This is a genomic window from Mesorhizobium sp. CA10 (genome assembly GCF_020165285.1).
Classification (GTDB): Bacteria; Pseudomonadota; Alphaproteobacteria; order Rhizobiales; family Rhizobiaceae; genus Mesorhizobium.
Window position 1 is genome coordinate 170720 of record NZ_JAIUHV010000002.1, and the last position, 113449, is coordinate 284168.

General features: G+C 64.6%; 106 protein-coding genes and 1 pseudogene (2 of these 107 cut by a window edge). 61 read left to right on the forward strand and 46 right to left on the reverse strand.

The genetic code is table 11. The annotated features are described in order from the left end of the window. Positions 1–1053 carry the 5' portion of an Mrp/NBP35 family ATP-binding protein gene (locus LB535_RS04305; protein WP_224631668.1) on the reverse strand. It extends 126 nt beyond the left edge of the window, so the window shows 1053 of its 1179 coding nt (coding positions 1–1053); it begins with the start codon at positions 1051–1053; its stop codon lies off the left edge, out of view. A gap of 207 nt (positions 1054–1260) precedes the next feature. On the opposite strand from LB535_RS04305, the gene LB535_RS04310 reads away from it, so the two are divergent. After that, positions 1261–1638: a VOC family protein gene (locus LB535_RS04310; RefSeq protein WP_224603149.1), complete on the forward strand. Its 378-nt coding sequence runs from the start codon at positions 1261–1263 to the stop codon at positions 1636–1638. Between the two features lie 29 nt (positions 1639–1667). On the opposite strand, the gene LB535_RS04315 is transcribed toward LB535_RS04310, so the two are convergent. Both LB535_RS04315 and LB535_RS04320 read right to left on the reverse strand, forming a co-directional pair. Next, positions 1668–2672 (reverse strand): inorganic phosphate transporter, encoded by a 1005-nt coding sequence (locus LB535_RS04315; protein ID WP_224526895.1) that lies wholly within the window; start codon positions 2670–2672, stop codon positions 1668–1670. Positions 2673–2675: 3 nt separating this feature from the next. Continuing rightward, positions 2676–3317, reverse strand: coding sequence for a DUF47 domain-containing protein (locus LB535_RS04320; protein WP_224631296.1), 642 nt, complete (start codon positions 3315–3317; stop codon positions 2676–2678). A gap of 158 nt (positions 3318–3475) precedes the next feature. Here LB535_RS04320 and LB535_RS04325 point away from each other — a divergent pair, with 158 nt between their 5' ends. The 10 genes from LB535_RS04325 (at position 3476) to LB535_RS04370 (ending at position 13855) form a co-directional block, all read left to right on the forward strand. After that, complete coding sequence (locus LB535_RS04325) at positions 3476–4375, forward strand: LysR family transcriptional regulator (protein ID WP_095766056.1); 900 nt, start codon at positions 3476–3478, stop codon at positions 4373–4375. A 193-nt stretch (positions 4376–4568) separates the two neighbouring features. After that, positions 4569–5048: a formate dehydrogenase subunit gamma gene (locus LB535_RS04330; protein ID WP_095766057.1), complete on the forward strand. Its 480-nt coding sequence runs from the start codon at positions 4569–4571 to the stop codon at positions 5046–5048. Next, complete coding sequence (locus tag LB535_RS04335) at positions 5045–6601, forward strand: formate dehydrogenase beta subunit (protein WP_224631297.1); 1557 nt, start codon at positions 5045–5047, stop codon at positions 6599–6601. Before LB535_RS04330 ends, LB535_RS04335 begins: the two co-directional genes overlap by 4 nt. A gap of 10 nt (positions 6602–6611) precedes the next feature. Continuing rightward, positions 6612–9524 (forward strand): formate dehydrogenase subunit alpha, encoded by a 2913-nt coding sequence (fdhF, locus tag LB535_RS04340; protein WP_224631298.1) that lies wholly within the window; start codon positions 6612–6614, stop codon positions 9522–9524. Between the two features lie 144 nt (positions 9525–9668). Then, on the forward strand, positions 9669–10499 hold the full coding sequence (fdhD, locus tag LB535_RS04345; protein WP_224631299.1) for a formate dehydrogenase accessory sulfurtransferase FdhD: 831 nt from the start codon (positions 9669–9671) through the stop codon (positions 10497–10499). After that, positions 10489–10800 (forward strand): formate dehydrogenase subunit delta, encoded by a 312-nt coding sequence (locus LB535_RS04350; RefSeq protein ID WP_224602666.1) that lies wholly within the window; start codon positions 10489–10491, stop codon positions 10798–10800. Before fdhD ends, LB535_RS04350 begins: the two co-directional genes overlap by 11 nt. A gap of 113 nt (positions 10801–10913) precedes the next feature. Beyond that, positions 10914–12467, forward strand: coding sequence for an alpha/beta fold hydrolase (locus LB535_RS04355; protein ID WP_224631300.1), 1554 nt, complete (start codon positions 10914–10916; stop codon positions 12465–12467). Positions 12468–12576: 109 nt separating this feature from the next. Beyond that, positions 12577–13050: a carboxymuconolactone decarboxylase family protein gene (locus LB535_RS04360; protein WP_095766213.1), complete on the forward strand. Its 474-nt coding sequence runs from the start codon at positions 12577–12579 to the stop codon at positions 13048–13050. Positions 13051–13135: 85 nt separating this feature from the next. After that, complete coding sequence (locus tag LB535_RS04365) at positions 13136–13498, forward strand: nuclear transport factor 2 family protein (protein WP_224631301.1); 363 nt, start codon at positions 13136–13138, stop codon at positions 13496–13498. 42 nt (positions 13499–13540) lie between these two features. After that, complete coding sequence (locus tag LB535_RS04370) at positions 13541–13855, forward strand: hypothetical protein (RefSeq protein ID WP_224631302.1); 315 nt, start codon at positions 13541–13543, stop codon at positions 13853–13855. 183 nt (positions 13856–14038) lie between these two features. On the opposite strand, the gene LB535_RS04375 is transcribed toward LB535_RS04370, so the two are convergent. The 6 genes from LB535_RS04375 to LB535_RS04400 form a co-directional block, all read right to left on the reverse strand. Further along, positions 14039–15466 (reverse strand): gamma-aminobutyraldehyde dehydrogenase, encoded by a 1428-nt coding sequence (locus LB535_RS04375; RefSeq protein ID WP_224631303.1) that lies wholly within the window; start codon positions 15464–15466, stop codon positions 14039–14041. Positions 15467–15610: 144 nt separating this feature from the next. After that, complete coding sequence (locus LB535_RS04380; RefSeq protein ID WP_224631304.1) at positions 15611–16426, reverse strand: ABC transporter permease; 816 nt, start codon at positions 16424–16426, stop codon at positions 15611–15613. Next, complete coding sequence (locus tag LB535_RS04385; protein WP_224631305.1) at positions 16416–17381, reverse strand: ABC transporter permease; 966 nt, start codon at positions 17379–17381, stop codon at positions 16416–16418. Before LB535_RS04385 ends, LB535_RS04380 begins: the two co-directional genes overlap by 11 nt. Before the next feature lie 253 nt (positions 17382–17634). Next, entirely contained in the window at positions 17635–18633 is a 999-nt protein-coding gene (locus tag LB535_RS04390) for an ABC transporter ATP-binding protein (RefSeq protein WP_224631306.1), read from the reverse strand. A 179-nt stretch (positions 18634–18812) separates the two neighbouring features. Further along, a complete protein-coding gene (locus LB535_RS04395) occupies positions 18813–19967 on the reverse strand; it encodes an ABC transporter substrate-binding protein (protein WP_224631307.1) in 1155 nt (384 codons plus the stop codon). 208 nt (positions 19968–20175) lie between these two features. Then, positions 20176–21087, reverse strand: coding sequence for a LysR substrate-binding domain-containing protein (locus LB535_RS04400; RefSeq protein ID WP_140629159.1), 912 nt, complete (start codon positions 21085–21087; stop codon positions 20176–20178). A 90-nt stretch (positions 21088–21177) separates the two neighbouring features. Here LB535_RS04400 and LB535_RS04405 point away from each other — a divergent pair, with 90 nt between their 5' ends. Together LB535_RS04405 and LB535_RS04410 are read left to right on the forward strand one after the other, a co-directional pair. Beyond that, complete coding sequence (locus tag LB535_RS04405; RefSeq protein ID WP_224602649.1) at positions 21178–21627, forward strand: RrF2 family transcriptional regulator; 450 nt, start codon at positions 21178–21180, stop codon at positions 21625–21627. Continuing rightward, positions 21617–22513 carry an NAD(P)/FAD-dependent oxidoreductase gene (locus LB535_RS04410; RefSeq protein WP_224631308.1) on the forward strand — a complete coding sequence of 299 codons (897 nt, stop codon included), beginning with the start codon at positions 21617–21619 and terminating at the stop codon, positions 22511–22513. Before LB535_RS04405 ends, LB535_RS04410 begins: the two co-directional genes overlap by 11 nt. 21 nt (positions 22514–22534) lie before the next feature. On the opposite strand, the gene LB535_RS04415 is transcribed toward LB535_RS04410, so the two are convergent. Then, positions 22535–23299 (reverse strand): DeoR/GlpR family DNA-binding transcription regulator, encoded by a 765-nt coding sequence (locus tag LB535_RS04415; protein WP_224631309.1) that lies wholly within the window; start codon positions 23297–23299, stop codon positions 22535–22537. Positions 23300–23687: 388 nt separating this feature from the next. On the opposite strand from LB535_RS04415, the gene LB535_RS04420 reads away from it, so the two are divergent. Together LB535_RS04420 and LB535_RS04425 are read left to right on the forward strand one after the other, a co-directional pair. After that, on the forward strand, positions 23688–24572 hold the full coding sequence (locus LB535_RS04420) for a phosphotransferase (protein WP_224631310.1): 885 nt from the start codon (positions 23688–23690) through the stop codon (positions 24570–24572). Beyond that, complete coding sequence (locus LB535_RS04425; RefSeq protein WP_224631311.1) at positions 24569–27022, forward strand: FAD-dependent oxidoreductase; 2454 nt, start codon at positions 24569–24571, stop codon at positions 27020–27022. Before LB535_RS04420 ends, LB535_RS04425 begins: the two co-directional genes overlap by 4 nt. A 12-nt stretch (positions 27023–27034) precedes the next feature. Here the strand turns inward: LB535_RS04425 and LB535_RS04430 are convergent, their stop codons facing one another. Continuing rightward, positions 27035–27667 (reverse strand): class I SAM-dependent DNA methyltransferase, encoded by a 633-nt coding sequence (locus LB535_RS04430; protein WP_224631312.1) that lies wholly within the window; start codon positions 27665–27667, stop codon positions 27035–27037. A 96-nt stretch (positions 27668–27763) separates the two neighbouring features. Here LB535_RS04430 and LB535_RS04435 point away from each other — a divergent pair, with 96 nt between their 5' ends. Further along, positions 27764–28666 (forward strand): phosphotransferase family protein, encoded by a 903-nt coding sequence (locus LB535_RS04435; protein ID WP_224631313.1) that lies wholly within the window; start codon positions 27764–27766, stop codon positions 28664–28666. A 117-nt stretch (positions 28667–28783) separates the two neighbouring features. Here LB535_RS04435 and LB535_RS04440 read toward each other — a convergent pair whose 3' ends face one another. The 3 genes from LB535_RS04440 to LB535_RS04450 form a co-directional block, all read right to left on the reverse strand. Further along, on the reverse strand, positions 28784–29257 hold the full coding sequence (locus LB535_RS04440; protein WP_224631314.1) for a DUF805 domain-containing protein: 474 nt from the start codon (positions 29255–29257) through the stop codon (positions 28784–28786). Positions 29258–29497: 240 nt separating this feature from the next. Then, positions 29498–30418 carry a DMT family transporter gene (locus LB535_RS04445; RefSeq protein ID WP_224631315.1) on the reverse strand — a complete coding sequence of 307 codons (921 nt, stop codon included), beginning with the start codon at positions 30416–30418 and terminating at the stop codon, positions 29498–29500. Positions 30419–30499: 81 nt separating this feature from the next. Then, positions 30500–31780: an amidohydrolase family protein gene (locus tag LB535_RS04450; RefSeq protein WP_224631316.1), complete on the reverse strand. Its 1281-nt coding sequence runs from the start codon at positions 31778–31780 to the stop codon at positions 30500–30502. 176 nt (positions 31781–31956) lie between these two features. On the opposite strand from LB535_RS04450, the gene LB535_RS04455 reads away from it, so the two are divergent. Next, complete coding sequence (locus LB535_RS04455; RefSeq protein ID WP_224631317.1) at positions 31957–33711, forward strand: ABC transporter ATP-binding protein; 1755 nt, start codon at positions 31957–31959, stop codon at positions 33709–33711. 193 nt (positions 33712–33904) lie between these two features. On the opposite strand, the gene ilvD is transcribed toward LB535_RS04455, so the two are convergent. Continuing rightward, positions 33905–35749, reverse strand: a complete 1845-nt coding sequence (ilvD, locus tag LB535_RS04460) for a dihydroxy-acid dehydratase (protein ID WP_224631318.1) — start codon at positions 35747–35749, stop codon at positions 33905–33907. A gap of 269 nt (positions 35750–36018) precedes the next feature. On the opposite strand from ilvD, the gene LB535_RS04465 reads away from it, so the two are divergent. Further along, complete coding sequence (locus LB535_RS04465; protein WP_140843932.1) at positions 36019–36486, forward strand: VOC family protein; 468 nt, start codon at positions 36019–36021, stop codon at positions 36484–36486. Between the two features lie 168 nt (positions 36487–36654). Here LB535_RS04465 and LB535_RS04470 read toward each other — a convergent pair whose 3' ends face one another. From LB535_RS04470 to LB535_RS04485, 4 genes are all read right to left on the reverse strand, one after another. Next, the gene (locus tag LB535_RS04470) at positions 36655–38247 is read right to left on the reverse strand and encodes a peptide chain release factor 3 (RefSeq protein WP_140843934.1); all 1593 of its coding nucleotides are present in this window, start codon (positions 38245–38247) and stop codon (positions 36655–36657) included. 123 nt (positions 38248–38370) lie between these two features. Then, positions 38371–38622 carry a DUF1127 domain-containing protein gene (locus tag LB535_RS04475; protein ID WP_181174834.1) on the reverse strand — a complete coding sequence of 84 codons (252 nt, stop codon included), beginning with the start codon at positions 38620–38622 and terminating at the stop codon, positions 38371–38373. Between the two features lie 71 nt (positions 38623–38693). After that, a complete protein-coding gene (locus LB535_RS04480; protein ID WP_140843938.1) occupies positions 38694–39209 on the reverse strand; it encodes a hypothetical protein in 516 nt (171 codons plus the stop codon). A gap of 15 nt (positions 39210–39224) precedes the next feature. Then, complete coding sequence (locus LB535_RS04485) at positions 39225–39506, reverse strand: DUF4242 domain-containing protein (protein ID WP_224631319.1); 282 nt, start codon at positions 39504–39506, stop codon at positions 39225–39227. 203 nt (positions 39507–39709) lie between these two features. On the opposite strand from LB535_RS04485, the gene LB535_RS04490 reads away from it, so the two are divergent. Continuing rightward, the gene (locus LB535_RS04490) at positions 39710–41524 is read left to right on the forward strand and encodes a winged helix-turn-helix domain-containing protein (RefSeq protein WP_224631320.1); all 1815 of its coding nucleotides are present in this window, start codon (positions 39710–39712) and stop codon (positions 41522–41524) included. Between the two features lie 62 nt (positions 41525–41586). Further along, positions 41587–42660, forward strand: a complete 1074-nt coding sequence (locus LB535_RS04495) for an NAD(P)/FAD-dependent oxidoreductase (protein WP_224603188.1) — start codon at positions 41587–41589, stop codon at positions 42658–42660. Here the strand turns inward: LB535_RS04495 and LB535_RS04500 are convergent. The 4 genes from LB535_RS04500 to LB535_RS04515 all read right to left on the reverse strand — a co-directional run bounded on the left by LB535_RS04500 (position 42654) and on the right by LB535_RS04515 (position 46174). Then, positions 42654–44027: an amidase gene (locus tag LB535_RS04500; RefSeq protein WP_224631321.1), complete on the reverse strand. Its 1374-nt coding sequence runs from the start codon at positions 44025–44027 to the stop codon at positions 42654–42656. The two genes, LB535_RS04495 and LB535_RS04500, sit on opposite strands and share 7 nt — an antisense overlap. A gap of 126 nt (positions 44028–44153) precedes the next feature. Then, on the reverse strand, positions 44154–44954 hold the full coding sequence (locus tag LB535_RS04505) for a class II glutamine amidotransferase (protein ID WP_224631322.1): 801 nt from the start codon (positions 44952–44954) through the stop codon (positions 44154–44156). Positions 44955–45102: 148 nt separating this feature from the next. Beyond that, positions 45103–45903: a class II glutamine amidotransferase gene (locus LB535_RS04510; RefSeq protein ID WP_095766089.1), complete on the reverse strand. Its 801-nt coding sequence runs from the start codon at positions 45901–45903 to the stop codon at positions 45103–45105. Between the two features lie 16 nt (positions 45904–45919). Next, entirely contained in the window at positions 45920–46174 is a 255-nt protein-coding gene (locus LB535_RS04515; RefSeq protein ID WP_040994452.1) for a DUF6356 family protein, read from the reverse strand. Positions 46175–46289: 115 nt separating this feature from the next. On the opposite strand from LB535_RS04515, the gene LB535_RS04520 reads away from it, so the two are divergent. The 5 genes from LB535_RS04520 to LB535_RS04540 all read left to right on the forward strand — a co-directional run bounded on the left by LB535_RS04520 (position 46290) and on the right by LB535_RS04540 (position 49794). Continuing rightward, a complete protein-coding gene (locus LB535_RS04520) occupies positions 46290–46760 on the forward strand; it encodes an Lrp/AsnC family transcriptional regulator (RefSeq protein WP_095766090.1) in 471 nt (156 codons plus the stop codon). Between the two features lie 83 nt (positions 46761–46843). Further along, positions 46844–47329, forward strand: coding sequence for a dUTP diphosphatase (gene dut / locus LB535_RS04525; protein WP_224628876.1), 486 nt, complete (start codon positions 46844–46846; stop codon positions 47327–47329). Further along, a complete protein-coding gene (locus LB535_RS04530) occupies positions 47330–47989 on the forward strand; it encodes an HAD family hydrolase (RefSeq protein ID WP_224631323.1) in 660 nt (219 codons plus the stop codon). It abuts the gene before it with no gap. A 130-nt stretch (positions 47990–48119) separates the two neighbouring features. Further along, positions 48120–48908, forward strand: a complete 789-nt coding sequence (locus LB535_RS04535; protein ID WP_224631324.1) for a hypothetical protein — start codon at positions 48120–48122, stop codon at positions 48906–48908. Between the two features lie 79 nt (positions 48909–48987). Then, positions 48988–49794 (forward strand): isocitrate lyase/phosphoenolpyruvate mutase family protein, encoded by an 807-nt coding sequence (locus tag LB535_RS04540; RefSeq protein WP_224631325.1) that lies wholly within the window; start codon positions 48988–48990, stop codon positions 49792–49794. On the opposite strand, the gene LB535_RS04545 is transcribed toward LB535_RS04540, so the two are convergent. Together LB535_RS04545 and LB535_RS04550 are read right to left on the reverse strand one after the other, a co-directional pair. Continuing rightward, positions 49791–50486 (reverse strand): sulfate transporter family protein, encoded by a 696-nt coding sequence (locus LB535_RS04545; protein WP_140843956.1) that lies wholly within the window; start codon positions 50484–50486, stop codon positions 49791–49793. The genes LB535_RS04540 and LB535_RS04545 overlap by 4 nt on opposite strands. Positions 50487–50550: 64 nt before the next feature. Next, positions 50551–51435 carry an EamA family transporter gene (locus tag LB535_RS04550; RefSeq protein ID WP_411969526.1) on the reverse strand — a complete coding sequence of 295 codons (885 nt, stop codon included), beginning with the start codon at positions 51433–51435 and terminating at the stop codon, positions 50551–50553. Positions 51436–51752: 317 nt separating this feature from the next. On the opposite strand from LB535_RS04550, the gene LB535_RS04555 reads away from it, so the two are divergent. From LB535_RS04555 to LB535_RS04565, 3 genes are all read left to right on the forward strand, one after another. Then, the gene (locus LB535_RS04555; protein WP_224628886.1) at positions 51753–52745 is read left to right on the forward strand and encodes an adenosine kinase; all 993 of its coding nucleotides are present in this window, start codon (positions 51753–51755) and stop codon (positions 52743–52745) included. Positions 52746–53007: 262 nt separating this feature from the next. Next, entirely contained in the window at positions 53008–53715 is a 708-nt protein-coding gene (locus LB535_RS04560; RefSeq protein WP_224631327.1) for an antitoxin Xre/MbcA/ParS toxin-binding domain-containing protein, read from the forward strand. A 380-nt stretch (positions 53716–54095) separates the two neighbouring features. Further along, positions 54096–55259: a porin gene (locus LB535_RS04565; RefSeq protein WP_095766099.1), complete on the forward strand. Its 1164-nt coding sequence runs from the start codon at positions 54096–54098 to the stop codon at positions 55257–55259. Positions 55260–55361: 102 nt separating this feature from the next. On the opposite strand, the gene LB535_RS04570 is transcribed toward LB535_RS04565, so the two are convergent. Both LB535_RS04570 and LB535_RS04575 read right to left on the reverse strand, forming a co-directional pair. Then, entirely contained in the window at positions 55362–57641 is a 2280-nt protein-coding gene (locus LB535_RS04570; protein ID WP_224631328.1) for an NADP-dependent malic enzyme, read from the reverse strand. 135 nt (positions 57642–57776) lie between these two features. Next, positions 57777–58964 (reverse strand): glycosyltransferase, encoded by a 1188-nt coding sequence (locus tag LB535_RS04575; RefSeq protein WP_224631329.1) that lies wholly within the window; start codon positions 58962–58964, stop codon positions 57777–57779. Positions 58965–59131: 167 nt separating this feature from the next. On the opposite strand from LB535_RS04575, the gene mutS reads away from it, so the two are divergent. From mutS to LB535_RS04590, 3 genes are all read left to right on the forward strand, one after another. Beyond that, positions 59132–61864 (forward strand): DNA mismatch repair protein MutS, encoded by a 2733-nt coding sequence (gene mutS / locus LB535_RS04580; protein WP_224631330.1) that lies wholly within the window; start codon positions 59132–59134, stop codon positions 61862–61864. Between the two features lie 77 nt (positions 61865–61941). Then, a complete protein-coding gene (locus tag LB535_RS04585; protein WP_224545125.1) occupies positions 61942–62406 on the forward strand; it encodes a DUF1348 family protein in 465 nt (154 codons plus the stop codon). Between the two features lie 64 nt (positions 62407–62470). After that, entirely contained in the window at positions 62471–63040 is a 570-nt protein-coding gene (locus tag LB535_RS04590; protein WP_224631331.1) for a TetR/AcrR family transcriptional regulator, read from the forward strand. Between the two features lie 8 nt (positions 63041–63048). On the opposite strand, the gene LB535_RS04595 is transcribed toward LB535_RS04590, so the two are convergent. The 4 genes from LB535_RS04595 to LB535_RS04610 form a co-directional block, all read right to left on the reverse strand. After that, the gene (locus LB535_RS04595) at positions 63049–63858 is read right to left on the reverse strand and encodes an MBL fold metallo-hydrolase (protein WP_224631332.1); all 810 of its coding nucleotides are present in this window, start codon (positions 63856–63858) and stop codon (positions 63049–63051) included. A 32-nt stretch (positions 63859–63890) separates the two neighbouring features. Further along, positions 63891–64736, reverse strand: a complete 846-nt coding sequence (locus tag LB535_RS04600) for an aldo/keto reductase (RefSeq protein ID WP_224631333.1) — start codon at positions 64734–64736, stop codon at positions 63891–63893. Positions 64737–64846: 110 nt separating this feature from the next. Continuing rightward, complete coding sequence (locus LB535_RS04605; protein WP_224545121.1) at positions 64847–65236, reverse strand: DUF305 domain-containing protein; 390 nt, start codon at positions 65234–65236, stop codon at positions 64847–64849. Between the two features lie 41 nt (positions 65237–65277). Then, positions 65278–67782 (reverse strand): heavy metal translocating P-type ATPase, encoded by a 2505-nt coding sequence (locus tag LB535_RS04610; protein ID WP_224631334.1) that lies wholly within the window; start codon positions 67780–67782, stop codon positions 65278–65280. A gap of 185 nt (positions 67783–67967) precedes the next feature. Here LB535_RS04610 and LB535_RS04615 point away from each other — a divergent pair, with 185 nt between their 5' ends. Next, positions 67968–70769, forward strand: a complete 2802-nt coding sequence (locus LB535_RS04615; protein ID WP_224527011.1) for a [protein-PII] uridylyltransferase — start codon at positions 67968–67970, stop codon at positions 70767–70769. Positions 70770–70808: 39 nt separating this feature from the next. Further along, positions 70809–72419 carry a murein biosynthesis integral membrane protein MurJ gene (gene murJ, locus LB535_RS04620; RefSeq protein WP_224631335.1) on the forward strand — a complete coding sequence of 537 codons (1611 nt, stop codon included), beginning with the start codon at positions 70809–70811 and terminating at the stop codon, positions 72417–72419. 43 nt (positions 72420–72462) lie between these two features. Here the strand turns inward: murJ and LB535_RS04625 are convergent, their stop codons facing one another. Then, positions 72463–72696: a type II toxin-antitoxin system VapB family antitoxin gene (locus tag LB535_RS04625; RefSeq protein ID WP_224631336.1), complete on the reverse strand. Its 234-nt coding sequence runs from the start codon at positions 72694–72696 to the stop codon at positions 72463–72465. A gap of 308 nt (positions 72697–73004) precedes the next feature. Between LB535_RS04625 and trpS the strand changes: the two genes are divergently transcribed. The 3 genes from trpS (at position 73005) to LB535_RS04640 (ending at position 75434) form a co-directional block, all read left to right on the forward strand. After that, the gene (trpS, locus tag LB535_RS04630; protein ID WP_140546775.1) at positions 73005–74072 is read left to right on the forward strand and encodes a tryptophan--tRNA ligase; all 1068 of its coding nucleotides are present in this window, start codon (positions 73005–73007) and stop codon (positions 74070–74072) included. A 99-nt stretch (positions 74073–74171) separates the two neighbouring features. Further along, positions 74172–74663: a universal stress protein gene (locus tag LB535_RS04635; protein WP_095766113.1), complete on the forward strand. Its 492-nt coding sequence runs from the start codon at positions 74172–74174 to the stop codon at positions 74661–74663. Positions 74664–74864: 201 nt separating this feature from the next. Continuing rightward, complete coding sequence (locus tag LB535_RS04640; protein ID WP_095766114.1) at positions 74865–75434, forward strand: NifU family protein; 570 nt, start codon at positions 74865–74867, stop codon at positions 75432–75434. A 158-nt stretch (positions 75435–75592) separates the two neighbouring features. Here the strand turns inward: LB535_RS04640 and LB535_RS04645 are convergent, their stop codons facing one another. Next, positions 75593–76210, reverse strand: a complete 618-nt coding sequence (locus LB535_RS04645; RefSeq protein WP_140802045.1) for a L,D-transpeptidase — start codon at positions 76208–76210, stop codon at positions 75593–75595. Between the two features lie 226 nt (positions 76211–76436). Between LB535_RS04645 and cueR the strand changes: the two genes are divergently transcribed. Then, positions 76437–76826 (forward strand): Cu(I)-responsive transcriptional regulator, encoded by a 390-nt coding sequence (gene cueR, locus LB535_RS04650; protein WP_224631337.1) that lies wholly within the window; start codon positions 76437–76439, stop codon positions 76824–76826. A gap of 13 nt (positions 76827–76839) precedes the next feature. Here cueR and LB535_RS04655 read toward each other — a convergent pair whose 3' ends face one another. Continuing rightward, positions 76840–77310, reverse strand: coding sequence for a nucleoside deaminase (locus LB535_RS04655; RefSeq protein ID WP_224631338.1), 471 nt, complete (start codon positions 77308–77310; stop codon positions 76840–76842). Between the two features lie 153 nt (positions 77311–77463). Here LB535_RS04655 and LB535_RS04660 point away from each other — a divergent pair, with 153 nt between their 5' ends. The 5 genes from LB535_RS04660 (at position 77464) to LB535_RS04680 (ending at position 81032) form a co-directional block, all read left to right on the forward strand. Then, positions 77464–77679 carry a hypothetical protein gene (locus tag LB535_RS04660; RefSeq protein WP_224631339.1) on the forward strand — a complete coding sequence of 72 codons (216 nt, stop codon included), beginning with the start codon at positions 77464–77466 and terminating at the stop codon, positions 77677–77679. Positions 77680–78089: 410 nt separating this feature from the next. Continuing rightward, positions 78090–78437 (forward strand): hypothetical protein, encoded by a 348-nt coding sequence (locus tag LB535_RS04665; protein ID WP_224527019.1) that lies wholly within the window; start codon positions 78090–78092, stop codon positions 78435–78437. Between the two features lie 91 nt (positions 78438–78528). Further along, positions 78529–79029, forward strand: coding sequence for an MmcB family DNA repair protein (locus LB535_RS04670; protein ID WP_224631340.1), 501 nt, complete (start codon positions 78529–78531; stop codon positions 79027–79029). A 179-nt stretch (positions 79030–79208) separates the two neighbouring features. Continuing rightward, positions 79209–79955, forward strand: a complete 747-nt coding sequence (locus tag LB535_RS04675) for an SDR family NAD(P)-dependent oxidoreductase (protein WP_224631341.1) — start codon at positions 79209–79211, stop codon at positions 79953–79955. A 42-nt stretch (positions 79956–79997) separates the two neighbouring features. Next, positions 79998–81032, forward strand: coding sequence for an RNA polymerase subunit sigma-70 (locus LB535_RS04680; protein ID WP_224631342.1), 1035 nt, complete (start codon positions 79998–80000; stop codon positions 81030–81032). Here the strand turns inward: LB535_RS04680 and nhaA are convergent. From nhaA to LB535_RS04705, 5 genes are all read right to left on the reverse strand, one after another. Next, on the reverse strand, positions 81029–82219 hold the full coding sequence (gene nhaA, locus LB535_RS04685) for a Na+/H+ antiporter NhaA (protein WP_224631343.1): 1191 nt from the start codon (positions 82217–82219) through the stop codon (positions 81029–81031). The genes LB535_RS04680 and nhaA overlap by 4 nt on opposite strands. Before the next feature lie 328 nt (positions 82220–82547). Next, a complete protein-coding gene (locus LB535_RS04690) occupies positions 82548–83111 on the reverse strand; it encodes an ActR/PrrA/RegA family redox response regulator transcription factor (protein WP_224631344.1) in 564 nt (187 codons plus the stop codon). Positions 83112–83341: 230 nt separating this feature from the next. Then, the gene (locus LB535_RS04695) at positions 83342–84667 is read right to left on the reverse strand and encodes an ActS/PrrB/RegB family redox-sensitive histidine kinase (protein WP_140546717.1); all 1326 of its coding nucleotides are present in this window, start codon (positions 84665–84667) and stop codon (positions 83342–83344) included. Between the two features lie 352 nt (positions 84668–85019). Beyond that, positions 85020–87482: an ATP-dependent helicase HrpB gene (gene hrpB, locus LB535_RS04700; protein WP_224631345.1), complete on the reverse strand. Its 2463-nt coding sequence runs from the start codon at positions 87480–87482 to the stop codon at positions 85020–85022. Positions 87483–87537: 55 nt separating this feature from the next. Next, positions 87538–88428, reverse strand: a complete 891-nt coding sequence (locus LB535_RS04705; protein ID WP_224631346.1) for a DMT family transporter — start codon at positions 88426–88428, stop codon at positions 87538–87540. 23 nt (positions 88429–88451) lie between these two features. Here LB535_RS04705 and LB535_RS04710 point away from each other — a divergent pair, with 23 nt between their 5' ends. The 15 genes from LB535_RS04710 (at position 88452) to LB535_RS04780 (ending at position 102688) form a co-directional block, all read left to right on the forward strand. Further along, positions 88452–89117, forward strand: coding sequence for a PIG-L deacetylase family protein (locus LB535_RS04710; protein WP_224631347.1), 666 nt, complete (start codon positions 88452–88454; stop codon positions 89115–89117). A 269-nt stretch (positions 89118–89386) separates the two neighbouring features. Beyond that, entirely contained in the window at positions 89387–90718 is a 1332-nt protein-coding gene (locus LB535_RS04715) for an ABC transporter substrate-binding protein (RefSeq protein ID WP_041001246.1), read from the forward strand. A 106-nt stretch (positions 90719–90824) separates the two neighbouring features. Then, entirely contained in the window at positions 90825–91772 is a 948-nt protein-coding gene (locus tag LB535_RS04720) for a carbohydrate ABC transporter permease (RefSeq protein ID WP_140846721.1), read from the forward strand. Beyond that, positions 91769–92719, forward strand: a complete 951-nt coding sequence (locus LB535_RS04725) for a carbohydrate ABC transporter permease (RefSeq protein ID WP_041001244.1) — start codon at positions 91769–91771, stop codon at positions 92717–92719. Before LB535_RS04720 ends, LB535_RS04725 begins: the two co-directional genes overlap by 4 nt. Positions 92720–92933: 214 nt before the next feature. Beyond that, positions 92934–93137, forward strand: coding sequence for a hypothetical protein (locus LB535_RS04730; protein ID WP_095766129.1), 204 nt, complete (start codon positions 92934–92936; stop codon positions 93135–93137). Between the two features lie 2 nt (positions 93138–93139). Continuing rightward, positions 93140–94246, forward strand: coding sequence for an ABC transporter ATP-binding protein (locus LB535_RS04735; RefSeq protein WP_224631348.1), 1107 nt, complete (start codon positions 93140–93142; stop codon positions 94244–94246). Continuing rightward, positions 94239–95252, forward strand: a complete 1014-nt coding sequence (locus LB535_RS04740; RefSeq protein WP_224631349.1) for an ABC transporter ATP-binding protein — start codon at positions 94239–94241, stop codon at positions 95250–95252. The genes LB535_RS04735 and LB535_RS04740 overlap by 8 nt, the downstream gene beginning before the upstream one ends. 62 nt (positions 95253–95314) lie before the next feature. After that, on the forward strand, positions 95315–96955 hold the full coding sequence (locus LB535_RS04745) for a dihydroxyacetone kinase subunit DhaK (RefSeq protein ID WP_224631350.1): 1641 nt from the start codon (positions 95315–95317) through the stop codon (positions 96953–96955). 10 nt (positions 96956–96965) lie between these two features. After that, on the forward strand, positions 96966–97565 hold the full coding sequence (gene dhaL, locus LB535_RS04750; protein WP_224631351.1) for a dihydroxyacetone kinase subunit DhaL: 600 nt from the start codon (positions 96966–96968) through the stop codon (positions 97563–97565). Continuing rightward, a complete protein-coding gene (gene dhaM, locus LB535_RS04755; RefSeq protein ID WP_140650393.1) occupies positions 97565–97954 on the forward strand; it encodes a dihydroxyacetone kinase phosphoryl donor subunit DhaM in 390 nt (129 codons plus the stop codon). Before dhaL ends, dhaM begins: the two co-directional genes overlap by 1 nt. A gap of 19 nt (positions 97955–97973) precedes the next feature. Next, positions 97974–98276: an HPr family phosphocarrier protein gene (locus tag LB535_RS04760; protein WP_095766133.1), complete on the forward strand. Its 303-nt coding sequence runs from the start codon at positions 97974–97976 to the stop codon at positions 98274–98276. 41 nt (positions 98277–98317) lie between these two features. Next, entirely contained in the window at positions 98318–99892 is a 1575-nt protein-coding gene (gene ptsP / locus LB535_RS04765) for a phosphoenolpyruvate--protein phosphotransferase (RefSeq protein ID WP_224631352.1), read from the forward strand. A 7-nt stretch (positions 99893–99899) separates the two neighbouring features. Then, entirely contained in the window at positions 99900–100331 is a 432-nt protein-coding gene (locus LB535_RS04770; RefSeq protein WP_095766135.1) for a hypothetical protein, read from the forward strand. Positions 100332–100409: 78 nt separating this feature from the next. Continuing rightward, positions 100410–101396 (forward strand): dihydroxyacetone kinase subunit DhaK, encoded by a 987-nt coding sequence (gene dhaK / locus LB535_RS04775; protein ID WP_224631353.1) that lies wholly within the window; start codon positions 100410–100412, stop codon positions 101394–101396. A gap of 266 nt (positions 101397–101662) precedes the next feature. After that, positions 101663–102688: a nucleotidyltransferase family protein gene (locus LB535_RS04780; RefSeq protein ID WP_224631354.1), complete on the forward strand. Its 1026-nt coding sequence runs from the start codon at positions 101663–101665 to the stop codon at positions 102686–102688. Here the strand turns inward: LB535_RS04780 and LB535_RS04785 are convergent. Beyond that, positions 102627–103055 (reverse strand): hypothetical protein, encoded by a 429-nt coding sequence (locus tag LB535_RS04785; RefSeq protein ID WP_224631355.1) that lies wholly within the window; start codon positions 103053–103055, stop codon positions 102627–102629. The two genes, LB535_RS04780 and LB535_RS04785, sit on opposite strands and share 62 nt — an antisense overlap. Between LB535_RS04785 and LB535_RS29030 the strand changes: the two are divergent. After that, a pseudogene (locus LB535_RS29030) lies at positions 102978–103190 on the forward strand (formyltransferase family protein); the annotation flags it as partial. The gene LB535_RS04785 and the pseudogene LB535_RS29030 overlap by 78 nt on opposite strands. Before the next feature lie 477 nt (positions 103191–103667). On the opposite strand, the gene LB535_RS04795 reads toward LB535_RS29030, so the two are convergent. Genes LB535_RS04795 through LB535_RS04805 form a run of 3 tightly spaced genes read right to left on the reverse strand, consistent with a single transcriptional unit; the run spans position 103668 to position 105363 of the window. Next, positions 103668–104648, reverse strand: coding sequence for a serine kinase (locus LB535_RS04795; protein WP_224631356.1), 981 nt, complete (start codon positions 104646–104648; stop codon positions 103668–103670). Next, positions 104645–105076 carry a lasso peptide biosynthesis B2 protein gene (locus LB535_RS04800; protein ID WP_224631357.1) on the reverse strand — a complete coding sequence of 144 codons (432 nt, stop codon included), beginning with the start codon at positions 105074–105076 and terminating at the stop codon, positions 104645–104647. Before LB535_RS04800 ends, LB535_RS04795 begins: the two co-directional genes overlap by 4 nt. After that, entirely contained in the window at positions 105076–105363 is a 288-nt protein-coding gene (locus LB535_RS04805; RefSeq protein WP_224631358.1) for a PqqD family protein, read from the reverse strand. The genes LB535_RS04800 and LB535_RS04805 overlap by 1 nt, the downstream gene beginning before the upstream one ends. A 459-nt stretch (positions 105364–105822) precedes the next feature. Between LB535_RS04805 and LB535_RS04810 the strand changes: the two genes are divergently transcribed. The 3 genes from LB535_RS04810 (at position 105823) to LB535_RS04820 (ending at position 109012) form a co-directional block, all read left to right on the forward strand. After that, positions 105823–107730, forward strand: coding sequence for a propionyl-CoA synthetase (locus LB535_RS04810; protein ID WP_224631359.1), 1908 nt, complete (start codon positions 105823–105825; stop codon positions 107728–107730). A gap of 121 nt (positions 107731–107851) precedes the next feature. Beyond that, on the forward strand, positions 107852–108148 hold the full coding sequence (locus LB535_RS04815) for a hypothetical protein (RefSeq protein WP_224631360.1): 297 nt from the start codon (positions 107852–107854) through the stop codon (positions 108146–108148). Positions 108149–108298: 150 nt separating this feature from the next. Next, positions 108299–109012 carry a metallophosphoesterase gene (locus LB535_RS04820; RefSeq protein WP_224527072.1) on the forward strand — a complete coding sequence of 238 codons (714 nt, stop codon included), beginning with the start codon at positions 108299–108301 and terminating at the stop codon, positions 109010–109012. 63 nt (positions 109013–109075) lie between these two features. Here the strand turns inward: LB535_RS04820 and LB535_RS04825 are convergent, their stop codons facing one another. From LB535_RS04825 to LB535_RS04835, 3 genes are all read right to left on the reverse strand, one after another. Beyond that, positions 109076–111457 carry a polysaccharide biosynthesis tyrosine autokinase gene (locus tag LB535_RS04825; RefSeq protein WP_224631361.1) on the reverse strand — a complete coding sequence of 794 codons (2382 nt, stop codon included), beginning with the start codon at positions 111455–111457 and terminating at the stop codon, positions 109076–109078. Positions 111458–111624: 167 nt separating this feature from the next. Further along, positions 111625–112521, reverse strand: a complete 897-nt coding sequence (galU, locus tag LB535_RS04830; protein ID WP_095766145.1) for a UTP--glucose-1-phosphate uridylyltransferase GalU — start codon at positions 112519–112521, stop codon at positions 111625–111627. Positions 112522–112549: 28 nt separating this feature from the next. After that, a protein-coding gene (locus tag LB535_RS04835) for a glycosyltransferase family 2 protein (RefSeq protein WP_224631362.1) crosses the window boundary here: on the reverse strand, positions 112550–113449 show its 3' portion. It continues 87 nt past the right edge of the window; 900 of the gene's 987 nt are visible here — the last part of the coding sequence; its start codon lies beyond the right edge, outside the window; the stop codon is at positions 112550–112552.

Below are 113449 nucleotides of genomic sequence, written 5' to 3' on the forward strand. Positions count from 1 at the left end.
GACCGGGGTGCCGGCGTCCGAGCTTTCGCGGATGCCCATCTCAAGCGGCACCTCGCCGAGGAAGGTGACGCCGAGGCGCTCGGCCTCGCGCCGCGCGCCGCCATGACCGAAAATGTCGTAGCGCTTGCCGGTGTCGGGAGCGAGGAAGTAGCTCATATTCTCGACGATGCCGAGCAGCGGCACGTCGACCTTCTTGAACATGTTGAGGCCCTTGCGGGCGTCGATCAGCGCCAGATCCTGCGGCGTCGAGACGATGACGGCGCCGGCGAGCGGCACCTGCTGGGCCATGGTGAGCTGGGCATCGCCGGTGCCGGGCGGCATGTCGACCACCAGCACGTCGAGCGGACCCCATTCGACCTCGCGCAGCATTTGCGTCAGCGCCGACATCACCATCGGGCCGCGCCAGATCATCGGCGTCTCCTCATCGACGAGGAAGCCCATCGACATCACCTTGAGACCGTAATTCTGCATCGGCTTCAGCACCTTGCCGTCGACGGTCTGCGGCCGGCCGTGGATGTTAAGCAGCCTGGGCATGGACGGGCCGTAGATATCGGCATCGAGCACGCCGACCTTCAGCCCGTTGGCGGCAAGGCCGAGCGCCAGGTTGACGGCGGTGGTCGACTTGCCGACGCCGCCCTTGCCGGAGGCGACGGCGATGATGGCGTCGATGCCGGGCACGCCGCGCCTGCCATGGCTCTGCGACGCGGGCGCATGCGGCGCGGGGCGCTGCGGCGCCGGCTGCGGAGTCGGCCGTTGCGGGGCAGACGGGCGCGGCGGAACCGGCGCTTCCATGCCGCCGCCCTTCTTCTCCGCCGTCAGCGCGACGACCGCGCTGGCGACGCCGGGGATAGCCTTCACCGCGCGCTCGGCGGCGGCACGCAACGGCTCCAGCTCCTGGGCGCGGGCGGCGGGCACGGTGATCGAGAAGAAGACCTTGGAATCGGCGATGAAAATCTCGGAGACCATGCCGAGATCGACGATGTTGCCGGTGAAGTCCGGCCCGTTCACCGTCTTCAGGCGCTCGATGACGGATTCCTTGGTAACGGTCATGATCTTTCCTCGGCGTTTGGCGTTCCAGATAGTGCAGTTTGCCGGCGGAACCAAGCCGTGGCGCAACGGCTCGCCTGGCGTGCCCCGGAAAGCGACGGATGGTGTCGGATTTGGCCACGGCCGCGGCGCAGGTTCGGGCCCGGTCATAGCCAAACGGTGCGCCCGCGCTATCTCCATCGCCATCACGACAACCGGGGAAGGAAGACGGTCATGCTTGAAAACAGCAATGTGACAGCCAATCTCGCGGTGAAGGACATCGCCAAGGCAAGGGCGTTCTACGAGGGCACGCTGGGCCTCAGCCAAGTGGACGACATGGATGGCGAGCTGATCGTCTACAAAAGCGGTGACACGCTCCTCAATGTCTATCGCTCGCAATTCGCCGGCACCAACAAGGCGACGGCCGCAACCTGGGCGGTAGGCGACCGCATCGAGCCGATCGTCAAATCGCTGCGGTCGAAGGGCATCACCTTCGAGCACTATGATATGCCCGGCCTATCGCTCGAAGGCGACATCCATGTCGGCTCGGGCATGAAGGTGGCCTGGTTCAAGGATCCCGACGGCAACATCCTGAACCTGGTGGGCAAATAGCGCCCACTCTCAGGCGGAGCCGGAACCCGTCATCCGGCCAGCCTTGTGGCGAGATAGGTCAACGCCGAAATCGCCGCCGTCGCCGGCAAGGTGATCACCCAGGCGACGACGATGTTGCCGGCGATGCCCCAGCGCACGGCGGAGACGCGGCGCGCGGCACCCACGCCGATGATGGCGCCGGTGATGGTATGCGTCGTCGAAACCGGGACACCGAGCCAGGTGGCGGCGAAAAGCGTTATGGCGCCCCCGGTCTCGGCGCAAAAACCCTGCATCGGGTTCAGCCGCGTGATCTTCGATCCCATGGTGTGGACGATGCGCCAGCCGCCGAGCAGCGTGCCCAACGCCAGCGCCGACTGGCAGGTGAGCACCACCCATAGCGGCACATGGAAAGTCGGGCCGAGCGCGCCCTGCGAAAAGAGCAGCACGGCGATGATGCCCATGGTCTTCTGCGCGTCGTTGCCGCCATGTCCCAGCGAATAGAGCGAGGCGGAAAAGAACTGCAGCACGCGAAAGCTGTTGTCGACCGCGAATGGCGTCTGCCGCACGAACAGCCATGAGACGATGAGTACCAGGACGAGCGCCAGCACGAATCCCGTCGCAGGCGAGAGCACGATAGCCGCGACCGTCTTGCCGAGCCCGGACCAAACGATGGCGCCCAGGCCTGCCTTGGCGACGCCGGCGCCAACCAGCCCGCCGATCAGCGCGTGCGAGCTGCTCGACGGAATGCCGGCGACCCAGGTGACGATATTCCAGACGATGGCGCCGACGAGTGCGGCAAAAATCACCGCCGGCGTGACGATGCTGGCGTCAATGATGCCTTTTCCCACCGTCTCGGCGACATGCAGGCCGAAGAACAGGAAGGCGATAAAATTGAAGAAAGCCGCCCACAGCACCGCGTAATGCGGCCTGAGCACCCGGGTGGAGACGATGGTCGCGATCGAGTTGGCGGCATCGTGCAGGCCGTTGAGGAAATCGAAGAACAGCGCCACGGCAACGAGGCCGACCAGCAGGGGAAAGGCGATCGTGGCGTCCATCGCCTAAACGTTCTCGATGACGATGCCGCTGATCTCGTTGGCGACATCCTCGAAACGGTCGACCACTTTCTCCAGCTGGCCATAAATCTCCGAACCGATCAGATAGGCCATGGCGTCGCTGCGGCCGTGACGCTTGAACAGATCCTTCAGGCCATGCTCGTGCAGATCGTCGGCGCGGCCCTCGACGCGCATGACCTCCTCGGCGATGGCGTTGAGACGCGCTGCGTTGGCGCCGACCTTGCCGAGCAGCGGGATCGCCTCGGCGACCAACCGGGCGGCCTGGACGATGACGCCGCCCATTTCTCGAATCAGCGGATCGAATTCCCTCACTTCGAACAGTTTCACCGTCTTGACGGTCTTGTGCATCATGTCGATGGCGTCATCCATCGACTGGATCAGATCCTTGATGTCGCCGCGGTCGAAGGGCGTGATGAAGGAGCGCCTGACGGCAAGCAGGACCTCGGCGGTGATGCCGTCAGCCTCGTTCTCGAGATCGATGATTTTTTGGCACCAGCGGTCGATGTCCTTGCCCTGGAGAAGCTGCTCAAGGGCTTCGGCGCCGCCGACCACGGTGCGCGAATGCCGCTCGAACAGGTCGAAGAAGCGATCCTCGCGCGGCAACAGCTTGCGAAACCAACCCAGCATGTCGTCCCTCCCTGCTTTCACCTATCTCACATAACGCCACGCGCAGCGCGGGAAAACAGATAGCCGGCTCAAAAATGTGGACGAGGCCGATTGCGCATGCGTCTTGCGAAGCAGGGCGATTTCCCCGACCTTGGGCCAAACGCTGCGGATCGGACGGCATGATCGACAAACTGGAATTCTTCATCGCTCTCGCCAAGGAGGAGCATTTCGGCCGGGCCGCGGAGGTGTGCGGCGTCACCCAACCGACCTTGTCGGCCGGCATCAAGCAGCTCGAGGAACAGCTCGGCGTCATGCTGGTGCTGCGCGGCTCGCGCTTCCAGGGCCTGACGCCGGAGGGCACGCAGGTGCTGGGCTGGGCGCGCCGCATCGTCGGCGACTCCCGCACGATGCGCGAGGAGATGCGGGCGGCGCGCCACGGCCTGTCCGGGCGCATCCGCATCGCCGCGATCCCGACGGCGCTCGCCATGGTGGCGCGGCTGACGACGCCATTCCGCGAAAAGCATCCGGGCGTCACCTTCTCGGTGCTGTCGCGCACATCCATCGAAGTGCTGTCGCTGCTCGGCAATTTCGATGTCGATGCCGGCATCACCTATCTCGACAACGAGCCGCTCGGGCGCGTGACCAGCGTGCCGCTCTATGACGAGCGCTATCAGCTGATCACGGCGGTTGGGAACCCCTATTCCGACCGCGACAAAGTGTCGTGGGCCGAGATCAGCCAGCTGCCGCTCTGTCTGCTGACGCCGGATATGCAGAACCGGCGCATCATCGACCAGCATCTGGCGGAAGCCGGCGTGCAGGTGCGGCCGACGCTGGAATCGAATTCGATGATCGTGCTGTTCTCGCATATCCGCACAGGCAAATGGTCATCGATCATGCCGCTCAACCTTGCGGAAACGTTCGGCTTTTCCGAGCCCATCCGGGCCATCCCGATCGTCGAGCCGGACGCCAGCCACACGGTCGGGCTGGTGGCGGCGCCGCGCGAGCCGCACACGCCGCTGGTGCAGGCGCTTCTGGGAGAGGCGATGGCGCTGGCGGACGATTTCCGCGCCCACCGCTAGGTTAGACAATGCGAGCCGCCGGATCTTGATAGAAAATTTCTATCGAACGACGAAAGCGCTTTATTGATTTCGGAGGTTTCCTCTGATTTCGTAAGGACTTAGCGATATTGCGCCCTATGCATGTCGTTACCCCGAAACCGCTCTATATGCTGGGGTGACATACATTGGCCGCCACGACCAGGGAGGGCGCTGCGTGAGCATGCAGGCCGCAAGTACCGAGATCGCGTCGCGCACGGCGGCGATCATTGATGAGATGAAGGGCCTCGAAGGCCCGTTGCTGCCGATCCTGCACAGCATACAGGAAGAGTTCGGGCATGTTCCGAAAGACGCGCTGCCGGTGATCGCCGACGGGCTGAACCTATCGCGGGCCGAGGTGCACGGCGTGGTCAGCTTCTACCACGATTTCCGCGCTAAGCCCGCCGGACGGCACGTGCTGAAGCTCTGCCAGGCCGAAGCCTGCCAGTCGATGGGTTCGGACGCCGTCGCCGCCAAGATCAAGCAGTTGCTGGGCATCGATTTCCACGAGACCACGCGCGACGGATCGGTTACACTGGAGCCGGTCTATTGCCTCGGGCTTTGCGCCTGCTCGCCGTCGGCGATGCTCGACGGCGAAGTCATCGGCCGGCTCGATGACGAGAAGATCGAAGAGATCGTCGCGGAGGTACGTTCATGATCCCGCGCATCTATGTCCCGGCAGATTCCGGCGCGCTGGCGCTCGGTGCCGAAAAGGTCGCCAAAGCGATCGAGAAGGAACTCAAGGAGCGCGGCGTCGAAGCCAAGATCGTACGCAACGGCTCGCGCGGCGCCTATTTCCTGGAGCCGATGGTCGAGGTGGCGACGGCTGAGGGCCGCGTCGCCTACGGGCCGGTCAAGCCGTCCGACGTCAAGAGCCTGTTCGACAGCGGCTTCCTCAAGGGCGGCCATCACAAGCGCTGGCTGGGCTCCCCCGACAAGATCCCCTTCTTCGCCAAACAGACGCGGCTGACCTTCGCGCGCTGCGGCATCATCGATCCGCTGTCACTCGACAGCTACAAATCGCATGGCGGCCTGAACGGCCTGCAGAATGCAGTGGCGATGGCGCCCGCGGACATCGTGAAACAGGTGACCGAATCCGGCCTGCGCGGCCGCGGCGGCGCCGGCTTCCCGACCGGCATCAAGTGGAAGACGGTGCTGGATACGGCGGGCGCGCAAAAATACATCGTCTGCAACGCTGACGAAGGCGACAGCGCCACTTTCGCCGACCGCATGATCATGGAAGGCGATCCCTTCGTGCTGATCGAAGGCATGGCGATCGCCGGCATCGCCACAGGCGCGACCAAGGGCTTCGTCTATATCCGCTCGGAATATCCGCATGCGGTGGCGACGATGAACAAGGCCGTCGCTATCGCCCGCAAGGCAGGCGTGCTGGGCGTCAACGTGCTGGGCTCGCCCAACGCCTTCGACATGGAAATCCGCGTCGGCGCCGGCGCCTATGTCTGCGGCGAGGAAACCTCGTTGCTCAACAGCCTCGAGGGCAAGCGCGGCGTGGTGCGCGCAAAGCCGCCGCTGCCCGCGATCCAAGGCTTGTTCGGCAAGCCGACGGTGATCAACAACGTCATCTCGCTGGCTTCCGTGCCGATCATCATGGACAGGGGCGCCGCCTATTACAAGGATTTCGGCATGGGCCGCTCGCGCGGCACGATCCCGATCCAGATCGCCGGCAACGTCAAGCATGGCGGCCTGTTCGAGACGGCTTTCGGCCTGACGCTGGGCGAGATCGTCGACGACATCGGCGGCGGCACGTCCACTGGGCGTCCGGTGAAGGCGGTGCAGGTCGGCGGTCCGCTCGGCGCCTATTTCCCGCGGGCTTTGTTCGACACGCCGTTCGACTACGAGGAATTCGCCAAGCGCGACGGGCTGATCGGCCATGCCGGCATCACCGTGTTCGACGACACCGCCGACATGCTGAAGCAGGCGCGCTTCGCCATGGAGTTCTGCGCCATCGAAAGCTGCGGCAAGTGCACGCCCTGCCGCATCGGCTCGACGCGCGGCGTGGAGGTTCTGGACAAGGTCGCCGCCGGCATCGAGGCGGAAAAGAACCTCGCTCTGGTCACCGACCTCTGCAACACGATGAAGTTCGGATCGCTTTGCGCGCTGGGCGGCTTCACGCCCTACCCGGTGATGAGCTCGATCACGCATTTCCGCGAGGATTTCAAGCCCGCGCCGGCGCGCGTGGCTGCTGAATAGGAGCTGGCAGATGAACATCAAGGCCGACTTCCCGACACTCATCGAAGAGATCGACTACGGCACGCCGGAGTCGAAAGCGACGAAGCAGGTGACCCTGACAGTCGACGGGCAAAGCATCACCGTGCCGGAAGGCACCTCGATCATGCGCGCGGCCATGGAAGGCGGCGTCGAGATCCCGAAGCTCTGCGCCACCGATATGCTGGACTCTTTCGGTTCCTGCCGCGTCTGCCTGGTCGAGATCGAAGGGCGCGGCGGCACGCCGGCCTCCTGCACGACGCCAGTCGGCGAAGGCATGGTGGTGCGCACGCAGTCCGACCGGCTCGACGCCGTCCGCCGCGGCGTCATGGAACTCTATGTCTCCGACCACCCGATGGGCTGGAACGAAAAGGCCGGAACCGGCGCCAGCGAGTTCGACGCGGTGGCGAAGTCGGTGGGCCTCACAGAGAACCGTTACGGCGTCGAGGGCCGCAACCACGTGAAGCAAGAGGGCGGCATCGCGCCCGGCCACGGCTCATTGGCCGTCGACTACATCGCCCGCGACGAATCCAATCCCTATTTCACCTACGACCCGGCGCAGTGCATCGTCTGCTCGCGCTGCGTGCGCGCCTGCGAAGAGGTGCAGGGCACCTTCGCGCTGACCATCGAGGGCCGCGGCTTCGAATCGCGCATGGTCGCCGGCATGCATGAGGACTTCATCGCGTCGGAATGCGTGTCGTGCGGCGCCTGCGTGCAGGCCTGCCCGACGGACGCGCTGCGCGAGAAGACCGTACTCGAAAAGGGCATGCCGGAGCGCTCGGCCGTCACCACCTGCGCCTATTGCGGCGTCGGCTGCTCGTTCAAGGCCGAGGTGAAAGGTGACGAGGTCATCCGCATGATGCCCTACAAGGACGGCAAGGCGAACCACGGCCATAGCTGCGTCAAGGGGCGTTTCGCCTATGGCTATGCCACCCACAAGGACCGCATCCTGTCGCCGATGATCCGCGAGAAGATTTCCGATCCGTGGCGCGAAGTGAGCTGGGAAGAGGCGATCGCCCATACGGCGAAGGAATTCCGCCGCATCCAGTATCAGTATGGACGCACGGCGATCGGCGGCATCACCTCCTCGCGCTGCACGAATGAGGAGACCTATCTCGTCCAGAAGCTGGTGCGGCAGGGCTTCCGCAACAACAATGTCGACACCTGCGCGCGCGTCTGCCACTCGCCGACCGGCTACGGGCTCGGCCAGACCTACGGCACCTCGGCCGGCACGCAGGATTTCGATTCGGTCGACTTCACCGATGTCGCCGTCATCATCGGCGCCAATCCGGCTTCCGCCCACCCCGTCTTCGCCTCGCGGCTCAAGAAGCGGCTACGCCAGGGCGCCAAGCTGATCGTGCTCGATCCGCGCCGCACCGAGATGGTCAAGTCGGCGCATATCGAAGCCGACTACCACCTGCCCTTGAAGCCCGGCACCAACGTGGCGGTGCTGACGGCGCTGGCACATGTCATCGTCACCGAAGGCCTGTTCGACGAGGCCTTCATCCGCGAGCGCTGCGACTGGGCCGAGTTCCAGGACTGGGCATCCTTCGTCGCCCTGCCGGAAAACAGTCCCGAAACCGTCGGCAAGCTCTCGGGCGTCGATCCGGAGCTGATCCGGGGTGCCGCGCGCATGTATGCCAAGGGCGGCAATGGCGCGATCTATTACGGCCTCGGCGTGACGGAGCACAGCCAGGGCTCCACCACGGTGATCGCCATCGCCAACCTCGCCATGGCCACGGGCAATATCGGCCGTCCGGGCGTCGGCGTGAACCCGCTGCGCGGCCAGAACAACGTGCAGGGCTCCTGCGACATGGGCTCGTTCCCGCATGAATTGCCGGGCTACCGCCACATCTCGGGCGAAGCGGTGCGCGACATCTATGAAAGCCTGTGGGGCGTGAAGCTGGACGATGAGCCGGGCCTGCGCATCCCCAACATGCTGGACGCCGCTGTCGACGGTTCGTTCAAGGGCATCTACATCCAAGGCGAGGACATCCTGCAGTCCGATCCGGACACCAAGCATGTCGCCGGCGGCCTCGCCGCGATGGAATGCGTGGTCGTGCACGACCTCTTCCTTAACGAGACGGCGAACTACGCGCACGTCTTCCTGCCGGGTTCGACCTTCCTCGAGAAGGACGGCACCTTCACCAATGCCGAGCGCCGCATCAACATGGTGCGCAAGGTCATTGAGCCGAAGGCGCGCTATGCCGACTGGGAAGCGACGCAGGAGCTTGCCCGCGCCATCGGGCTCGACTGGAACTATACCCATCCCTCGCAGATCATGGACGAGATTGCCAAGACGACGCCGAGCTTCGCCGGCGTCTCGTTCGAGCTGCTCGACCGCGTCGGCTCGGTGCAGTGGCCATGCAACGAGAAGGCGCCGCTCGGCACGCCGATCATGCATGTCGACGGCTTCGTGCGCGGTAAGGGCAAGTTCATCCGCACCGAATATGTGGCGACGGACGAGCGGACCGGTCCGCGCTATCCGCTGCTGCTCACCACCGGACGGATCCTGTCGCAGTACAATGTCGGCGCGCAGACCAGGCGCACCGAAAACGTCACGTGGCATGCCGAGGACCGGCTGGAGATCCATCCGCACGACGCCGAGGTCCGCGGCCTCCGCGACGGCGACTGGGTGCGGCTGGCGAGCCGTTCGGGCGAAACCACGCTGCGCGCGCTGATCACCGACCGCGTCTCGCCCGGTGTCGTCTACACGACCTTCCATCACCCGGACACGCAGGCCAACGTGATCACGACCGACTTTTCGGACTGGGCGACCAACTGTCCGGAATACAAGGTCACCGCCGTGCAGGTGGCGCCGTCCAACGGTCCGACCGACTGGCAGAAGGACTATAACGAGCAGGCCAAGCAGAGTCGGCGCATCGCCCCGTTGCAGGCGGCGGAGTAGGTGTGTCGAGGCAAGAGCTTCAATCTTGACGGCTGATCGACCCTCACTCCATCGAGCTTCGCTCGACACCTCTCCCCCGATCGACGGGGGAGAGGAAAGGCGCGAGTTGCTGCGAAGGGTGGGCAGTGCAGGGAGGCGCGCCTCGTGACGAAAGAACGTCCCGCCATTTCCCAGATCTCTCGCCTCGCGCATCGCGACGGCGGCACCGCGGCCGCGAACCGCATGGTGCCGGAAGAGACGCCGGTGGCGTTCTCCTTCGCCGGCACCACCCATGCGGTAATGATGGCGAGCCCCGCCGATTTCGAGGATTTCGCGCTCGGCTTCTCGCTGACCGAAGGCATCATTGCCGGCCCGGCAGAGATCGAGGCGATCGAGGTCGAGGATCTCGGCGCCGGCATCGACATCCAGATACGGCTCAAGGACAAGGCCAACACGCGCTTCCAGGCGCGGCGGCGCAGGCTGGCCGGGCCGGTCGGCTGCGGGCTGTGCGGCATCGAATCCATCGAGGAGGCGATGCGCTCGGTCGACGCCGTTGGTGCATCGCGACTTACGCTTCAATCTGACGATATAACAAGCGCCGTCCGCCTGCTGTCGAAGCAGCAGCCGCTGCACAAAGAGACCGGCGCAGTGCATGCCGCCGGCTTCTACGTTCCAGGCAAGGGCATCGTCATGGCGCGCGAGGATGTCGGCCGTCACAACGCGCTGGACAAGCTGGCCGGCGCGCTGGCCAGGGCCGGCATCGACGGTGCGAGCGGCGCCGTCGTTGTGACCTCGCGCGTCTCGGTGGAGATGGTGCAGAAGACGGCCGCCATCGGTGCCGCGATCATCATGGCGGTTTCGGCGCCGACCGCGCTTGCCATCCGCACGGCCGAGGCCGCCGGCATGACGCTGGTGGCGCTGGTTCGCGGCGACGATTTCGATATTTTCACCCACCCTGAACGGGTGGCTTCCGGAGTTGCCAAGCATGTCGCATGACGAAGACCACATCACCAGCACCAGGGAGAAGCTGGTGCGCATGGCCAACCAGATCGCCACCTTCTTCCATTCGAAACCGCGCGAGGAAGGCATTGCCGGCGTTGCCGAGCACATCAACAAGTTCTGGGAGCCGCGGATGCGGCGCCAGTTCTTCGAGATGCTCGACGCCGGCACCGAGAATTTCGACGAGCTCGTGGTCGCTGCCTCGGCCAGGATCAAGCGGCCGATCAGCCCCGCGGAGGCCGACATGAAGCTTGGGCTTGCGGCGTTCCCGGCCGATATCGCCGCTTCGCAAAAATAGCGTAGCAACCGGGCTGCCTTACATTTCTTTCTGCTAAAATTTAAGCTGCCGCTAGCTGCGCGGCTCTGCTATGTTTGACGATCGGAACATCGTCGGGCCGGGCGGAAGAACTCGTGAGGCCGATCGAGACGCGATATGCCCGCAGCGGGGACGTGCGGATCGCCTATCAGGTGGTCGGCCAAGGCGCGTTCGATCTTGTGTTCGTGCCGGGCTTCATCTCCAATCTCGACCTGCACTGGGAAGACGAAGGCTACAGCCGCCTGTTGAAACGGCTTTCGGCTTTCTCGCGGCTCATCCTGTTCGACAAGCGCGGCACCGGGCTCTCCGACCGTGTCGATGCCCGTCATCTGCCGAGCTTAGAGGCCCGCATGGACGACGTCCGCGCGGTGATGGACGCGGCCGGCAGCGGCCGCGCAGCGATCCTCGGCGCCTCGGAAGGCGCGCCGATGGCGATGCTGTTCGCCGCCACCTATCCGGAGCGGACACGCGCGCTGGTGCTTTATGGCGGCTATGCGCATTTCCACAAATGGGTGATGCCGCCGGAGCGGCTGGAGGCCTTCATCGAGACGGCGGAGACGTCGTGGGGCACCGGCGCCACCTTGCCCAATTTCGCGCCTGGCCGGGTGGACGATGCGCATTTCGCCCAGTGGTGGGCCCGGTTCGAGCGGCTTTCTGCCAGTCCGACTGCCGCGGCGGCGCTTGCCCGCATGAACGCCGATATCGATGTGCGCGGCATCCTAGCGATGATCAGCGCGCCGACGCTGATCATCCATCGCCGCAACGACGTCCGTGTCGATCCTGACGCCAGCCGCTTCCTGGCGAAGAAGATCCCGCATGCCCGGCTGGTCGAGATAGCCGGGCGCGATCATCCGATCTGGACCGGCGATGTCGATCGCGTGGCCGACCTGATCGAGGAATGCCTCACCGGCGAGCCCGCGGTGGCCGACACCGAGCGCGTGCTGGCAGCGCTGCTGGCGACGCGCATCTACGACACGGCCAGACTCGGCGATCGCATGTGGAGCGAGCGCAGCCAGCGCTTCCAGGAAACCTGGCGGCTTCTTGTCGGCCGCCATGGCGGCCGCACGGCCGGCACGCATGGCGAATTGATGATGTCGCGCTTCGATGGGCCGGCGCGCGCCGTGCGCTGCGCCGCGGCATTGCGCGAGGCGGCGCAGCAGATCGGCGTGGCGAGCGCGCAAGGCGTGCATGTCGGCGAGATCGAAATGCGCGGCCAGCCGGTCGGACTGACGGCGCGGGTGACGATGCAGCTCGCCACGCATGCCGGACGCGGCGACATCCTCGCCTCGCGGCTGGTCGCCGATCTCGCAACAGGGTCCGGCCTGCATTTCGTCGATGCCGGCCGCGTCAGCCTCGACGAGCTGGACGAGCCCATGCCGGCGGTTCTGGCGACGTCGGAGCAGCATCTGGAGCCCGCCTGCCGGCCCAGGGCCAGGCCGGCCGAGCCGCCCGCGCTGACGGCGCGCGAGAGCGAGGTGGTGAACCTGATCGCCAATGGCAAGAGCAATGCGGCGATCGCCGCCGAGCTCAGCCTCAGCGAGCACACGGTCAAGCGGCACGTCGCCAACATTCTATTGAAGCTCGATCTGCCGTCGCGGGCGGCGGCGGCGGCATTTTCGGCGAGGCACACTGGCCCGGACGGGCCATGAGAGCCATGGCGCTTTCGGGGGAAGCGCCGGGGCCGCCACAAGCGATACCAATTCTCCCCATGCAGGCCGGGCGATGTCGCCGAAAGGGCGCTGCGAAATGGAGGATGAAATGCTGAAACTCAGTCGCAAGATCGGATTGCTGGCATTCGCCGCGGGCGCATTGCTGGCCATCACCCCGGCGCATGCCGAAGACGCTTCGGCCAGCGCCGCCTACAAGGACATCCAGGCCACCCTCGGCTCGGTGCCCGACATGTTCAAGACCTTGCCGGACGTCGCGGTCGCCGGCGCCTGGGCCGAGATCAAGGGCGTGCAGCTCAACCCCAAGACCGCGCTCGACGGCAAGACCAAGGAGCTGATGGGCCTTGCGGTCGCCGCGCAGATCCCCTGCCAGTACTGCATCTATTTCCACACCGAGGCCGCCAAGCTCAACGGCGCGAGCGACGAGGAGATCAAGGAGGCGGTGGCCATGGCGGCGATCGTGCGCCACTGGTCGACGATGCTCAACGGCAGCCAGGTCGATCTGGCGACCTTCAAGAAACAGACAGACGACGTGTTCGCGGCCGTCAAGGCCAAGTCGCAGTGAACGAAATTCCTGCCCGACGATGATCGCCGGGCAGTCCTTCCCACGTCAACAGCCCGATCGAGAAGACGGGCACATGGAGGGTGACATGCTGACCAAGACACAGACAGTGGACGGCGCGGCGATCAAGAAGGCGATCGAAGGCCGTGACGGCAAGCTCCTGTCGAGCTTCTACAATGACGACGCGCTGGTGCGGGTGATCGACCGCAACAATCCGCCGAGCAAGCCGCGCGAGATCCGCGGCCGGCCGGCGATCAGCACCTTCTGGGACGATATCTGCAGCCGGGCGATGACCCACAAAGTCGACACCACGATCGCCGAGGGCGACAGCCTCGCCTTCACCCAAGCCTGCGCCTATCCGGACGGCACGAAGGTGTTCTGCGCGGCGATGCTGGAATTGAAGAACGGCCGCATCGCACGCCAGACCGTCGTGCAGGCTTGGGACGAATAGATCAACCGCGGGCTCAACCGCAAATCAGGGAGGAGAACCAAAATGTTCAGTGCCAGATGGCAGATCGACGCCAAGTTCGGTCACAAGCAGACCGCGCTCGAGCTGATGCGCAAATGGGAGCGTGAGATCGGGTCGCAGGTCGGGCTCGCCGACATGAAGTTCCAGCTCATGACCGGTTCCGTGGGCGCGCGCGAAGCGACGATCGAGGCGCACCACCAGGTCGATAGCCTGGCCCAGTTGGAGGAGTTCTTCGCCAAGATCGCCAAGATCGATGCGCATGCCAAATGGGGCAAGGAGCTGGAGCCCTACGTGGTGTCGGGCACCAGCAAATGGACGATCTTCCGGATCGTGGAGTAGTGGCCTGAGCGCCGCCCGGCCTTCTCCTCTTGTGGGAGAAGGTGGCTCGGCGCGCCGCGCCGAGACGGATGAGGGGTGCTCCAGCTTGGCGCCAAGCTACCCCTCACCCGGATTGCCATCCGATTTGCGAAGAGCAAATCGGGGCAATCCGACCTCTCCCACAAGGGGAGAGGTAAAAGGAGCCTACCCATGCGCCACCATCACATGCCGCACGGCGGTGTAATCCTCCAGTGCGTAGAGCGACATGTCCTTGCCGTAGCCGGACTGCTTCAGGCCGCCATGCGGCATCTCGTTGGTCAGCATGAAGTGGGTGTTGATCCAGGTGCAGCCATATTGCAGGCGGGCGGCGGTCGCCATGGCGCGCGAGATGTCCTTGGTCCATACCGACGAGGCAAGGCCGTAGTCGCTGTCGTTCGCCCAGCTCACTGCCTCATCGACATCCGCGAAGCGGGTGACCGAAACGACCGGACCGAACACCTCGCGGCGCACGATCTCGTCCTCCTGCAGCGCGCCGGCGACGACGGTCGGCTGGTAATAGAAGCCGGAGCCCTCGCCCGGCTTGCCGCCGGTGGTGATCTCGATGTGCTTCAGTTCCGAAGCGCGCTCTACGAAGCTCGACACGCGGTCGCGCTGGCGACGCGAGATCAGCGGCCCGATCTCATTGTCCGTATCGTCCGGCTGGTTGTACTTGATGGTCGAGACCGCGGAGGAGAGGTCGGCGACGAGCTTGTCGTAGATCTTTTTGCCGGCATAGATGCGGCAGGCGGCCGTGCAGTCCTGGCCGGCATTGTAGTAGCCGAAGGCGCGCAGACCGTTGACAACGGCGCCGAGGTCGGCGTCATCGAAGACGATGACAGGCGCCTTGCCGCCGAGCTCCAGATGCGTGCGCTTGACCGACTTGGCGGCTGCCTGCAGCACCTTCTTGCCGGTGGCGACATCGCCGGTGATCGAGATCATGTTGACCTTGGGGTGGTTGATCAGCGTGTTGCCGACGCTGTCGCCGCGGCCGAGCACCACATTGACGACGCCCTCGGGCAGGATCTCGGAAAGGATCCTCGCGAGTTTCAGCGCCGTCAGCGGTGTCTGCTCCGACGGCTTGAAGACCACCGTGTTGCCGCCGCCGATCGCCGGGGCCAGCTTCCAGGCCATCATCATCAGTGGATAATTCCAGGGCGCTATGGAAGCGACGATGCCGATCGGGTCGCGCCGTACCATCGAGGTGTGGCCCGGAATATACTCGCCGGCCACCTGGCCCGGCATCGAGCGCACCGCGCCGGCGAAGAACCGGTAGCAGTCGACGATCGCCGGAATCTCGTCATTGAGCACGGCATTGATCGGCTTGCCGCAGTTCAGCGCCTCGAGCGCGGCGAACTCCTTCGCTTCGGCCTCGATGCGGTCGGCAATCTTGAGCAGGTAGCCGGAGCGCTGCGCCGGCGTGGTGCGCGACCAACTGACGAACGCTCGTTCGGCGGCACTAACGGCAGCCTCGATCTGCGCGGGGCTCGCCTCCGGCAGGTTGAGGATCGTCGCCCCGGTTTTCGGATTGAGGATCGGCTCCTCGGCCTCGGTGCCCTTCTCGAATTTCGAGCCGATCAGCATTTGGGTGTCCATTGGGTTCGTCCTTGAAAGGAAGTGAATGGTGAATGGTCAGTAGTAAGTAGTGATTAGTGAGTAGTGAGTAGTGATTAGAATCCACCCATTGTTCTTCCATTCACCACTCACTATTCACCATTCACTACTCACTACTCACCCGCTTCATTTTCCACTGCCCGCAATCTGATCGCCGTCGCGGGTCAGGTAATAGGCAAAGAGGATCGGCAGCAGCGTCACCAGCACGACGACCATGGCCACGACATTGGTGACCGGGCGCTGGCGCGGGCGGATCAGCTCTTCCAGCATCCAGATCGGCACGGTCTGCTGTTGGCCGGCGGTGAAGGTGGTGACGATGACCTCGTCGAAGGACAGCGCGAAAGCGAGCATGCCGCCGGCAAGCAGCGCGGTTGCGATGTTCGGCAACACGACATGCCGGAAGGTCTGAAAACCGTCGGCGCCGAGATCCATCGAAGCCTCGATCATCGACCCCGAGGTGCGGCGGAAGCGGGCGACGGCGTTGTTGTAGACGACGACCACGCAGAAGGTTGCGTGGCCGAGCACGATCGTCCAGAACGAGAACGGGATGTCGGCGAGCGCGAAGGCCGAGCGCAGCGCAATGCCGGTGATGATGCCGGGCAGCGCGATCGGCAGGATGACCAGCAAAGAGATGGCCTCGCGGCCGAAGAAGCGCGTCTGCGAGACGGCCGCGGCGCAGAGCGTGCCGAGCACCAGCGCGATCGCCGTGGAGATGGCGGCGACGCGGACCGACAGCGACAGCGCATCCCAGACATCCGGCCGGTTCCAGGTGACAGCGAACCATTGCGTGGTGAGCCCCGGCGGCGGCCAGACGAAACTCTTCTCTTCCGTCGTGAAGGCGTAGACGAAGATCAGCAGGATCGGCAAATGCAGGAAGAGCAGGCCGCAGGCGGCGGCGATCTTCAGGCCGAGCGGAGCGGATCGACCACGGTCAGAGCGCATCGAAAGCCCCCATGCGCTTGGCGCCCCAGAGATAGAAGCCCATGATGACGATGGGCACCACGGTGAAAGCGGCGGCCAAGGGGATGTTGCCGGCGGTGCCCTGCTGCGAATAGACGGCCTGGCCGATGAACAGCCGCGAGGTGCCGATGATCTGCGGGATGATGTAGTCGCCGAGCGTCAGCGAGAAGGTGAAGATCGACCCGGCGACGATGCCTGGCAGCGCCAGCGGGAACAGCACGTTGCGGAAGGTCTGGCCCGGCGAGGCGCCGAGATCGGACGAAGCCTCGACCAGATTGCCGGGCACGCGCTCGAGCGCGGCCTGAACGGGCAGGATCATGAAAGGCAGCCAGACATAGACGAAGACGATGAAGGTGCCGGTGAAGGAGACCGACAGCGAATTGCCGCCGACAACGGGGAGCGACAGCCAGCCGTCGAGCAGCCAAAGCAGGTTGAGCTTGGCGAGCAGCCAGGTGAGGATGCCTTCCTTGGCCAGGATCAGCTTCCAGGCGTAGATCTTGACCAGGTAGCTCGACCACAGCGGCAGCATGACGCCGAGATAGAACAGCGCCTTCCAGCGGCCGCGCGCATAGCGCGCAGCATAATAGGCGATGGGGAAAGCAATGACCGCCGAAGCAAGCGTGACCAGCGCCGCCATCGTCACCGTGCGCAGGATGATGTCGAGATTGGCGGCCTGAAACAGGTCGCCATAGGTCTTCAGCGTGAACTCGCGGTTGATGAGGCCGGAGAACTCGTCGATCGAGAAGAAGCTCTGCAGGAGCAGCGCAAACAGCGAGCCGATATAGACGATGCCCAACCACAGAAGCGGCGGCAGCAACATGAGCAGCAGCAGGAGTTTTGGGCGGCGCCAGAAGAGGTCGGAGAACGCGCCGCGCATGCCGCCGCTGCCTGGCAGGATGGCGGGTGTGGGGTTGGATTGAACAGCGGCGATGGTCATGGCGCGGCCGTGTGTCGAGCGGGATCATGGGAGAGGCCGAGATCCTTCGCGCCCCCCTCTGTCCTACCGGACATCTCCCCCGCAAGGGGGGAGATTGGATGTCGCGGCTGGTTTCGCCAATTGTCCGCGCTGGAAAGAGGGAGCCGGCGCCGAAACAGCTGATCTCCCCCCTTGAGGGGGAGATGTCCGGCAGGACAGAGGGGGGCGCCGTAGAGCGCCTCGCCCGCGCGATTGGCCATCGTCCCAAGCACGGTCATGCCGGCTCGTCCATCAGATGCAGGCTGTCGCGGTTGAAGGTCAGCACCACCGCTTCACCCTCCGCGGGCAGCGCCGTGCCCGCCGGCACCACCGCATGCAGCCTCAACCCGTCGGCATCGAGCGCCAGCCTCGTCGTCGCGCCGAGATAATTGGTCCCGACCAGGCAAGCGGCGACACCGTCGCCGCTTGCCGCGCTTGAAATGCGGATCGACTCCGGGCGCAGGCTGCCCCAGCGGTGCTGGCCGGAATAGCGCTGGACGAAATCCGGCGGCAGCACATTGGACGAGCCGACGAAATCGGCGACGAAGCGCGTGTTCGGCCGCTGGTAGATATCCTCCGGCGTGCCGACCTGCATGATCTTGCCGTCGTTGAAGACGGCGATACGATCGGCCATGGATAGCGCCTCGCCCTGGTCGTGGGTGACGAAGACAAAGGTGATGCCGAGCACTTTCTGCAGCGACTTCAACTCCTCCTGCATGTTCTCGCGCAGCTTGAGGTCGAGCGCGCCGAGCGGCTCGTCGAGCAGAAGCACCTTGGGCTGGTTGACCAGCGCTCGGGCGAGCGCCACGCGCTGGCGCTGGCCGCCGGAGAGCTGGCCGGGACGGCGCGCGCCGTAGCCCGGCAGGCGCACCAGCGAAAGCGCTTCCTCAGCTGCCTTGAGCCGCTCGGCCTTGCCGACACCTTTGACCATCAGGCCGTAGGCGACGTTGTCGAGCACATTCAAATGCGGAAACAGCGCATAGTCCTGGAAGACGGTGTTGACGTTGCGGCGATAGGGCGGAACGCCTTCGGCGCGCTCGCCGAAGATGGAGATCGAGCCCGTCGTCGGCTGCTCGAAGCCGGCGATCAGCCTGAGGCACGTCGTCTTGCCGGAACCGGACGGACCCAGCATGGCGAAGAACTCGCCGGGCACGATGTCGAGATCGACAGCGTCGACGGCGCGCACGCTGCCGAAATGGCGCGAGACTTGTTTGAAGGAAACGGCAGAGGTCATGGGCCCAGTCAGTTCAGTTGCCGGTTAAACGAAGGCGAGTTCGCACGGCGCCCTGCCTCCCCTCAATGGGGGAGGTCGCGGCGAAGCCGCGGGTGGGGGTGGTTGGCGCCAACGTCCATGCCGACCCCCACCCCGACGCTACGCGTCGACCCTCCCCCCAAGGAGGAGGGTAAGGGAACTCACCGGCCGCCGATGACGCCGATATAGTCAGACACCCAGCGGTAATAGGGCACGCACTGGTCGTTCTGGCTGGCGCATTTCGACACCGGCGTCTTCCAGAACTTGATCTTGTCGAAATTATCGTAGCCGTTGGTCTTGCAGCCCTCGTCGCCGAGCAGCTCGTTGCCCTTGCAGGCGGCGGGCACGACCGGGAGCGAGCCGAACCATGCCGAAACGTCGCCCTGGACCTTCGGCGACAGCGAATGCTCGAGCCACATATAGGCGCAGTTCGGATGGGCGGCGTCGGCTTCCATCATGGTGGTGTCGGCCCAGCCGGTGACACCCTCTTCCGGCACGGTCGAGGCGACCGGCTTCTTGGCGGCGACCAGCGTGTTGACCTGATAGGGCCATGAGCCGGAAGCGACCACGCCCTCGTTCTGGAAGTCGTCGACCTGGATCGCGGCATCGTGCCAGTAGCGGCCGACCAGCGTGCGCTGCGTGCGCAAGAGCTCGAGCGCCGCCTTGTACTGGTCTTCGTTGAGCTCGTAGGGATCCTTGATGCCGAGCTCCGGCTTGTGGAACATCAAATAGTTGGCGGCGTCGGCGATGTGGATCGGGCCGTCATAAGCCTGGACGCGGCCCTTGTTCGACTTGCCGTCGGGCAGCTTCATTTCCTCGAAGACGACGTTCCAGCTCTTGGGCGCTTCCTTGAAGACTTCGGTGTTGTACATCAGGATGTTCGGGCCCCACTGGTAGGGAACGCCGTAATGCACCTTGTCGACGGTGAACCAGGGCGCGTCCTTCAGGCGGTCGTCGACGGTCTTCCAGCTCGGGATGAGATCGGTGTTGATCGGCTGCACGCGCTTGCCGGCAACGAGGCGCAGCGATGCATCGCCCGAAGCGGTGACCAGGTCGAAGCCGCCCTCGTTCATCAGGGAGACCATCTCGTCCGAGGTGTTGGCGGTCTTGACGTTGACCTTGCAGCCGCTTTCCTTCTCGAAAGCCGTCACCCAGTCGTAATTCTTGTCGGTCTCGCCGCGCTCGATATAGCCGGGCCAGGCAACGATGTTGACCTCGCCCTCGCCCTTGCCGAGTTCCTTGACCTGGGCCATGGCCTGACCGGGAAAAGTCAGCGCGACAGTCAGCGCCGTGCACGACTTCAGGAATGCATTCATCGTCGATCTCCCATTGCTAGGGGCCGCGCTCTCGGGGCGCAGCTTTGTTCCCTGAGCGAAAGTGCGGTGAAAAATCCGGTTTCGCAAATTCATTTATCAGAAAGCCGATATCGGTTTTACCGATACTTTGTTTGACGCAATTCCGGACGGAAGGCTACGGCGAAGTCGCCGAACCCAACCGCTCCACACTTTTCCTGGAATTGCGTGATCACGGCCGCTGGCGCACCATGCGCTGCGACTGCGCGAGGCCGATGAAATCGCGAGCCGCCTGCGGCAGGGCGGAGCCGCGACGCCAGACCGTGCCGACCTGGACCACCGGCAGCGAGCCGGAAACGTCGCGCGATTCGATGCGATCGCCTTCCAGCGACCAGGGCCTGTAGACGAGGTCGGGCAGCAGCGCCACGCCGGCGCCGGTGGCGACCAGGCTGCGCACCGCCTCGACCGAGCGGGTGCGGAAGGCAACATGCGGCCTGGCGCCGATCGCCGACAGCAGCTTGCCGGTGTTCTCCTCGATCTCGTCGACGGTGAGCATGATCAGCGGCTCGGAGACGATGTCATTGACCCCGATAATGTCGGCACTGGCGAGCCTGTGGCTGAGTGGAATCCACAGCCTGTAGGCCGAGACTTCCAGGATTTCCGACTGCAGCGCCGTGCGGTCGCGCAGGTTGGACGTCACCATGACGGCGATGTCGAGCTTGCCGCCGACCAGAAGGTGCTCGAGATAATCGCCATTGTCCTCGATTGCCGAGACCTCGACGCCGGGATAGGCGCGCCGGTAGCGGGCGAGCAGGTCGGACAGCACATAGCCTGCGACCAGCGAGGTGACGCCGAGCTGCAGACGGCCGCCAGCGGCGGCCTGCTCGCTGGAGAAAGAGCGGCGCGCGTCGGAAACGTCGGCCAGGATCTTGGTCGCGTGGCGCAGGAACTGGTGGCCCTTGTGGGTGATGTTGAGGCCACGTGGATGGCGCTCGAAGAGCTCGACGCCGAGATCGCTCTCCAGTTCCTTGATCGCCTCGGTGACCGAGGACTGGGAAATCGACAGGTTCTGCGCGGCGCCCGAGACGGTGCCCTGCTCGGCGACGGCGACGAAGAACTGCAATTGGCGGATGGTGAAAGCCATGGCCGGACTAAACACCGGCCAACGTGGCGTTGGGAAGTGGGGCAAGCTCCGAAACTTGACCACCTTCCGATTCGTAACTAACTAAGTTACATGAAACGCAACAGCCGACTGTCCTCGACCCTGCATATCCTCGTCCATATGGCCGACGCTCCCGAGCGGGCGCTGACCTCCGAAGAGCTTGCCGGCTTCATCCACACCAATCCGGTTGTGGTGCGCCGCACCATTGCCGGGCTGCGGGAGGCCGGCATCGTCACCTCGTCGCGCGGCCATGGCGGCGGCTGGCAGCTCGGCCGCGCGCCGGACAAGATCTCGCTGGCCGAGATCAGCGGCGCGCTCGGCGAGACGCTGTTGCCGTTCAGCACCGAACCGGAAAGTCCCGGATGCCTAGTCGAGCAGGCGGTGATCGCCGTGCTCGACGATTTTCGCCTGGAGGCGGAAAGGCTGCTCACTGAGCGGCTCAGCCATATCACGCTGGCCGACCTGACGGCCGATTTCCGCCGCCGTTATGACCTCATTGGAGTATCCAGCCATGCAGTATGATGTGATCGTCGTCGGCGGCAGCTTTGCCGGCCTGTCCGCCGCCATGTATGCGGCGCGCGGGCGGCGCAAGGTGTTGGTGATCGATGCCGGCGAGCCGCGGAATCGATTTGCCGAGCATTCGCACGGCTTCTTCGGCCAGGACGGACGGGCGCCGGCCGACATTCTCGGCGAGGCAAAGGCACAGTTGCTCGCCTATCCTGCCGTCACGGTGATCCAGGGCCGCGCCGAGCGGGCGGCAATCGCCGGCTCCGGCTTCGAGGTCGAGATGGACAATGGCGAGGGTTTCGGCGCGACACGGCTGGTGCTGGCCACCGGCGTCCGGGACATCCTGCCGGACGTTCCAGGACTTGCCGCGCATTGGGGCAAGACGGTGCTGCATTGTCCTTATTGCCACGGCTACGAAGTGGCCGGCGGGCCGCTCGGCGTGCTGGCGACCGGATCGATGTCGCTGCACCAGGCCGAGCTGATTTCCGACTGGGGCGACGTCACGCTGTTCGCCGACGGTTTGTTCGAACCGGACGCTGACCAGGCGCGGGCGTTGGAGAAGCGCAACATCCGGTTCGAGCGGGGCAAGGTGAGCGAAGTGCAGAACGACGGGTCCGGCGGCCTGGTCGTCAGGCTCGACGGCAATCGCAGCGCGAGCGTGCGGGCGCTGTTCACTGCGCCGCGCAACGCGATGGCAAGCCCGCTCGCCGAGCAGCTGGGCTGCGCCTTCAACGAAGGCCCGCTCGGCAAGGCGATCGTCGTGGACGACAAGCAGCAGACATCGGTGCCTGGCGTCTTCGCGGCAGGAGACGCCGCGCGCCTGATGCACAACATCGCCTTCGCGGTGTCGGGCGGCGCGATGGCCGGGGTTGCGGCGCACCAGTCGCTGGTATTCGGCTAGGCTCTTATCCCTTGGGCGACGTCAGGCCGCGGCGATACTGACCCGGGCGCCGGCCTGGCTCAGCTCGGCGGCTATATCGCGCGGCGGCGGCTGGTCGGTGGAGAGCTCGGAAAAGCCGTCGAAGCCGCAGACCCGGACCAGTCCCTGGCGGCCGAACTTGGAATGGTCGGTGACGACCAGCGAGCGCTGGCCGCGCGACAGCACCATGCGGGCGAACTCCGCCTCGTCCAGATCATAGTCGGTCAGGCCGGCGGCCGCATCGACGGCTCCGATCGAGATCACCGCATGATCGACCGAAAAGCGACTGACGAACTCGATCGCCGAAATGCCGAAAGCCGCGCCCGAATCGCTGCGCAGCTCGCCGCCCGCCATGTAAACCTTATTGCCGTTCACCGTCGCCAGCGTGCGGGCAATGTCGGAGGAATTGGTGACCACCGTCAGCCGGCGATGGCCGAGCAGCTCGCGCGCGAGGAAGGATGTGGTCGTGCCGGTATCGAGCATGATCGCCTCGCCATCGCGGATCGTGGCCGCGACCATTCTGGCGATCAGGCGCTTGGCTTCGGCATTTTCGCGCATGCGCCGCTCGAACGGCGCCTCGCCCAGCATCGAGGAAAGGCCAACGGCGCCGTGCATCTTCAGCACCGAGCCGTCATCGGCGAGCGGCTTGACGTCGCGCCGCACGGTTTCCAGCGAGACGCCGAGCCGCTCGGCGAGGCTGGCTATGGTGATCGTGCCCTCCTCGCTGAGGAGCCGCAGGATTTCGCCGTGCCGTTTCGAATGGATCATCGGTGTGTCCGGGAATTCTGACCGAATTTAAGGCTTTCCCGACGCTTTGAAAGGAGTCGCTTATATTTTCGGGCAAAACACCCCAAAAAAGGTCACAGCTTTTGGATTGACAGCGCTGCCACGCTGGCGTGACATTGACCTTGTGACAGGCTCGGAACTGCCGCGGGAGGGTGATGGCAGAGCCGCAACCTAGTGACCAGATCGCCTGGGACCAGCCAGGCGCGAGCTTTTATCGAATCCGCGGGGGCGGATGCCGGGATATCATACCTGGCCAAGGGGCTCGTCGGTGCGGTGCGGGATACCGATCCTGGCGTCTCGCACCGACGAGGCTTTTTCATGTTCTCCCAGCCTTGTTTTCCGCGGGACCGGTTGGGGCCGGAGCGAAGCCGTGAGTGCCGAAGACCGCATCCGCGCCTTGCCGTGCTGGAACGGCGGCATCGAGATCGAGCCGCTGCCCGGCGGCCTCAGCAACGCCAATTTTGTCGTCACCGACGCGGCCGGGCGGCATGTCGTGCGCTTCGGCCAGGACTTCCCGTTCCACCATGTCTTTCGCGAACGCGAGGTGATGACGGCACGGGCAGCGCATGCGGCGGGCTTCGCGCCGGCCGTGCATTATGCCGAGCCCGGCATCCTGGTGACGGAATTTCTCGGCGCCAAGACCCTCCTGGGAGAGGATGTGCGGGCCAATCTCGGCCGCGTGGCCGCGCTGCTGCGCGGCTTTCACCGCGAGATGCCGAAGCATGTCTCCGGCGCCGGTTTCATGTTCTGGGTGTTCCACGTCATCCGCGACTATGCGCGCACGCTGGACGAAGGCGGCAGCCGCAAGAAGGCTGAGCTGCCACGTTATCTGGCCCTGGCGGACGAGCTCGAGCGCGCGCAAAAGCTGCTGCCGATCGTCTTCGGCCATAACGATCTTTTGCCGGCAAACATCCTCGACGACGGCAGGCGACTGTGGCTGATCGATTTCGAGTATGCCGGCTTCAACACGGCGATGTTCGACCTCGCCGGCGCCGCCTCGAACGCCGGCCTGAGCGATGACGAATCCTTCGCCTTCATGACCGCCTATTTCATGAAGGAGCCGGACGGCGAAATCCGCCGATCGCATGCTGCCATGCAATGCGCCTCGCTGCTGCGCGAAGCGATGTGGAGCATGGTGTCCGAGCTCTATCTCGACGCGCCCGGCATCGACTATGTCGCCTATAGCGAGGAAAACCTCGTCCGGCTCGACGCGGCGCTGGACAACTACCGGACGAAATACGGGACCAAGCCATGACCTTGCCCAGCCATGCCGAAATCGTCGTCATCGGCGGCGGCATCATCGGCTGTTCCACTGCCTACCACCTGGCGCGCGACCATAGGGCGGACGTGGTGCTGCTCGAGCAGGGCAAGCTGACCTCGGGCTCGACCTGGCACGCCGCCGGCCTGGTCGGGCAGCTGCGCTCCTCGGCCTCGATCACGCGCGTGCTCAAATATTCGGTCGAGCTTTACAAGGGGCTGGAGGCCGAGACGGGCCTGGCGACCGGCTGGAAGATGACCGGCTGTCTGCGGCTGGCGACGAATGCCGACCGCTGGACCGAGTTCAAGCGGCTGGCGACCACGGCCAAAAGCTTCGGCATGGACATGCAGCTGCTGTCGCCGGCGGAAGTGAAGCGCATGTGGCCGCTGATGGAGACAAGCGATCTTGTCGGCGCTTCCTGGCTGCCGACCGATGGGCAGGCGAGCCCCTCCGACATCGCCCAGTCGCTCGCCAAGGGCGCGCGCATGCATGGCGCGAAACTGTTCGAGGGCGTGCGCGTCACCGGCTTCACGATGAAGGACGGCCGCATCACGGCGGTGAAGACTTCACAGGGCGACATCGCCTGCGACAAGGTGGTGAACTGCGCTGGACAATGGGCAAGGCAGGTCGGCGCGATGGCCGGCATCAACGTGCCGCTGCAGCCGGTCAAGCACCAGTACATCATCACCGAGAAGATCGCGGGCCTTGCGACCGACGCGCCGACAATCCGCGACCCCGACCGCCGCACCTATTTCAAGGAAGAGGTCGGCGGGCTGGTGATGGGGGGCTATGAGCCCAACCCGCAGGCCTGGGCAACCGGACTTCCCGGCGGCGATGTCCCGAACGACTGGGAGTTCCGTCTGTTCGACGACGACTACGATCATTTCGAGCAGCACATGGCCCAGGCGATCGCGCGCGTTCCGGCGCTGCAGACCGCCGGCGTCAAGCAGATGATCAACGGGTCGGAGAGTTTCACGCCGGACGGCAACTTTATCCTCGGCGCAGCGCCCGAATGCGCCAACATGTTCGTCGGTGCCGGCTTCAACGCCTTCGGCATCGCGTCCGGCGGCGGCGCCGGCTGGGTGCTGGCGCAATGGGTCGCCGACGGCGAGGCGCCGCTCGACCTGTGGGTGGTCGACATCCGCCGCTTCTCCGGCCTGCACCGCGACCGCGACTGGGTCCGCGACCGCACGCTGGAGGCCTATGGCAAGCACTACACGATCGGCTTCCCGCACGAGGAATATCTCTCCGGACGCCCTCGCATCGTCTCGCCGCTCTATGAGCGGCTGAAGATGCATCGCGCCGTGTTCGGCTCCAAGCTTGGCTGGGAGCGGCCGAACTGGTTCGCGCCGGATGGCGCGGCCGCCGAGGACGTCTATTCGATGGGCCGCCAGAACTGGTTCGGCCCGGTCGGCGACGAGCACCGTCATGTGCGCGAGAAGGTCGGCATCTTCGACCAGTCCTCCTTCGCCAAATACGAGCTGACCGGCACTGACGCGCTGAAGGCGCTCGACTGGATCTGCGCCAACGACGTCGACAAGCCGGTCGGACGGCTGACCTACACGCAGCTTCTCAATACGCGCGGCGGCATCGAGGCAGACCTTACCGTGTCGCGGCTCGACGAGGACCGGTTCTACATCGTCACCGGCACCGGCTTCCGCACGCATGACCTCTCCTGGATCGGCGACCATATCGGCCCCGGGCTGGATGCCAGACTGACCGACGTCACGGAGGATTTCGGCACGCTGTCGCTGATGGGACCCCGCGCCCGCGACGTGCTGACGGCGGTGACGGACGCCGATGTCTCGAACGCCGCCTTCCCCTTCGGCCATGCGCGCGAAATCCAGATTGCCGGCCACAGCGTGAAGGCGCTGCGCGTCACCTATGTCGGGGAACTGGGCTGGGAGCTGCATGTGCCGATCGCCGCCACCGGCGAGGTTTTCGATGCGCTGATGGCGGTGGGCAAGGCGCATGGCATTCGCCCGGTCGGCTACCGGGCGCTGGAATCGCTGCGACTGGAGAAGGGCTATCGCGCCTGGGGTTCCGACATCACGCCGAACGATATGCCGCAGGAGGCGGGGCTCGGCTGGGCCGTGAAGCTTCGCAAGAATACCGACTTCGTCGGACGCCGGGCGCTGGAGAAGGCAGCCGGCAAGCCGCCGATGAAACGCTTTGCCGGCTTCACGGTGCACGACCCGGAGATCGTGCTGGTCGGACGCGAGACGATCCTGCGCAATGGCGAGCCCGTCGGCTATCTCACCAGCGGCGGCTACGGCTACACGGTGGAGAAGAACATCGGCTACGGCTATGTGCGCAATGCCGACGGCGTCAGCGACGATTTTCTGGCCTCGGGCGACTATGAGCTTGTCGTGGCGATGGAGCGCACGCCGGCAAAGATCCATCTCGAGGCGATGTACGATCCGGCCGGGGCAAGGATAAAGGCCTGATCGATGAAATGGTCAGCTGACGCGCAGCACAAGTCCCCTGCTTGGCACGGTATCGGACTCGCCCGGCATCGAGGCGTAAGGCGCCGTTTCCTCGACGCGCTTCACCCTGCCCTGAGCCTCAAGTCCGGCAATGCGCTCGGCGAAGCCTGATTGCCACAGCGTGTTCTTGACGGTCAGCACGATGATCCCGCCTGGACGGCAGATGCGGATCAACTCGTCCAGCCCCTCGATTCCGACATGGCCCGAAGTGAAGACGCCCGCCGAAACAATGCCGGCATAGACGCCGTCGGCGAAGGGCAAAGCGTTGCCCATCGCCAGGCGATGCAGCGCCGTGTAGACGCCCTTGGCGCCCGCCTTGTCCAGCATGCCTTGCGAGATGTCGAGCGCCTCGACCTTCGGATAGCCGGTGATGGCCAGCCATTCGCCGATCAGGCCGGTGCCGGCGCCCGCATCGAGCAAGGGTTCGGCGCCGCGCGGCAGGTGCCTGGCAAGCAGCGCCAGGCAGATCGTCGGGTGGCGATAGCCGGCGGCCGACATGTCGGCATCATAGGTCTCGGCCCAGCCGTCATAGATCGCCGCCACTTCCTCAGGCCGCTTCGCGGCGTAGGCCGCGCTTAGCGAGCCGCTGTGCTTGCCGTCCGCCATTTCTGCTCCCGCCGCCGATTCGTATCCGCAATGGTAGCCAAGCGGCAAAAACTGTGGAACCGTTCCGCTGTAAAACATCGTGTGATGGTAAAGGGGATGACGATGGACGAGGCGCGCGCCGCGTTGGCCGCCATTCCGGCGCTGGCAGGCTATGACGGGCCGCTGGAGCGTTTGGCCGGCCTGACCAACAAGGTCTACCGGGCCGGCGAAGCGTGTCTGCGCATTCCCGGCAAGGGCACGGAAGAATATATCAACCGCGCCAACGAGGCGGTGGCGGCGCGCGAGGCGGCCAAGGCCGGAGTCAGCCCCGAGGTGCTTTATGCCGATCCGGCGTCCGGCCTGATGGCGACGCGCTTTATCGCCGGCGCCGAGACGATGTCGCCGGAGAAATTCAAGGCGCGGTCGGGCAGCCCCGCGCGAGCGGGCTACGCCTTCCGCAAGCTGCATGCTTCGGGCGCGGTGTTCCCCTTCCGTTTCGAATTGTTCGCGATGATCGACGACTATCTCAAGGTCTTATCGACGAAGGACGTGGCGCTGCCCGCCGGCTATCACGACGTGGTGCGCGAGGCAGGCGCGGTGCGCGCCGCGCTTGCCGCGCACCCTATCCCGCTCGCCGCCTGCCATTGCGATCCGCTGTGCGAAAATTTCCTTGATACGGGCGAGCGGATGTGGATCGTCGACTGGGAATATTCCGGCATGAACGATCCGCTGTGGGACCTCGGCGACCTTTCGGTCGAGGGCAGGTTCGATGCGGCCCAGGACGAGGAACTGATGCGCGCCTATTTCGGCGGCGAGGCGAGGCCGGCGGCGCGCGGACGTATCGTCATCTACAAGGCGATGTGCGACCTGCTCTGGACGCTCTGGGGACTGATCCAGCTCGCCAACGACAATCCGGCCGACGATTTCCGCGCCTATGCCGACGGTCGCTTTGCCCGCTGCAAGGCGCTGATGGAGACCGCGGAATTTTCGCGGCATCTGGCGTCTGTTCGCCTGGGCTAGATCGTGATGGCGTTTCGTTGAATCGCCATCACGATCTAACTCTTTGTGGGAGCATGATCTTTCTCCGAAAACCGGTTCCCACTTTTCGGGATCATGCTCTAGACCCGTCGCGACGCTCTACCTGAAAACCCTCTGGATCTCGTTCAACGACCCTGTTTCGTCGGACTTTCTGCAATACCAGATGATGAGCGCAATCGTGCCGATGGGGAACAATCCCGCGAGCAACTGGTGCCAGCCGCTTCTGTTGATGTCATGCAGCCTGCGCGCGGTCATGGCGAGTGTCGGCAAAAGGATGGCAAGATTCCAGATTGATGAGATAAATTCATTTCCAACAACGGCATCAACAACGATCATGATGACGCCGACAATGACAATGAACAAATAGGCATACCAGAACTCCGAGCGACTGGCCCTGCCGGAAAAATTCAGATAATTTCGGAAGAAGCTTGCTATCGCTTCACCAAAGTTCATCGAAGGCGGGGTGTCCCCGAAACGATTGACGCCGGCTGGCGGCGCCCTCAAGACAAACAACAACGGCACGCCGATAATGATCAGCACTATAAGCCAATGCCATATAGAGAAACTGCCCATGATTACCCCCGCAATAGCGCAATTTTCCGGGCCATAGATATCCTGCCGGTCCCGCTGGAATCAATTACAGATTGTACCCGGCAGGCGATTTGCACCGGAAAATATTTCTCGAGCGAAGGCCAGAGCAATTTCAGGAAAAGTGTGAAGCGGTTTTCCGTCTGAAATTACGTCAGAACAAGGAGATGGGCATTTCACCGTTTCCGTAAAACCGTGAAATGCCTTGGGCGAGGTCGCCCGGGTCTAGTTCACGCCCTTCGGCACGTTCTCGGGCGGCACCTCGATCTCCACCACCTTCTGACGATGGAAGATGAACAGGCCGGCAAGCACGACGATCGCCGCTCCGATCAATATGCGCGGCCCCGGGACATCGCCGAAGAACATGAGGCCGAAGACCACAGCCCACAGGAGCAGCGTGTAATGCAGCGGCGCCAGCGTCGAGGCCGGCGCCAGCTTCAGCGCCCTCGTGATCATCAGATGCGCGGCGCAGGAGACGACGCCGAGCAACAGCATGGCGCCGAAATCGAGCGCCGATGGCGTGCGCCAGGTGCCGATGGTAAGCACGCCGCCGACGATCAGCGTGCCGATCGTCTGCCAGGTGACCAAGGTCGTGTCGCTGGTGCCGCGCAGGAGGCGGCCGAGGATGATGGCGAAGCCGAAGGCGATGCTGCCCACCAGCGCGAAGGCCGATGACAGCGAGAAGGCCGCCGAGGACGGCTTCAGGATGATCAGCACGCCGCAGAAGCCGACCAGGATCGCCAGCCAGCGCCGCCAGCCGACCTTTTCGCCGAGCAGCAAGTGCGACAGCGCCGCGACATAGATCGGCCCGGCCATGTAGAAGCTCATTACGTCGGCGAGCGGCAGGTAGACGACCGCGGCGTAGAAAAGCCCGGTATCGGCGGTGGTGGCCACGACACGCAGTAACTGCAAAAGCGGCCGGTCCAGGTGAAACAGCCTGACCGTGCCCTGGTTGGCGATCATCGGGCCCAGCACGATGAAGGCGCCGATCGAGCGGATCAGCACCACCTGCCCGACTGAAAAGGAGGCGACCAGCCATTTGCCCATCGCGTCGTTCAGCGCGAACATGAAGTCGCCGGCCAGCATCAACAGGATGCCGGCGAGCAACATGTTCCTGATCGTGAAATTTCGGGCGAGCAAGGCCATGCCGCTCCCTAGTCGCAAGCGGCCGGCTTGACGAGGGAAATCCGGAGCATCGGTAAGACCAGCGGCGGAAATCGGCTGGTTCTAGCCCGCCTTATGCCGCCGGTTCACCTGCGCTGGCCGTCCCGCGATCGACAGCCGTGTTTCCTGCTTCGTCCGCTCAGCCGCCACCTTGCCCCTGGCGATGACGCAAAGGCGCTCGGGGCGCAGGCGCACGGCCTCGATCGCATTGCCGGCATCGAGCACGACGAGGCTCGCCCGCTTGCCGACGGCAAGGCCCAGATGATCGAGCCCCATGATGGCGGCGTTGACGTTGGTCACCATGTCGAAGCAGCGCGCCATGTCGGCCGGGCTCGACATCTGCGCGACATGCAGGCCCATGAAGGCGACGTCGAGCATGTCGGCGGTGCCCAGCGAGTACCAGGGATCGAGCACGCAATCCTGGCCCCAGCCGACGCGGATGCCGAGCGCCTGCATCTCCTTGACCCGGGTCAGGCCGCGCCGCTTCGGGAAGGTGTCGTGGCGCCCCTGCAGCATGATGTTGATCAGCGGATTGGGGATTGCCGATACACCGGCCTCGGCGATGAGCGGCAAAAGCTTCGAGACGTAATAATTGTCCATCGAATGCATCGATGTGAGGTGCGAGCCGGCCACCCTGCCCTGCAACCCAAGGCGCTGCGTTTCATAGGCCAGCTGCTCGATATGGCGCGACAGCGGATCGTCGGTCTCGTCGCAATGCATGTCGACCATCAGGCCGCGTTTGGCCGCGATCTCGCAAAGCTCCGTCACCGAGCGGGCGCCCTCGGCCATGGTGCGCTCGAAATGCGGGATGCCGCCGACGATGTCGACGCCCATGTCGAGCGCGCGGATGGTGTTTTCACGAGCATTCGGCGAGCGGTAGAGGCCGTCCTGCGGAAACGCGACCAGTTGCAGGTCGATATAAGGCGCGACGGTTTTCTTGACGTCGAGCAGGGCTTCCACCGCGAGCAGCCGGTCGTCGCAGACATCGACATGGCTGCGGATGGCGAGCAAGCCCATCGATACGGCCCAGTCGCAATAGGCGAGCGCGCGCTCGCGCACGGCCTCATGCGTCAAAAGCGGCTTCAGCTCGCCCCATAGCGCGATGCCTTCGAGCAGCGTGCCCGACGCATTGATGCGCGGAATGCCGTAGGAGAGCGTGGCGTCCATATGGAAATGCGGATCAACGAAAGGCGGCGAGACGAGATTGCCGCTCGCGTCGATTTCGGCCGGCGCCGAACCCTCGAGCTTTGGTTCGATCGCGACGATGGTCTCGCCGGCAATGCCGATATCGGCAATCCTGCCATCCGGCAGCGTGCCGCCGCGCACGATCAAGTCGAAATCCATCTGTCGTCGTCCCCAATACCAGAATCGGCTGCTATCGTGACCGAAAAGACAGCCTGCCGCAGCCTTTTCTTTCCCTCGACGGCGAAAGGTTCCATCCGGCCTCAACTCGCTCTATAAGCCGCCACGCGCCCTTGTGGCGAATCCGAATTTCTCGCAGCCAGCCATAGGATCGGCCGTTGTTTCGCTTCTTCCGCTCGACGGAAAACCAACGCCTCATCGCGAGGCTGGTAAGAGAATCCTTCCACGACCATAAGTTCGGCTATGGCGCGGCCATATTGTCGATGCTGGTGGTCGCCCTCATGACGGGGGCAAGCGCCTGGATCCTGCGCGAAATCACCAACGAGTTCGTGGTCTATAAGCGGATAGACCGCGTAAACCTGATTGCCGGGGGTGTGGCGGCGATCTTTGTTCTCAAGGGCATCGCGACTTTCGTCCAGACCTATTTCATGAGCCGCGTCGGCAATGCCATCATTGCCGACCGGCAGCGCAAGATCTACGACCGTATCCTGGCGCAAGGCATCGAATTCTACCATTCGACCTCGTCTTCCGACCTGATCACCCGCATGACCAACAACGCGCAGGCGGCGCGCAGCGTGCTCGACCTCGTCGTCACGTCCTATGTGCGCGACCTGGTGACGTTGGTTGTGCTGGTGATGGTCATGGTCTGGCAACAGCCGGCGCTGTCGCTGATCTGCTTCGTCGTCGGACCGGTGGCGATCTACGGCGTCAACCGCATCCTGAGACGCGTCCGCAAGATCGCGGCGATGGAATTCATCTCACTCGGCCAGATCGTGCATGTGATGCAGGAAACGGCGATCGGCGTGCGGGTCGTCAAATCCTTCAATCTCGAAGCCGCTATGCGCAAGCGCATGCACAAGGCGGTGTCGGACGTCGAAACCCGTGCCAACAACATCGCCACGCTGGAAGCCGCCACCAGCCCGGTGATGGAAACGCTGGCCGGGCTGGCGATTGCCGGCGCCGTGCTGGTCAGCGGCCTGCTGGTGCTGCAGGGCGGCCAGATGCCGGGCAACATCATGGCCTTCATCGCCGCGCTGCTGCTGGCTTATGAGCCGGCAAAGCGCCTGGCCCGCGTCCGCATCTCGCTGGAGACGGGCATTGTCGGCGTGCGCATGATGTTCCAGCTCGCCGACCGACCGCTGACGCTGGCCGAGAAACCCGGCGCCACGCCGCTGCAACCCGGTCCGGGCGAAATCCGCTTCGACAATGTCAGCTTCGCCTATCCGGAAAGCCCGTCGGTGTTCGAAGGATTCAACCTGACGCTTGACGCCGGCAAGATGACGGCGCTGGTCGGACCGTCGGGCAGCGGCAAGTCGACGATCCTGAACCTGATCATGCGCATGTATGATCCGCAGATCGGCAAGGTGATGTTCGACGGCCAGGACATCTCGTTCGCGACGCTCGATTCGCTCAGAAGCAAGATCGCCTATGTCAGCCAGGACACGTTCCTGTTTGCCGGCACCGTCATGCACAACATCCGCCTCGGCCGCGAGGACGCGACCGACGAAGAGGTGATCGCCGCCGCCAAGGCCGCCAACGCGCATGACTTCATCAGCGCCATGACCAAGGGTTACGACACGGAGGTCGGCGAGAACGGCTCGCTGTTGTCCGGGGGCCAGCGCCAGCGCATTTCGATCGCGCGCGCCATGCTGCGCAACGCCGAGATCCTGCTGCTCGACGAGGCGACCAGCGCGCTCGATGCCGAATCGGAAGCGCTGTTCCGGGACGCGCTGCAGCAGCTTACCGTCGGGCGCACGACGATCGTGATCGCGCACCGGCTGTCGACCGTGCACCAGGCCGATACGATCGTGGTGCTGGAAAAGGGCAAGGTGGTGGAAAGCGGCCCGCACAAGACCCTGCTCAAACAGGGCGGGCTCTACCAGAAGCTTTATGAATATCAGCTGATGCCGTGACGCAGCGCCTCTCCTTCTCCCCTTGCGGGAGAAGGTGGTGCCGAAGGCGACGGATGAGGGGTGTTCCGGCCTGGTGGCGCCGTTCATCCAGTCGGAATTTGCGAGCGTCTCGCTCCGCCGGAGCACCCCTCATCCGTCTCGGCGCTGCGCGCCGATCCACCTTCTCCCACAAGGGGAGAAGGGGAAGCGCTCCTTACTCCGGCACCTTCCTGACCGCGCCCTTGTCGGCGCTGGTGGCGAAAGCCGCATAGGCACGCAATGCCGTCGTCACCTTGCGCTTGCGCTTCTCGGCCGGCTTCCAGGCGTCGGCGCCCTTAGCGTTCATCGCAGCCCGACGCGCTTCGAGCTCGGCATCGCTGATGGCGAGGCGAATAGTGCGGTTGGGTATGTCGATCTCGATCGTGTCGCCTTCCTGGACCAGGCCGATGGCGCCGCCTTCGGCGGCTTCCGGCGAGACATGGCCGATGGACAGGCCCGACGTGCCGCCGGAGAAGCGGCCGTCGGTGATCAACGCGCAGGCTTTGCCGAGGCCCTTCGACTTCAGGTAACTGGTCGGGTAGAGCATCTCCTGCATGCCGGGGCCGCCGCGCGGTCCCTCGTAGCGGATGACGACGACGTCGCCGGCCTTGATCTCGTTGCCGAGGATCGCCTTGACCGAGGCGTCCTGGCTTTCGAAGACGCGGGCCGGGCCGGTGAATTTCAGGATCGACTCATCGACGCCAGCAGTCTTCACGATGCAGCCGTCGAGCGCCAGATTGCCCTTCAAGACGGCAAGACCGCCATCCTTCGAGAACGGCGTCCTGGCCGAGCGGATGACGCCCTTCTCGCGGTCGAGATCGAGCTCGTCCCAGCGGCGGTCCTGGCTGAAGGCGACCTGGGTCGGCACGCCGCCGGGGGCAGCGAGGAAGAAGTCGCGGACATTTTCGGCAGAGGTGCGCGAAATATCCCAGTGGTCGAGGGCCTCGCCGAGGGTGGCGGTATGGACGGTCGGCAGGTCGCGGTTGATCAGGCCGGCCTCGTCGAGCTGGCCGAGAATGGCCATGATGCCGCCGGCGCGGTGGACGTCCTCCATGTGGACATCGGACTTGGCCGGCGCCACCTTGCAGAGCACCGGCACCTTGCGCGACAGCCGGTCGATGTCCTCCATGGTGAAGTCGACCTCTCCTTCATGCGCGGCGGCAAGGATATGCAGCACCGTGTTGGTCGAACCGCCCATGGCGATATCGAGCGCCATGGCGTTCTCGAAGGCACCCTTGGAGGCGATGCTGCGCGGCAGTGCCGTTTCGTCGTCCTGTTCGTAATAGCGCTGGGCGAGATCGACGACGAGATGGCCGGCCTCCACGAACAGGCGCTTGCGGTCGGCATGGGTGGCCAAGGTCGACCCGTTGCCCGGCAGCGACAGACCCAGCGCCTCGGTCAGGCAGTTCATCGAATTGGCGGTGAACATGCCGGAACACGAGCCGCAGGTCGGGCAGGCCGAGCGCTCGATGATCTTGACGTCCTCATCGGAGATCTTGTCGTCGGCGGCCGCGACCATGGCGTCGACCAGATCGAGCGCCTGCGCCTTGCCGGCCAGCACCACCTTGCCGGCCTCCATCGGACCGCCGGAAACGAAGACGGTCGGGATATTGAGGCGCAGCGAGGCCATCAGCATGCCGGGGGTGATCTTGTCGCAGTTGGAGATGCAGACCATGGCATCGGCGCAATGCGCGTTGACCATATATTCGACGGAATCGGCGATCAGCTCGCGCGACGGCAGCGAATAGAGCATGCCGTCATGACCCATCGCGATGCCGTCGTCGACGGCGATGGTATTGAACTCCTTGGCGACGCCGCCGGCCTTCTCGATCTCGCGCGCGACGAGCTGGCCCAGATCCTTCAGATGGACATGGCCCGGCACGAACTGAGTGAAGGAATTGACCACCGCGATGATCGGCTTGCCGAAATCCGAATCCTTCATGCCGGTGGCGCGCCAGAGGCCGCGAGCGCCGGCCATGTTGCGGCCATGGGTGGTGGTGCGGGAACGATAGGCGGGCATTCGATTGTCCTTGCTGGCTGGCCACACCGATGCGGCGGGCGGCGCTCGAATTTAGTCGGCAGCGGTTATAGCGGCCACGTTCCGGCATGACCACCATTTTGCGCTGCGCCAGCATGCTTCGGCAAATTTGCGCTTTTCAGGAAATTTTTGCTGCCGCTGTCGGATGACGCCTCGCTGAGGCGTCCTTGAGGCAAACGGCATCGAAATGGCACGAAATCGCCACCGAACCGTTTGACAACGAAGCCAACATGAAGCCCGAGGAGCAAGGCATGCAGAAGATCACCACCTTCCTGTGGTTCGACGACCAGGCCGAGGAGGCCATGAACCACTACATCTCCATCTTCAAGAATTCGAAGGTGCTGAGCGTGACGCGCTGGCCCAAGGGCCATCCCCAGGAAGGCCAGGTGCTGGTCGCCTCGTTCGAGCTCGACGGCGTGCAATTCCAAGCCCTCAACGGCGGGCCGCAATACAAGTTCACCGAAGCGATCTCGCTGTCGATCGACTGCAAGACGCAGGAAGAGGTGGATCATTTCTGGACCAGGCTCACCGAAGGCGGCGAACCGGGACGCTGCAGCTGGCTGAAGGACAAGTTCGGCGTTTCCTGGCAGGTCGTGCCGGAGCAACTGCCGCGGCTGCTTCAGGATCCGGACCGCGAGAAAGCCGGCCGCGTGATGTCCGCGATGATGCAGATGGGCAAGATCGACATCGCCAAGATCGAGGAAGCGGCGAAGGGGTGAGCGCCCTTTACCTTCGCCCCTTGTGGGAGAAGGTGTATCGGCGCGCAGCGCCGAGACGGATGAGGGGTGTTCCAGCGGAGTGAGGCGTTGGCTTTCCCTGGAATACCCCTCATCCGACCTCGCTTCGCGAGACCACCTTCCCCCACAAGGGGGGGAAGGGAAAAACACTCACGCCGCCTTATCACGCACCTGGTAATCCTTGACCGCGGTGAAGCGGATCGCTTTCCAGCGCTCGGCTTCGTAGTTCAGCGAGAAGGCGTGCTGGGCGAGAAAGACCGGATCGTTGTCGAGGTCGCGGGCAATGTCGCCCCGATGCGCCTCGATGAAACGCTGGACTTCCGCCTTGTCGTCGGCCGAGATCCAGCGGCAGATCGAGAAACGCGACATCTCGAAATCCACCGGCAGCGTGTATTCGATGTTCAGCCGTTCCTTCAGAACGTCGAGCTGCAGCGCGCCGACGACGCCGACGATGGCCGGCGAGCCGTCCTCGGGCGAGAACAGCTGCACGACGCCTTCCTCGGCCATCTGGTGCAGGGCTTCCTTCAGCTTCTTGGCCTTCATGGCGTCGCCGAGGCGCACGCGGCGCAGGATTTCCGGGGCGAAGTTCGGCACGCCGCGGAACAGGATCTCCTCGCCTTCGGTCAGCGTGTCGCCGATGCGCAGCGTGCCGTGGTTGGGGATGCCGACGACGTCGCCGGCGAAAGCCTCGTCGGCGGTGACGCGGGTGCGGGCGAAGAAGAACTGCGGCGCCGACAGGCTCATCGGCTTACCGGTGCGCACCAGCTTGGCCTTCATGCCGCGCTCAAGCTTACCCGAGCAGACGCGGACGAAGGCGATGCGGTCGCGGTGGTTCGGATCCATGTTGGCCTGGATCTTGAAGACGAAGGAGGTCATCTTCTCCTCTGTCGCCTCCACAGTTCGCTCGTCGGCTTCCTGGGCGCGCGGCGGCGGGCCGTAGGCGCCGAGCGCCTCGATCAGGTCGCGCACGCCGTAATTGCGCAACGCCGAGCCGAAATAGACCGGCGTCAGGTGGCCTTCGCGAAAGGCTTCCACGTCGAGCGGACGACAAGCCTCCCGCGCGAGTTCCAGTTCCTCGATGAAGGCCTCGCGCTCGTTTTCGGGCAAAAGGCCGGCGACGCGGTTGGAATCGGGCCCGTTGACCGGCGTGCGCTCCTTTTCCGCGTCGCCCTTGCGCACCGCGTTCAGCGCCAGATGGTAGGTGCCGGAAAAGGTCCTGCCGCGGCCGATCGGCCAGGTGACCGGCGCGGTGTCCAGCGCCAGCTTCTGCTCGATCTCGTCGAGGATTTCGAACGGATCGCGGCTCTCGCGGTCCATCTTGTTGACGAAGGTTATGATCGGAATGTCGCGCAGCCGACAGACCTCGAACAATTTCAGCGTGCGCGGCTCGATGCCCTTGGCGGCGTCGATGACCATGACCGCCGAATCCACCGCCGACAGCGTGCGATAAGTGTCGTCGGCGAAATCCTCGTGGCCGGGCGTGTCGAGCAGGTTGAAGACGTTGTCGTCATATTCGAAGGTCATCACCGAGGTAACGACCGAGATGCCGCGCTCGCGCTCGATCTTCATCCAGTCGGACCGGGTCTGGATGCGGTCCTTCTTGGCCTTAACCTCGCCGGCGAGCTGAATGGCGCCGCCGAACAGCAGCAGCTTTTCGGTGAGCGTGGTCTTGCCGGCGTCAGGGTGCGCGATGATCGCGAAGGTGCGGCGGCGCGATACCGCCTGTTCGATGTCTTCTGCCAATTTCTGGAATCCTGTCTGTGGCGCGGGCTTCTAGCAGCGCTTGTCCGGCGTGTCGACGGTTTTGGAGAGACCGGTTCGACCGGCGCAGCAGAGAGACGTGCCGTCGGCAAAAGACCTTGGTCCTCAATTCCACATTCCGTCGCGATCGGTCTTGCCGCCGTACCTGGTGACCGACGATATTTCCAAGCGTTTGATACCGATGTCGCGCAACAGGTAGTCCGGCAACTCGTCCAGCCAGGCGCGATCCCTGCGAATGCGGACCATCCGCGCGAGGACGCGCAGCCCGGAACGGCATATTTCGACGGCTGTCGCGAAGAAACGCCCGTTAACGGATGAGCGGGCGACGGGCTTCATTCCCATGCGAAGGGATGGCATGATCATCTTCCTTTTGTTTGAACGAAAGGACCGGGAGGGCCGTGCAGGCCCTCCCGAAGACGCTGCGCGTGTCACGACCGGTCGTGCTCGCAGCTCACATAAGGGTTCCAGTCGGCGAACATGCCGGCCGGGTTGTGCCGCCAGTGCCAGACATGGAGCTCGTAATACGGGTCCACCGGATGGACTCCCACCGTCGTCTTGCGCTGCAGGGTGCGGCCGAGGAATTCGGGTACACCTTTGCCCTTCCAGTCCTTTTCGAAGACGATGTATTCCATGCCGACGAGCTGCATCGAGCCATCGGCCTCCGGCTCGTAGGTCAGCACATCTGGCTCGCCGAGCACGAGCCTGCCGTCGCCGGCCCGCTCGGGATGGATGAAGTGGACGCCCATCGTTCCGTGCTGGTCATGCGTCGTGCATTCGAACAGTTGCCGATAGCCGTCCGCCTTGGCGACCTCGATGTCGAAATACTTGGCCGCCATCTCCCGAGACCGGTTGAGCACCGGATCGGGCATGTCGTGGGCGACCGCGGTGCCGCAAAACAGCGCGGAGGCGCCGACCGCAAGGACAATTTCGGCAAAGCGCTTCACGATCGATCCTCCCCGTCAGGCTGCGGCGTAAGCCGTCGTCGGATCGAACAGGCGCTTGACCAGCGTGATCTTCGTCGCCGGAAAGCCGCTCATCTTGGCATGACGCTGGATGATCGCCTCGTCCTTGGCGAGATAGACGCAAAAGGTCTTGTCGTCCGCCACGAAGGATTCGACCCACTGGATGTCGGGGCCAAGCTCGGCCAGAACGGCATTTGAGGCCTTGGACGCATCGCGAAGCTGCTCGCGCTCAAAGGTGCCGACCTTGGGAATCTCGCGTTCAATGATGTATTTCTGCATATCATAATCTCCTTGATCTGGGTTCAAATGCCACCGCGCGCCCGACCAGGTCGGTGCCCGTGACATCCCGGGGGCCGCTGAGCTAAACTGCAGCTTGGCCCGCCAGGCAGACGGAGAATTACGAAAGCGGCGGCCAACAGTCCTTACGCCGCCCTTATCTTATTCTGATCCTTTGCCTATTGCCGTTACAGGGATTGCTGCCGATGGGAATTTATTGCTTCGGCGACTTCGAACTTAATGAGGAGTCCCGCGCCCTTCGCCTCGCCGGAAGCGAGATCGAGGTGCAGCCTCTGGTCTTCGATTTCTTCGCCGTCCTGCTGCGCCATCAGGAGCGCGCCTTGAGCAAGGACGAATTGCTTGAGAGGCTGTGGCCCGACGTGACGGTGACCGAGGCTTCGCTGCAGCGCGTCGCGAGCCTTGCCCGCGGCATCCTTCGCCAGGGCGGCATGGAGACGGCGCTGCGCAACCTGCCCCGCTTCGGCTACCGGATTTGCCTCGATCAGCCGGCCGCCTTGCAAACCAGGCCGGCGCCGGCCGATGCGGGCGGCAAGCTCTCGATCCCCGGCCTGTCAATTCTGTCGGCGCGGGCTGCCGTTGCAGCGAGGAAATGGCATGACGCCGCGGCTTCTTTCACGCAGGCGGATGCCGCCGACGAGCTGCTGACGGCCGATCTCGAGGAATGGGCGCTGGCGCTGGAATGCATGGGCCGGCCGGCCGAAGCCATTCCGCTTCTGGCGCGCGCGGTGACGGCTTACGGCGTGGCCGGCGAGCGACTGCGCGCGGCTTCCCCCGCAATCACCCTCGCCAGGATCCATCTCGAGAGAGGCGAGCTTGCCGTCGCCAAGGGCTGGCACAAGCGCGCCGCGCAGTTGATCGATACCGCTTCCGATAGCAGGGAGCACGGTCTCTGGTGCTGGATGGGGGCGCGCATCATGGGCGCGGAAGCCGAGCCGGAACAGGCGCTTGCGCTGGCTGAGCAAGCCTTCGCGGTCGGCAGGCACCTCGACGATCCGGTGGTGGAGTCGCTCGGCCTTATCTATCGCGGCTTCTTCAAGCTGTGTCTCGGTGAAACCAAAGCCGGGCAGGAGGATCAGGACCTTGCCGCCGCGCTCGGCCTGTCCAGCGATGTCGACCCGGTCGTCGGCGGGATCCTCTATTGCAACATTCTGTGGGCTTGCCGGAATTTCGGCGACTGGTCGCGCGCCAACCAATGGACGCTCGGCTACGAAGATTGGTGCAGGGGACACGGGCTGGAAAACCTTTCGGGCTCGTGCCGGCTGCATCGCGCCGAAGTGCTCGGCGTTCATGGCACGCTGAAGGAGGCGGAAGCGCTTGTGCGCGCGGCACTCGACCAGCTCGCACTCGACGCGCCCTGGGCGACCGGCGACGCCTTGCGCGTGCTGGGCGACATTCACCTGGCGGCCGGAGAATTCACCGAAGCCGAAACGGCCTACCGCGCATCGCACGCAGCAGGCTGGGATCCGCAGCCCGGACTTGCGCTGCTGCAACTGGAGCAAGGGCAGGCGGAGGCCGCTTTCAGCGCTCTCGAACGTTCCCTGGTGGGCAATGGCTGGCCGACCTTGCAGCGGCGAGGCATGGTCCTCGCCACGCTCGCCAAGGTGGCGGCGCGGACCAATCGGCGCGAGCGGGCGAAGGAGGTGATCGCCGAATTGGAGACCCAGCCGCAGCGCTGGCCGATGGCCTCCATCCAGGCGCTGACCGCGGAAGCCAAAGCGGAGCTTTTCATGCAGGAAGAGCGCCCCGCCGAGGCTGCCCGGGAGCTGCAGATCGCATGCTCGCACTGGAACGAGATCGGCTCGCCGGTCAATGTCGCTGACGCCCGGCTGTCGCTCGCGGCGCTGCTCATCAGGATGGGCGATCGTTCCGGCGCTGAGCTGGAGCTCGGCACCGCGCTCGCGATTGCGAAGAAAGTCGACTCTTCACGGCTCATGCGGCGCTGCGACGAGCTGAAGGGCCTGATTGCCGGGGCGCAGGCGGTAGCGGCGGGCAGCGTCTAGCTCTCACTTGAGGTCTGCTCGGCGCGGTGGCATGAGAGGGAAATCTCTCTCAAAGGTCCGGCATGAGCAGCGCAAAGCAATTCATCGTCATCGGCGCCGGCATCATCGGCGCCTCGATCGCTTGGCATCTTATGAAAGCCGGCGCGCGGGTGACGGTGGTTTCGGAAAGCGGCGCCGGCGGTGTCGCCACGCCGAATTCCTTTGCCTGGATCAATGCAAGCTGGGGCAATCCGGAAACCTATTTCCGGCTGCGCATCCGCGCCATGGCCGAATGGAAACGGCTGGCGAACGACCTGCCCGGCCTGCCGGTCGCGTGGTGCGGCGGCCTGTGCTTCGACCTGCCCGCGGACAGGCTCGAGGCCTATGCGGCCGAGCATTCGTCCTGGGGCTATGGCATCGAACGGGTCGGGCGCGAACAGGCGGCGCGCATCGAGCCCAATTTGGCGGAGCTTCCCGAGTTTGCGCTTTATGTCGCGCAGGAAGGCGTGGCCGAGCCTGTGGCGACCACGAAGGCGCTGCTGGCCGACGCCGAACGGCGCGGCGCGCGGGTCGTCACGGGAACCGTCGACAGGCTGGCGCTGGTCAACGGCAAGGTCACGGGCGTCGTCGCTTCGGGCGAGATCATCGCCGCCGACGAGGTGGTGATCGCGTCGGGCGCCGGCGCTCCGGCGATCGCCGCGACGGCAGGCATCAAGCTGCCGATCGAGACCCCGCCCGGCCTGATCGTGCATTCGCGACCGCACCCAAAGCTGCTCAACGGGCTGGTGCTGGCTGACAGACTGCATATGCGCCAAACCGCCGAGGGCCGCATCATCGCCGGCTCAGATTTCGGCGGCGGCGATCCGGGCGAGAATCCGGAGGCCGCCGCGCAGGCGCTGTTCGCCGCGACGAAAGCGATGCTGCGCGACGCCAACGGGCTGGAATTCGACTTCCACACGATCGGCTACCGTCCGACGCCGGTCGACGGTTTCCCGATCGTCAGCCGCGCGGAAGGCATCGGCGCGCTCTACGTCGCCGTCACCCATTCCGGCATCACGCTGGCGCCGGCTATAGGCCTGTTTGCGGCCAGCGAAATCCTCGGCGACAAGCGCGATGCGTTGCTTGAACCCTACGCGCTGTCGCGTTTCGCTCAGTAGCCAGGAGGCCGGCGAAACCCTCCGGTGAGCGACGCAATCGCGGCTGCAATGCCGAGCAGCCGCGCTTCCGACCATTTCCTGCCGACCAATTGAAGGCCGACCGGCAAGCCGTCGCGGTCCTGCCCACAAGGGAACGCGAGCGCCGGATGGCTGGAATAGTTGAACACCGCGCCATAGGCCGGTAGCATCCAGTAGCTCTCCTCCTTGCCATTGACCTTGAGCGGGCTGCCCGGCTTGCAGTGCGGGAAGGCCGTGGTCATGGCGACCGGGCAGAGCAAGGCATCGCAGCTGTCAAAGAACCGCTCCCAGGCTAGGATCGACCGGTCGCGGCGGGCAAGCGCGGCGAACCAGCGCGACACCGGCGTCGGCTGCTCCGGCGGTTCCGGCTGTGCGGCTTCCAACATCATGCCGATCAATGCACCGCCTTCGGACAAATCGTCGTGCAGGTCGAGCTTCGGCAATTTCGCGCTCTCCACAGCCGCGCCAGCCGAGGCGAGTTTCGCGGCCAAGCCTTCTACGGCGGCGCGGATTTCGGCGGCAACCGGGAAGCCCGGGAAAGATTCGGCCACGGCGATGCGCAACGACTTGAGTTCGAGTTTCGGCATCGGCTCAACCGGCACGGGCGCCAGGTCGGTGTCCGCGCGGTCCGGTCCCGCAATGATCCGATAGATCAGCGCCAGATCCTCGATGTTGCGAGCAAGCGGGCCAACACATGACATCAGCCGCACGCTGCGCGGCATGCCGCCCGGATCAGGAAAGGCGCCGGCCAGCGACACGCGATGTTCAGTTGGCTTCAAGCCATAGACGCCGCAGAAAGCAGCGGGCAAGCGTATGGAATCCTGCATGTCGGTGCCGACTTCGAACGGAGTCATGCCTGTCGCTACTGCCGCGGCCGCGCCACCGCTTGAGCCGCCGGCCGTGCGCGACCGATCCCAGGGATTGCGAGTGCGCCCGAACAGCGGGTTGTCGGACTGCCAGTCGCCCAGCATAGTGGCGACGTTGGTCTTGCCGACCAGTATGGCGCCGGCTGCTTTCAGCCTTTCAACCACAGGGCTGTCCTGCCTAGCCATGTAGTCAGCAAAAGGCGGGAAGCCGGCGGTGGTCCTGATGCCCGCCGTCTCGTGCGCATCCTTCAGCGTGAACGGCACCCCATGCAGCGGACCGAGCGTGTCGCCGCGCGCCGTTGCCGCATCGGCCAGCAGGGCACGTGCCCGCGCCTGTTCGCGATCGAAGATGACGAGAGCGTTGACCGCCCCGTTGTGCCGGTCGATCTGGGCAAGCTGCGCATCGAGCGCCTCGATCGCCGAAATTTTTCGCTGGGCAATGGCTGCCGCGAGCTCGGCAGTCGAGGAAAACCCGATATCCATGTGCACACTCCGGCTGCTTGCCGCGCTTCGCCTTGAACATGGCGGATGAGGGCGCGGCTTCAAGCCGAATTCAGCATCCGAAGCTCGCGAGCGCTTGATCGAAATTGCGCCAAGTGCCGATTTCCCTCACCCTGCCAGAGCCAACTGGATGGCCGCCGGCGCGAAAGGCTTGATGCTGGTGCTGTCGCGGGTCATGGTGACGAAACTCGACTGTGGAATCTCGTGCCAGATCCGGCCGTCGCGATCGAACGGCTCGGAAACGATGCAGCGACCTACTCCCTTGGCGAAGGCGCCGGTATAAAGCGTCGGAGCATGCTCGTCGGTGGCGTAGCGAACGGCGTGAAGCGCCCGACCGTCGCTGAACGCAGCCGTCAGCTTCAGCGACGGTTCGATGCCGGCACCGCGCGCAGCCTCAAGGACGCGACTGGTGGCGCGCGACACCGCACCGTAGGGATCGTCCGAAAGCCCTTCGCCCATCATAAGCTGAAAGAACAGTTCGGAATCCGTGCTGCCTTCGATCTGGTCGAACAACGTATCGGAGAGGGAATTCTCGAGCGCGCGACGGATCTTCTCGAAGCCGCCGATCTGGCCGTTATGCATGAACGACCAGCGGCCCGAAACGAAGGGATGGCAGTTCGCGCGGCTGGTGGCGCCGCCTGTCGAGGCGCGCACATGGGCCAGGAACAGGCCGGATTTTATCTGGCGTCCAAGGCTCCTGAGATTGGTATCGGACCAGGCCGGCAGGACGTCGCGGTAAAGGCCGGGTTCCGGCCGGTCACCGTACCAGGCTACGCCGAAGCCGTCGGCATTGGTCGGCGATTTCGCCTCCTTCGCGCCATGGCTCTGAACGATCAGGGAATGGGAGGGTGCGGCGATGACGTCCTCCAGGAAGATCGCATCGCCGAGATAGGCTGCCCACCTGCACATTGTTTGATCCTCTGTCGATGCGTTCTGGGCGCGCGAATGGATTCGCGATCCGTCGAGCGCCACGGATGACAGGAGGAAGCCTGGGTGTCCTTACGCCGCGCTTACGTTTTGCTGATCTCTGCCTGAATCCGGCAGCCTGGATCTTGCTTCAGCCGACCAGCGCCAGCGGGGCCGCCGCCGGCGCGAACGGACGGATGCCGGTGCCGCCCCTCGTCATGGTGACGAAGCTCGATGGCGGGATCGCCTGCCACTCGCCGCCGTTGCGGTCGAAGGGCTCGGAGACGATGCAATGGCCCTCGCGCTTCGCGAAGGCGCCGGTATAAAGCGTCGGCGCATGGCCGTCGGTGGCATAGCGGACGGCGTACAGCGCCTCGCCATCCGAAAAGGCCGCCGTCAGTTTCAAAGAGGGCTCGATGCCGGCCCGGCGGGAGGCTTCGATGACGCGACCGGTTGCCCGCGACACCGCGCCCTGCGGGTCGGTCGCCAGTCCCTGGTCGATCATCAAGAGGAAGAAGAGCTCGGAATCGGTGGTGCCCTCGCGCTGATCGAAGACCGCGTCGGAGAGCGTGTTCTCCAGCGCGCGACGGATCCTTTCGAAGCCGCCGATCTGGCCGTTATGCATGAACGACCAGCGGCCGGAGACGAAGGGGTGGCAGTTCATGCGGCTGGTGGCGCCGCCGGTCGAAGCGCGCACATGGGCGAGGAATAGGCCCGACTTGATCTGCCGGCAGAGGCTCTTCAGATTGGGATCGGACCATGCCGGCAGGATGTCGCGGTAGAGTCCAGGCTCGGGCCGGTCGCCATACCAGGCCAGACCAAAGCCGTCGCCATTGGTCGGCGACTTGGCTTCCTGGGCGCAGTGGCTCTGGGCGATCAGCGAATGGCAGGGCGCGGTGATGATGTCTTCGAGGAAGACCGCTTCACCAAGATAGGCCGCCCACCGGCACATCGCATTCCACCATCTATCAGGCGCGGTCCAGGAGAGCCTTTGGCTCCTTCACCGCGTGCGAGCCCCTGTTGTGCGTGCGCTCATAGAGCTCGCGAACGATTCGGCTCGCCGTAGTTTCGAACAGAAATGGCAAGAAAGCGTGAACGAGCGCGGCGCCCGCCGCCATCGACAGGCGCGAGCAGAACCAGGCGGCGAAAGCCATATGGCCGAAATAGGTCTCGCCGACCTTCTCCGGGTGAGCCGTGAACAGTGCCGTAAACCGTGTCGTCATGGTGATCCCTCCTGCCGGGATGAGTCCCGATAATGAGTATCGTGCCATACGGCTTTGGTTCATTGGTCCCAAATGGTCCTTGCTTTTCGATGTTTTGTGGGACATTCATCCCAACATGGCGACGGAAATCGATGAAATTGATCGAAGATTGCTGGCTGAGCTGCAACGCGACGGCACTCTGTCGGTCGACCAGCTGTCGGAGCGGGTGGCGCTTTCGCGCAATGCCTGTTGGCGGCGTGTCAAGCGGCTGGAGGAAGATGGCGTCATCACCGGCCGCGTCGCGCTGGTCGATGCCGACAAGCTCGGGCTGGGCCTTTCCGTCTTCATCCTGGTCCGCACCTCCAACCATGATCCGGACTGGCTGCAGAAATTCCGCGCGGCGGTGACCGGCTTTGCCGAGATAACCGGCGTCTACCGGATGTCGGGCGACCTCGACTATGTGCTGAGGGCCCGCGTCGCCGACGTCAAAGCCTATGACCGCCTCTACCAGCGGCTGATCGCCAAGGTGGCGCTATCGGATGTCTCGGCCTCCTTCGTCATGGAGGAGATCAAGGAGACCACGGTGGTACCGGTGGAACTGCGGTGACCGGAACTGCCTTAAAAGAAAGGCGTTGATAGCGTCACGGCCGGGTTGACTGAATCGGCACCCGCGCCGATAGGAGTGGGCTCATGCGCACGGCTGTCCATTCTTCCTCCGTCATCGGCCCCACCGTCGGTTTCGTCAGGCTTCCGCATGGCGAAGACCTGCCTCTACCTGCCTATGAGAGCTCAGGCGCCGCCGGCATGGATTTGCGCGCCGCGGTGCCGGAGGACCGGCCGCTGCTCATCCTGCCAGGAAAACGCGCGCTGGTGCCGACCGGGCTCGTCCTGGAAATCCCGGAAGGCATGGAAGGCCAGGTGCGGCCACGCTCGGGCCTTGCCTTCAAGCATGGGCTCACCGTCCTCAATACGCCCGGCACCGTCGACAGCGACTATCGCGGCGAGGTGAAAGTGCTGCTCGTCAATCTCGGCGACGAGGATTTCTCGGTGACGCGCGGCATGCGCATTGCCCAGATCGTTTTCGCGGCCGTGACCCAGGTTGCGGTCGAGGAAAGAGCATTGGCCGGCGGCACGGCGCGCGGCGCAGGCGGCTTCGGGTCGACCGGCACCGCTTGAATGGCAATCCCCAAGCTCGTTATTTTCGACTGCGACGGTGTCCTGGTCGACACCGAGAACCTTGCCAACAGGCGCCTCGCCGAATGGCTGACCGTCGCCGGGTTTACGACCACCTTCGAATATTGCCGCAAGAACTTCTCCGGCCGCAGCATGGCCTCGGTGCAGAAGGAGATCGAAGAGACGACCGAGGTGCGGCTCGGCGCCGACTTCGTCGAGCGCTGGAATGCCGGCCTGCCGGACCTTTTTTCAAACGGGGTCGAAGCGATCCCTTATGTGCGCGACTTCATCGATAAGGTGCGGGCCGCGGGCATCGCCTATTGCGTCGCCTCTTCGGCGCGGGTCGCGAAGATGCACATCACGCTGGGCCAGACCGGGCTGTTGCCGCTGTTCGAGCATGCGATGTTCTCGTCCACCATGGTCAGCCGAGGCAAGCCGTTCCCGGACCTCTTTCTGCATGCAGCAAGGACGATGGGCTTCCCGCCGGCCGACTGCATCGTCATCGAGGACAGCGTCGCCGGTACCCAAGCCGGCATTGCCGCCGGCATGCGGGTGTTCTCCTATTACGCCGATCCGCTCTCCGATCGCGATGGCCTGGCGGCGGCCGGCGGCATATTGTTCGACGATATGCGCGACCTTGCCGGGCTCGTGCCGATCCGCTGATCGCACCCGGCTGCGCATCGCAACGCGCCGTGCTAGCGTGAGCGCATCCGAGGGGGCGCGGCCGGTGATTTCCACCTTATGCCGTTTCATATTTGCATGCCTGCTGCTGCCATGCGTGTGCGCGGCCGCGATGGCGCAAGCCGTCAGCTTTCCGGAACTGAACAGCGCCGTTCCCGGGCACCAGGACGTCACCTATTTCGACCTCGCCAAAATGATCGTGCCTGATCTCAAGCCCGGCGACGACGGCTTCTACACAGGCGGCGCGCCGATCGAGATGCGCGACATCCTCGGCGGCGACGACGGCGGATCGCCGCCCGAGGCCGTCAACCTGCCGAATGCGGCGGTGCTGGCCATCAAGGCCGGCGGCAAGGACCGGCTGGCGATGCTTCTCGACCTCGGCCAGGCGCAGGACAGCGCCGAAGGGTTTGCCGCGCTGGCGCTCTACGATCTCACCGGCAAGCCGAAGCTGCTCGACGCCGTCAATGTCGGAACCGACCGGAGCACCTATTTTCGCGATCCAGGAAAACTCCCGATCAGTGCGGGCGACGACGCGCTCATCACCATGAGCACACATTTCAATTCGAACCAGGGCTATGTCGGCACGATCCTGATCCTCGTCCGCGACGACCGCTTCGAGCCTATCGACCAGATCAACACGTTCGACGAGAATGTCTGCGCCTACAGGCGCACGCAGGACCTGTCCTTCCGGACGCTCGGCGGCGACAAACCCTACGCCGCGATCAAAGTGACGGTGACCGATGCCACCAAGCCGAGCGGCGAGAGTTGCGAGGAGCCGGCGCCCAAGGCGGTCTCGCACGACATTTCCGTCACCTATCGCTGGAATAAAGCCAGATCGCGTTACGCAAGCAATTCCGACGCTTTCGAGAAATTGTCAGCAGAAAACGCCAAACGCTTCTGAGCCGTAAGCATTCGTTTGCCCGGTTCAAGCGGCCGCTATAAATTCGCCGCACGACCCAACTCATGATTGAGGACCTGCCATGGACGACAAGGGCAAGATTTTTCGCGATCTGCACGCCTCCACCTTCGTCATGCCCAATCCCTGGGACATAGGCACGACAAAGCTTCTTTCTTCGTTCGGCTTCAAGGCGCTGGCGACGACCAGCGCCGGCTTCGCCTTCTCGCGCGGCCTGCCGGACGGCGCCGTGACCTTCGAGGCCATGATCCATCATTGCCGCGAGGTGACGGCGGCGACTGAGCTGCCGGTTTCGGCCGATCTGGAGCGCGGCAAGGGCGACAGCCCCGAACAGGCCGCCGAGACCATCTTCGCGGCCGAAGCCGCCGGTCTCGCCGGCTGCTCGATCGAGGACCACACCGGCGACCCTGGCAATCCGATCTACGATTTCTCGCTGGCGACCGAGCGCGTCGCTGCCGCTGTCGAGGCGGCCCGGGCGCTCAAGCATGATTTCGTCTTCACCGCGCGGGCCGAGAATTTCCTGTGGGGCAAGACAGACCTCGACGACACCATCAAGCGGCTTCAGGCTTTCGAGAAAGCCGGCGCGGACGTGCTCTATGCGCCGGGCATCGGCGACGTCGAAATGGTGCGCACGATCTGCTCGTCGGTGAGCCGGCCGGTCAATGTGATGGCCCGACCCGGCTTCACCATCGCCGACCTTGCCACGGCCGGAGCCAAGCGCATCTCGCTCGGACCGTGGCTGACCAATTTCGCCTATGGCATGCTGGAGACGGCGGCGCGCGAAATCCAGCAGGACGGCACCTTCGGCTTCGCCCGGGCGGCGATGCCGTTCGGCAAGCTGCAGGCGCTGTTCCGCGGCGGCACCGATTAAAGCAGTTCCCGCGCCGAAACCGCCTTGTGCAGGTGCACCATCATGGCGGCGGCGAAAAGCGGCGTCAGAAGGTTGAGCAGCGGCACGGCAAGGAACACGGCGATGACCAGCCCGGCCAGGAACACCGTGCCGGCATGTTTGCGGCGCAACGCCTTGGCCTCGGGCTCGGGACGAAACCGCATGGCGGCGAACTCGAAGAATTCGCGGCCCAGCAGATAGCCGTTGACGATGAAGAACGCGGCAATGTTGATGCCCGGCACCAGCAACAGCAGCAGCGCGACGATGTTGCCGAGGACGACCACGCCGAAGAATTTGACGGCCAGCGCAAGCGAATGCAGCGCCGGCACGGCTCGGCCGGGCAGATCGTTGGGGTAGTCGGTACGTTCGACCACTTCGGCGACATCATCGAGGAACAGGCCGGCGACGATCGCGGTCACCGGCGCGATGAGCAAGGCCAACCCCACAGCCAGAACGATGCCGGCGATGATGCCGCCCAGCCACCCGGCCCAGGACGGCAGGCCTGGAAGCAGCGTTTGCAGCCATGGCCAGGCCAGCCATTCGAGCAGGCTCTCCAAACCGACCCAGAGCGCCAGCAGAGCGAGCAGCGTCAGCCCCAGCGTCTTTAGAAAGACGGAGCGGAATTCGGGAGAGAACAACCGGCTGGCGGCAGCGCGGGCGGCGTCGAGGATCACAGCGTCTTCAATCCCTCATCGAAAAAGACGCTTCGCAGATAAGCAGGCTGGATGCCAGGCGCAATTATTGCGCAAGCCTGGCCTGTCTGGCCGGAATGGTCATCGCCGCGACGCCGGCGACGACGAAGGCCATGCCGAGCCAGGCCGCCGGTCCGAGGCTTTCGCCGAGGAAGACGGCGCCGATGCCGACGCCGATCGGCACGCGCAGATAGGCCTGCGAGGTGGTGCCGACCGAGCCCAGCGTGTGGATGAGGCGGAAATAGATGACGAAGGCCAGCGCCGTCGAGAAGACCGACAGGCCGAGCAGGGCCAGGATCGATGCGCCCGACGGCGCAAGCGTCCATGGCCGGTCGACAACCAGGCTCAGCGGCACAAGGATGGCGGCGCCGCAAAGCATCGAACCCGCGGCGGGTATCATCGGATCGAGGCCCTTGAAGCCGCGGCCGAAGATCGCCGCGCCGGCATAGGAGACCGTCGCGATGACGATCGCAAGCTGCGCCCACAATTGATGGCCAAGCCCGCCAAGCGCCTGCGTGCCGATGATGAGACAGATGCCGACGATGCCGGCGCCGACGCCGAGCAGCTTGCGCGCCGTTACGGGCTCATGGCGCGTGATCAATGCCGTCAGCAGGAAGGTGAAGATCGGCGACGTCGAATTGAGGATGGTGGCGAGGCCGGCATCGACCGAGCGTTCGGCGGCGGCGATCAGCGTGAACGGCACGACGCTGTTGAGACAGGCCTGGAAGGCGAACCGGCGCCATACTGCCGCATCGGCCGGCATGGCAAGGCCGCGCCAGCAGATGATGGTGAAGAGAATGCCCCCGGCGATCAAGGTCCGGGCGGCGATGAAGGTCACAGGCGGGATCGTCTCGACGCCGATCTTGATGAAGGTGTAGGAAGCGCCCCACAGCACCGCCAGGACGCCGAGCAGCGCCAGTTCGGTGGACATTTCGCTCTTCTCGGACATTTCTGCGCCTTCTGCTGCGGGAACGATCCGCTTTGTTGTTACGCAATTGCTGACGGAATACCGCCACTCACTTTTCCTGGAATTGCTTCTAGCCCATGGCGGCGCGGAAATGTTTCGATCGCCGTGAAACCTTAGCGGTGAAGGCCGCGGTCGATATGGGCCAGTTCGACACGAACGCTGCCGCAGCCGGCGCTTCGCAAACAATGGCGATTTTCGGGGTAGGCAAAGCAATGCCAAGTCGCTAGACCCGCGCCCGGCCGGCATGCCAGATAGCCGGGCAGCCCTTGGCGGAGATTTTGATGCCGGAATATGACGTGCTTTGCATCGGCAATGCCATTGTCGACATCATCGCGCAGTGCGACGAAGCTTTTCTCGAGACCAACGGCATCATCAAGGGCGCGATGAACCTCATCGACGCCAAGCGCGCCGAACTGCTCTATAGCCGCATGGGCCCGGCGATCGAGGCTTCCGGCGGCAGCGCCGGCAACACCGCGGCCGGCGTCGCCAGCCTCGGCGGACGGGCCGCCTTCTTCGGCAAGGTGTCGAACGACGCGCTGGGCGAGATCTACACCCATGACATCCACGCCCAGGGCGTGGCCTTCGATACCGCACCGCTCAACGGCGAGCCGCCGACGGCGCGCTCGATGATCTTCGTCACGCCCGACGGCGAGCGTTCGATGAACACCTATCTCGGCGCCTGCGTCGAGCTTGGCCCCGAGGATGTCGAGGCCGACAAGGCCGCCGGCGCCAAGGTGACTTATTTCGAAGGCTATCTGTGGGATCCGCCGCGCGCCAAGGAGGCCATCCGGCAGACGGCGAAGCTGGCGCATGCGGCGGGCCGCGAAGTGTCGATGACGCTGTCGGATTCCTTCTGCGTCGACCGCTACCGCGACGAGTTTCTCGAGCTGATGCGTTCGGGCATCGTCGACATCGTCTTTGCCAACAGCCACGAGATCAAGTCGCTCTACCAGACCGCCTCCTTCGAGGAGGCGCTCGCCGCCATCCGCAAGGATTGCAGAATAGCCGCCGTCACTCGTTCTGAAAAAGGTTCGGTCATCGTGCGCGGCGACGAGACCGTCATCATCCAGGCGACGAAGATCAAGGAACTGGTCGACACGACCGGAGCCGGCGATCTCTACGCTGCCGGCTTCCTTTACGGTTACACGACCGGCCGCAGCCTCAAGGATTGCGGCGATCTCGGCTCGCTGTCGGCCGGGCTGGTGATCCAGCAGATCGGCCCGCGCCCGCGCCAGAATCTGCGTCGCGAGGCAGAGCAAGTGGGGCTTCTTTAGAGCTGCCCAATAAGGACCGTCGCGTCACCGCCAACAGGGTCAAAACCGGCTTGTCTGTCGCGCCCCTGTCATAGAGCGCTCCTACACGCAAACTGAGGCGTACTGTGACTGACATTGCGGCACGCTAAACCAGGGGTGTGAAGATGCATGCCAGCAACCTGCCGGGCCGCGGCGTTCGTTGCCGCCGCAGTTTTTGCTTTCCGCAATAAGAATTTCAGCATCGGCCGGCGCCTGGGAGGAGCGCGGACCGCAAGACAGATTCATGACCAGATTCCAGAACTCGTCCGACGGGATTTCACAAGAGGCATTGGCAGGCCTGGTCGCCGAGGCGGTGCAGCAGGCGCTGACGCAGCAGGGCGTCCTGCTTGACACCGAGGCGCTGACTTCAGCCGGCAAGATTGCCGGCCATGTGGCCGCTGCCCTTCCCTTCCTGCCATCTGCGCAGCGCCTTGCAATCGATTCCTTCAAGGGCGATTGGACCGGCCTTGCCTCCGATTTTCTCCGCGAAATTGCGGAAAAGATAGCGAGCGGGGATTCGACCCTCCCCGACCGCAGCTTCGAGCCCCCGCCGAAACCGGAAGCAGGAAGGCCGATTGCACCGCATATCGCCGAGCGCGCCGCGGATCTCCAGTCGATGCTGATCGAGGATTGGGCCGGCGAAGTCGCCGGCTCCACCTATCTCGAGGACAAGCTCCGTATCCCGCGGTCGACGCTGCATCGCTGGCAAAGGCGCGGCGAGGTCATTGCGCTGCGCAAGGGCGGCCGCAAACATGTCTTCCCATTGGCCCAGTTCGTCGACGGCAGGCCGGTTCCGGGGATCAGCGGCGTGCTTTCGACGATCGCCAATCCGAGGCTTGCCTGGTTTTGGCTAACCCGACCCTCGCCCCAGCTCGACGGCCGCATCCCCATCGAGATGTTACGGGAAGACATGGTCGAGGACGTCGTCCGTGCCGCCCGCGCGCTATCCTGACTCCTGTTGCGCGAAGTCGTTTTTTTCTATGTTTCTCGGCTTTCTTAGAAATTTATCCGGCAAATCGTCCGTCATAAAACTGTAACAATCGGCACATTTGGCACATTTTTCAGATTATCCTGCGTTCCGATTGTACTTATTGTTCCGAATGTCCCATCTTTGCATTTATGTGACGTGATATTTGCGCAACAAGACTTCCGCAAGAGTTCAAAAGGCCGCCTTTCCGACACAATCCCTGTTGTGTGAGGCCAACGATTAGGCCATGTCCGAGGCGAAGAAGCGGCGCCGGTGCGCGCGTTTTTTCAACGATGGGGACGGGGGTGGCAAAGCCGAACGGCACGTCAGGCCTGTCTTGAACCTTTGACTGGAGATTCAAGAAAATGAACATCAAGAGCCTTCTACTCGGCTCCGCTGCGGCTCTGATCGCAGTTTCGGGCGCCCGCGCCGCCGACGCGGTCACCGTAGCCGAGCCGGAACCGGCCGAATACGTGAAGATATGCGACGTCTATGGCGCCGGCTATTTCTACATCCCCGGCACCGAGACCTGCCTGCGCGTCGGCGGCTACATCCGATATGACGCCGGCTTCGGCGACGTCGGCACTTTCGACGGCCGCAAGACCACCGACGTTCAGGACGGCGACTCGCAGAACAGCTGGAACAAGAACGCCCGTTTTAACCTGAAGACTTGGACCGGCCAGGAGACCGAGCTCGGCACGTTGAAGACCTATACCGAGACGCGTTTCAACTTCAAGAATGGTGGCCCGACGAGCACGCCAACGCTGAACTTCGCTTGGATCCAGCTCGGCGGGCTGCGCGTCGGCAAGGACGAGACGCCTTATGACTCGTTCATCGGCTATGCCGGCAACGTCATCCAGGACACGACCATCCCGTACGGCATAAAGGACACCAATGTCGTCAGCTACTACTTCGATGCTGGCAGCGGCTTCTCGGGCGTGATCTCCCTTGAAGAAGGATCGGACGTTACAGGTCTTGTTACCGGCACGGGTACGGGCGTTATCGCAGGCACGATCGACAGCTACGTTCCGCATGTCGTCGGCGGTCTGAAGTATAAGGGCGACTGGGGTGCGATCACCGGCGTCGTTGCCTATGACAGCAACTACGAAGAAGTGGCCGGCAAGGTTCGCCTGGATGTCAATGTCACCAAGGAACTGACGCTGTTCATCATGGGCGGCTACGGTACGGACGATAACTTCCGCGACGCGGGTAACGCCATCAACACCCATGGCCGCGGCTTCTACAAGCCGTGGGGCGGCAACTGGGCTGTCTGGGGTGGCGGCACCTACAAGTTCGACGCCAAGACTTCGTTCAACCTCCAGGCTTCGGCTGACGACGACAAGAACTACGCCGTGGCTGCGAACATCGCCTACAGCATCGTTCCGGGCTTCACGATCACAGGCGAAGTTGATTGGGACCATTTCGGCAGGTTTGACGATGGGATTGGTGACACCAATGTCGTCGACTGGACCAAGGCCGACAAGAAGAACAGCGTCGGCGGCATCGTTCGCTTCCAGCGCAATTTCTGATCGGACTGGCGATCTCAGGGAAGGCTCGCGGCATCGCCGCGGGCCTTTTCCAATTCCAAACGTTGGCGATGTGGGCAAACGCCTCGTCAGCAAACGCCTTCGTCAGTTGCCCGCCGTATAAGCTGCAATTGCCGCCATATTGACGATGTCGCTGTCTTTGGCATTCAGCGACACAATCTGCACCGGCTTGTTGAGGCCGACCAGCAGCGGGCCGATGACGGTCGAACCGCCGAGCTCCTGCAGCATCTTGGTCGAGATCGAGGCCGAGTGGAAGGCGGGCATCACCAGCACGTTGGCCGGGCCGGTCAGCCGGATGAACGGATATTGCGCCATGGCGCGCGGGTTCAGCGCCACGTCGGCCGCCATCTCGCCGTCATACTCGAAATCGACGCGGCGCTTGTCGAGGATACGCACCGCCTCCTGCACACGCTCGGAACGTTCGCCCTGCGGATGGCCGAAGGTCGAATAGGCAAGCATCGCGATCCTCGGTTCGTAACCCATGCGGCGGGCAAAGCCTGCCGCCTCCTCGGCAATGTCGGCGATCTGCTCGGCATTCGGCATGTCGTGCACGGCGGTGTCGGCGACCAACACGGTGCGGCCGCGCGCCAGCACGATCGAGACGCCGATGACGCGGTGGCCCGGCTTGGCGTCAATGATGCGGCGCACGTCGTCGAGCGCGGTGGAATAGTTGCGGGTCACACCCGTGACGATGCCGTCGGCGTCGCCCAGCGCCACCATGCAGGCGGCGAAATGGTTGCGGTCGTTGTTGATCAGCCGCTGGCAGTCGCGGAACAGGAAACCCTTCCGCTGCATGCGCTCGTAGAGATAGTCGGTGTAGATGCCGTTGCGGCGCGACAGCCTGGCGTTGATGATCTCGATGCCCGGCTTGTTGAGGTCGATGCCGGCATTGCGGGCATTGTCCTTGATGACGTCGTCGCGGCCGAGCAGGATCGCCGTGCCGAGCCTCTGGTTCACATAGGAGACGGCGGCGCGCATCACCTGCTCCTCCTCGCCCTCGGCAAAGACGATGCGCTTGGGCTGGCGGCGCACACGGTCGTAGATGCGCTGCAAGGTCGAGGCGATCGGGTCACGGCGCGCGGACAGTTCCTGCGCATAGCGGTCGAGATCGAGGATCGGCTTGCGGGCGACGCCGGATTCCATCGCCGCCTTGGCCACCGCCAGCGGGATCGCCGAGATCAGGCGCGGATCGAATGGCACCGGAATGATGTAGTTGGGGCCGAATTTCGGCCGGTTGCCCTGATAGGCGGCGGCGACGTCGTCCGGCACGTCCTGGCGCGCCAGCTCGGCAAGCCCCCTGGCGGCCGCGATCTTCATCTCGTCGTTGATGGTGGTGGCGCGCACATCCAGCGCGCCGCGGAAGATATAGGGGAAGCCCAGAACATTGTTGACCTGGTTTGGGTAGTCGGAGCGGCCGGTGGCCATGATTGCGTCGGTGCGGATCTCGGCCACTTCCTCCGGCGTGATCTCCGGATCGGGATTGGCCATGGCGAAGATGATCGGGTTCTTGGCCATCGACTGCACCATGGCGGTGGTGAGCGCGCCCTTGGCGGACAGGCCAAGGAAGACGTCGGCGCCGTCCAGCGCTTCGGCCAGGCTGCGCGCCTCGGTCTTGACCGCATGCGCCGACTTCCACTGGTTCATGCCTTCGGTGCGGCCCTGAAAGACCACGCCCTTGGTGTCGCACAGGATGATGTTTTCCGGCGAAAAACCCATCGCCTTCATCAATTCGATGCAGGCGATGCCGGCGGCGCCCGCGCCGTTGCAGACCATTTTTGTGGTCTTCATGTCGCGGCCGGTGATCTCCAGCGCGTTGATCAGCCCGGCGGCCGAGATAATTGCCGTGCCATGCTGATCGTCATGGAAGACGGGAATGTCCATCAGCTCGCGCAGCCGCTGCTCGATGATGAAGCACTCGGGCGCCTTGATGTCCTCGAGATTGATGCCGCCGAAGGAAGGCCCGAGGAAGCGCACGCAATTGATGAACTCGTCGGCGTCCTCGGTCGCCACTTCGAGGTCGATCGAATCGACATCGGCGAAGCGCTTGAACAGCACCGCCTTGCCTTCCATCACCGGCTTCGAGGCCAGCGCGCCGAGATTGCCGAGACCGAGGATGGCGGTGCCGTTGGAGATGACGGCGACCATGTTGCCGCGCGCCGTATAGTCGAAGGCGCGGCTCGGATCCTCGGCGATGGCGCGCACGGGAACGGCGACGCCCGGCGAATAGGCGAGGCTCAGATCGCGTTGCGTCGCCATCGGCTTGGTGGCGACGATCTCCAGCTTGCCGGGCCGTCCCATGGCGTGGAACTCCAGCGCCTCCTCGGGGCTGACGGAGGGGCCGCTGCTTTCCGTTTTCCTGGCCATGTTGCTGACGCTTCTCCCACCATTTCGCGCTCTTGAGGCGCATTGTTTTGAATTACCCGCTTAAGGGTACACGCCGCCGCTGTAAACCGCCAAGCGATCCAGCGATTTTGTTCCTCCGTTGGCAGAGACAAGCTGTCAAATCTTGCCCGATGAGATCGCGGCAATCTCGCGCAGGTGCTCGCGTACCGGGGCCCACCGCGTCAGCCCCGAGGTCCCGGCGAACGGCCATTCGGAGAAAGGCGGATCGTTGCTTCCCATGCGCTGCTTAAGCGCCGAGAGATAGGCCATCAGTTCCAGCCGTTGCGCCCGCACCCTTTCCAGCGTGCGGCCACGAATCTCCTCGCGCGGGATGGCGCGGTCGCGAAGTCGCTCGACCGCGCGGCGGATTGCGGCCGGCTCCGGCTCGGCGATAAGGCAATAGTCCGGATCGAAATAGACATCGCGGCCGCCGATGCTCGGCGTCGAGACGATCGGCAGGCCGGCCAGCAGATACTCCATGCTGGAATACATTGCCCCTTCCACCGCCGACAGGCAGAGCCCGACCGCGGCCCGGTTGTAGACGCGGTTGACCTCGTAAGGCGGCATCCGCCCGGGCAGGCCATCAACAAGCGGATTGGCAATGCTGTGAAGCGGCGATTGCGCCTGCAGCCGGCGGATGAAGGCGCGGTCGCCGGCCGGCGGCAATTCGCCGATCGAGGACGTCACATGGACCAGTCTTTCGATCTCGAAGGCGAGGTGGTGCCGCTTGGTGTGCGAGATGCGGCCATTGTAGACGGCATCGTACTCGACCGGCACGTCCGGCAGCGGCCGGAAGACGTCTTCCGAAATCATCAGATTGTGATTGGAGAAGATCGCTGTGCCGCCAACGCCTGCAATCAGACGGCGCTCTTCTTCTGTGTTGCAGAGGAAGATCAGGTCATGGTTGGGGCAGACCGCGGCGAACCACGCGAGATCCTTGCGTATCTGTTCGACGACGGTAGGCCTCTCCAGCGTCCAGTTCGGCATCAGAAGGAAGGTCGCGCGCCGTGGCACCATGCGCCGGCAGAGGGCAGCGAGTGCGTAAAGCGGGCGCCGGCCGCCGACAGGTATGTAGAGGATCAACGGATCGCGACTGAAGATATGGACGGGTATATCAATGCCGCCGTCGAGGCCGGAGAGCGGCCCGCGCGTCGGCAGGATGAAGGGAAACCGTGTCCGCACCCACGCCCTGATTTTGATTCTGGTGCGGTTGGCGCGGTTGGTGGCAAGAAGCCGCACCCGCCTGAGCGGCGAGCCGACCGGGCCGACCATCTCCTCGAACGTCTCGTGTCCGTCCTTCTTCATCGCCCCGCTATCTTCTCCTGACCCCGAACGATCCATATGTCGGCCGGCGGCATGAGGCAACACGCCCCCGTGCGCCCGTACTGCTGATGGCGGCAACCGCCCACTCGTCCCCCGTTTTTGCAACCGCCGGCATTAAACCGCCCGCCCACATCTGCTAGCGTGCCGGGATGGATATGCGTACCCCGGAAGAACACAACGCCACGGCGGCACCGGCACAGTTTGTCACGGCCGGCGTCACGCCGATGATGGAGCAGTTCATCGAGATCAAGGCGGCGAACCCGGATTCGCTGCTGTTCTACCGCATGGGCGATTTCTACGAGCTGTTCTTCGACGACGCGGAGAAGGCGAGTCAGGCGCTTGGCATCGTCTTGACCAAGCGGGGCAAGCACCAGGGCAATGACATACCGATGTGCGGCGTGCCGGTGCATGCGGCGGACGACTATCTGCAGAAGCTGATCGCGCAAGGCTTTCGCGTTGCCGTGTGCGAGCAGATCGAGGACCCGGCCGAAGCCAAGAAACGCGGCTCCAAATCGGTGGTGCGCCGCGACGTGGTGCGGCTGGTCACGCCAGGCACCATCACCGAGGACAAGCTGCTCGCGCCCTCGGAATCGAGCTTCCTGATGGCGCTTGGCCGCGTGAAGGGGGGCGCGGCCAGCCAGGCCTGCTTTGCGCTGGCCTGGATCGACATTTCGACTGGCGCCTTCCGCGTTGCCGAGACGAGCGCCGAGCGGCTGCTTGCCGACATCTTCCGCGTCGACCCGCGCGAGCTGATCGTCGCCGAGCCGGTTTTCCATGATCCGGAGCTCAGGCCCGTGTTCGACGTGCTGGGCCGCGTCGCCAATCCGCAGCCGCCGTCGCTGTTCGATTCGGCCTCGGCCACCGGACGCATTGCGCGCTTCTTCGAGGTTGCGACGCCGGACAGTTTCGGCACGTTCTCGCGCGCCGAGCTGTCGGCGATCTCGGGCGCCATCGCTTACGTCGAAAAAACGCAGAAAGCGGAGCGGCCGCCGCTGTCGCGGCCCGAGCGCGAGGAGCAGGGCTCGACGCTGTTCATCGATCCGGCGACGCGCGCCAATCTGGAACTTTTGCGCACGCTGTCCGGCAACCGCGACGGCTCGCTGTTCAAGGCGATCGACCGCACTGTGACGGGGGGCGGCGCGCGACTGCTCGCCGACCGGCTGATGGCGCCGCTGACCGATCCAACAGCAATCGCGGCTAGGCTGGATTCGGTGTCGTTCTTCCGTTCCGAGATGCGGCTCTGCCAGGGCCTGCGGACGAGCCTCAAAAGCGTCGCCGACATGCCGCGCGCGCTGTCCAGGCTGGCGCTCAACCGCGGCGGACCCCGCGACCTGGGCGCGCTGCGCGCCGGCTTCGAGGCGGCCGGCGCGATCGCCGAATTGTTCGCGGGGGCCGATCTGCCCGCCGAGCTCGCTGCGGCACTGGCCGCGATCAAGGCCTTGCCCGAGGCGCTTGCCCGCCACCTCAGCGAAGCGCTCGACGACGAGCTGCCGCTGATCAAGCGCGACGGCGGCTTCGTGCGGTCGAGCTACAATGCCGAGCTCGACGAGATGCGGGCGCTGCGCGACGAATCGCGAAAGGTGATCGCCGGGCTGGAGCGCTCGCTGATCGAAGAGACCGGCATCCGCTCGCTGAAGATCCGGCACAACAATGTGCTCGGCTACTACATCGAGGTCACCGCCAATCACCATTCGATCATGACCGGCAGCGACGCCGCCAAGGCGCGCTTCATTCATCGCCAGACCATGGCCAACGCCATGCGCTTCACCACGACCGAGCTGGCGGAGCTGGAATCGAAGATCGCCAACGCCGCCGACCGGGCGCTGAGCATCGAGCTCGCCGCTTTCGACCGGCTGACCGCGGAAGTGGTGGGCGAGGCCGAACGGATCCGCGCCGGCGCCGACGCGCTTGCGGCTCTGGATGTTTCGTCGGCGCTGGCATTGCTTTCCGAAAGCGAGGGCTGGTGCCGGCCGCTGGTGGATTCGAGCCTCGCCTTCGAAATTGCCGGTGGGCGTCACCCGGTGGTCGAACAGGCGCTCAGGCGTTCCGGCGATGGCCCGTTCGTCGCCAATGATTGCGACCTGTCGCCTCAGGGCGGCGCCAAGGCCGGCGCGATCTGGCTGCTCACCGGCCCGAATATGGGCGGCAAATCGACGTTCCTCAGGCAGAACGCGCTGATCGCCATCCTTGCCCAGACCGGTTCCTTCGTGCCGGCGCAAAGCGCCCATATCGGCGTGGTCGACCGGCTGTTCTCGCGCGTCGGCGCCTCGGACGACCTGGCGCGCGGCCGCTCGACCTTCATGGTCGAGATGGTCGAGACGGCGGCGATCCTCAACCAGGCCGGCGAGCGGGCGCTGGTCATCCTCGACGAGATCGGCCGCGGCACGGCAACTTTCGACGGCCTGTCGATCGCCTGGGCGGCGGTCGAATATCTGCATGAGAAGAACCGCTGCCGAGCGATTTTTGCCACGCATTTCCATGAGATGACGGCGCTGGCGGGCAAGCTCCCCCGGCTTCACAACGTCACCATGCGGGTGAAGGAATGGGAAGGCGACGTCGTCTTCCTGCACGAGGTCGGCAAGGGCGCGGCCGACCGCTCCTACGGGGTTCAGGTGGCGCGACTCGCCGGCCTGCCGGAAGCGGTCGTCGCCCGCGCCAAGGAAGTGCTGCACCAACTCGAGGAGGGCGAAGTCTCGGGCAAGACCAATCGGCTGGTCGACGATCTGCCGCTGTTTTCGGTGGCGGTGAAACGCGAAGCGGCGAAGCCGGTCAAAAGCGATGCGCTGGGCGACGCGCTCGGCGCGATCAATCCCGACGAGATGACGCCGCGCGAGGCGCTGGAGGCGCTCTACCGGTTGAAGGGGCTGGCAACGAAGCAGTAGAATCAGGCGTGGCCTTGACTGATTGTACCGATCGGTACAATGTCGGTTATCGACGATCGGAACCGACAGGAGATTTCATGAGCCGTCCGCCATTGCCGCCCTTCACAGCCGAGACAGCGGCGCAAAAGGCGCGCCTCGCCGAGGATGCCTGGAACAGCCGCGACCCGGAACGGGTCTCGCTCGCCTATACCGAGGACAGCAGATGGCGCAACCGGGCCGAGTTCATCTCGGGTCGCGGCGAGATCGTCGATTTCCTCAAGCGCAAATGGGCGCGCGAGCTGGATTATCGCTTGATCAAGGAGGTCTGGACCTGGAATGAAAACCGCATCGCGGTGCGCTTCGCCTATGAATGGCGCGACGGCAGCGGCCACTGGTTCCGCTCCTACGGCAACGAGAACTGGGAATTCGACGAGGCCGGGCTGATGCGCCGGCGCGTGGCGAGCATCAACGACCTGCCGATCGCGGAGCGCGAGCGGAAATACCACTGGCCGCTCGGCCGCCGGCCGGACGACCATCCCGGCCTTTCGGAACTCGGGCTTTAGAGCATGACCCCAAAAAGTGTGTAGCGGTTTTGGAAAAGATCATGCTCGAACAAGAACACTAAGCATGCGGCGCATCGCTCCGGGCCACGACCAGTTGCTGGCGATCGTGGCCGAGGTTTTCCGCGAGCACGGCTATGAGGGCGCCAGCCTGGCCCTGATCGGCGAGGCGGCGGGGCTCGGCAAGGGGAGCCTTTACCACTTCTTTCCGGGCGGCAAGGAAGAGATGGCGAGGGCCGTCATTGCCCATATCGACGGCTGGTTCGAGGACAATGTCTTTGCGCCGCTGCGCGACGGCGGCGATCCGTCGGCCGGGATCGAGCAGATGCTCGCGGCGACGGACAGCTACTTCCGCTCCGGGCGCCGGGTCTGTCTCATTGGCGCCTTCGCACTGGAGGCATCCCGCGACCTCTTCGCCAGCCAGATAAGGGACTATTTCGGCCGTTGGGTCGCGCACCTCGCCGATGCGCTGGCGCGACTTGGGCATGGGAAAACCGAAGCCGTCGAACTGGCGGAGGAAACCGTCGCCGCCATCCAGGGCGCGCTCACCCTTGCCCGTGCCGCTGACGATGCCGGGGTATTCTCCCGTACGCTGCGCCGGCTGCGCACGCGGCTCGGGCTGTCGGCCAAGACCTAGCCCAGTTCCTACAGAGGTTCGAAGCGGTAGCCTGTCTCGGTTCGGGAAATCCGGCCGACGCCCGGTGAATCGAGATGCGCTCCTGCAACGCACCAGGCATTGTCGGCGGCAAGGGCCAATATACGCAACCGGGTTGCCCGTGCCTGTTCCTGATCCGCGTCGAACTCCCACGCGACCTCCGGCCGATCGAACTGAAGCGACGGCACGTGCACAAGGTCGCCCCAGGCCAGCAATGTTTCGCCGTGGCTCGCAACACGAAAGCAGGTATGGCCGATTTCATGACCCGGCGCGGCGATCGCCTCGATGTTCGCACTCAAGTGCTGTCCCGGATCCAGAGGCTGCGCTCGGTCATGGAAGCGGCTCAACCTCGCTTCCGACCGGAACATGTCGAGCTCGGCTCGAGGGACAAGCAAGCGGGAGAGCTGCGGGAAACCGTCCCCGCCATCCGGAAGGATGAGCCCTTGGATATGGTCGAGATGGGTGTGGGTGAAGGCGACAGTGTGTATCCGATCGAGGGCGATCTTCGCTTCGCTCAGCGCCTGCGGCAGAAAGCCCATCGTCGGGTGCCAGGCGTTCGAGGACCCCGTATCGATCAGCGTGATGTCTTCGCCGTCGTCGATGGCAAAGGCATTGACCGACAATCTGAGCGCGCCGTCGAAGAGCGGCACCTGCGGCGGCAGATCGTCGCCGAAAGGCTTGTCTCCCGGCTGGCGCAGTCTCCGGACGGGCATGTCGACGTAACCGTCGCGCAGCGAGGTGACCGTCAAGTCGCCGATTTTATAGGTCGCGTAATGAGGTCCGGCTGAAATTCGTTCCAATGCCTGCTCTCCGCCCGATCGAGGTTTTTCGGCTAGATCATCTCCAGGCCGCGCTTGCGCGTCGGCGGCGGGAAAGCGCGATCGAGCTCGGCAAGGTCTTCCGCCGTCAGAGCGATGTCGAGCGCGGCGGCGTTCTGGCGCACATGCTCCTGGCGGCCGGCCTTCGGGATCGCGATGACGCCGTCCTGCATCATTATCCAGGCAAGCGCGATCTGCGCGGCCGTTGCGTTGTGGCGGGCGGCGACCGCCTCTAGCCGCGCATTGCTAGCCAGCGCGCCCTGCTCCACCGGCGAATAGGCCATCAGCGGTATGCGGCGCTGCCGGCTCCACGGCGCAAGGTCGAATTCGAGCCCGCGCCGCGACAGGTTGTAAAGCACCTGGTTAGTCTGGACATTGCCGCCGGACGGCAGACTGACTAGATTCTCCATCTCGTCCGTGTCGAAATTGCTGACGCCCCAGTGGCGGATCTTGCCTTCCGTTTTTAGCGCCTCGAACGCTTCCACGGTTTCGGAAAGCGGCACGCTGCCCGGCCAATGCAGCAGATAGAGATCGATGCGGTCGGTGGCGAGGCGCTGCAGGCTGCTCTCGCAGGCCCGTTTCACGCCGGCGCGCGAGGCGTTGGAGGGCAGCACCTTGGAGACCAGGAAGGTCTCGTCGCGGCGCCCGGCGATGGCTTGCGCCACCACCTCCTCGGCGCCGCCATCGGCATACATTTCGGCCGTGTCGATCAGCGTCATGCCGAGGTCCAGCCCAAGCTTCAGCGCCGCGACCTCATCGGCGTGGCGCCGTCGATCCTCACCCATCTTCCAGGTGCCTTGGCCCAGCACCGGGACGGTTTCGCCCGACGGCAGCTTCAAGGTTCTGATCAACGAGGGCATGGCGTTCTCCGCGTAAGGCTGGATCGCAGCACAGCCACAGTTGGAAATCCAGACCGACGCCGGCTGGCCGCCCGGATTTCCCGCAGTGACTATTTCGCCGGATGCTTGGACTATTTCGCCGGATGCTTGGCGAGCCAGTCCTGCATCTGCTTGATCTCGGCTTCCTGTGCCGTGACGACGCCTTCAGCGAGCTTGCGTATCTCCGGGTCCTTGCCGTTGGCGATCACCACCTTGGCCATGTCGATGGCGCCCTGATGATGCGGGATCATGCTGCGGACGAAATCGACATCGGCATTGCCGGTGTATTTGATCGTCATGTCCTTATGCATCTTCTTCATCGCCTTCTCGTAGCCGACGGTGGCCGGGCTCTGGGCGCCCATCGCCATCTTGGACATGTCGTGCTTCATCTCCTCCGAAGAGGCCGGCACGCTTTCGAGGAACACGGCGAGCAGCATTCCGGCCGCCATCAAAAGCAGCACGATTTTCTTGGCCAGGGTCATTCAAGTCTCCTTCTGTTGGATTGCGTATCTGGGGGTCTTGCTCAGAGTTTCAACGTTCTCAGCCGCAGCGCGTTGCCGATCACGGAGACCGATGACAGGCTCATCGCCGCCGCCGCCAGCATCGGCGACAGCAGCGTGCCGGTAAGCGGATAAAGCACGCCGGCCGCGACCGGCACGCCGAGCACGTTGTAGAGGAAGGCAAAGAACAGGTTCTGGCGGATGTTGCGGATCGTCGCCTGGGCGAGAGTGCGTGCCCTGACGATGCCGTTGAGGTCGCCCTTGACCAGCGTGATGCCGGCGCTTTCGACCGCGACATCGGCGCCGGTGCCCATGGCGATGCCGACATCGGCGCCGGCCAGCGCCGGCGCGTCGTTGACACCGTCGCCGGCCATGGCGACGCCGGCGCCCTTGGCACGCAGTTCCTCGACCAGCGCGCCCTTCTCATCCGGCAGCAACCCGGCGCGGACCTCGTCGATGCCGAGCCTGCCGGCAATCGCTCGTGCCGTGCGCTCGTTGTCGCCTGTCGCCATGATGATGCGCAACCCCTTGTCGTGCAGCGCCCTTATCGCCTCGGCCGTCGTAGTCTTTACCGGATCGGCGACAGCGACGATGCCGGCGAAACTGCCCTCGACAGCCACGAACATGGCCGTCTTGCCTTCGGCCTGCAGCGCCTCGGTATTGGCCGCTGACGTTGCGACGCGAAGGTCCGCCATCATCGCCGCATTGCCGAGCGCGACCTTCCTGCCCGAAACCGTGCCCGAAACGCCCTTGCCGGTAATGGCTTCGAAATCGACCGCGTCGGCCAGCTTCAGGCCGCGCGCGGCAGCGCCCTCGACGATCGCCTCGGCCAGCGGATGCTCGGAGCCCTTTTCCAGCGCGGCCGCGAGGCCGAGCAGCTCGTTCTCGCCGATGCCCGCGGCCGGAACGACATCGGTAAGCCGCGGCTTGCCCTCGGTCAGCGTACCGGTCTTATCGACGATCAGCGTGTCGACCGAGGCGAAACGTTCCAATGCCGCCGCTTCCTTGATCAGCACGCCGGCATGCGCGCCGCGCCCGGTCGCGGTCATGATCGACATCGGCGTCGCAAGACCGAGCGCGCAGGGACAGGCGATGATCAGCACCGACACCGCCGAGACGATGGCGAAGATCAGGCTCGGTTCGGGGCCGACGAGCGCCCAGGCGATGAACGCCAGGACCGCCACCAGCACGACGGCCGGGACGAAATAGAAGGACACGCGGTCGGCGAGACCCTGGATCGGCGCCCGCGAGCGCTGCGCCTTGGCGACCAGCTCGACAATGCGCGACAGCGTGGTCTCGGCGCCGACCTTCTCGGCGCGCATGACCAGCGAGCCGTTCTTGTTCAGCGTGCCGCCGGTGAGCATGTCGCCTTCCGTCTTCTCGACCGGCAGCGGTTCGCCGGTGATCATCGATTCATCGATCGCCGACCGACCCTCGAGCACGATGCCGTCGACCGGCACGGCATCGCCGGGACGGATGCGCAAGCGGTCGCCCGACTTGACGCTGTCGAGCGGTACGTCCTTCTCGGAGCCGTCGGCGCCGATCAGCCGCGCTGTCTTCGGGGCAAGGTCGAGCAGGGCGCGGATGGCCGAGCCGGTGCGCTCGCGGGCCTTGAGTTCCAGCACCTGGCCGAGAAAGACCAGCGCGACGATGACGGCGGCGGCCTCGAAATAGACCGGGACGGCGCCGTCATGACCGCGGAACTGATGCGGAAAGAGGCCCGGGAACAGGGCGGCGATCACGCTGTAGAGGTAGGCGGCACCGACGCCCAGCGAGATCAGCGTCCACATATTCGGGCTACGGTTGAGGATCGATTCCCAGCCGCGATGGAAGAACGGAAACGCCGCCCACAGAACCACCGGGCTCGCCAGCGCCAGTTCCACCCAGGTCTTCGTGCGGCCGTCGATGAGGGTTTCGAAGCTGAAGCCCAGCATCGGCGCCATGGCAATGATCAGGAGCGGCACGGAGAGCACCGCGCTGACCCAGAAGCGGCGGGTGAAATCGACGAGCTCGGGATTCGGGCCTTCCTCGCCTGTCGGCACGCCCATCGGTTCCAGCGCCATGCCGCAGATCGGACAGGAGCCGGGCTTGTCGCGGATGATCTCGGGATGCATCGGGCAGGTGTATTGCGTGCCCTTGGGCATCGGCTGCGGCTCGGGCCGGCCAGCGAGGTATTTTGCCGGCTCCGCCTCGAATTTGCCCTTGCAACCGGCGGAGCAGAAATAGAAGCCCTGCCCTTCATGGCGAACGAAGTGCTTCGCGCTCGCGCGGTCGACGCTCATGCCGCAGACGGGATCGGTGGCCGTCAAATAGCCCTCGGGCTCGGCCTGGAATTTCGTGCGGCAGCGCTCGCTGCAGAAATGAAAGGTGCGGCCGCCATGCTCGGCCGTCGGCTTGCCGGCCGCCGGATCGACCGTCATGCCGCAGACAGGGTCGCGAAGCACCGCTTCGGTGTCGGGCGCGACATTCTTCGCAGAGCAGCAGCCGCCGCCATGCGCATGATGGTGGTGGTGGTCGGAATGGGTCATCAGCAATACCTCGGAATTCTCGAATTGAGGCGGAGGTAGTCCTTCCAGTAACTGGAAGGTCAAGAGCCGGTTTCGACTTTTGCGAAAATCGGCCGGGCGATTGCGGATTACGCTTCTGCGCGATGGCAATCGCGGCCGCCTGCCCCATACACAGCGCCGCGAAAACAGGCTATAGACGCCGCCGAATGGCAAAGATCTCCCTGAAACTCGACGAAATCATCGATGGCGATGCGCTGCGCCGCGACTTGACCGCGTTGACGGCGGCGAGCGCCGGCGACGGTTCAGGACCGGCTGCCCGCACGGCCGTCCTCCAACTGCTCAAGGCCAGGATGGCCGAAGGGCGAAAGATCGCCGAGACCATGCTCAAGCAGGACGGCGGCGGCAATGCCTGCGCCGAGCGGCTGTCGCATCTGATGGATGAACTGATCCGGGCGCTCTATGATTTCGCCGCCACCCATGTCTATCGGGTCAAGAACCGGTCCGCGGCCGAGCGCATGGCGGTCGTTGCCGTCGGCGGCTACGGCCGCGGCACGCTGGCGCCGGGTTCCGACATCGACCTGCTTTTCCTGCTGCCCTACAAGCAGACCCCATGGGGCGAGCAGATCGTCGAATACATGCTCTACATGCTGTGGGACATGGGGCTGAAGGTCGGCCACGCCACCCGCAACATCGACGAGTGCCTCAGGCTGTCGCGCGGCGACATCACCATCCGCACGTCGATCCTCGAGGCACGCTTCCTGTGGGGCGAGCAGAAGCTCTATGAAGAACTGCTCACCCGTTTCGATCACGAAGTGGTGCGCACGACCGGGCCGGAATATGTGCAGGCCAAGCTCGCCGAGCGCGACGAACGCCACGCCAAGGCCGGCGAAAGCCGCTATCTGGTTGAGCCCAATGTCAAGGACGGCAAGGGCGGACTGCGCGACCTGCAGACGCTGTTCTGGATCGGCAAATATTTCTACCGCGTGCGCACCGGCGAGGAACTGGTCGAGAAGGGCGTCTTCACCGAGGCCGAATATCGCGAATTCCAGAAGGCCGAGGATTTTCTCTGGGCGGTGCGCTGCCACATGCATTTCCTTACCGGCAAGGCGGAAGAGCGGCTGCATTTCGACATCCAGCGCGAGATCGCCGAGCGGCTGGGCTATACGACGCATCCCGGCCTGTCGGCGGTCGAGCGCTTCATGAAGCACTATTTCCTCGTCGCTAAGGATGTCGGCGACCTCACCCGCATCTTCTGTGCGGCGCTCGAGGAAGAGCAGGCCAAGCATGTGCCGGGCTTCAACCGCATCTTCCTCACCTTCCAGCGGCGCAAGCGCAAGCTTGCCGGCACCTCCGACTTCATCGTCGACAATCACCGCATCAACATCGCCGACGACAGCGTGTTCGAGCGCGATCCGGTCAACCTGCTTAGGCTCTTCTGGTTCGCCGACAAGCATGGGCTGGAATTCCACCCCGACGCGCTGAAGCTGCTCACCCGCTCGCTCGGGCTCGTCAACAAGTCGCTCCGGCGCGACGAGGAGGCCAACCGGCTGTTCCTCGACATCCTGACGTCTGACCGCAATGCCGAGCTCAATCTCAGGCGCATGAACGAGGCGGGGCTGCTCGGCAGACTGATCCCCGACTTCGGCAAGATCGTCGCCATGATGCAGTTCTCGATGTACCACCACTATACGGTGGACGAGCATCTGATCCGCTGCATCGGGGTGCTGGCCGAGATCGAGCGCGGCGACGGCGCGAAGGTGCATCCGCTGTCCCACACGCTGATGCCTGGCCTGAGAAAGAGCCGTGAGGCGCTCTATGTCGCGGTGCTGCTGCACGACATCGCCAAGGGCCGGCCGGAAGACCATTCGGAAGCCGGCGCCAGGATCGCGCGGCGCATCTGCCCGCATATGGGGCTGTCGGCCGCCGACACCGAGACCGTCGCCTGGCTTGTCGAGAACCATCTTGTGATGTCGATGACGGCGCAGACGCGCGACCTCAACGACCGCAAGACGATCGAGGATTTTGCTTCGATCGTGCAATCGGCCGAGCGGCTGAAGCTGCTTTTGATCCTCACCGTCTGCGACATCAGGGGCGTCGGGCCGGGCGTGTGGAACGGCTGGAAGGGGCAGTTGCTGCGCACGCTCTATTACGAGACCGAACTGCTCCTGACGGGCGGCTTCTCGGAAGTCTCGCGCGCCGAGCGCACGGCCGCGGCGCGCGAGCGGCTGGCCGAGGCGCTGTCTGCCTGGCCGGCGAAGGAGCGCAAGCGCTATGTCGCGCAGCACTACGAGAATTACCTTCTGGCGGTTGACCTTGCCGATCAGCTTCGCCATGCCGAATTCATCCGCGAGGCGGATGCAGCCGGCAAGAAGCTTGCCACCATGGTCAAGACGCATGAGTTCGAGGCGGTGACGGAGATCACCGTGCTGGCGCCGGACCATCCGCGCCTGCTTTCGATCATTGCCGGGGCATGTGCCGCGGCCGGCGGCAACATCGTCGACGCGCAGATCTTCACCACCTCGGACGGCCGCGCGCTGGATTCCATACTGATCTCCAGGGAGTTCGACCGCGACGAGGACGAGCGCCGCCGCGCCGAGCGCGTCGGCCGGCTGATCGAGGACGTGCTTTCGGGCAAGAGCTGGCTGCCCGAGATGATCGAGAAGCGCACCAAGCCGAAGCGCGGCGCCAAGGCGTTCCGGATTCCGCCGCGCGCCGAGATCCGCAACACGCTGTCGAACCGTTTTTCGGTGATCGAGGTCGAGGGGCTGGACCGGCCGGGCCTGCTGTCCGAGATCACCGGGACGCTCTCCGACCTTTCGCTCGACATCGCCTCGGCGCATATCACGACGTTCGGCGAGAAGGTCATCGACACGTTCTACGTCACCGACCTGACCGGACAGAAGATCGACAGCCCGACGCGCACCGCCACCATCCACAAGCGGCTGATCGATACGCTTGAAGGCAATTCGTCCGAGCGTAACGGCAAGGCCAAGGCGGCGGCCGAGTGACATCCATTTGACGCAATTTTTCTGGCAGTCGTTCCCAGCATGAGCCTAGTCAAGAAATTCGCCACCGTCGCCTCCGGCACGCTGATGAGCCGTGCGCTGGGCTTCGGCCGCGAGATGCTGATGGCGGCAGCACTCGGCACCGGACCGGTCGCCGACGCCTTCAACGCCGCTTTCCAGTTTCCCAACACCTTCCGCCGGCTGTTCGCCGAGGGCGCCTTCAACGCCGCTTTCGTGCCGCTGTTCGCCAAGGAGATCGAGCAGCATGGCACCGACGGCGCCAAGCGCTTCTCGGAGGAAGTGTTCGGCGTGCTGTTCTCCGCGCTTCTGGCGCTGACCATCGCGATGGAACTGGCGATGCCGCTGATCGTGCGCTACCTGGTGGCGCCGGGCTTTGCCGACATTCCAGGCAAGTTCGAGACGACCGTCACGCTCGCGACAATCATGTTCCCGTATCTCATATGCATGTCGCTCGGCGCCATGATGGCCGGGATGCTGAACTCGCTGCGCCGCTATTTCGCGGCGGCGATCGCGCCCGCCTTCCTCAATATCATCCTGATCGGCGTGCTCGCCTATGCCTGGTATCACGGGCTGGACGCGCATGATGTCGGTTTCGGCCTGTCCTGGGGCGTGCTGGCTGCAGGCATCGTGCAACTCGCCATCGTCTGGATCGCGGTGCGTAATGCCGGTATCTCGATCGGCTTCCGCCGGCCGAAGATGACGCCCAACGTCAAGCGGCTGCTGATCCTGGCACTGCCGGCGGCGATCACCGGCGGCATCACGCAGATCAACCAGCTGATCGGCACGGCGATCGCCTCGGCGCAGAACAGCGCCGTGTCGTCGCTCGCCTATGCCGACCGCATCTACCAGCTGCCGCTCGGCGTCGTCGGTGTGGCCGTCGCCATTGTGCTGTTGCCGGAACTGTCGCGGGCGCTGAAATCGGGCAATTTGGTCGAGGCAGCCAATTTGCAGAACCGCTCGGTCGAGTTCACCTTGTTCATGACGCTGCCCGCCGCCGCGGCGCTCTGGGTGATGTCCGAGCCGATCGTGCGGCTGGTCTATGAGCGCGGCGCCTTCGCCGCCAACCACTCGACGCCGATCGTCGCCTCGATTCTGGCGATCTTCGGCCTCGGCCTGCCCGCCTTCGTTCTGATCAAGGCGTTCACGCCCGGCTATTTCGCCCGCGAGGACACGCGCACGCCGATGGTTTTTGCCGCCATCTCGGTCGGCGTGAATGTCGCGACGGCGCTGAGCCTGTTCCCGTCGATGGGCGCGCCGGGCATCGCGGTTGCTTCGGCCGTCGCCGGCTGGGTCAACGCGCTGATGCTGCTCGCCATGCTGATCAGGCGCGGGCATTGGGGCCGCGACGTGCCGCTCTTGCGACGCATTCCCCGGCTGGTGCTCTGCGCCGTGATCATGGCTGTGGCGCTTTACTTCGCGGAGCGCCACTTTGCCACACAGATTGGGCCTGGCTCGCCGCTCGTGGTAAAGGCGACGACGGTGCTTGGGCTGGTCGCCGGGGGCGCCGCGTTCTATTTCATCGCCGCCTTCGGCACCGGCGGCGCCGATTTCGGGATGCTCCGGCGGAACGTGAAGCGAGGCTCAGGCAAGCCGACGCCGCCACCGGTTGCGGAACAGTCTCCAGACCCGTGAGCCGAAAGACGACCCGCGCTGTCGACAGACATCGGACTTCACCTCACAGCTGGTCATAAACTGAACGCGGCAGCACTTTGCGCGCTTGCTCGCTCAATTCTATTCCAAACTCGGCCCTAAGCCGCGCAGCTGTTTCCAAGGGCGTCTCGCCGATGCGCCTGCGCTCCAAGGCCTCCCGCGTCGCCATCATCACCGCCTCGGTGAGGCTGACACCCTCAATCGCTGCCAGGACTCGCGTCAGCCTATCCGCTTCCTTGTTTTTGATGCTGAGGGCCATGCCCTATATCTCCGCGCCAGCTTCGTCGCCGTCTGGCAATTGTCTCACCCGCGCTCCAGAGCCAACCGCGCTCCGAAAGCATGATCGAGGTCTAAAGCGAGTCCGTCATGCTACGCAGGATCAGTCCGGCTTGGCTAGGGAGCAATCCAACGCCGGTTGGCCTCTTGATCGGATGCCGTGCTTCGTCCATAAGCGCGCCGTCGCAAGACTTTCGCCGCGCGCGGTTTCCAGCCGCATGATTGGCTCCAAAAAGTCTGCAACTTTTTGGAATCATGCTTAGACGGCCCTCCACAAGCCATGAGGAATTCATGTCCGCCTTCAAGCCACTCGTCTTTTCGGGCGTCCAGCCGACCGGAAACCTGCATCTCGGCAACTATCTCGGCGCCATCAAGAAATTTGTCGCCCTCCAGGATCAGTCCGACTGCATCTATTGCGTCGTCGACCTGCACTCGCTGACGGCGCAGCTCGTGTATCAGGACCTGGGCGACCAGACGCGCTCGATCACCGCGGCGTTCCTGGCCTCCGGCATCGACCCCAAGAAGCACATCGTCTTCAACCAGTCGCGGGTCATGCAGCACGCCGAGCTCGCCTGGATCCTCAACTGCGTGGCCCGCATCGGCTGGATGTACCGGATGACGCAGTTCAAGGACAAGGCCGGCAAGGACCGCGAGAACGCCTCGCTCGGCCTGCTCGCCTATCCGAGCCTGATGGCCGCCGACATCCTGCTCTACCGCGCAACCCATGTGCCGGTGGGCGAGGATCAGAAGCAGCATCTGGAGCTGACCCGCGACATCGCCCAGAAATTCAACAACGACTTCTCCGAGAAGATCGCAGCCCTTGGCGTCGGCGTCGAAATGCAGGTCGGCGAAGAGACGGTGAACGGCTATTTTCCGATTACTGAACCGGTGATCGGCGGCCCGGCGGCGCGCATCATGAGCCTGCGCGACGGCTCGAAGAAGATGTCGAAGTCGGACCCGTCGGACCTGTCACGCATCAACCTTACCGATGATGCCGACACCATCTCGAAGAAGATCCGCAAGGCCAAGACCGACCCCGAAGCCTTGCCGAGCGAGATCGATGGGCTGGAAAGCCGGCCCGAGGCGGAAAATCTCGTCGGCATCTATGCCGGCCTCGCGGAAATCTCGAAGGAAGAGGTGCTGAAGGAGTATGGCGGGCAACAGTTTTCCGTGTTCAAGCCGGCGCTTGCCGATCTTGCCGTGGAGAAGCTGGCGCCGATCGCTTCCGAGATGCGCCGCATCGAGGGCGACCGCGCCTATGTCGACGCCGTGCTCAAGGATGGCGGCGACCGGGCCCGCGCAATCGCCGAGGGCACGATGAAGACCGTGCGCGACATTATCGGCCTTCTGCAGGACTGATCCAGCGACCTCCTCGGACCATTGCCGCGCCGGCCGGCGGCTTGCCGCCGGTTCGCGGCAGTGGCAGATTGCGACCGAAACCATACCGAGCAGATAGACATGGTCTCCAAACGCCTCAGCCGCGAAGCCGGCCATCGCCGCAAGTTCCTGGCGATCATCGACGACACGCCCGAATGCGAGCGCGCCGTCGCCTATGCCTCGAAGCGGGCGCAAAGCACCAGCGGCGTGCTGGTGCTGCTCTACGTCATCGAGCCGGACGACTTCCAGCACTGGCTGGGTGTGGAAAAGATCATGCGCGAGGAAGCCACGGCGACAGCCCGCGCGGCGCTCGACGGCTACGCCAACAAGGTGCGCCAGCATGCGGGGATCGAGCCGGAGCTGGTGGTGCGCGAAGGCAAGCCGACGGAAGAAATCCACAAGCTGATCGAGGAAGACCAGGACATCGCCATCCTTGTGCTGGCCGCCGGCGCCGGCAAGGAAGGCCCAGGGCCGCTGGTCAGCGCGGTCGCCGGGCGCGGCGCGGCTTTTCCCATTCCGGTCACGGTGGTGCCGCAGAACCTGTCCGACGAGGAGATCGACAGCCTGGCTTGAGGTGCTTCGATATTCAGGTGAGGCCGGCCTGCAAATGGCCGCCTGACCTGAATCTCGATCCACCTCGACATTCGTGATAGAAGCCGAAAAACATTCCGCCAGCCAGCCGTTCCAGCGACGCGTTTCGCTTGAATGTCCAGCCGATAGAGCCTATTTAGAATTATTCCAAACTATCGGCCCGGGAAGGGCCTGGAGATACCCATGTTCATCCAGACCGAATCGACGCCGAACCCGGCGACGCTGAAATTCCTGCCGGGCAAGGAAGTGCTGCGCGAAGGCACAGCCGATTTCCGCAACGCCGAAGCCGCGGCGGAGGCCTCGCCGCTGGCCGGCCGCCTGTTTGAGATCCCGGGCGTCACCGGCGTCTTCTTCGGCTATGATTTCATCACCGTGACCAAGGACGGTCCGGACTGGCAGCACCTGAAGCCGGCGATCCTCGGCGCCATCATGGAGCATTTCATGTCCGGCGCGCCGGTCATGGCCGCGACCGCTCCGGCGAGCGAAGCTGGCGAGACCGGCGAATTCTACGACAAGGCCGACGAAGAGCTGGTGCTGACCATCAAGGAACTGCTCGACACGCGCGTGCGCCCGGCCGTCGCCCAGGACGGCGGCGACATCACCTTCCGCGGCTTCGAGAACGGCACCGTGTTCCTGCACATGAAGGGCGCCTGCGCCGGCTGCCCGTCATCGACGGCGACGCTGAAGCACGGCATCCAGAACCTGCTTCGCCATTTTGTTCCGGAAGTGCAGCAGGTCGAGCAGGTCGCCTGAGAACCCACTGGCCGGCCGCGTCGTGCGGCGAAGCGAATTCCGATCCAAGATCGCAAAAACAAAAAACCGGGCCCCAACAGCCCGGTTTTCTGTTTTTGGACGTCTTGTTGTTGCCTAGACGGTCCGCTTGCGAAAGCTTTTGGCTCCGGCCTTCGTGATCACATCACGATGACCTTGGCGCCGACCGACGTGCGGTCGTAAAGATCGATAATGTCCTGGTTCATCAGCCGGATGCAGCCCGACGACATCGCCTTGCCGATCGAGAACCATTCCGGGCTGCCATGCAGGCGGTAGCCCATGTCGCCGCCCTTGTTGAAGAGATACATGGCGCGCGCGCCGAGCGGGTTCTTCAGGCCCGGTTCCATGCCGCCGGCGAACTTGGCGAGCTCGGGCTGGCGCTTGATCATCTGCGAGGGCGGCGTCCAGGTCGGCCATTCGCGCTTCAGCGCGATATGGGCTGTGCCGTGCCATTCAAAACCCTCGCGGCCGACGCCGATGCCGTAGCGCATCGCCATGCCGTCGCCCTCGATGAAATAGAGGAACTTGTTCTGCGTATCGACGATGATGGTGCCCGGCTTCTCCGACGAGTCGTACCGCACTTCCTGGCGGTGGTACCTGGCGGGGACCTTCTCGATCGGGATGCGCGGCAGCTGATAGCCGGCATCGGTCATCGCGCCATAGTTGTTGGTGAACATTTGCCCACCGATGGTGCTGCACCCGCTGATCGCGGTCGACAGCGCAAGAGCGGCGAGGATTGCAAATGACTTCAAGCGCATGAAAAGGTCCGACGCCCCGCCTCATACCAGCGGCACGAGTCGGCCGCTTTGTTGCCACCATTCATGCTGGCATTTCTTTTGCTTGCCAAGCGCGCACTGCCTATATGCAAGGCCTTACGCGCCGGTAAGTGCCCGACTGCGGCATTTTCGCAACAGGCCTTACAGGATTATGAAGCAAAATCAATGGGGCGGCTCAGGGAGCCGCCTGCGATGCGAGGAGAGCGCCATGAATGTCGGTGATGCCGCGGAGCGTTCCGGCCTGCCGGCCAAGACCATCCGCTACTATGAGGAGATCGGCCTGATCCGCCCGGCGCGGGCCGAGAACGGCTATCGCGATTATTCCAGTGACGATATCCACCGGCTCGCCTTCCTGCGCCGCGCGCGCAATCTCGGCTTCTCAATCGACGATTGCAGGCAGCTGATGGCGCTCTATCAGGACCGCGGCCGCGCCAGCCATGACGTGCGCGAGATCGCCGCCGCCCATGTCAGAGCGATCGAGGAGAAGGTACGCGAATTGCAGTCGATGCGCTCGACGCTGCAGACACTGATCCACGCCTGCCACGGCGACGACCGGCCGGACTGTCCGATCCTGGACGACATGGCGGGCGCGGCCTGAGGTCCGAGGCCTGTCAGCGCTTCCAGAAATCGCGGTGCGGGGCGAGCATCTCGTCCGCGATTTCGGGAAAGGGGCCGAACACCTCGATCTTTTTTTGGCCGGACGCGAAGACGGTGCGCGATGTAAGGTTCATGGTCGGGTTCTCCGCATGATCCCCGGTGAGCGCCAGGAGGCTGGCTTCCTCGACCCCGTAGACCAGACGCCCGATATTCGCCCAATACATCGTGCCGGCGCACATCGCGCATGGTTCGAAGGTCGAGACCAGCGTGCATTGCCACAGGAACTCCGGCTCATAGGCCGCTGCGGCGCGGCGGGCCAACTCGGTCTCGGCATGGCGCACCGTGTCGAGATTGCCCTGCCGCATCAAAATGCGATCGTCCGGCCCGACCAGCACGCAGCCGAACGGATGATGCCCATGTGCCGCCGCCTCGCGCGCGACGGCATCGGCGGACCGGAGGTGGGCGAGCATCTGGTCGCGGGTCATGGGAAAATTCCTTTCATGGCGAGATTGCCGCCATGAGGCATGACCAACAAGGCTAATCTTCTATGAACCACGGCTCAAGCATCTACTTGGCTTTGCGCTCCACCCATTCTGGTTTGGTGCTATTTTGACGATCACCTACAATGAGATTGCCGGATGGCTATCCAGGACGACATCGAACGGGTCGAGCAGCACATCCGCGAGATCGAACAGCGGATCGAGCGCCAGCGCGCGGTCATCACCCAGGCCGAAGAAAACGGCCTGCCGACCGACGGTCCGAGCAATTTCCTGTGGTTCCTGAAAGAGGCATTGAGCCTGAGCCGCGACCACCTGGCCAGGCTTCTGGCGGATGAATTTCGAGCGGGGGACTAGCAGTAGCGGGCCTCGCCGTAGACATCTGCTGTCTTTGCGGCGGTCCGCGTCCATTATGTCTGGCATTGGCAGATCGCAATCGTCGTAGCGCTCACCATAGTTATGAGTGTTGTCTATCCCGCTATCAGAACCCTGATACGCAAGCGTTCTGCTTGACACGGCCCGCCGAAAAAAGGCAGGGGCCGAGCTAGCGAGAAATAAGGTAACATAACCTAAGCGATTCCTGATGCAGTGGGCGCTGCCATACCCGCTTTTCACAGACCAAAACGCGAGCGGGCCGCAGCAAACGGCGGGCCAACCGCTGGTTTGGGGCTGGGCCACGATAGTGCCGCGCTTGTGATTGGTCTTATCTTATCATCTGGGCCCATGGTGGCCTCGGGTCAGTCGTGGCCTGCGGATCGTCTAGAGCCATGCCACAAGACCCCATCCGAATTGACCAGTTTTGGGATAAGAACCCGCTGGTGATGCCATGGATGGAGAAATACCTTCCGATAGATCGTATGTGGCAAGATGCGGTCGCCACCGTAATGGGTATTACTGCTATTACTTGTATAGGCTTGGCGATGCTTTTCCTATTCCTTCCAAATAACGTATTCACTGGGATAATATGCGTATTGCCCGGCGGCTATCTTTTAGGAAGTTTCAATGAGAGAATGTCACGCGCGCAGACGAAATTCTTCCACGCCAAGAGAGACGAGGGAAGAATTGGCAACGCCAATAATGCAACTGGCTCAAACGGCCCCGTTGCGGACAGGTAGCCACCAACCGCAGAGCGTGGGTTTGTCAACCAGATGATCGCCGGCCTGACAGGGGTTCAAACCGTGAACAAAATCTGGCATGGTGCCTCCCATGCCACTCGTTTCCCCGATTCCCCTTAACCCGTTGATCGACGGCCGCCAGTCGGAGCGCGCTATGCTGGTGCGGCGCGGCGTGCAGCGGCTGCTCACCGAGATGGGCGCGCATGTGCTGCCGGAGCTGTCTTTGGCCACCGGGCGGCGCGCCGATCTCGTCGCGCTGACCAGGCAGGGCGATATCTGGATCATCGAGATCAAATCCTCGATCGAGGACTTCAGGGTCGACCGCAAATGGCCGGACTACCGGCTGCATTCCGACCGCTTTTTCTTCGCCACCCATCCCGGCGTTCCACAGGACATCTTTCCCAAGGAATGCGGCTTCATCCTCTCCGACGGCTATGGCGCGGAGATCCTGCGCGATGCGCCCGAACACCGCATGGCAGCAGCGACGCGCAAGGCGCTGATGCTGCGGATTGCCCGCGCGGGCGCCGCGCGGCTCTTGGCGGCCGAGCTTGCCGGCGTCGCCGTGCCGGCGCTGGATGGCGAGAGCGAGTAGTCGTCGCGGTGTGTGGATGCCGGTGCGTACCGCTGGCTTCCAACCTCAGGTCGAGCTCAGGCCAACCCTGCGCCAGGCCAGCGAGAATTTTCTTCCCGCACCGATGATTTCCGCTGAACCCGATTGTCTTCACCTATAGGCGCGTCCGGATGGCCGGCGGCCTGGAAAAAGGTGATCAAATGAAACCGTTGCAAAATCAGAATGTCGTCGTCGTCGGAGGCAGCCGGGGTGTCGGCCGCTCGATCGTGGAAGCAGCGCTTGGCGCGGGAGCGACCGTGCTTGCCGTCGCCCGCGGCGCCGCCGATCTGAAGCAACTCGCCTGGGAACGCCCAGGCTTGAGAACGCTTAGCACGGACGCGACGGCGGAAGGCGCACCGCAAGCGGTTTTCGATGCGCTGGCACCCGACGTGCTGGTGGTCTGCGCGGGCGCGCTCGCCCCTTCGGCGCCGATCCAGGAGCAAAGCTGGGAGGTGTTCTCGGCAAACTGGGAGATGGACGTCAAGGCATCGTTCCTGTTTTGCCGGGAAGCGCTCAAGGGTCGGCTCAAGCCCGGAGCCCGTGTGCTGCTGATCGCCAGCGGAGCCGCCATCAGCGGCGGCCCGCCGAATTCCGGCGGCTATGCCGGCGCCAAGCGCATGCAGATATTCTTGGCCGGCCATTGCCAGAAGGAATCGGACCGGCTCGGCCTCGGGCTTCGTTTCATGGCGCTTTCGCCGGCCCGCATCATGCCGGGCACCGGGGTCGGCGATCGCGGCATTGAAAGTATCGCGGCCTATATGGGCATCCGTCCGGCCGACTTTCTGGCCAGCATGAGCGACATGCAGACGCCGGCCGATGTCGGACAGGCGGTGATCCAGCTCGCGACGGGCAAGCTGCAGGGCAGCTCCTTCACCGTAAGCGGCAGCGGCCTTGCGGCGGCGGCATGAGGCGCGCAGGATGGCGGCCGAATTCAGCTCCCCGGGCTTCCCATGACTGACGCTTCCGGCCCTATCGAGCGGCCAGGCCAGCCGGCCCTGGACCGGCTGGCCTTCGAGCGCCTGACCGTCGCCCATCGTCGCGCGCTGAAGCTCCATTGCTATCGGATGATGGGCTCGCTCAACGAGGCGGACGATCTCGTCCAGGAGACGTTCCTAAAGGCGTGGGGCGCGCGGGCGCAATTCGGCGGACGCGGCTCGGCGCGCGGTTGGCTCTACTCGATCGCCACCAACAGCTGCCTCAACGCCATCAAGGCGCGCTCGTCGGCGCGGCGCATTCTCGAGCTGCCCGGGCGGCCGGCCTCCGCAGGAAAAGCGACCGGCGGACCCGCCGCCGAACTCGCCTGGCTGGAGCCATATCCGGACCCGGAGCTGCCCGACATAGCCGACGACAGACCCGGTCCGGATGCGCGCTATGAGGCCCACGAGGCGGTGCGGCTGGCTTTCGTGGCGGCAATCCAGCTGTTGCCGCCGAGGCAGCGCGCGGCCTTGCTGCTTTGCGATGTGCTCGGATGGTCCGCCATCGAGACCGCGCAATTGCTGGGCGGGTCGACCGCCTCGATCAACAGCGCCTTGCAGCGGGCCCGCGCGACGCTGGGCGAACGCTACCCGCAGGGGCGCCCGCCGCAGCGGTCGCGGCCCAACGCGAACGAAGGCGTGCTGCTCGAACGCTACATGCAGGCTTGGCAGGCCGACAATCTCGACGGACTCGTCGAGCTGCTGCGCGAGGACGCCATCTACCACATGCCGCCATGGCGGGAATGGTATCATGGACGCCCGGCGATCGGCGCTTTCCTGGGCAGCGTCTGGGGCAATTTTGCCGGCTATCGCGCGGTGGCCATCGGCGCCAACACCCAGCCGGCCGTGGGCGTCTACGCGCTCGGCCGCCAGGATTCCGTGTGGCAGCCGCATTCGCTGCATGTCCTCGAAGCCGCCGGCGACAAGATCGCCTCACTGACGATCTATGTCCCGCCGCTCGGCCCTGCCCTGTTCGCGGCCTTTGGCCTGCCGCCGGAACCTCGCGGTTAGTTCAGATCTTCTTCCACTCCGCCGCCCGCCGGCGCCATGAGCAGGATGGCGGCGCCCAAGAGGGCGGCAATCAGCGAGCCGGCGAGGATGCCGACCTTCACCGCGTCCTGCAGCGCCGGGTCGCCGGCGAAGGCAAGCAGGCCGATGAACAGGCTCATGGTGAAGCCGATGCCGCAAAGCAGCGAAATGCCCAGCATGTGCAGCCAGCCGGCATTGGTCGGCAGGTCGGCGAGGCCGAAGCGGATCGCCAGCGCCGACGAGCCGAAGACGCCGACCAGCTTGCCGAGCACAAGGCCGGCGGCGACGCCCAGCGTCAGCGGCTCGACAAGGGCTGCAAGGCTCAGGCCGCCGAGCGAGACGCCGGCATTGGCGAAGCCGAAGATCGGGATGACGAGAAACGGCACAAGCTTGTGCAGGCCGTGTTCCAGCCTATGCAGTGGCGAATGTTCTGTTTCGTGGCCGATACCGGGCGAACGCTCCAGCGGGATGGTGAGCGCCAGGGCGACGCCGGCCAGCGTGGCATGCACGCCCGATTTCAGCACCAGCACCCACAAGACGACGCCAAGCAGGAGATACGGCCACAGCTTCATGGCCTGCATGCGGTTGAGCACGACGAGCAAGGCGATGACGATTAAGGAGGCGGCCAGATAAGCGAGCGACAGGCCGCTGGTGTAGAACAGCGCGATGATGATGACGGCGCCGAGATCGTCGATGATGGCCAGAGCGGTGAGGAAGACCTTCAGCGACGCGGGCACGCGGCTGCCGAGCAGCGAAAGCACGCCGAGCGCGAAGGCGATGTCGGTGGCGGTGGGGATCGCCCAACCGGAGAGCGCTGCCGCATTGTCGCGGTTGATCAAGACATAGACCAGCGCCGGCACCGCCATGCCGCCGGCGGCGGCGATGCCGGGCAGCACGCGGCGCGGCCAGGTCGAGAGCTGTCCGTCCAGCATCTCGCGCTTGATCTCGAGCCCAACCAGCAGGAAGAACACCGCCATCAGCCCGTCATTGATCCAATGCGATACGCTGAGCGGCCCGAGATAGGCGTGCAGGGCGGCGAAATAAGTTTCGGCCAAAGGCGAGTTGGCGACGATCAGCGCAAGGGCTGCGGCCACCATCAGGATGATACCGCCGGCGGCCTCGCCGTCGAGGAATTCACGCAGGATCGATTTCGGCCGTTGATCTCGCATGGTCCCTCCGCCCGTCACCCCGACCTGACGGCCGGAACCTATAACGTATGATGCGCAGCCCGGCTGGCGAAGCAAGCGTTCGAGTTCACATTGACAGATCGCCTGCTTCGGCAGTTGGCCGAAACGCCCGTCGCTTCGTCATCCACGGGCGAAGCAAGGAGCGAAGCGACGCGGCGCAGACCCGAGGATCCATTCCGTTACATCGGAGCGGTGCCAACGGTGCAGAATTCCGCTCCGCTGCGTTCTGCGGCCGGGGTCACGGAATGGATCCCAGGGTCTTCGCGACGGAGCTTCGCTCCTGCTTCGCCCGAGGATGACGACACTTCGTTTAACGCGGCGCGCGCTTTGCCAGTATCCGCTGCAAGGTCCGGCGATGCATGTTCAACCGGCGCGCCGTCTCGGAGACGTTGCGGTCGCACATTTCGTAGACGCGCTGGATGTGCTCCCAGCGCACGCGGTCGGCCGACATCGGGTTTTCCGGGGGCGCGGCGCGCTCGCCGGAGGTGCGGGTAAGCGCGGCGAACACGTCGTCGGCGTCGGCCGGCTTGGACAGGTAGTCGATGGCGCCGAGCTTCACCGCCGTCACCGCCGTGGCAATGTTGCCATAGCCGGTCAGGATGATGGCGCGGGCGTCGTTGCGCTTTTCGCGGATGACCGCCACGACATCGAGGCCGTTGCCGTCGCCCAGGCGCATGTCGACCACGGCATAGGCCGGCGGATGAGCGCGCGCCTTGGCGACCGCCTCTTCCACGCTCTCCGCCGTCTCGACCACAAAACCCCGGGTCTCCATGGCCCGGGCAAGCCGGGTGAGGAACGGCTTGTCGTCCTCGACGATGAGCAAGGAGGTGTCCTCCCCCTCGACCATTGCGCCCGCCGTTTCGTCTCCGTTCATCTTATCGACATCCTACCGATCCAAAGCGCGCCGCGCCGAGACCCATTCTGGCGAAGGCCCTTCAAATCCTTGTTTCCGGGCATGTCGACTTCCTGAAATCGCTGCACAGTTTTGGGCGACATGCCTCACTTTTACGCAGATACAGTCCTGCAAGAGCAATGTCCAATTTTTAGAGCCGGCAACAGAGCTGCCATGCGGTAAATGCAAGGTTTACGCTATCCAGCCAAGGTTCAGGCATTGTCGAACATTGTGGCCGAGGCCTGGTCCTGGTTGAGGAAGACGCCGCGCGGCCAGGCGATCTGCACCACCGCGCCCTCGCCCAGCCCACTCGAATTGCGGAAATCGATGGTGGCGCCCGACCGTTCCAGCAAGGTCTTGGCAATAAACAGCCCCAGCCCCAGGCCGCCGCCGGCCTCGGTGCCCTGGCGCGTCGACACATAGGGCTCGCCGATGCGGTCGATGATCTCGGCCGGAAAGCCCGGCCCGTCATCGGTGATCGAGAAGATGACCTTCTCATTGTCCCAGCTCCAGCTGACCGTGACCGACTTGCGGGCGAAATCGACGGCATTCTCGACCAGGTTGCCGAGCCCGTAGATGACGCCGGGGCTGCGCTGGCCGACCGGCTCGGGGCCGATGCGCTCGCCGGGCCGCAGCCGGATCGAGATCCCGAAGTCGCGATGCGGCGCCGTCACCTCCTCGACCAGCGAGGTGAGCGGCATGCGCGACAGGTGCGCTTCGCCTTCCGAGGAAAGGCTGGTCAGCCGCTTCAGGATCTCGCGGCAGCGCTCGCTCTGCGAGCGCAGGAGCTTCACGTCCTCGCCGTATTTCGGGTCCTTGCCGAGCGCCTTTTCCATCTCCTTGGCGACGACGGTGATGGTGGCCAAGGGCGTGCCGAGCTCGTGCGCGGCCGCAGCCGCCAGACCGTCCAGAGCCGACAGATGCTGCTCGCGCTGCAGCACGAGCTCGGTGGCGGCCAGCGCGTTAGCGAGCAGGCGCGCTTCCGCCGCTACGCGGAAGGCATAGATGGCGGTGAACGCGATCGAGGCGAAGACGGCCATCCACATGCCGGCGACATAGATGAACGGCATCGGCAGAGGCGCGTGCTCGTACCAGGGCAGCGGCAGGTGGAAGAACACCAGCAGCGTGGCGGCTATCATGATCAGCGCGCCCAGCACCGCGGTCATGCGCAGCGGCAGCGAAGCGGCCGAGATGACGACCGGCACGGAAAGCAGCACGCAAAACGGATTGGTGAGGCCGCCGGTCATGTAGAGCAGGCCGGTGAGCTGGACGCCGTCGAAGGTGAGGATCGCGAAGGCCGAAAGCGGGGTCAGCCGATGCGCCGCCGGATAGCGGAAGGTGAGCCACAGGTTCATCCAGGCCGAGCAGGCAATCAGCGCAAAGCACATCGACACCGGCAGCGGGAATTTCAGGCCATAGGCGACGACCAGCACGGTCAGGCTCTGGCCGACGATGGCCAGCCAGCGCAGACGGATCAGCGTGTTGAGCCGCAACCGCTGGCTTTGCTGGGTATCGGGCGCGCGCAGGATATTGATCATCGACTTACGATTATAACCGCGGGAGGGTAAGCGCTAGTAGCCCCATAAGAGCGACTTGACCGGTTGGCAGCCGGTATTTCATCGTTTCTCGGCCCATTGGCCGAGCTTCGCGCCTTCGTCATCCACGGGCGGAGCGACGCGAAGCGGAGCGCAGACCCGAGTATCCGTTCCGTTACCTTGACCATGGAATGCGGCGGAGCAGAATTCTGAACCGTCGCAACGCTTTGAAAGCACGGAATGGATCCTCGGGTCTGCGCGCGTCGCTTCGCTCCTTGCTCCGCCCGTGGATGACGACGTGATGAGCGTTTGCGCCAATCGCAAAGGTATGCGGTTCACTGCCGTGAGCCTGCCACTACGTCCCACGCGGTTTGGCGCGGCTGGTGGCGGCGGCCAGCAGCGGATTTTCCGGCCAGACATGCTTTGGATAGCGGCCGCGCATGTCGGCACGCACATCCGCCCAGGAGCCACGCCAGAAGCCGGGAAGATCGCGCGTCGTCTGGATCGGGCGGTGTGCCGGCGACAGCAATTCGAGCGTCAGCGGAACGGTTCCGTTTGCGATCGCCGGATGACGGTCGAGGCCGAACAGTTCCTGCACGCGGATCGAAAGCACCGGCCACTCGCCGTCATAGCGGATCGGCACGTGACTGCCGGACGGCGCCTCGAAATGGGTCGGCGCCAATGCGTCGATCTTGCGCTGCAGGTCGTGCGGGACCAGCGCCATGAGCGCCGACGACAAAGTCGCCGGCTTGATGGCTGCGAAAGAGGCATCTCCGGACAGAAACGGCAGGAGCCAATCGTCGAGGCCCTCGATAAGCGCTTCGTCCGAAACGTCGGGCCAAGGCGCCCCCAGGCCGCGGTGCAGCCAGCCGAGCCGCTGGCGCAGCGCCTCCGCTTCCTTGCCCCAGTCGAGCAGCGACAGGCCGTGCTCTCTCAAGGCGTCGAGAATGGCGCGGTCTGCATCGGCGCCGGACGGCGCGGGCAGCATCCGCTCGGAAAGCGTGATGGCGCCGAGACGCGCGGTCTCTCGCGCGCGCACGGCGCGGCGCTCGCGGTCGAAACTCGTCTCACGCTTTGTCTCGATGCGGTCGGCCAGGGCGGCGCGGATATCGGATTCGCCGACCGGCGCGGCGGCGGTGATGCGGGCGTTCTGCGCCTTGCCCTGCAGGTCGGCGACCACAAGCCAGGTTTCATTGGCGAGCGGATCGGCGGCATCGACCATGGCGCCCGAACCATTGGCGAGCACGAAGCGGCCGCGCTCGCCGCGCGCCCTTGCCACGCGATCCGGCCAGGCATGAATGAGGAGCGAGCCGGCGCTGGCCGTCTCGCCGCCCTGCCCGCCGCCGGCCTGCCTGGCCAAACGCTCGGCGAGCTGCCTGGCGGCGTTGGCGCGAGGGGATTTCTCGCCGCGAAACCGGATCAGGCGCCGCTCCAGATCGGCGCTGTCGCCGCCCAGCCCACGCTCGGTCAAGAGCACGGCAAGCGTCGCCGCTTCCCGTGCACGGCCCGTCTTTGCCGCTTCGGCCACCATATGCGCCAGGCGCACCGGCAGCGCCAGCTTGCGCATGGCGGCGCCCGCCTCGGTCAATCTGCCGGCATCGTCGATGGCATGCAGCGCCTTGAGCAGCACCCTCGCCTCGTTGAGAGCGGGCGCCGGCGGCGGATCGAGGAACGAAAGGCTCGACGGATCGGCGACACCGAAGGCGGCGCAGTCCAGCAGCAGTCCAGACAGGTCGGCCTCGAGGATTTCGGGCGGCGTGAAGGCGGGAAGCGACGTGGTCTGCTCGGCCCGCCACAGGCGCACCGCCACGCCGGCTTGAGTGCGGCCGGCGCGGCCGGCGCGCTGGTCGGCCGATGCCTTGCTGACGCGCACGGTTTCCAGGCGGGTCAGACCGCTTGCCGGCTCATAGCGCGGCAGCCGCGACAGGCCGGAATCGATGACGACGCGCACGCCGTCGATGGTGATCGAGGTCTCGGCGATCGAGGTCGCCAGCACCACCTTGCGACGGCCGGCCGGCGCGGGCCTGATCGCCGCGTCCTGCGTCCTGTTGTCGAGCTGGCCATAGAGCGGAACGATGTCGGTGTCGCCGGCGACGTTGCCCGCGAGCCGCTCGGCGGTGCGCTCGATCTCGCGCTGTCCGGGCAGGAAGGCAAGCACGCTGCCCGGCTCGCCGGCCAAAGCCGCGCGCACGGCCCTGGCCATGGCGTCCTCGATCGCCGTGCCTGCCGGCCGCTCGTCGTAGCGGATCTCGACCGGATAGGCGCGGCCCTCGCTTTCGATCACCGGCGCCTCCGACAAAAGCTTCGCCACGCGCGCGCCGTCGAGCGTCGCCGACATGACCAGCAGACGCAGGTCCGGCCGCAGCGCACCCTGCACGTCGAGCGCCAGCGCCAGGCCGAAATCACCGTCGAGCGAACGCTCGTGGAATTCGTCGAAGATCACCGCCGAGACGCCGGGCAGCTCCGGATCGTCGAGGATCATGCGCGAGAGCACGCCTTCGGTGACGACCAGGATCTTTGTCCGCGCCGAGGTGCGGTTCTCCATGCGCATGGCGTAGCCCACCGTGCCGCCGGGCTCCTCGCCCAGCAATTCGGCCATGCGGCGGGCGGCGGCGCGGGCGGCGAGCCGCCGCGGCTCGAGCAGCACGATCCGGCCCTTACCGAGCCAAGGCGCGTCGAGCAGCGCCAGCGGCACCAGCGTCGTCTTGCCGGCGCCGGGCGGCGCCACCAGCACGACGCTGCTGCGCCGCGCGAGCGCTTCGCCGAGCGCCGGCAGCACGGCTGTGACCGGAAGGTCCGGCAAGGGTTTCGTCGTCATTTTGCTCGCATATCAGCGGTCGCGGTCGCCGTGCAACGTGTCGGGCCCATGCGGCTCAAAGCCGCGCACGCGTAAACGGGTTCCAGCGCACTGTGCCAAGCCGCACTTCCTCGCGCACCATGGTGAGGAGGCCTGAGGCGCCGACGACGGCAAGGCCGGCCAGCGTCATCGCGTCGGGATATTCCCTGAAGAACATCGCGCCAAGGATAACGGCCCAGACGATCTGCGAATAATGCGTCGGGGCGATGCGATTGGCCGGGGCATATTTGGCCGCCAGGAGATGCAGCAATTGGCCGCCGGCGGTGAACAGACCGCCCAGGACCAGCCAGCCCAGTTGCCACAGATTGGGAAGCGTAAATGACGTCGCGACCGCGCCGACCCCGTTGAAGAGCAGACCATAGCCGATCAGCGAGCCCAACATGGTCGTGCGCTTTTCCTGCTGGGCAAGCGAGCGCATCAGGATGACGATGGTTGCCGCGACGAAGGCGTTGGCGAAGGCGGCGAGATGGCCAAGATGCAATTCGCGGAAACCCGGCCGCACCACCAGCATGACACCGGCGAAGCCGGCGACCACGGCAAGCCACCGCCAGGGGCCGACCTCCTCCTTCAGGATGACGGTCGAAAGCACGGTGACGAGCAACGGGGCCAGGAAGAGCAGCGCGTAAACCTCCGCCAGCGGAATGGTGGTGAAGGCATAGACGCTGAGCACGCCCGAGGCGATGCCGGCCCAGGCGCGTGCCTGTACGGCCCAGGGCCGCCCGGTGCGCCAGAAATCGCGCCAGCGCTCCTCCTTCGGCCGGGTGAAGAAGAGGAAACAGCCGGCAAACAAGGTCATGAAGAAGCCGATCTCGAAGACGGTGAACTGCCCGCCCAGACCCTTGATGACGGCGTCGCTGAACGAATAGTTTGCATAAGCGAGAAGAGCGAGCAGGATTCCGTTCGGCACGATTCCATTTCCGGGAGAGAGACGTGAAGGTACTGGCGCTGGGGGCACATCCCGACGATATCGAGATTTTCATGTTCGGTACGCTGGCCGCCTATGCCGCGCAAGGCGCAGAACTGACTTTCGCCATAGCCACCGACGGCGCCAGAGGTGGCACAGGCGACCCGGCAGGGCTTGCCCGCTTGCGGCGCAAGGAAGCGGCCAAGGCGGCGGGTCTGCTCGGCGTCGAGCCGCGCTTCCTCGACTTTCCCGACGGGGAGCTGGTCGCCGATGCCGCGTTCATTTCGGCGCTGAAAGCGCTGATCGGCGAGGTGGGGCCCGACCTCGCCATCACGCATGCGCCCTCCGATTATCACGGCGACCACCGCGCCTTGTCCGACGGCGTGCGGCTCGCCGCATCCTTCGCGGTGCCGGTGCTGCATGCCGACACGCTCGGCGGCACCGGTTTTTCGCCGACCCATTATGTCGAAATCTCGCATCATTGGGACATCAAGGCGAAAGCGATCCTCGCGCACCAGTCGCAGGGTCCGGAGCACTATGTGCACAGGGCGCGCCTCCAGAACGAGTTTCGCGCCGGACAGTGCAACGGCGCACCCGGCGCGCTGGCCGAGGCTTTCCGCTTCGAGCCGACCTTCCCCTTCGCCGACATACGTGCGCTCCTGCCGCCGGCTCCGCCGATCCGGCCGGTGTGACGACAGGTCCGGGCCCCGCCAACGCGGCCAGCTGACGTCAGCAGGACCCAGATCCGGCGATCATTTCCCAATGATTTCAATGACGCATTTCGCCATGCTGCGGCGCAGCAACGAATTCGCTTGCGTTGTTTAGTAAAAAGCGCATCACTAAACAAATTACTAAACATCGGGCGGCGCATTCGCCGCCGTGTTTGGGCCCCTCGGAGGAGCGAGGGTTGAGGGCTCTTGAAACCGTCATCCGGACGCGTTTCGCAAATGGGAGGTAAGGCATGAAATCGACCTTGAAACTGGCGTTGGGACTGGCCTCGGCGATCTTTGCGTCGACAGCCGTCTCGAACGTCGCGCATGCGGAAGACCTGACGCTGTGCTGGGCGGCCTGGGATCCGGCCAACGCGCTCGTGGAACTGTCCAAGGACTTCACCAAGGAAACCGGCATCGGCATGAAATTCGAGTTCGTGCCATGGACCAATTACGCCGACCGCTTCCTCAACGAGCTCAACTCGCACGGCAAGCTCTGCGACCTGATCATCGGTGACAGCCAGTGGATCGGCGGCGCCGCCGAGAACGGCCATTACGTCAAGCTGAATGACTTCTTCGACAAGGAGAAGATCAGCATGGACGACTTCGTGCCGGCGACCGTGGTCGGCTATTCGGAATGGCCGAAGAACACGCCGAACTACTGGGCGCTGCCGGCCATGGGCGACGTCGTCGGCTGGACCTATCGCAAGGATTGGTTCTCGCGGCCCGAGCTGCAGAAGGAATTCAAGGAGAAGTATGGCTGGGACCTCGCCCCGCCGACCACCTTCGACCAGCTGAAGCAGATCGCCGAATTCTTCCAGAAGCGGCAGATCGACGGCAAGACCGTCTACGGCGCCTCGATCTACACCGAGCGCGGCTCGGAAGGCATCACCATGGGCGCCATGGACGTGCTCTACAGCTACGGCTTCCAATATGAGAACCCGAAGAAGCCCTACGAGATGGAAGGCTTCGTCAACTCCGAGAAATCGGTGAAGGGGCTGGAATTCTACAAGGCGCTCTATGACTGCTGCACGCCGCCCGGCGCTTCCAACAGCTACATGGGCGAAGGTGTCGACGCCTTCAAATCCGGCCAGGTGGCGATGCACATGAACTTCGCCTTCACCTGGCCCGGCCTGCAGAAGGACGAGAATGTCGGCGGCGACAAGATCGGCTACTTCGTCAATCCGAAGGGTCCCGACGGCGACCAGTTCGCGCAGCTCGGCGGCCAGGGCATTTCGGTGGTTTCCTATTCCGACAAGCAGGAATCGGCGCTGAAATACATCAAGTGGTTCGCCAACAAGGACGTGCAGGCCAAATGGTGGTCACTCGGCGGCTATTCCTGCCTGAACTCGGTGGTCAAGGATCCGAAATTCCCGTCCAGCCAGCCTTATGCGCAAGCCTTCCTCGACTCCATGGCGATCGTGAAGGACTTCTGGGCGGAACCCAGCTACGCGCCGCTGCTGCAGGCCTCGCAGAAGCGCTTCCATGACTATGTCGTGGCGGGCCAGGGCTCAGCCAAGGACGCGCTGGACGGCCTGGTCAAGGACTGGACGCAGGTCTTCCAGGACGACGGCAAGATGTAAGCTCCTCCCGAGCTTGATCCACGCGTCCCGTGCCGCCCTTGGCACGGGACGCAGTTCAGATAAATTCCACAGTCGAGACTTACCCGTGACCGAAGCAGGACTTACCATGCTCGATCGGACTGCGGACAACGTTGCCCGGGCAACACCGGAACCGTTGGCCAAGAAGATCCGGGGCATCAGCGACAAGGGCCTCGCCTGGCTGTTCATCTCGCCGACGATCCTTTTGCTGTTGGCCATCAACATCTTCCCGCTGTTCTGGGCGATCTATCTCTCCTTCACCAATTTCCGCGCCAACCGGCCGAACGAGGTGGTGAAGAATCTGGGGCTCGCCAATTACCGGCGCATCCTCGGCGATCAGGACATCTGGATCGCCATGCAGACGACGGCGCATTTCGTGTTCTGGACGATCCTTCTGCAGACGGTGATCGGCTTCACGCTGGCCTGGCTGATCGACCGAAAATTCCGCGGCCACGCCTTCTGGACCACCATCATCCTGGTGCCGATGATGCTGTCGCCGGCGGTGGTCGGCAATTTCTGGCGCTTCCTCTACGAGCCGCAGATCGGGCTGTTTTCCTATGTCGTCTCATTCGTCACCGGCATTCCGCCGACGAATGTGCAGATGCTGTCCAATGTCGAGCTGGCGCCGTGGGCGATCATCATAGTCGACACCTGGATGTGGACGCCTTACGTGATGCTGATCTGCCTCGCCGGCCTGCGCTCGATCCCCGAATACATCTATGAGGCGGCCGAGGTCGACCGCGCCTCCAACTGGCGGCAATTCTGGTCGATCACGCTGCCGATGGCCCTGCCCTTCATCATGCTGGCGGTGCTGTTTCGCGGCATCGAGAACTTCAAGATGTTCGACATGGTCAACCTGCTCACCGGCGGCGGACCCGGCTCGACCACGGAGGTCGCCTCGATCACGCTGAAGCGGCAGGCCTTCGAGAGCTGGCGCACCGGTTATTCCTCGGCCTTCGCCATCATCCTGTTCGTGGCCGTGTTCGGCCTCGCCAACATCTACGTCAAGGCGCTCAACAAGGTGAAGCAGAGATGAGCCTGACCACCGCCCATTCCGTCGTAGCACCCTCGTCGAACGCGAAGCTGATCGCCGGCACGATCATCATAGCCTATGCGCTGATCTCGATCGTGCCGCTGCTGTGGATCTTCGCCACCAGCTTCAAGACGCCGCCGGATTCGATCGCCTATCCGCCCAAGATCGTCTTCCAGCCGAGCATCGAAGGCTATTGCAACCTCTTCACGACCCGCACAAGGCAGACGCCGGAATATATCAATTCGCTCGGACCGGCGACCGGCTTCTGCGACGAGACCGTGCGCAAGCGCAACATGGTCATTGCCGGCCCGTCGAACTTCCTGCCGCGCTTCGTCAACTCGCTGATCATCGCCTTCGGCTCGACCTTCTGCGCGGTGTTCCTCGGCACGCTCTCGGCCTATGGCTTCTCGCGCTTCAAGGTGCCTTTGGCCGACGACCTTCTGTTCTTCATCCTGTCGACGCGCTTCATGCCGCCGATCGCGGTGGCGATCCCGATCTACCTGATGTACCGCGAGCTCGGCCTCTCCGACACCGCACTCGGCATGATCCTGCTCTACACCGCGGTCAACGTCTCTTTGGCCGTGTGGCTGCTCAAGGGCTTCATCGACGAGATCCCGCGCGAGTATGAAGAGGCCGCGATGATCGACGGCTACACCAGGCTGCAGGCCTTCTGGCGCACCGTGCTGCCGCAGGCAACGACCGGCATCGCCGCGACCGCCATCTTCTGCCTGATCTTTGCCTGGAACGAATACGCGTTCGCAGCGCTGCTCACTTCCGGCACGGCGCAGACTGCGCCGCCCTTCATCCCGACCATCATCGGCGAGGGCGGCCAGGACTGGCCGGCGGTTGCCGCCGGTACGACCATCTTCCTGGTGCCGATCCTCGTCTTCACCATCCTGCTCCGCAAGCAGCTCTTGCGCGGCATCACCTTCGGCGCGGTGCGCAAATGACTAGTGTGGGAATAAGTCGACCCCCACTCCGTCGAGCTTCGCTCGACACCTCTCCCCCGATCGACGGGGTAGAGGAAGGGCGCGAACTTCATTCAGCCAGGCTCCCTTCCTCTCCCTCCGGAGGGGGGAGAGGTGGCGCTGCGAAGCAGCGACGGAGTGGGGGAACCACCTGGCAACCATCTCTCCCCTTGAACGAGAAGGAAGGGAGGAACGCATGAACCGCTCTGTTGCCTCCAAGCGCTCCTCTTGGCCCGTCTGGGCAAGGCGCGGCCTGATGGAAAACATCGCGACCGCGATCATCGCGATCGGCTTCCTGATGCTGTTCCAGCCCTTCGCGCTGTCGCTCTATACCTATTCCTTCATCACCATGCTTGCCGGCACGGTGATGTTCATCATCGTCTCGAAATTCCCGGAATAACGATGGCCGAGATCCGTGTTCAGAATCTGAGGAAGGCCTTCGGCGCATTCGTCGCCGTGCAGGATTCCAATTTCGTCGTCGAGGACGGCGAGTTCTTCGTCATGCTCGGACCGTCCGGCTGCGGCAAGACGACGACGCTGCGGATGATCGCCGGTCTCGAGTTGCCGACCGGCGGCAAGATCCTGCTCGGCGGCGAGGACGTCACCATGCGCCGGGCGCGCGAGCGCGACATCGCCTTCGTCTTCCAGCTCTTCGCGCTCTACCCGCACATGAATGTGCGCAAAAATATCGGCTTCCCGCTGCTCGCGCAGGGCATGCCCTCGGCCGAAATCCGAAGCCGCGTCGAGGAGACAGCAAAGCTGCTGCGCATCGACCATCTGCTCGACAAGTCCGTTTCCGGCCTTGCCGGCGGCGACCGCCAGCGCGTCGCGCTCGGCCGCGCCATCGTGCGGCGGCCGAAATGTTTTCTCATGGACGAGCCGCTCGGCACCCTCGATACCGAGTTCCGCGATCTGATGGTGCATGAGCTGCGCGAGCTGCACAACCGCATCCATGCCACGACGGTCTATGTCACGCACGACCAGATGGAAGCGATGTCGATGGCCGACAAGATAGCGGTGATGAACCATGGCGTCATCGAGCAGTTCGGCACGCCGCGCGAAATCTACGACCGGCCGGCAACCATGTTTGTCGCCGATTTCATCGGCTCGCCGCCGATGAATTTCCTGAAATTCGGCGGCGGGCTTGCCAGGGGCGCGAAGGAGATCGTCGTGCAGGGCGCCAAGGTCGCGGTGCCGGAGGTACGCGAGGATGTGGCACCCGCCGACATGGCGCTCGGCATCCGGCCCGAGCACATCCGCTTCGACGATGACTCGAAGCTGCGCGGCGCGATCTACGGCACCGAATATCTCGGCACCACGCAGATCGTCGCCGTCGAGACGGCCGACGGCATCATCAAGGCGCGCGTGCCGGCGGGCATCCATCTCAGCCCCGGCGAACAGGTCGGGCTGGCGCTGAACGGTGCGAGGCTGTCGCTGTTCGAGAAGGGTTCCGGCCGCGCGGTCAGGACCGCCATGCATGATCAGGCAGCGGAGGCGCGCCATGGCTGACGTTCACATCCAGGGCGTGACCAAGAGCTTTGGCGACACCGTCGCGATCGACGATCTCGACCTCACGATCAAGGACGGCGAATTCGTCGTGCTGCTCGGGCCGACCGGCGCCGGCAAGACGACGACGCTGAGGCTGATCGCCGGACTGGAACGGCCGGACAGCGGCACGATCCACATCGGCGGCCACGACGCGACGACGCTGTCGCCGGCCGAACGCGACACCGCCTTCGTCTTCCAGCAATATTCGCTCTATCCGCATCTTTCGGTGTTCGACAATCTCGCCTTCCCGCTGCGCTCGCCGGCGCGGCGGTTTCCGGAAGAGGCTGTGCGGCGACGCGTCGAGGACGTGGCGCGCATGGTGCGCATCGACCACAAGCTGGACAACCGCTCGACAAGACTGTCGGGCGGCGAGATGCAGCGCGTCGCCATCGGCCGCGCCTTGGTGAGGAAGCCCGCGATCTACCTGATGGACGAGCCGCTGTCCTCGCTGGACGCCAAGCTGCGCGCCGATCTCAGGCTCGAGCTGAAGCGCATCCAGTCCGAGCTCGGCGCCACCATGCTCTATGTCACGCACGACCAGATCGAGGCGATGACCATGGCTGACCGCATCGGCATCCTCGCCGATGGCATGCTGGTGCAGATCGGCACCCCGCGCGCGATCTATTCTGAGCCGGCAAATCTTCATGTCGCGGCGCGCCTCGGCCAGCCGGCTATCAACCTTCTGCCGGCCGGACTGCTGCCTGACGGCGGCGCGCCGACCGGAACGATGACGATCGGCGCGCGCACCGAGCATCTCGCGATCGAGAAGGCGATGAACGGCCATGCCGACGGGGTCGTCGACTGGGTCGAGCATTTGGGCGACCAGAACCACCTGCATGTGACGGTTGGGCCGAAGAAGCTGGTGACGCTCACCGATCCGGACACGCCTTTAGCCAAAGGGGATAAGGTGACGATCCGCTACCTGGCGCCGCTCTATTTCGGCTCGGACGGGCAAAGATTGATGTAGCCGGCTCGCGCGACAAATTTGCACACCGATTGACGACCGCAGATACGGACGGGACGAAATCCATGAAGCACTTTTTCAACCGCAAGGACACGATCGTCACCGAGGCGCTGGACGGCTTCCTCGCCACGGCGGGATCGGGCGCGCTGGCCCGCCTCGACGGCTATCCCGAGATCAAGGTCGTGCTGCGTGCCGAGTGGGACAAGACGAAGGTGGCGATCGTTTCGGGCGGCGGCGCGGGGCATGAACCCTCGCATGCCGGCTTCGTCGGCGCCGGGATGCTGACGGCGGCCGTCTCCGGCGAGATCTTCGCTTCGCCGAGCGTCGAGGCGGTGCTGGCGGCGATCCGCGCGACGACGGGACCGGCCGGCTGCCTGCTGATCGTCAAGAACTACACCGGCGACCGGCTCAATTTCGGACTGGCGGCGGAAAAGGCGCGCGCCGAGGGCCTTGCGGTCGAGATGGTGATCGTCGCCGACGACATCGCGCTTCCGGACATCGCGCAGCCGCGCGGCGTTGCCGGCACGCTGTTCGTGCACAAGATCGCCGGTCATCTGTCCGAAGCCGGTCACGACCTGGCGTCGGTTGCCGCAGCGGCGCGGGCGGCGGCAACTGATATCATCTCGCTCGGCATCTCGCTTTCCTCCTGCTCAATTCCCGGACAGGCGCATGAGGAGCGCTTCGGCGCGAATGATGGCGAGCTCGGCCTCGGCATTCATGGCGAGCCGGGCGTCGAGCGCATCGCGCTGCAGAGCGCCAGCGCGTTCGTCGCTGTCATGGCCGAGCGCCTCGCCGCGCAGCTCGATCCCGGCAGCCATTATGCCTTGCTGATCAACAATCTCGGCTCGGTGCCGCCGCTCGAAATGTCCTTGATCGCCAATGCGGTGCTCGCCTCACCGCTGGCGAAGGCCGTGGCGCTGACCGTCGGCCCCGGTCATCTGATGACGGCGCTCAACATGAACGGCTTCTCGCTGTCGCTGCTCAAGCTCGACGCGGAGCGCGAGGCGGCACTGCTGGCGCCCGTCGGCCCGCATGCCTGGCTGCCGGCAAAACCGGTTCGTCAGCCGGTCGTTATCGCGATGGCCAAGCGCGCCACCGGCGCAGCCACGAAGCCCGCCAGCCGCGATGCGGCCGCCGAGCGGCTGATCAAAGCCGTCTGCCAGAAGCTGATCGCGCTCGAAGAGCCGCTCAACGCGCTCGACGCCAAGGCGGGCGACGGCGACACCGGCTCGACCGTGGCGATGGGCGCGCGCAGCATTCTCGAGCGCATCGAGATGCTGCCGCTCGCCGACAAGGCCGCGACATTTGCCGCAATCGGCGATACGTTGGGCACCTCGATGGGCGGCTCCAGCGGCGTGCTGTTGTCGATCTTCTTCACCGCCGCCGCACAGACTTTGCGTTTCGGCGCAACTTTACCCAAGGCGCTGCTCGCCGGGCTCGACCGCATGACTTTCTACGGTGGCGCCAAGGCCGGCGACCGCACGATGGTCGATGCGCTGGAGCCGGCACTGCGGGCGCTTGATGCAAGCGGGCTGGAAGCGGCGGCAGAAGCGGCGCGGCAAGGCGCCGAGGCAACCGCGGCGATGCAGAAGGCGAAGGCCGGGCGTTCCGCCTATATCGGCAGGCAGCTTGACACAGCGGATCCCGGCGCCTTCGCGGTCGCCGAGATTTTCGCCGCCGTGGCGGCGCTGTTCGCCCCGGCATGAAGGACAGGAAATGGCGCCAGCCGATTTCTCCCGATTGATCGCGGCGGCCGCCGACACGATCGCAGCGCATGCCGAGGAGTTGACCGCGCTCGACCAGGCGATCGGCGACGGCGATCATGGGCTGAACATGAAGCGCGGCTTCGAGGCGGTGCGCGCCGAGGCTGACGCCTTCGCGGCAAAACCGCTGCCCGAGGCGCTGAAGGCGGTCGGCACCAAGCTGGTGATGACCGTGGGCGGCGCTTCCGGGCCTCTCTTCGGCACGCTGTTCATGGCGCTCGGCAAGGAATTGCCGGGAGCACCCGATCGAAGTGGCTTATCCGCGGCACTGGGCAAGGCGATCGAGGCGGTTGCCGCGCGCGGCAAATCGCAGCCGGGACAAAAAACCATGCTCGATGTGCTGGCGCCGGTGTATGAGGCATTGGCGCAAGGCAAGACGGCAAGCGAGATCGCCGACGCCGCCGACAAGGCCGCAGAGGCCACGGTGCCAATGAAGGCCCTGCGCGGGCGCGCCTCCTTCCTGGGAGAACGCTCGATCGGGCATATGGACGCGGGAGCGCGCTCGACCGCGCTCCTGGTGCGCGCAGTCGCCGAAACTGTCGAGGGCATTTGATGAGCAATGTCGGTATCGTCATCGTGTCGCATTCGCCCCTGGTCGCCGAGGGCACGGCCGACATGGTGCGCCAGATGGTGGGCGACGAAGTGCCGCTTGCATGGTGCGGCGGAAACGGCCATGGCGGCCTCGGCACCAGCGTCGAGGCGATCATGGACGCGATCGACAAGGCCTGGTCGGAAGCGGGTGTCGCCATACTGGTCGATCTCGGTGGCGCCGAGACCAACTCGGAGATGGCGGTCGAAATGATCGGCGAGCCGCGCTCCCACAGAATAGTCGTCTGCAACGCGCCGATCGTCGAGGGCGCGGTGATGGCGGCAACCGAATCCTCCGGCGGCGCCTCGCTCAAGGAAGTGGTGGCGACGGCGCATGAATTGTCGCCGTCGTGAACGAACGGGAACCGACTGAATGTCCGCATCCGCCGAAGCAACGGTCCTGATCACCCACGCGGTGGGGCTGCATGCGCGCCCTTCGGTGAAGTTCACCAAGCTTGCCAAGTCGTTCGCGGCCGAGGTGGAAGTGGCAGTGGCGGCAAACGGTCCTTGGTTCGACGCCAAGAGCATCGTCAAGGTGATGGCTGCCAAGGCGCCGAAAGGGACCATGCTGCACATCCGCGCCAAGGGCGACGGCGCGACCCAGGCGGTAAAGGCGCTGGTCGATCTGGTGCAGCGTGACTTCGACGAGGACGCGGATCATGCCCGGTCCGCTTGAGACCGATCTGAATGTCGCCAGGCCCGCAGGGAATGCGAGCCATGCGGGTTGAGGGTATCCCCGCCTCTCCCGGCTACGCCGAAGGCCCGCTGTTCGACCTCGACCAGCCTCCGGCCAGCTACAAGGCCAAGGCGAGCGCCGAGGAAGAACAAGCGGCATTGGTGAGCGCAATCGGCAAGGCCGTCGGCCGGCTGGCGGCGTTGATCGAAACCGCCACTGGCGACGCCGCCGGCATTCTCGAATTCCACATCGCCATGCTGGAGGACGACGCGCTGAGCGGTCCGGCCTTTTCGGCGATCGGTTCCGGACAGCCGGCGGACGCCGCCTGGCGCGCGGCGCTGGACAGCGAGATCGCCGGCTATGAAGCGTCGGACCAGGACTATTTCCGTGCCCGCGCCGCGGATTTGCGCGACATCCGCGACCAGGTGCTGCGGGCGTTGAGCGAGGACAGCGAGGCCGCGACGCCCCCGGGCGCGATCCTTTATGGCGACGACATCGCGCCGACGCGCTTCCTCGAAACCGACTGGAGCAAGGGCGGCGGCATCGCGCTCAAGCGCGGCAGCACCGCCAGCCATGTCGCTATGCTGGCGCGTTCGCGCGGCGTGCCGATGGTCGTCGGTCTCGGCGACGAGGCTGAAACGCCCACCGGTGTCGCGCTGCTCGATGCCGAACGCGGCGGAATCATCTTTTCGCCTTCGCCGGCCGAGATCGAAACCTTCCGGCGGTCCGCCTCCACCTTCGCCGACCGCCAGGGCGCTGCGCGGACGTTCCTGACGGAGCCGGCGGTGACCAAGGCCGGCACCTCCGTGCGCGTCCAGGTCAACATCGCCTACCCTTCCGATGTCGACGGCATCGAAATCGAAAGCTGCGACGGCGTCGGCCTGATGCGCACGGAGTTCCTGTTCGGCAAGACGTTGCCGGACGAGGAGACGCAATACCGTGCGTATCGCAAGGTGCTGGAATGGGCAGGCGACAAGCCGGTGACCATCCGCACCGTCGACGCCGGCGGCGACAAGCCGGTGCCGGGTTTCACCGTCGAGGAAGCCAACCCGTTTCTCGGCCTGCGCGGCATAAGGCTTTCGCTCAAGCGGCGCGACATTTTTCGCGTGCAGATACGGGCATTGCTGCGCGCCGCCATCCACGGCAATCTGAAGGTGATGTTCCCGATGATCGCCACGCCCGAGGAGTACAGCCAAGCCGCCGCGCTGTTCGCGGAAGAACAAGCCGTGCTTGCCGCGCAGGGCGTCGCGCACCGGCTTCCGCCACTCGGCATCATGGTCGAGGTGCCGTCCGTCGCGCTGACGCCGGAGGGTTTCGCCGATGTCGCCTTCTTCTCGATCGGCTCCAACGACCTGACGCAATATGTGATGGCGGCGGCGCGGGACAATGCGGCGGTCGCGCATCTCAACGCCGTCCGCAACCCGGCGGTGCTGCGGCTGATCGCTGCGATCACGGCCTTCGGACGGGAGAGAGATATTCCGGTCAGCCTATGCGGCGATGCCGGCGGCGATCCGGCAGCCATCCCGGCCCTGCTCGAGGCGGGTTTGCGCGACCTGTCGGTCGCCCCTGCGCAACTCGCCATGGCCAAGGCGGCCATCGCGGACATTCCAGTGTAGACGCGGCATGGCCAGGACCGAGAAGATATCGGAAACAGGCTCGGAGGAGGCGATCCGTGCCTACAAGACGATCCTGTCGCAGGTGATCGACCAGCGTCCGTCGGGTATGCGCCAGCGTCTTGCCGACGCGCTCGGCAAGCACCGCAGTTTCGTCACCCAGATTTCCAGTCCGGCCTATTCGATCCCGATCCCGTCAAAGCATCTGCCGTCGATCTTTTCGGTCTGCCATTTCAGCCAGGCCGAGCGCGACCAGTTCATGGCCGCCTATCACCAGGCACATCCCGGAAAAGTTCCGGCGGCCCCCGGTCTGCGCAGGACACGCCATGTCTCGCTCATCGTGCCGGATTTCGGCGACGACAGGCAGAACGCCGCGCTCGACCGGGCGATCAACGAATTCATCCAGAAAATAACCAGCATCGCCGGCAAGGGCAGCGGCTGAGCAAGAGCAATTCCAGGAAAGGTATCCAGCGGTTTTTCCGTTCGGAATTGCATAAAACAAGACGTCGGGAGGACTGCCATGAAGAAATTCATCAACTCGGTGGACACGGTCCTGACCGAAAGCCTCGACGGTTTCGCGGCCGCTCATGCCGACATACTCGTGCTTGGCGACGACCACAAATTCATCCGCCGCAGGGCGTTGAAGCCAGGTAAGGTCGCGCTGATCTCGGGTGGTGGATCCGGTCACGAGCCGCTGCATGGCGGCTTTGTCGGCCACGGCATGCTGGACGCCGCCTGCCCCGGCCAGGTCTTCACCTCGCCCACGCCTGACCAGATGCTCGCGGCCGTCCAGGACGTCGAGACCGGCGCCGGCTGCCTGTTCATCGTCAAGAACTACGAAGGCGATGTGATGAATTTCGACATGGCGGCCGAGATGGCGGACCGCGTGCTGCAGGTGGTGACCAATGACGACGTCGCGGTCGAGAACTCGTCCTACACGACCGGACGGCGCGGCGTCGCCGGCACGCTGGTGGTGGAAAAGATCGTCGGCGCCGCCGCCGAGCAAGGCATGCCGCTGCCCGACCTCAAGGCGCTGGGCGACCGCGTCAACGCCGCGACGCGCTCGATGGGCGTGGCGCTGACCAGCGGCACGGTGCCCGCCGCCGGCAAGCCGACCTTCGAGATCGGCGACGGCGAGATGGAATTCGGCGTCGGCATCCATGGCGAGCCCGGCCGTCGGCGCGACACGCTGAAGAGCGCCGACGCCATCGCGGAGGAGGTCTGTGCGGCGATTGCCGGCGACCTCGGCGATCGCGCCAAAGGGCCGGCACTGCTGTTCGTCAACGGCTTCGGCGGCACGCCGTCGATGGAGCTCTATCTGATGTACAACAGCGCCCGCAGGGTGTTCGAGAGGCAGGGCGTGACGGTGGTCCGCTCGCTGGTCGGGTCCTATGTGACCTCGCTCGACATGGCGGGGTGCTCGATCACGCTGACCATGCTGGACGACGAAACGTCAGCACTTTGGGACGCGCCGGTACACACGGCGGCGCTGCGCTGGGGGATGTAGCCGGCTTCAGCCAAGACCGAAGCCCGACGCCTCAAAGCGTCTTTGACGCCACGGCCACCACGCTGGAGAGTTTTCCAGCCTTGCGCAGCAACGGCGCCTCATATTTCTTCTTCGTCATTTCCAACACCCTCCGGATCAATCCACAGAATGGACGATCCGCGCGGAAAGTCAAACCCACAAGCCGGCTTTGCCGCCGCGCACTGGTTTCCAGTGTGCTTTTCTGTAAGCATGGGCTTGTTCCTATCATTCGAACGCCGTCCGGGTTAATGCTGCCTTCTCTTGCGCCTGCCGATGAAAAACTGCTGCTGACCTTCGCCGACCCAGAGGCATCGGCCGCCATTGGCGATAGCACTGCGGCCGCGACCCTGCTGGCGCTGCTCGCCAATGCGGAGTTTCACGGCGTGCTGCCGATCATGCTGCGCAAACTCCGGGAGATCGGTGAAGCCCGACTGCCGCAGGACGCAACCCTGCAGCGGAGACTGTCGGAGTTGCGCGACGAGGCAACGATGGCGGCCGGCCAATCGATGCTGCTGCAATACCATGGCGACCGCATCATGAAAGCGCTGGCGGCAAAGGGCGTGCCGGCCCGGATCGTCAAGGGGCCGGTGTTCGCGCGCAAGCTTTACAGCCAGATTGCGGACCGTCCCTTCACCGACATCGACATTCTCGTCGACCCCGCCAGCATCGAGGCGGCCAACAAGACCATCGGCGAATGCGGCTTCGAGCTCGGCAGCGACGAGGCCAAATCGCACGAGCTGCAGGAATTCAAATGGCTGGAGAAAGAGAACTCCAGCCTGCTGATCGAATTGCATGGCAATCTGGTGCACGACACCGGCATGCGCAGACGACTGTCGCTTGGCTTCCGCGAGTTGCAAGCGATCGACGGCGGCGAAACCGACACGCCGGCCGCGCTGCTCACCATCGCCATCGTCCATGCCGCCGGCGGCCACAAGTTCCACCGCCTGCAGCTCTGCGTCGACGTGCTGCAAGGCGTGCGGGCGCTGAAATCGTCTCAAGAGGAAGCGCGGCTGCTCGATGCCGCCCGCATGACCGGCATCGAGCTCGAGCTGGCCACAGTCCTCAACGTCACCGGACGCCTGTTCGGCGCGCCGCGCGCGATCGAGCTTGCCGACCGCATCAAGCCGGACCTCTCGATACGGTTGGCGAAATGGCTTATCACCGGCAACATGCTGCTTCGGGTCAATTCCCGCGAGAAACTGCGCTCGCGCCTCAGTCGCGATGCCTTCCGCTGGGTGCAGAGGCTGGCGCGGCCGCGACCATGTCCAGCCTGAGCTCGGCATGGAGAACCCGCTCTCGGCCGTATTCATCACCGAGATTTCGTCCGTCACCGCGCCCATGCTTGCGCGCTGGGCAGATAACGGCCATCGCGTTGCTGCCGTGGTCGTGCCGGGCCCACTTGCCGGCAAGCGCTTCAGCTTCAGTGCCCTGCGCCGCCGCCTGCGGCGACGGTTTGCTTTGAGGTCTCATCTCGGCCACGCCATGCCCCCATTGATCGAATTCAGCCCGCCCCATGATTGGGATGCGCTTGGGCCGCGGCTCAGCGCGGCCCGCGCCGATCTTTTGATCTGTTTCGGATACAGCAAACTGATCCCGCAAACCGTGCTGGAGCTGTTTCCGAAGGGCGGCCTCAACCTGCATCCCGCGCTTCTGCCGCACTATCGCGGTCCGCATCCAATGCACCGGCTAATTATCGACCAGATGCACGAAGCCCATGGCGGCGTGACCTTGCACAAGATGACATCCGACTTCGATGCGGGCGATATCCTCGCGCAGGTTAGCTTTGCAGCAGAGGATTGGCGTTCGGCCGCAACGGTGAACCAGGCCCTGGCCAACGCAATGGCTGTGCTCGCGACGGATGTTGCGCCTGAGTTTTGCAGGGGCAGGCTTGCCGGAATGCCCCAGCCGGATGGGGCCTATGTCTGGGCGCGCATCGAGCGCGGCCCGTTTGTCGTCGGCAAACAATTTTCAAGCGAGCATGTCGCGCGGCTATGCCGGATCGTCGGGTCGAGTGTTCCGGTCAGTGTCCTGATCAATGGCAGACCGGTCCGGCTCGCTCAGCCGATCCGCCGCCTGGGACCACCCAGCGGCGAAGCCGCGAAATGCCGACGGGGACTTGTGGAATTCGACTGCGCCGACGCGCGCGTCGTGCATCTGGTCTACAACAAGCTGTCCCGGCTGTTCTTGCGTTGGCAGTCAAAACCCCGCCACCGCGGTCGAGAGCAGCCATCCTTGCGAAGGACTGAGCACGCGTCAACTTGGCAGCGCAGCCTGGATCAGCGCCGCCGCCTCGGCCGGCCTTGCCCCGACTTCGAGCGTGAAGGTCGGCACCGCCTTCACCAGTGCCGCGATCGTCGCCATGCGCCTTTTCTGCAGCGAAAGCAGGCCGGTCATGCCGGTCCTTACATTGTCGGTTGCCAAAGCCACCATGGCGTCTGTCCTGGCCATCGGCAGCAGCCGGGTCTCGGCGTCTGCCGAGCGTGCAAGGTGCAGGAGCGCTGTGACGGGCCTGGCGCGCACATCCTCGACACGGATGATGTCGCCGAGGCGGTCCAGCGAAACGGATTGCTCGCCCCCGGCGTCCCACTTCTCGCCCAGGCAGGGTGCGATGAAGGGCAGCATCGCCGCCGTGTTGCGGTGGACCTTCACCTTGCGCGGCATGCCCCAGGCCGTGATGCCCTGCGGGCTTGCGTTGAGGATCATCACGTCGTCCGAGCAGAGGCCGAAGCCCCGCGAGGCAAGCGCGAGCGATGTGGTGGACTTGCCCGTGCCGCTTGGCGCATGGATGAGGACCAGGCCGTCCTTTCCAGGCAAGGTGAGACCCGCAGTGTGCAGCATATGCTGGCCGTCCGCGTCGAGTGCTGCATCCAGCACCATCATCAGCAGGGTCCACTTGATCTTGCTGTCGGGATGAAGACGGATTTCGGCCCGGCCCTCGCCGTCGTGGATCGATAGCGTCTGCTGGCCCGGAAAGACGAGATAGAAGACGCTTCCGGCGTCGATCATGCGGCAATGGCCGTCTAGCGGCACGTCGCCGTCGAAAGCCAGCTTTCCTTCGGGGTTTTCGTGCAACTGAAGCGTTTCGACAATGTTGACGCGAAAACCGGGTTGGACAGGCTCGTTCATACGCAGGGCGCCGAGCATCAGGTCGAAGCTCGGCCACAGGTCGGCACGCGCGGCGGTGATGCCTATGACCTGGCCGTTGAGATCATAGCGGAAGGTCTGGTCGCTCAAGCGGCTGGCGCCTTCATGCTGGCCGGGTGGCGGTAGATCTCCACCATGCCGGGCTGGCTGTCGCTCACCACCGGCTTGCCGTCGAGGCAGACCCAGCAATGCGCCGACAGGCGAGGCTCGCGCATCGACCTGGCGTCGACGCCGAAACGCAGCTCTGGATTAAGACCGGCCATGCGCAGAAAGCGGAAGCCGAGCAGACCTTCGCGAAGGCATCTGCGGTCGCGCATCAGCCAGGGGCGTCGCACCGTCCGCTTGACGCGATGGACGATGTAGGTCCAGGGCAAGTCGCGATAGGGTGCGGGCGACTGCAGCGGCGCCAGCTTCAACACGCTTTCGAAATCTCGCCGGCCGACCAGCACCGGCATCAGCCGGGCGCTGAGCCACAAATGAACGCGGAACAAGGCGCGCAGGACCGGTCCGTCGGCCATCACGCGTCCGGGTCAGCGAGGATGCCTTCAGCCACCAGCTCGGCGGCCAATTCGGCCATGTCCTGATCGAGCGTTGCCTTGTCGACCTCGAATTCCTCCGACAGCAGATCGACGATCTGGTCGAGCTTGAGCGCGCCGTTCACCTTGTCGAGAAAAGCCTCGGTCGTGTCGTTGCAGGTGTAAAGCTGGCCGCTGCGCGCCAAAAGCACGACCGCGCCATCGCCGACATGCTGCACGGACGCATCGTCCGCCATGCGCAGCACCGTTTCAGAGCCGATTTCAGCCATCCGCCCGCTCCCTTCGCTGAAAGAGCAATTAGCGCGGCGCCGCGAGGCTGTCCATCGCAATGGATGGCGAAGGGGGGACGATCGGCGCCGCAGGTGTCTGCCCGCTACCAAGCGAATATTAGCGAAGTCTTGCCTTGCTTCCCCCGAGTAAGCTATGAGTCCGTCGGGCTTTGGGGAGTGATCTGTATGCGTTACAATTGGGAACGGGCTCCGACGGCGTTCGAGCGCCATCGGAAGGCGCTTGCGGCGGCCATCCTGATCGCCGGCGGCGTCGGGCTGATGCTGGCGGCGCTGCCGCTTTAAGCCGGCTGATCTCTCGGACCGTGACGGCGACGCCTCACCGAAGGTGCCGGACGGAGCCGTTTGCCGGCGATGTCGACCAAAATGCAGGAAGACATGGCCGCCACGCGCGGCTTAGTCTATGGCAAGGCGGCAGAACGTTTCTTGGGAGGAAGGCGGATGGCCTCACGCTATCACGAAGTCTATGAGGGCTGGAAAAGCGACCCCATAGGGTTCTGGGCCGAGGCGGCGAAGGCGATCGACTGGTATAGGCCGGCCGAAAAGGTCTTCGATCCGGAAGCCGGCGTCTATGGACGCTGGTTCACCGGCGCCACCTGCAACACCTGCTTCAACGCCATCGACCGCCATGTGGCGGGCGGCCGCGCCGACCAGCTGGCGCTGATCCACGACAGCGCGATCACCGGCACGGTGCGGAAATTCACCTATGCGGAGCTAAAGCGCGAGGTCGTCGCGCTGGCTTCGGTGCTGAGGCATCGCGGCATCGGCAAGGGCGACCGCGTCATCATCTACATGCCGATGGTGGCGGAAGCCGCTATCGCCATGCTTGCCTGCGCGAGGCTAGGCGCCGTGCACTCGGTGGTGTTCGGCGGCTTCGCCTCGCACGAGCTCGCCACCCGCATCGACGACGCCAAGCCGAAGCTGATCATCACCGCCTCCTGCGGCCTGGAGCCAGGCCGCGTCGTCGCCTACAAGCCGCTGCTCGACAAGGCGATCGAGATGTCGAAGCACAAGCCGGACGCCTGCCTCATCCTGCAGCGCGAGCAACTGCGCTGCGAGATGAAGGACAATTACGACTTCGACTATGCCGATGCGGTTGCGCGCGAACGCGCCGCCGGCGCCAATGTCGACTGCGTGCCGGTTTTAGCCACCGACCCGCTCTACATCATCTACACCTCCGGGACGACCGGGCAGCCGAAAGGCATCGTGCGCGACAATGGCGGCCACATGGTCGCGCTGAAATGGACCATGGATAACGAGTTCGGCGTCAAGCCGGGCGAGGTGTTCTGGGCGGCTTCCGATGTCGGCTGGGTGGTCGGCCATTCCTATATCGTCTACGGACCGCTTCTGCATGGCTGCACCAGCGTGCTGTTCGAGGGAAAGCCGATCGGCACGCCGGATGCCGGCACCTACTGGCGGGTGATCTCGCAGCATGGCGTGGTGGCGCTGTTCACCGCGCCGACCGCGTTCCGCGCCATCAAGGGGCAGGATCCCAAGGGCGAGTTCGTGCCGAAATACGACCTGTCGAAGTTCCGCACTTTGTTCCTTGCCGGCGAGCGCGCCGACCCCGAAACGATAAAATGGGCGGAGCAGAAGCTCGACCGTCCCGTCATCGACCATTGGTGGCAGACCGAGACCGGCTCGCCGATGACGATCAATCCGGCGGGGCTCGGGCTTTTGCCGGTGAAATACGGCTCGCCCGGCGTGCCGATGCCGGGCTACGACATTCGCATCCTCGACGATGCCGGCCACGAGGTGGCGCGCGGCACGCTCGGCAATGTCGTGGTCAAGCTGCCGCTGCCCGCCGGCTGCCTGCCGACGCTGTGGAACGCCGACGCCCGTTTCCGCCAGGCTTACCTCGAGGAGTTCCCCGGCTACTACAAGACGGCTGACGCCGGCATGATGGACGAGGACGGCTACCTCTATGTGATGGCCCGCACCGATGACATTATCAACGTCGCCGGCCACCGGCTCTCGACCGGCGCCATGGAAGAGGTGCTGGCGGCTCATCCCGATGTCGCCGAATGCGCGGTCATTGGCATTGCCGATGCCATGAAGGGCCAGGTGCCGCTCGGCTTCGTCGTGCTCAATGCCGGCGTGTCGCGCGATAGCGGCACGATCGAAAGTGAGGTTGTCGGGCTGGTGCGCGAGCGGATCGGCCCGGTTGCGGCCTTCAAGACTGTGGTGACGATCAAGCGGCTGCCCAAGACCCGCTCCGGCAAGATCCTGCGCGGCACGATGCAGAAGATCGCCGACAAGGAGGAATGGACCATGCCGGCGACGATCGACGATCCGGCGATCCTGGACGAGATCACGGCGGCGCTGAAGGGACGCGGCATCGGGGTGTAGTCGCCGGTAGACGACCGCGTTAAGGATCAATTTACCAATTTGTACCGCACTGCAATCGCTTATTGTGCAGCGCAGCAATAAACTTTAAAGTTTGCTTGGGGGGCCATACCGAAGGCACCGCATGGCCCAGCACAAGACGACATTCGGCGGCGTCGATATACCGCGATTCCCGGCTGCCGTCCTGGTGATGTTCTATCGCAGTCTGGCGGCTGTCGCGCTGATGGCATTGTCGCTGCGCCTCGACCTTTCCTGGCCCGGCTGGCGGATCGGGCTGATGACCTATCCGCTCTATCTCATCCATGATGTCGTCGGCGCGGCCATGATCGCGGTAAGCTGGCTGATCGCGACCGAGGCCGAGCCGCGCATCCGGCTGCTCTTGGACCACTCGCTGTTCCGCTATCGGTTGAAAGCCGCCTGACGACGCGACTGCCGATCGCGCGCCGGTGTGGAATTGTTTGCATTCGGCATGATATCGAGGCGCAGATCAGTGCAAGTAGCCGAGCCTCAATCCGTGAATCTTTTCCAACGATCGAGACGCCCTCGACCCGCGCCACGCGAGCGCCTCGTCATGGACATGCGCGACATGGTCGTCTACGCAATCGGCGACGTGCATGGCTGCCACGACGAACTGCGCGCGCTGGAGCAAAAGATCCAGATCGATGCGCAGCGCTTCAGCGGTCGCAAGATCATCATCATGCTGGGCGACTATATCGACCGCGGGCCGCATTCGCGGCGCGTGATCGACCATCTGATGGCGCCGCCGCCGAAGGGCTTCCAGCGCATCTGCCTCGTGGGAAATCATGAAGTCGCGCTGCTCCTCTATCTGGACGGTCATCTCTCGCGTGAAACCTGGCTCGGCTATGGCGGCCGCGAAACCCTGTTCTCCTACGGCGTTGACCCTGACCGGCTGATAAGCCTCTACGGTTCGAGCGAGCAGGCGGATGCGCGCATACGCGAGGCCATTCCAGCCAGCCATGTCGACTTCCTGCGCACGCTGCCGGCGATGGTCTGCTCCGAGCATTTCGTCTTCGTGCATGCCGGCATCCGTCCCGGCGTCGCGCTCGAGGCGCAGGACGAGGGCGATCTGCTCAACATCCGCGAGGAGTTCTTCCAGGCGGCGCACCGCCTCGACCGCTGGGTGGTGCACGGACACACGATCGTGGATGTTCCGTCACTCGACGGACGCCGGCTCGACATCGACACCGGCGCCTTTCAAACGGGACGACTGACGGCGCTCAGGATCGTCGGCAAATACGGCCGGCTGCTGTCTTCGCGGGATTAAGGACGGTTCACGCTCCTAGGCTGAACCGCCCCCGATCTCTGTCTTTCCGAACGGAACCACCCCTCAGGCGGCCTGCTTGGGGCGCTGCTCCGATTTTTCCAGATAGTAGCTCGAATAGCGGTCGAAGAACCTTTCCGAGCCGCCGAGCGAGCCGTATTTCGCCAGCTTCTTCAGATCGACCTTGTTGAGCACCGCGCCGATCACCTTATTTGCGATATAGGGCTCGGATTCCAGCATCGAGCGCACCATGTTGCGGGGCGTGCGGCCCCATTCGGTGACCAGCACAAAGCCGTCGACCAGCGGCGCGAAGGCCTTGGCGTCGACGACGGGTCCGAGCGGCGGCAGGTCGACGATGATGTATTCGAACGTCTCCTTGGCGTTTTCGACGAAGCGCCGCATGCCGGCCGAGCCCAGAAGCTCGCTGGTGTGCGAAAACTGGCCGCGCAGCACGGCGGGAATGATCGCCAGCTTGGTCTGGCGATCGACCTTGCCGACCGACTGCCAGCTCTGGCCGTTGACCACCGCTTCCATCAGGCCCTGCTCGGCCTCCATGCCGAGGCTGCGGCTCAGGCCCGGATTGCGCAGGTCGCCGTCGATGAGCAAGGTCTTGGCACCGTTGGCCGCGAGCAGGCCGGCGAGGTTCGCGGCCACCGTCGACTTGCCTTCCCCAGGCAGCATCGAAATGACGCCGATGACCCGGCTGCTGCGGTCTTCCATCACCACGTCGAAGGCGATCTTGGCGTTACGCAGCGTCTCGGCGAACATCGAGGCCGGGGCGTCGATGCTGACGCGCATGCGCGCCCGTCTCTCAGCCGCGGAGAGGCTGGCCACCTTGCCGTCGGCCGGCAGGTCGTCGGCTTTGGTATCCTTGGCCTTGCCGCCGCCGATCGTCGGCAGATAACCGAGGAATTTCAGGCCGACGCGGTCGCGAACGTCCTCGCCCGTCCTGAAGAAACGCTCGTTGAACTCGTTGAGGCCGCCGAAGCCGGCGCCAAGCATCAGGCCGAGCACCAGCGAGAGCGCCAGCACGCGCAAGGTGCGCGGGCTGGAAGCCGCGAGCGGCATCGTCGCGTCGGAAATGATGCGGACCTTGCCGACCGGGAAGGATTGCTGCTGCGAAGCTTCCTCATAGCGGCTGAGGAAGGTCTGATAGAGCGTGGTGAGCGCCTGTGCCTGCTGGTCGAGCTCCTTGAGCTTCACCTGCGACTGGTTGTCGATCGAGCTCTTGCCGGCGGCGGTGGAAATCTTGTCGCGCAAAGCCGTTTCGCGCGCCTGCGCCACCTCGAAATCGTTGCGGTAGCTTTCGGTGAGCTGTTTCAACTGGCCGAATATCTGCGCCGAGACATCGGCCTTTTCCTTGGCCAGCGCGACCGCTTGCGGGTGATCCTTGCCGAAATTCGTCTCGATATCCTGCAGGCGCTTGGCAATGGCCAGATAGCGGGTCTTGAGCGCGATGATGACCGAGCTGCTCGGCTGGTCGGCGCCGATGGCCGAATCGTTGAAGGCGCTTTCGGAACCGCTTTCGACGATCGCCTTGTATTGTTGATAGCGGGCGCTGGCTCTGGCGGTATCGGCCTGGGCGACGATGAGCTGCGCGTTGAGATCGGCGAGCTGCTTGTCGCTCAGGAGCTGGCCGTCGCTGTTGGCAGACAATCCATGTTCGGCCCTGAACTTCTCGACGGCCAAGGCTGCCCGCTGAGAGCTCTCACGCAACTCCGTGAGCCGGCCCTGCAGCCACAAGGCCGCGCGCTCGGTGGCGTCGAAGCTGGCGTTGAGCTGGTCGGCCAGATAGGCATCGGCATAGGCCTTGGTGATGGCCGTGGCGAGTGCCGGATTTGTCGACTGATAACCGATGCTGATGACGTTGGCACGGCCGACGCGATCCGCCATCAACCCGGTCTGCAGCATGAGAACCGCGTAATCGTGGGTCGCGGTCTTGATCATGGCTTCGCGCGTCGCGGCGTCGACATTCTCGATGCCGGGGAGCTCGTTTGCCGAGCTGCCGCGGAAATAGCCGACAACACTGCGCAGGAACCCTACACCTTTGGCCAAAGCCGACTGCGGCGGGCTCATGAAGTCCGGGTTTTGATCGAGCTTCAGCTTGTCGACCACCACAGACGCCAGCCGTGCCGAGTTGAGAACCTCTATCTGGCTGAGAATCGTCGCGTCCGTTTGCACCGTGGCGCTCGCAGCCGAGATGTCGTCGACGACCTTGTTCAGCCCTTCATCAATCAAAACGCTGGCGACCGCCGTATACTGCTTGGGCGTAGTCTGCAGATAGATGACGCCCAGGCACAGACCGATAATGGCGCAGACCGCCACCACCTTGGCCTGTCGGGCGGCCATGCCAAGCAGACGCTCGACATCGATGAAGTCTTCACCCTTTTCCGGATCGGTGCTGGGCAACGGCATCCTCTTGTCGAGGGGGAAGGTGGCATAGTTCATTTTCGGTCCAATTCCAGGTTGCAGGCGCTATCGGCCTTGGTAGATCGGCGTCGTGACCAGAAAAGACCGCGCAACGTTGCTGCCAGGATGCGCCGGGCCGGAAGGCCCGGGCGCTGGTGTGGCTGTCGCGCCATCGCGAAACCGCATATGCACCCGAAAGATGGGCATTATGCGGCCACTTCCCGGCGCTCATGCGACCGGACAAATTGCTGCAGCATCTCGAAGACAGGGCCCTTCATGTCGTCGCGCGCCAGGGCGAAAGCGATGGTGGCCTCGATAAAGCCCTCCTTGGAGCCGCAGTCGAACATGCGGCCGTCGAAAGGCCGGGCGTAAAAAGACTGGCTTTGGGCCAGCCGGACCATGGCGTCGGTGAGCTGGATTTCATTGCCCGCGCCGCGCTGCTGATTGCCGAGCAGGGCAAAGATCTCCGGCTGCAGAACGTAGCGGCCGTTGATGTAGAAATTCGACGGCGCATTGGCCGGCGCGGGTTTTTCGACCATCGCCGTCACTTCGAAGCCGGATGCCACGTCGGCGCCGCGGCCGACAATGCCGTATTTGCTGGTTTCGGCCGGGTCGCAGCGCTCGACGGCGATCACATTGCCGCCGGTCCGCTGATAGAGATCGACCGTCTCGGCGAGGCAGCCGCGCGCGCCGAAGGACACCATGTCGGGAAGCAGCAGCGCGAAAGGCTCATTGCCGATCACCTCGCGCGCGCACCATACGGCGTGGCCGAGGCCCTGCGGCGACTGCTGACGGATGAAGGAGGTGGCGCCGGCCTCCGGCAGCAGGCTTTCCAGCGCTTCGAGCTGCGCTTTCTTGCCGGTCTGCTCCAGCGTGCCGATCAGTTCAGGATGCAGGTCGAAATAGTCCTCGATGACCGCCTTGTTGCGGCCGGTGACGAAGACGATGTGCTCGATGCCGGCCTCGAACGCCTCGTCGACGGCATATTGCACGACAGGCTTGTCGACGACGGGCAGCATCTCCTTCGGCATCGACTTGGTCGCCGGCAGGAACCGCGTTCCGAGCCCCGCCACCGGGATGACTGCCTTCCTGACTTTCTGCATCTGCTCTTCCTTCTGAGAGAAAAGATTTCTACCTGTCGCCGGCTATCAAATCGCCCGCATGCTTCATCTCCCCACCCCCACGGCGAACTTGCGCCGCAAGCCTTCTGAGCCGGACGGCGATCGGCATCGACATATGCCCGATCGCCGCCGGATCCCTGAGCGCCGCGCCGATCGCCTTGAGCGGGGCACGTGCCTTGATGTGCCGAACCAGGGACAGGAACGACGCCGCCTTGCGCAGGCTGCGGCCACGCTTGGCGAAAGCCGCCTTTGCGTCGCTGTCCATGGGATATGCCGCCGCGAACCTGGCATCGGCGCGCGTCATCGCCTCGACGTGATGCAGTTCGAGCACGCGCGAGATCGAGCCGGTGCGGATGTGGTAGGCATAACCGACGGTCGGCTCGACCACGCAACGGCCGCCGCTGGCCAGCGCGCTTGCGAGCAGAATGTAGTCCTCACCAATGCGCAGCTTCTCGTCGTAGCGCAGCTTGTTGTCGTCGAGGAACCGGCGCTGGAAGATCGGCTTGAGATAGCCGAAATTGAAGCGCGATTCGAAGACCAGATTGCCGGCGATGTAGTCGGCCAGCGAGATTTCGCGCAAGCCTTCGAGATAGCCGGCCGGGAACATGGTGTCATCGGGCGTGCCGTCCTCGCGCACGATCTGCACATTGTCGACCGCAATCTGGGCGCCCGCCGCTTCGGCGCGGGAGATCATCGTGGCCAGGCGGCCGGGAAGGACCGCGTCGTCGGAATCGAGCACCGCCACCCAGCGGCCGCGCGCCAGGTCGAGGCCGGCATTGCGGGCGCCGCCCGGACCGCGATTGGCGGGCAGCGCCACCACCTTGACCACATCTTGCGGATAAGCACGCGCCACATCCAGCGTGCCGTCGCGCGACTGGTCGTCGACGACGATGACCTCGACGGTCACGCC

Excerpts from the sequence above, each read along its gene's own strand:
- LB535_RS04590 (WP_224631331.1), top strand. The coding sequence starts at position 62,471 with ATGCGGCGCATCGCTCCGGGCCACGACCAGTTGCTGGCGATCGTGGCC.
- LB535_RS04475 (WP_181174834.1), bottom strand. The coding sequence starts at position 38,622 with ATGCCATCCCTTCGCATGGGAATGAAGCCCGTCGCCCGCTCATCCGTT.
- hrpB (WP_224631345.1), bottom strand. The coding sequence starts at position 87,482 with ATGACGACGAAACCCTTGCCGGACCTTCCGGTCACAGCCGTGCTGCCG.
- LB535_RS04505 (WP_224631322.1), bottom strand. The coding sequence starts at position 44,954 with ATGTGCAGGTGGGCAGCCTATCTCGGCGATGCGATCTTCCTGGAGGAC.
- LB535_RS04555 (WP_224628886.1), top strand. The coding sequence starts at position 51,753 with ATGCCGGAATATGACGTGCTTTGCATCGGCAATGCCATTGTCGACATC.
- LB535_RS04610 (WP_224631334.1), bottom strand. The coding sequence starts at position 67,782 with ATGACCCATTCCGACCACCACCACCATCATGCGCATGGCGGCGGCTGC.
- LB535_RS04720 (WP_140846721.1), top strand. The coding sequence starts at position 90,825 with ATGCTCGATCGGACTGCGGACAACGTTGCCCGGGCAACACCGGAACCG.
- LB535_RS04585 (WP_224545125.1), top strand. The coding sequence starts at position 61,942 with ATGAGCCGTCCGCCATTGCCGCCCTTCACAGCCGAGACAGCGGCGCAA.
- LB535_RS04725 (WP_041001244.1), top strand. The coding sequence starts at position 91,769 with ATGAGCCTGACCACCGCCCATTCCGTCGTAGCACCCTCGTCGAACGCG.
- galU (WP_095766145.1), bottom strand. The coding sequence starts at position 112,521 with ATGCAGAAAGTCAGGAAGGCAGTCATCCCGGTGGCGGGGCTCGGAACG.
- LB535_RS04680 (WP_224631342.1), top strand. The coding sequence starts at position 79,998 with ATGACTGACGCTTCCGGCCCTATCGAGCGGCCAGGCCAGCCGGCCCTG.
- LB535_RS04635 (WP_095766113.1), top strand. The coding sequence starts at position 74,172 with ATGGTCTCCAAACGCCTCAGCCGCGAAGCCGGCCATCGCCGCAAGTTC.
- LB535_RS04310 (WP_224603149.1), top strand. The coding sequence starts at position 1,261 with ATGCTTGAAAACAGCAATGTGACAGCCAATCTCGCGGTGAAGGACATC.
- LB535_RS04815 (WP_224631360.1), top strand. The coding sequence starts at position 107,852 with ATGGCCCAGCACAAGACGACATTCGGCGGCGTCGATATACCGCGATTC.
- LB535_RS04370 (WP_224631302.1), top strand. The coding sequence starts at position 13,541 with ATGTTCAGTGCCAGATGGCAGATCGACGCCAAGTTCGGTCACAAGCAG.
- LB535_RS04760 (WP_095766133.1), top strand. The coding sequence starts at position 97,974 with ATGTCCGCATCCGCCGAAGCAACGGTCCTGATCACCCACGCGGTGGGG.
- LB535_RS04735 (WP_224631348.1), top strand. The coding sequence starts at position 93,140 with ATGGCCGAGATCCGTGTTCAGAATCTGAGGAAGGCCTTCGGCGCATTC.
- LB535_RS04490 (WP_224631320.1), top strand. The coding sequence starts at position 39,710 with ATGGGAATTTATTGCTTCGGCGACTTCGAACTTAATGAGGAGTCCCGC.
- cueR (WP_224631337.1), top strand. The coding sequence starts at position 76,437 with ATGAATGTCGGTGATGCCGCGGAGCGTTCCGGCCTGCCGGCCAAGACC.
- LB535_RS04445 (WP_224631315.1), bottom strand. The coding sequence starts at position 30,418 with ATGGCCTTGCTCGCCCGAAATTTCACGATCAGGAACATGTTGCTCGCC.
- LB535_RS04415 (WP_224631309.1), bottom strand. The coding sequence starts at position 23,299 with ATGATCCATTCGAAACGGCACGGCGAAATCCTGCGGCTCCTCAGCGAG.
- LB535_RS04410 (WP_224631308.1), top strand. The coding sequence starts at position 21,617 with ATGCAGTATGATGTGATCGTCGTCGGCGGCAGCTTTGCCGGCCTGTCC.
- LB535_RS04770 (WP_095766135.1), top strand. The coding sequence starts at position 99,900 with ATGGCCAGGACCGAGAAGATATCGGAAACAGGCTCGGAGGAGGCGATC.
- LB535_RS04740 (WP_224631349.1), top strand. The coding sequence starts at position 94,239 with ATGGCTGACGTTCACATCCAGGGCGTGACCAAGAGCTTTGGCGACACC.
- LB535_RS04825 (WP_224631361.1), bottom strand. The coding sequence starts at position 111,457 with ATGAACTATGCCACCTTCCCCCTCGACAAGAGGATGCCGTTGCCCAGC.
- LB535_RS04675 (WP_224631341.1), top strand. The coding sequence starts at position 79,209 with ATGAAACCGTTGCAAAATCAGAATGTCGTCGTCGTCGGAGGCAGCCGG.
- LB535_RS04690 (WP_224631344.1), bottom strand. The coding sequence starts at position 83,111 with ATGAACGGAGACGAAACGGCGGGCGCAATGGTCGAGGGGGAGGACACC.
- LB535_RS04730 (WP_095766129.1), top strand. The coding sequence starts at position 92,934 with ATGAACCGCTCTGTTGCCTCCAAGCGCTCCTCTTGGCCCGTCTGGGCA.
- LB535_RS04810 (WP_224631359.1), top strand. The coding sequence starts at position 105,823 with ATGGCCTCACGCTATCACGAAGTCTATGAGGGCTGGAAAAGCGACCCC.
- LB535_RS04565 (WP_095766099.1), top strand. The coding sequence starts at position 54,096 with ATGAACATCAAGAGCCTTCTACTCGGCTCCGCTGCGGCTCTGATCGCA.
- murJ (WP_224631335.1), top strand. The coding sequence starts at position 70,809 with ATGAGCCTAGTCAAGAAATTCGCCACCGTCGCCTCCGGCACGCTGATG.
- LB535_RS04485 (WP_224631319.1), bottom strand. The coding sequence starts at position 39,506 with ATGCAGAAATACATCATTGAACGCGAGATTCCCAAGGTCGGCACCTTT.
- LB535_RS04385 (WP_224631305.1), bottom strand. The coding sequence starts at position 17,381 with ATGACCATCGCCGCTGTTCAATCCAACCCCACACCCGCCATCCTGCCA.
- LB535_RS04375 (WP_224631303.1), bottom strand. The coding sequence starts at position 15,466 with ATGGACACCCAAATGCTGATCGGCTCGAAATTCGAGAAGGGCACCGAG.
- LB535_RS04645 (WP_140802045.1), bottom strand. The coding sequence starts at position 76,210 with ATGCGCTTGAAGTCATTTGCAATCCTCGCCGCTCTTGCGCTGTCGACC.
- LB535_RS04510 (WP_095766089.1), bottom strand. The coding sequence starts at position 45,903 with ATGTGCCGGTGGGCGGCCTATCTTGGTGAAGCGGTCTTCCTCGAAGAC.
- LB535_RS04625 (WP_224631336.1), bottom strand. The coding sequence starts at position 72,696 with ATGGCCCTCAGCATCAAAAACAAGGAAGCGGATAGGCTGACGCGAGTC.
- LB535_RS04495 (WP_224603188.1), top strand. The coding sequence starts at position 41,587 with ATGAGCAGCGCAAAGCAATTCATCGTCATCGGCGCCGGCATCATCGGC.
- LB535_RS04380 (WP_224631304.1), bottom strand. The coding sequence starts at position 16,426 with ATGCGCTCTGACCGTGGTCGATCCGCTCCGCTCGGCCTGAAGATCGCC.
- dhaK (WP_224631353.1), top strand. The coding sequence starts at position 100,410 with ATGAAGAAATTCATCAACTCGGTGGACACGGTCCTGACCGAAAGCCTC.
- dhaL (WP_224631351.1), top strand. The coding sequence starts at position 96,966 with ATGGCGCCAGCCGATTTCTCCCGATTGATCGCGGCGGCCGCCGACACG.
- LB535_RS04350 (WP_224602666.1), top strand. The coding sequence starts at position 10,489 with ATGTCGCATGACGAAGACCACATCACCAGCACCAGGGAGAAGCTGGTG.
- LB535_RS04440 (WP_224631314.1), bottom strand. The coding sequence starts at position 29,257 with ATGGGCAGTTTCTCTATATGGCATTGGCTTATAGTGCTGATCATTATC.
- LB535_RS04665 (WP_224527019.1), top strand. The coding sequence starts at position 78,090 with ATGCCACAAGACCCCATCCGAATTGACCAGTTTTGGGATAAGAACCCG.
- LB535_RS04695 (WP_140546717.1), bottom strand. The coding sequence starts at position 84,667 with ATGATCAATATCCTGCGCGCGCCCGATACCCAGCAAAGCCAGCGGTTG.
- LB535_RS04465 (WP_140843932.1), top strand. The coding sequence starts at position 36,019 with ATGCAGAAGATCACCACCTTCCTGTGGTTCGACGACCAGGCCGAGGAG.
- fdhF (WP_224631298.1), top strand. The coding sequence starts at position 6,612 with ATGAACATCAAGGCCGACTTCCCGACACTCATCGAAGAGATCGACTAC.
- LB535_RS04800 (WP_224631357.1), bottom strand. The coding sequence starts at position 105,076 with ATGGCCGACGGACCGGTCCTGCGCGCCTTGTTCCGCGTTCATTTGTGG.
- dut (WP_224628876.1), top strand. The coding sequence starts at position 46,844 with ATGCGCACGGCTGTCCATTCTTCCTCCGTCATCGGCCCCACCGTCGGT.
- LB535_RS04600 (WP_224631333.1), bottom strand. The coding sequence starts at position 64,736 with ATGCCCTCGTTGATCAGAACCTTGAAGCTGCCGTCGGGCGAAACCGTC.
- LB535_RS04530 (WP_224631323.1), top strand. The coding sequence starts at position 47,330 with ATGGCAATCCCCAAGCTCGTTATTTTCGACTGCGACGGTGTCCTGGTC.
- LB535_RS04315 (WP_224526895.1), bottom strand. The coding sequence starts at position 2,672 with ATGGACGCCACGATCGCCTTTCCCCTGCTGGTCGGCCTCGTTGCCGTG.
- LB535_RS04570 (WP_224631328.1), bottom strand. The coding sequence starts at position 57,641 with ATGGCCAGGAAAACGGAAAGCAGCGGCCCCTCCGTCAGCCCCGAGGAG.
- mutS (WP_224631330.1), top strand. The coding sequence starts at position 59,132 with ATGGATATGCGTACCCCGGAAGAACACAACGCCACGGCGGCACCGGCA.
- LB535_RS04400 (WP_140629159.1), bottom strand. The coding sequence starts at position 21,087 with ATGGCTTTCACCATCCGCCAATTGCAGTTCTTCGTCGCCGTCGCCGAG.
- LB535_RS04575 (WP_224631329.1), bottom strand. The coding sequence starts at position 58,964 with ATGAAGAAGGACGGACACGAGACGTTCGAGGAGATGGTCGGCCCGGTC.
- LB535_RS04715 (WP_041001246.1), top strand. The coding sequence starts at position 89,387 with ATGAAATCGACCTTGAAACTGGCGTTGGGACTGGCCTCGGCGATCTTT.
- LB535_RS04540 (WP_224631325.1), top strand. The coding sequence starts at position 48,988 with ATGGACGACAAGGGCAAGATTTTTCGCGATCTGCACGCCTCCACCTTC.
- LB535_RS04325 (WP_095766056.1), top strand. The coding sequence starts at position 3,476 with ATGATCGACAAACTGGAATTCTTCATCGCTCTCGCCAAGGAGGAGCAT.
- LB535_RS04520 (WP_095766090.1), top strand. The coding sequence starts at position 46,290 with ATGGCGACGGAAATCGATGAAATTGATCGAAGATTGCTGGCTGAGCTG.
- LB535_RS04390 (WP_224631306.1), bottom strand. The coding sequence starts at position 18,633 with ATGACCTCTGCCGTTTCCTTCAAACAAGTCTCGCGCCATTTCGGCAGC.
- LB535_RS04405 (WP_224602649.1), top strand. The coding sequence starts at position 21,178 with ATGAAACGCAACAGCCGACTGTCCTCGACCCTGCATATCCTCGTCCAT.
- dhaM (WP_140650393.1), top strand. The coding sequence starts at position 97,565 with ATGAGCAATGTCGGTATCGTCATCGTGTCGCATTCGCCCCTGGTCGCC.
- trpS (WP_140546775.1), top strand. The coding sequence starts at position 73,005 with ATGTCCGCCTTCAAGCCACTCGTCTTTTCGGGCGTCCAGCCGACCGGA.
- LB535_RS04335 (WP_224631297.1), top strand. The coding sequence starts at position 5,045 with ATGATCCCGCGCATCTATGTCCCGGCAGATTCCGGCGCGCTGGCGCTC.
- LB535_RS04660 (WP_224631339.1), top strand. The coding sequence starts at position 77,464 with ATGGCTATCCAGGACGACATCGAACGGGTCGAGCAGCACATCCGCGAG.
- LB535_RS04805 (WP_224631358.1), bottom strand. The coding sequence starts at position 105,363 with ATGGCTGAAATCGGCTCTGAAACGGTGCTGCGCATGGCGGACGATGCG.
- LB535_RS04395 (WP_224631307.1), bottom strand. The coding sequence starts at position 19,967 with ATGAATGCATTCCTGAAGTCGTGCACGGCGCTGACTGTCGCGCTGACT.
- LB535_RS04605 (WP_224545121.1), bottom strand. The coding sequence starts at position 65,236 with ATGACCCTGGCCAAGAAAATCGTGCTGCTTTTGATGGCGGCCGGAATG.
- LB535_RS04360 (WP_095766213.1), top strand. The coding sequence starts at position 12,577 with ATGCTGAAACTCAGTCGCAAGATCGGATTGCTGGCATTCGCCGCGGGC.
- LB535_RS04785 (WP_224631355.1), bottom strand. The coding sequence starts at position 103,055 with ATGCAGGTTGAGGCCGCCCTTCGGAAACAGCTCCAGCACGGTTTGCGG.
- LB535_RS04500 (WP_224631321.1), bottom strand. The coding sequence starts at position 44,027 with ATGGATATCGGGTTTTCCTCGACTGCCGAGCTCGCGGCAGCCATTGCC.
- LB535_RS04450 (WP_224631316.1), bottom strand. The coding sequence starts at position 31,780 with ATGGATTTCGACTTGATCGTGCGCGGCGGCACGCTGCCGGATGGCAGG.
- LB535_RS04365 (WP_224631301.1), top strand. The coding sequence starts at position 13,136 with ATGCTGACCAAGACACAGACAGTGGACGGCGCGGCGATCAAGAAGGCG.
- LB535_RS04560 (WP_224631327.1), top strand. The coding sequence starts at position 53,008 with ATGACCAGATTCCAGAACTCGTCCGACGGGATTTCACAAGAGGCATTG.
- ilvD (WP_224631318.1), bottom strand. The coding sequence starts at position 35,749 with ATGCCCGCCTATCGTTCCCGCACCACCACCCATGGCCGCAACATGGCC.
- LB535_RS04320 (WP_224631296.1), bottom strand. The coding sequence starts at position 3,317 with ATGCTGGGTTGGTTTCGCAAGCTGTTGCCGCGCGAGGATCGCTTCTTC.
- LB535_RS04435 (WP_224631313.1), top strand. The coding sequence starts at position 27,764 with ATGACGATGGACGAGGCGCGCGCCGCGTTGGCCGCCATTCCGGCGCTG.
- LB535_RS04670 (WP_224631340.1), top strand. The coding sequence starts at position 78,529 with ATGCCACTCGTTTCCCCGATTCCCCTTAACCCGTTGATCGACGGCCGC.
- LB535_RS04615 (WP_224527011.1), top strand. The coding sequence starts at position 67,968 with ATGGCAAAGATCTCCCTGAAACTCGACGAAATCATCGATGGCGATGCG.
- LB535_RS04535 (WP_224631324.1), top strand. The coding sequence starts at position 48,120 with ATGGCGCAAGCCGTCAGCTTTCCGGAACTGAACAGCGCCGTTCCCGGG.
- LB535_RS04550 (WP_411969526.1), bottom strand. The coding sequence starts at position 51,435 with ATGTCCACCGAACTGGCGCTGCTCGGCGTCCTGGCGGTGCTGTGGGGC.
- LB535_RS04640 (WP_095766114.1), top strand. The coding sequence starts at position 74,865 with ATGTTCATCCAGACCGAATCGACGCCGAACCCGGCGACGCTGAAATTC.
- ptsP (WP_224631352.1), top strand. The coding sequence starts at position 98,318 with ATGCGGGTTGAGGGTATCCCCGCCTCTCCCGGCTACGCCGAAGGCCCG.
- LB535_RS04745 (WP_224631350.1), top strand. The coding sequence starts at position 95,315 with ATGAAGCACTTTTTCAACCGCAAGGACACGATCGTCACCGAGGCGCTG.
- LB535_RS04820 (WP_224527072.1), top strand. The coding sequence starts at position 108,299 with ATGGACATGCGCGACATGGTCGTCTACGCAATCGGCGACGTGCATGGC.
- LB535_RS04430 (WP_224631312.1), bottom strand. The coding sequence starts at position 27,667 with ATGGCGGACGGCAAGCACAGCGGCTCGCTAAGCGCGGCCTACGCCGCG.
- LB535_RS04780 (WP_224631354.1), top strand. The coding sequence starts at position 101,663 with ATGCTGCCTTCTCTTGCGCCTGCCGATGAAAAACTGCTGCTGACCTTC.
- LB535_RS04515 (WP_040994452.1), bottom strand. The coding sequence starts at position 46,174 with ATGACGACACGGTTTACGGCACTGTTCACGGCTCACCCGGAGAAGGTC.
- nhaA (WP_224631343.1), bottom strand. The coding sequence starts at position 82,219 with ATGCGAGATCAACGGCCGAAATCGATCCTGCGTGAATTCCTCGACGGC.
- LB535_RS04655 (WP_224631338.1), bottom strand. The coding sequence starts at position 77,310 with ATGACCCGCGACCAGATGCTCGCCCACCTCCGGTCCGCCGATGCCGTC.
- LB535_RS04425 (WP_224631311.1), top strand. The coding sequence starts at position 24,569 with ATGACCTTGCCCAGCCATGCCGAAATCGTCGTCATCGGCGGCGGCATC.